The following is a 106,450-nucleotide window of genomic DNA, read 5'->3' on the forward strand; positions in this document are numbered from 1 at the left end:
CATTCCTGCAGGACTACGCCTCGATTGAAAGTCGCTGGTGTTCTCTGAGTGACTAATTGTTAGGATGAATTGGTATAGTTTCTATCTATAGATAGGCAAGACACTGTAAAGGTAAGTAAAAGTTAATGAGTATATTGAAACGGGTACAAATGATAGTGGTTATTTGTTTAGTCAGCGTCGGTCTTGATCAAGGAACTAAGTGGTACGCAGCCAAGAATCTACCCAAATTTGAAATGACCAGTTATTGGAACGATATATTGCGAATTGGTTACACTGAAAACACCGGGGCCTTTTTAGGTTTGGGCAGCGGTATGTCAGAGTCCGCAAGGTTTTGGATATTTGTTTGCGCAGTAGGTTTGATTTTATCGGCTTTGCTGATTTATATACTAAAAACGCAAACCCAAACTGCATTTGGATTAACATCACTAGTCCTTATTTTCTCTGGCGGGATCAGTAATTTTTACGACAGAGCGGTGAATAATGGTGCGGTGATTGATTTTTTGAATATCGGCGTAGGCTCATTGAGGACGGGTATTTTTAATGTGGCCGATATGGCCATTATGCTAGGGGTATTTCTATTATTGTTTGCTAAAGATAAGCAGGCTGAAAACGAAGCAGGATAATTTTTTGGAAAGTTGTGTTTATGCAGGCACTTACTCACCACCTTTAGAAAAATTTTTTCCCGCTAGCTAAAGTAAAGTTGAATGGAGAAGGAAATCAAATAACCCCTTAACAGAAACTTAAATATTAAGGGGCTGCTGGTTTACATATTAGATAGCAAGTCTGGGTTTTGAACTAGATTTCTGACACCGTGAGCATGGTCTTCGTTAAAGATATTGCCCTGGCACCATTTTCCAACCGTGCTTATATTTACTTTCGCAACCTTGGGTCTAACACTCCAACTAACTTGAAAAGGTGAGCCTTTTTCATTATATCCAGGACCAGTTGTAGAGCCGATATATTGCACCGCATTGCCAGTATTGGTGGGAATATGCAAAGCTTGGTTTTTGCCCAAGGATTTGTGGTGAGCAGTTAAGCGACCAAAATCGAATGCACCTTGATCGTTTACAAGTACATACACCTGTGTTTCCACTCGCAACTGAGGGTTCGCAATTGATTCACTTAAACAAGCGCCCAAAGTCGGGCCTGGTGCAACTTGTGCCGTTGAATGAACATAATGTACTTCAATAGTTGCACCCGGTTTAAGAGAGCCGTGAGAACTAGGGCAGACTTCTTCACTAGTAGAAGTCAATTCATCTTTGGTTAACTTGCCAGTGTATTTATAGCCACTATGATAGCCGTGTCCATCGCCATTTCCTGCGTATTCAGTGAACTCCCCGCCCTTGTGCTCAGCATTTTGGTGAAAATGAATATTACAAAGATTCATATCTTCAACTGCAGGAGCCATTTCAAACAAAACTTTGTTTTTGCCTGTTGAGAGATCAATATCTCTAGGCGATTGTGGCCCAAAGCCTTTTCCATTGGTATTGACTTTTAATGCCGACCTTTGTGTAGAAATGACCTCATCCGAGACTATTTTGTCTGCTGCAACTGAAAGCATTGAAATCGAAGTGACTGTTACTAATAACGCTAATGAACTCGTTTTATTCTTCATGATTTTATTCCTCATATATACAGCAGTAAAATAGACTATTTACTTAAAATGCCTTAACCACAGCAATGCCAAAGATTGTGGCTGTTTGGCTTCCCACAAAGTCAACGGCTAAGGTTGGAGCAACCCCAAATTGACCAACATGAAAGTCGTAACTGATTGATGCGCGGGTGACATCTTCTTTATGGCTGGCGTGATGATGAATATGTCCATGACCATCATCTTCATCATAGCTGCCCACAGTTTCTTTACCAATTCCCACGCCTAGTCTTAGCTCCTTCCAAGGGTGTAAATAAATAGCAGCAAGCGCTATGTCTACCCCAGCGCCATGGTGAGCATCATCGGTTTTTTCATATACTAAACCACCGCCCCACATTTTTGAAAACTTATACTCGTACTCAATGCCATAAGAGAATTCTGATTCACTATTTGCATGTGTAAAACCTACAAAGACACCTGGTATATGCTTTGGTGCGCTATGACCACTATCACTTGCGGCAATTGCAGGAGTGGTAACTAAGCTCGTTAAAATAGCTGCAGCAAAAAACATTTTATATTTCATTAATATTCCTCAAATTAGTCTTGTAGCGCGAAGGTAACATAAAGGTTAGCTTCTATTATTATTTTGAGTGAGTCAAATATAGACATAAATAATCACCTCAAGTTGACTCGGAGTTATGGCTATTTATATCCCCAAAAAAAAACCGGCTTTCGCCGGTTTTGATTCAATCTATTTAAAAGCTAATCACTCACAACCCTATGACTTAGGTGCGCGCCCTGCTTGTTTACGTAAATTTTCAGTCAGTAACTTTTTACGTATACGGATGCTTTCTGGTGTGACTTCTACCAATTCATCGTTATCGATAAACTCTAAGGCTTGCTCCAGTGACATATTAATGGGTGGCACTAAGCTTTGCGCTTCGTCGGTACCTGAGGCACGTACGTTAGTTAGCTGCTTACCTTTTAGGGCGTTAACGGTTAAGTCGTTTTCACGTGCGTGAATACCGATCACCATGCCTTCGTATACTTCAACACCATGGCCAATAAATAAACGTCCACGCTCTTGTAGATTAAACAAGGCGTTAGTTAATGCTTTACCTGTTGCATTGGCTATCAATACGCCATTTTTACGCTGACCAATTTCGCCGCCTTTATGCTTAGCGTAGTGATCGAAAGTATGGTACATCAAACCCGAACCAGAGGTCATGGTCATAAAGTCAGTTTGGAAACCAATCAAGCCACGGCTAGGAATAACAAAATCCATACGAATTCGGCCTTTACCATCTGGAGACATATCCGTTAGTTCACCTTTACGTGTACCTAACTGTTCCATGATCGAACCTTGATGCTCTTCTTCAACGTCAATAGTGACCGTTTCGAAAGGTTCGTGAGTTTCGCCGTCTACTTCACGTAAAATTACTTCAGGACGTGATACAGCAAGTTCATACCCTTCGCGGCGCATGTTCTCTATCAATATACCTAAATGCAGTTCACCACGACCGGATACGCGGAACTTATCCGGATCAGGCATTTCTTCTACTTTAAGGGCTACGTTGTGTACTAATTCGTTTTGTAGACGTTCAAGGATATTACGAGAGGTAACGTATTTTCCTTCTTTACCTGCAAACGGAGAATTGTTGACTTGGAATGTCATGGTTACTGTGGGTTCATCCACTGATAATGGCGGTAATGCTTCTACGGCATTTGGATCACAAATAGTATCTGAAATCTTAAGTTCACCTAAACCTGTGATAGCAATAATATCGCCGGCATCTGCTGAATCAACTTCATGACGCTCAAGACCTAAGTAACCTTGTACTTGGCCAACTTTACCGTTACGAGTTTTGCCATCGGCACCTATTACACTGACTTGTTGGTTTGGCTTCACAGAACCACGGGTAATACGGCCTATACCAATTACACCCACATAAGAGTTGTAATCTAGCTGAGAGATTTGCATCTGCAAGGTGCCTTGGATATCGGCAGCAGGTGGTTTAACGTGTTCAACTATGGTTTCGAACAAAGGCGTCATAGTGTCACTTTCAACATCTAGATCGTTAGTTGCCCAGCCATTAATAGCCGATGCATAGACCACTTGAAAGTCTAGTTGGTCGTCGGTAGCGCCTAAGTTATCGAACAAATCAAATACTTGATCCATAACCCAATCAGGACGAGCACCTGGTTTATCAATTTTGTTGATAACAACGATTGGTTTTAACCCTTGAGCGAAGGCTTTTTGAGTCACAAAGCGGGTTTGTGGCATAGGACCTTCTTGGGCGTCAACTAGTAGCAATACTGAATCGGCCATAGACATAACACGTTCCACTTCACCACCAAAATCGGCGTGGCCAGGGGTGTCCACTATATTGATGCGGTAATCGTTCCATTTAATTGCGGTGTTTTTCGCAAGTATGGTAATACCCCGTTCTTTTTCAATATCGTTTGAGTCCATCACTCGTTCTTCGGCTTCGCCGCGGCTTTCTAAGGTGCCTGATTGTTGTAATAACTTATCAACTAGTGTGGTTTTGCCATGGTCAACGTGGGCTATGATAGCTATGTTCCTCAAGTTTTCGATTGAGGTGTTTGATGAACTCATTGTCTTTTCTCTATTGGGGCCGCGTTCTTTTATATGACTTTATGAGTCAAACAAAGAAGCAGCTAAATTTACTGGAATTTATTGGGCGCGGATTGTACAGTTTTATCCTACATTTAGCGAACTTCAAATGCATATTGCTGTAAATAATACCTAGCCGCGCAATTGAATAACTTCGCGTTAACATTATTGTCATTATTTGATGTATTTAAGTGCAAAGCACCAACTTGGTGCAATTGCGTTCATTGGTGGTGCAGCTTTTTGTTGAGATATTCGATGTATTACGCCTAAAATGTATAAATAACTGGTTTCACAAGCACTTAGACAGCTGGCATGATTATCGCATTACCTAGGAAATAGAATTAACATTTTGTCGGCACGTTAATAGTTATTGGCTATGTACGTGCATTCATATATTTATACTTTTAATTTGGAGAATACCATGTCAGCACAACAGGCCTTAGATCTAATTAGAGAAAGCGAAGCTAAATTTGTTGATTTACGCTTTACCGATACTAAAGGTAAGGAACAGCACGTTTCTATCCCTACCCATCAAGTAGACGAAGATTTTTTTGAAGAAGGCAAAATGTTTGATGGTTCGTCTATCTTGGGTTGGAAAGGCATAAATGAATCAGACATGATTTTGATGCCAGATGGTGAAAGTGCGGTGCTTGACCCCTTCGCAGAAGAAACCCAAATAAACATTCGTTGCGATATTTTGGAGCCTATGACCATGCAAGGGTATGATCGTGACCCTCGCTCTGTCGCTCGTCGCGCCGAAGAGTATTTAAAGTCTACCGGAATAGGTGACACCGCATTGTTTGGTCCAGAGCCTGAATTTTTCTTGTTTGATGACGTGCGTTTTCACACCGATATGGCAGGTTCATTTTTCAAGATCAACTCAAGTGAAGCTAAGTGGAATTCAGGTACCGAATTTGAAGAAGGCAATATGGCGCACCGCCCTGGAGTAAAAGGCGGGTATTTCCCCGTTCCTCCAGTGGATTCATCCCACGATACTCGCGCCGCCATGTGTATGGTTATGGAAGAAATGGGCTTAACAGTCGAAGCTCATCACCATGAAGTCGCCACCGCTGGTCAAAACGAAATCGCATGTCTTTTCAATACGTTAGTGAAAAAAGCCGATGAGGTGCAAATCTATAAATATGTGGTCCATAACGTTGCCCATGCCTACGGTCAAACGGCTACTTTTATGCCGAAACCACTAGTTGGCGATAATGGTTCTGGTATGCATGTTCACCAGTCCATTTCTAAAGATGGCAAAAATATCTTCGCCGGTGATAAGTATGCCGGCATGTCTGAAGAAGCCTTGTTTTATATTGGCGGAATCATTAAGCATGCGCGCGCCATTAACGCTTTCGCTAATGCATCAACTAACTCATATAAACGTTTGGTACCTGGCTTCGAAGCGCCAGTTATGTTGGCTTATTCAGCGCGTAACCGCTCGGCTTCTATCCGTATTCCATTTGTAACCAGTGACAAAGCGCGTCGTATTGAAGTGCGTTTCCCTGACCCAACAGGTAACCCTTATCTTGCATTCACAGCTATGCTGATGGCGGGCCTTGATGGGATCAAAAATAAGATCCACCCCGGTGACTCAATGGATAAGGATTTATACGACTTACCTGCCGAAGAAGCTGCGGCCATTCCACAAGTCTGCAGTTCATTTGAACAAGCCTTGGATGCTTTGGATAATGATCGCGACTTTTTAACCGCAGGGGGAGTTATGTCAGATGAATCAATTGATGCATACCTCGAATTAAAACGCAGCGAAGTAGAAACATTGAATATGACCACTCATCCAGTTGAGTTTGATATGTATTACAGTGTGTAATTAGTATTTATTAGAGACGTATATCTTTGATAGTTATTAAAATAGATAACAAGCCCGCATTTGCGGGCTTTTTTTTATCTATAATACAGATACACTGGTTTTAGCACCGAGTTTCTAGCTTCGAGCTACAAGACAAAAGACTTTTAACCACAGAGGGCACAGAGAGCAAAGAGGAAAAGAAGGGGATGGTTTTTGTAGTTAAGTATTTGGTTTTCTCTGTGTAGCGAAGCACTCTGTGTTCTGTGGTGTTTAGTTTTTTGAGTTGTGGGCAATGTTTTTGGTATTGGGAGGGCAGGCATTATGAGTAAAGTGCGGGGATTTTATATTCTTTGTTTTTTGTTGTGCATGAGTGTGTCGGCACAAGAGGTTTACAAAACAATTAAGGCCGATGGTAGCGTGGTTTATAGTGATGTGCCTAGCGATGGAGCCGTACCTGTCAATTTGTCAGCTATGAATAATACGGTTATGCCAGGGCTTGGCGGTGTTTCAAGTTCCAAAGCTAAGGGGCGTACTTCCGTTCGAAAACGCACCACTGCGGTGCAATATGAGGTAACAATAGCTTCTCCCGAGGCAGAACAGACATTACGTGATAATTCAGGCGCTGTCAGTATAAGTGCAGATGTCGCGCCAAAAAAGGCCGGGCAATTTGAATTACGTCTTGATAATCAAGTTGTTATGACTCAATCAAATGGCCAGTTTCAATTAGAAAATGTCGATCGTGGTGCCCATATCATTCAAGTTAATTTTCTCGACAAGTCAGGCAAGATCCTTGCATCATCTAAACCGCAAACCTTTTATTTACAAAAAGCGTCTGCTCTGATCAACGCATCAAAGGCCCAATAAAAGCTATTGTGTAAAAAGTAGTATCTAATTCAGAGCAGTAAAATATAATTTGCACTATATAAGTGCATAAAATGTTGAGTTTATGTCTGAATCTGTCACTACTGAAAATCTGTTAGATAATTTATCCACTGCTGTTTTAGTATTAGATGAAAAATTGCAGGTGCAATATGCCAATCACGCTGCTCTAGCGGTATTTGAACGTAGTTTAAGTTTACTGATTGGTTGTTCCTTTAATCAACTTATTGTTGCGTCTACCTTAGACTTTGTACGCTTCCAAAATACCATGCAGTACGGGGAAGTCTATTCCGATAGTGAAGTCACGCTCACCTTTGCCGATGGTCGGCAAACCCAAACTGATATTTCGGTTACCTACATATTAGAAAACCAGGCTAAGCGATTCTTAATCGAAATTAGGCTGATTGAACAACAAAAAAAGATAAGCCAGGAAAATCAACAATGGGCGCAACAACAAGCGGCTCGTGAGTTGGTGCGAGGATTAGCTCATGAAATTAAAAATCCGTTAGGAGGGATTAGAGGAGCCGCGCAGCTACTAGAAAAACAGTTACCTAGTGCCGATTTAAAAGAGTTCACTCAGGTTATAGTCGAACAGTCCGACAGGCTCACCAATTTAGTCGATCGTTTATTAGGCCCCAATCTAAGGCCAAGTTTTGAGTGGAATAGTGTGCATCAAATGCTCGAAAAAGTGTGTACCTTAGTGCAGCTCGATCCTAGTCACAATATCGTGATAACCCGAGACTATGATCCTAGCATTCCCGAGTTGTACTTAGATCAAGATATGTTACAACAAGCAACCCTAAATATAGTGCGAAATAGTGTTCAAGCATTATTGGAATGCCCTGAGGTTGCGGGCGAAATTAAGATAGTTACTAGAATTGAACGTCAAGTCATCATACATGGTCAATGTTTTCCTCTTTGCGTTAAAATTCAAATCATCGACAACGGGCCGGGTATTCCTGATGAGCTTAAAAGTACTTTGTTTTACCCTATGGTAACTAGCAAGCAAGATGGCAGTGGTTTGGGGTTGTCAATCTCGCAAACTCTTATTGCTCATCATCGCGGTAAAATTGAGGTCGATAGTTGGCCCAATAGGACAGAATTTACGCTTTATTTACCTATTGATAAAAAGGAGTCTAAGCAATGAATGTCGAACCTGTATGGATAGTTGATGACGATAGCTCGATCCGTTGGGTATTACAAAAAGCACTTCAGGCGGCAAACATAGCGTGTTGCAGCTTTGAAAATCCCCAAGACTTGTTATTGCAGTTAGAATCGGGGCAACCACCAGAAGTGATAGTGTCGGATATCCGGATGCCTCAGATGGACGGTATGGCCTTGCTAACGGAAGTGCATAAGCGATTTGAAGGTATTCCTGTGATTATCATGACAGCACATTCTGACTTAGACAGTGCCGTTAATGCCTATCAAAGTGGTGCTTTTGAATACCTGCCAAAGCCATTCGATATTGACGAGGCTGTCAGCTTAGTGCAAAGAGCACTCACCCATTCACGAGAACAAGCGCCTAAAAATCGACCGCAGGAACTCGCAAAAGCAACTGAAATTATTGGTGAAGCTCCAGCAATGCAGGAGGTATTTAGAGCGGTGGGGCGTTTATCTCGCTCAAGTATTAGTGTGTTGATTAACGGTCAATCTGGTACGGGTAAGGAGCTGGTGGCTCATGCGTTGCACAAACACAGCCCTCGTTCAAACAACACCTTTATTGCTTTGAATATGGCCGCTATACCAGTTGATTTGATTGAGTCTGAATTATTTGGCCACGAAAAAGGGGCCTTTACTGGTGCTCAGGCTGCAAGACAAGGGCGATTTGAGCAGGCTAACGGCGGCACCTTGTTTTTAGATGAAATAGGCGATATGCCTTTAGATGTGCAAACTAGACTATTACGGGTTTTAGCCGATGGCCAGTTTTATCGAGTTGGCGGTCATAACCCAGTATCAGTTGATGTAAGAATTATCGCGGCGACGCACCAAAATTTAGAGCAGCGAGTTTCTGAAGGGCAATTTAGAGAAGATTTGTATCACAGGTTAAATGTTATCCGCATTCATATACCTTCATTATGTGAAAGGCGTGAAGATATCCCTATCCTTGCGGCGCATTTTTTACAAAAAGCCGCTGCCGAACTTGAAGTTGAGGTGAAATCTCTTAGTCAGGAAACAAAAGTTATACTAAGCAACTTAGCATGGCCAGGAAACGTACGTCAGCTTGAAAACATGTGTCGTTGGTTGACAGTTATGGCTAGTGGTCAGGAAGTGTTGCCCCACGACTTACCCCCAGAAATTGACGAACAAGTTGGTGCGATAAATACTTCTACTAATTTAGATGACTGGCAAACATTGCTGGCTCGCTGGGCGGATGCCCAGCTGCAGTCGGGCCAGAACAATATATTGAATGACGCCATTAGTTGTTTTGAGCGCATCTTATTAGACCGCGCATTGCACTATACACATGGCCACAAACAAGATGCAGCAAAACGTCTAGGGTGGGGCAGGAATACCCTAACTAGAAAACTGAAAGAGTTGGGAATGTAGTTATTGAGTAATATTACTTTTAGGTTACCTCGCTCTTTCACTCGTCAATAAGGCCGCCATCCCTTTATTAAAGGCTTGCATCCATTTTCCAGAAAATTTCCCTTTGGCTATGCGGTTTATTTCAATCACGGCCTTTTTCTTGGGACGCTGCTGGTGGCCTTCATGGGCTCTGGCATGAGTAATAGCATCAAAGGTATCGAGAATGGCTAATAATTTTGCACCTTCACAAATATCATCTTGTTTGATCCCTAAAGGATAACCAGTGCCATCAATTCTCTCATGATGCTGCATAACCATTTTCCGAGCTTCGTTCCATTGGTTGAGGTTTTCTAGCAATCGCGCACTTTTATACACATGGGAGCGCATTAAGTTAAATTCGGTTTCATCGAGTTTTTCTTGCTTATGTAATACTGCAATAGGGATAAAGGCCATCCCAAAGTCATGCATGTAACATGCAACGGCAAGCTGTACTTCATTGATAGGTGAACCTGCAATTTTATTGATATAACCTGCAAGTTTGGCGATTCTGTCACCTCTGCCTTCCCAGTATTTTGAGCGCTTTTCGATAGGTTTCATTAGCTCTCTAAAAAATACTAAATCTTCACGGTCGTCGTTGCTGATAGATTTAGGGATACCTGTTGTCGCTATGCTTGATGGAGCGCTGGCTTCGGTGTTTTCTTTGCCCTTAGGCTGCTCAACACTTAAGTCAAGACTAGGATCCAATATCGACACAGCTTTGGCTAATAGGTGCTCATGCTCAGCAGCGTTTTCAGGGGTAATACGTTGTATTTCTACAACCAGCTTATCAAATAATGTTTTGTTGTATTCGGCTTGACCTGTTTGAATACAGCTTTGCACGAACACTTTGACTCTATCCATAATGAGTAATACTAAGTCACTCATGTTGCTGGTGTACTGAATTTGCCCTTTGCGCAAGTAATCAAGCAAGTCTTCGCCGTGTTGCAATAGCGGAATCAGTGGCGAAAAGTTAACTAGGCCCAAATCCCCTTTAATGGTATGAATTGAACGAAATAAAGAGCGTTGTAACTCGTTATCTTCGGGTTTTAACTCTAATTCAATTAAGGTTTGCTCGCTGGCTTCATAAAGTTCGTTAATTTCTTCCAGTAAGTCAGTCAGAATATCTTCATCGAGATCTTCATGTTTAAAGGTTTGCATTGCGTGAGTAGCCTTAATGGTTGAATGGATCTGTTACTTGGTTAAATAACGGCCAGTAAAGAGTATTATTAATTTATTTTTACCGAAATAGAAAGGCTAAAAGATACTTACCCCTAAATCAAATAGTAAAGTGTTTTAGCTCATGGCCAAAAGTAAGTATACTTTGCGACCATTTCATTTAACAGGATAGGCTTTGTTAGCGCTGTTACGCATAGTTGCGATTTTCTTTTATTTTTTGCTTATCAATATCATTCTTATGTTGATTTGTTTAGTGCGTCCCTTTCACCGTGATAATGTTCACGCTGCGGGTGCGTTGTATAGTTCTGTTTCGAGACTATTAGGATTAAAAATTGAGTACCGAGTGCCCGACAGTGTTAAGCAAGGTGGCCCCTATGTTTATATTGCCAATCACCAAAATAGTTATGATTTATTAACCATTTGTGGTGCCACGCAAAAAGGCACTGTGACTGTGGGTAAAAAAAGTATGAAATGGTTGCCTGTGATTGGCCAAATGTATTGGTTAACAGGCAACATTATGATTGACCGAAAAAATTCAAGTCGTGCTCATGACACCCTGCAAAGTACAGTGCAAAAAATTCAAAATAGGCGTTTGTCGGTGTGGTTTTTTCCAGAAGGCACTCGTAGTTATGGTCGTGGCCTTTTACCCTTTAAAACGGGCGCATTTCGTATTGCAAAGGCGACAAACGAAGCCATAGTCACTATTGCTGCTAGCAGTTTGCATAATAAAATAAAACTTAATAGATGGGATAATGGCAAATTGTTAATTGAACTGTCAGAACCTGAGTTGATGGATGAAAAAAAATCGATTAAGCAAAACGCTGAGTATTTTCACCATAAAATGCAGCAACAGATTCAAAACCTAGACACAGAAATAGACAACGGCTAAAACACTAGCATAGAGGAACACCTATGAATGCAAACACAGTAGCAGAACTGGCCGAATGGCATGAGTTTAATCAAGAAACCATAGAAGCATTGATTGCAGATGACAGCGACGCAACAAAAGCTCACACAATCGAATACCACTTTGCTAGCCCTGATTTTGATGTGCTCGAAAAAGCCGCGGTGGATGCGTTTAAGGCCGGTTTTGAAGTAGGTGATGCTGAGGAGTTCGAAACCGAAGAAGGTGAAGAAATATTTTGTTTTGATGCTGTGGTCGAACGTATGTTAGATGTACAACTCATTAATCAAGATACCGACAAATTGTTTGCCATTGCAGTTAAGCATCAAGTGGAATACGACGGTTGGGGGACCTATTTTATTGAAAAATAGTTGTTTTTTTGCTGCTTAAATAAAAGTCAACTAATGCTAGGGTGTTATAGCTGGTCATAAAAGTGTAATATAGGTGTCATCTAATTGTCATATAAAGTACATATTAGATTCATGTTCTCCATGCACATTACATCCCAATTAAAATCACATATAACTATATTAGGAAAACATAATAATGAGTTCCACTGTACGATCAAAACTAGCATTATCTATATCGGCCGCATTAAGCACTTATGCGCTATCCATTCCTGTATTTGCTGAAGAAGCTGAAAAAACTGAAGATGCTGTAGAAGCCATCACAGTTGTTGGCCGCAGCGTATCTTACGCGAATAACCAAACAACAGATTCAATGATGAAGCAGCAAACGTCTATGACGAGTGTGTTGGCGACTATTGATAACTTGCCTGGTGTTTTAATTAACGAAGGCGATGCCTTTGGTGCCGATGATTGGTCTACCAGTATTTCTATCCGTGGTTTCCAAGTTGACGTAAACCAACAGCAAATTGGTATGACGGTTGATGGCATAGCTAACGGTGGTTCAAACTACGGTGGTGGCGCTAAAGCCAACCGTTATATCGACACTGAAAACTTAGGCCGAGTTGAAGTATCACAAGGTACCGCAGACATCGCTTCACGTTCACACGAAGCCTTAGGTGGTACTTTAAACTTTACGACCTTAATGCCAACAGTAGATGAGCGTTTAGTGGTCAGTACTACTTTTGCCGAGTTTGGTGGCAAAAAGTTATTTTTACGTTACGAAGCCGGTGAAATAGCAAAAGACACCTTTGCGTGGTTCAGTATGGCTAACCAAGAAAGCAGTGACTGGATGGGACAAACGGCAGAAAACGTACGTGATCACTTTGCTGCAAAAGTGGTTAGCACAGTAAACAATGTTGATTTAACGGCTTATGTATCGTATGACGATACCCATGAAGACAACTACCAACGTATTTATAGTTTGGGGCAATTTGCTCAAAACTCAACGTGGGATGGACTCACCACAGAATGGACAGGTATTCCTTACCAAGATCAAAACTATCGTCGCGGCTGGTCTACTTTGCGTGAAAATTTCTTTACCTATCTTAAAGCAGATTTTGAAGTAGGTGATGTGTTATTTAGTGGTAATGTTTATTACCACAAAAATGAAGGTCGTGGTGATTGGATGCCACAGTATATCGCTGACGTGAATGACGATGGCGCAGGTAATGGTCACTCAGAATTAGTGTCTGGCAATACTGTTTTAGGCGGCGCTGTTTTAGGACAACTATTGTTTGTAAATAGAAACGGTGAATCTGTTGCGCCAATCGATGGTTGTGTAAGCTCTATCACTTTCCCATACGGCGGTGCAGGCCCAGAATTCGATCCTGGTTGTTATGAGAATGGTGCCATTCCGGTAAGTTCATATCGTAATACTAATTACAAAAAGTCACGTGTTGGTATCAATGGTGACTTTATCTGGGATGCACAAATAGCCGATATGGATAATACCCTACGTGGTGGTTTTTGGTACGAAGACGTTACCCGTGAGGAAACTCGTAGCTGGCATAAAATCATGAATTCACAAATCAGTTATGATTATGATGAAACGCCTTATTGGATCCAGTACGATCGTGAGTTCCCAGTTGAAACTATGATGTTTTACCTTGAAGACCAACTCGATTTAGGTTTTGCTAAAGTCACCGCGGGCCTAAAACAATTTAATGTTGATGTTGCGAAAAATGACAGATATGTTTCAGCTAATGACAAGTCGGTCACTTCAGACTCTGATTTACTGATCTCTGCTGGTTTTGTTGCCCCTCTGCCTATTGATAATGTAGAAGTTTTTGCTGGTTTTGCACAAAACTATGCGGCAATTAAAGATACAGTTTTAGAGCGTGATGATGCTGATTTAAGTGTAATAAAACCAGAAACAGCTGATAACTTCGATATGGGACTACGTTATTCTACTAGAGAGTTAAGTGCTAGCTTAACCTACTACGTGACTAAATATGATGACCGTATCACATTCATCAGTAACGAAACTGTCGATGGTATTGATTATTTCGAAGCTGCTGCTGGTGGTTACGTTAATGAAGGCGGGATAGAGTCAAAAGGTTTTGAAGCCTCTGTAACTTACCAACTTTCTGAGCAATTTAGTGTTTACGCTTCTTATACTAGCAACGATTCAGAATATACCGATGTGGCATTATTAGGTAACACTGTTGTTGGCGCGGCTGAGCAAATGGGCGTAGTCAGTTTTGACTGGCAACGTGGCAATCATTCAGCAGGTTTAAGTACTAAATATGTGGGTGAACGCTTTATGGACCAAGCGAATACTAATGTTGTAGAAGCTTATACTGTTAGCGACTTATACTTTAGTACTCACATTGATGACCTAGGCAGCAGTGTTGAATCAGTTGAAATAAACTTCACCATCAATAACGTGTTTGATGAAAGCTATTTAGGAACTGTTGTTCCAGGTGGTGCATGGATTGGCGCACCTCGTACGGCGGCGATAAATCTTAAAGCAGCGTTTTAACTAGTAGTTTCCCTGTGTGATACTTGGGACGGGCTAATGCTCGTCCCTTTTTTTTGGGCTTTGATAAAGTGAGTGTAAAATGAAAGCAATGCTAATTATGTGTTTATGTTGTTTTGCCGTTACCAGTAAAGCTGCAGACAATTTACTTTTAGTCAGTATCGACGGATTACGCTGGCAAGAAGTGTTTCAGGGTTACCAAAATGATGTGCTTAATCTAGAGGCTTTTAAAGATCAAAAAACAGGATTAGAACAACAATTTCATGGCAGCAATGCCGCCCTTAAACGTCAAAAGTTAATGCCCTTTTTATGGGACGAATTAGCTAAAAATGGCGTGTTAATAGGTAACCGTGACTTAGGATCAAAGATGCAAGTTAGCAACGACTATTGGTTTTCTTATCCAGGATACAACGAACTATTGACAGGTAAAGCCGATCCGAAAATTGACTCAAATAAGGCTCTTAATAATGCCAATGTCACCATTTTGGAATGGCTAAACAAACACGCAAACTATCAAGGCAAGGTTGCCGCATTTGGAAGTTGGGATGTGTTCCCCGCCATCATAAATCGCACCCGCAGTGGTATACCTATCAACGCAGGTTTTGAATCCGCCGACTGGTCCAAGTTATCAAACAAAGCCAACTGGTTAAATGCGCTGCAAAAACAAGTGCCTAGCCCTTGGGATAATGTACGTTTGGATGCCTTTACAGTAGGTTTTGCCGAAGAATATATCATGGCTCACAAGCCTAAGGTTATATATATCGCACTAGGCGAAACCGATGATTTTGCCCATCAAGGTAACTACCCCGAATATTTGCGAGGTGCTAATCGTGCAGATCAATTTATCGCGCAGTTGTGGGCCTTATTACAATCCATCGAGCAGTACCAAGACAATACTAATTTGGTGATTACAGTTGATCACGGCCGTGGCAATTCTGCTAGCTCGTGGCAACACCATGCAAGTCCTAAGGCAATTAAAGGCTATTTAAAGGGACTCAATCAATATAAAGATGGCATACCTGGCGCCGAGCAAATATGGTTAGCGGCTATGGGGCCCGATGTAAAAAATACCGGTGAAATGAAAAACTCGCAAAATTTCGCCTTAGATCAAGTAGCGGCAACCGCAATTAGTTTACTTAATCTTGAGCATAAAGACTTTGCAACTGATATTGCCCCTCCTCTTCCTATTTTGAAAAAGGCTCAATAAACATGAAATATCTCACTCTTTTTTATACTTTAGTTAGTGTGTTGGTAAGTACTGACGCTTTCGCCGAGGCCAGTTCGGCCTCGAAGGTGAAGATTTTATTTGGCTCCTGCTTACATCAAGACAAAGAACAACCCATATGGCACGCTATGAACCAAGAGCAAGCCGACTTGTTGGTACTTTTAGGCGACAATATATACGGCGATACCGAAGATATGAGTGAACTTAAAGCCAAATATGCCAAGCAATGGTCAAAACCCGGTATGCAAACCATGTTAGCCAATACCCCTATTATTGGAATTTGGGATGACCATGACTTTGGTGAAAATGATGCGGGCGCCGAGTATCCACAAAAAGAAGCATCACGACAGATCATGCTGGATTATTTTAAGGTCCCTAAAAATAGCCCAAGGCGTAAACGAGCTGACGGAATTTACACTAGCCAGATAGTGCAGCAAGGCGATATTAAGGTGCAGCTTATACTGCCTGATTTACGCTGGAACAGAAGCCCACTTGAGTCGGTAGGTACCATTAAATATATGTTTAGCAAAGCGCCTAATGACTTAGGTCCATACGAGCCCAACCAAGATCAATCCAGCACTATGTTAGGTCACGCCCAATGGGATTGGTTAGAGCAGCAGTTACGAGAGCCCGCAGACGTACGTATTTTGGCCAGTAGTTTGCAATTTTTACCAGAATTTACCGGTTGGGAGTCTTGGGCCAACATGCCACACGAAAGGCAGCGTTTTTTAGAACTATTGAATACATATAAAATTGATAATTTAGTCATAGTCAGTGGCGATACTCACTGGAGCGAACTTAGTCAAATCACCCGCAAAAATGGTCAAGCCCTGTGGGAAATGACCGCCTCAGGTCTAACCGAAGAATGGAAGAACGCTAGCCCCAATAAACATAGGGTAGGGGAGACTTATTCCAAGGCAAATTACGGGGTGATTGAGATTCAAGGTCAGCAACTGGTCATGACCATTAAGGATGTGGCAGGGAAAGAGGTGATGACAACAACAATAGCCTTAGAAAATTTATCAGTTAAGTAATAATCCGAAATTTGTCATTCCCGAGTGCCGTTATCGGGGATCTACCTATTGCCCAACCGCAGCATGGATCTCCGCTAACAACATGCGGGGATGACGGGAAAATTGTCCATTCTAGTAGGTCACCAAGGTCATCCCTAGATCCTGCACGTCATTCCCGAGTGCTGTTATCGGGAAACCACTTATTGCCCAACCTCAGCATGGCTCCCCGTTAACAACATGCGGGGATGACGGGAAAAATTGTCCATTCTAGTAGGTCACCAAGGTCATCCCTAGATCCTGCACGTCATTCCCGAGTGCTGTTATCGGGAATCGCTTTAGTGATTTGTTAAAGCTTCAAGCCTTTTGCCACTGGGGCAAGTTATTCTCAAACTCGGTGATTTTATGGTCTAGCTCTAAGGTTTGACCTATAGCATCTAACCCTTTTAACAGGTTGTTTTTATGTTGCTCGGCAATCTCAAAGGTAAAGCTGTAATCATTCATACTTACGGTCTGTTGCTGTAGGTTTACGGTGATTTGCACTGTAGGGTCTTGTTGTACTGCGGCAAATAACTGATCCATCTGTGTGTTATCTAGTTGCACAGGTAACAATTGATTGTTGATGCAGTTACCGTAAAAAATGTCGGCAAAGCTGGTGGCAATCACTACTTTAAAACCATAGTCGTCCAGTGACCAAGGGGCATGTTCGCGGCTTGAGCCACAACCAAAGTTTTCCCGCGTCAGCAACACGCTGGCACCTTGATACGCGGCTTTGTTCAACACAAACTCAGGGTTGGGCACTTGTTCGTGCTCGTCGAGGTAGCGCCAATCATGAAACAAATGTTTACCATAGCCGCTACGTGTTACGGCGGTTAAAAACTGCTTGGGGATGATTTGGTCGGTGTCCACGTTGGCTTGATTTAAGGGAACGGCCGAGCCAGTGTGAATATTTATACCTATGCTTGTCATAATAAATTCCTTAAAGGCTATTGATAGTCGCGCACATCGGCGAAGTGGCCGGCGAGGGCTGCTGCTGCGGCCATGGCTGGGCTAACTAAATGAGTTCGCGCCCCACGACCCTGACGACCTTCAAAGTTACGGTTGCTGGTTGAAGCGCAGCGGTCACCTTGTTTAAGAATATCGTCGTTCATGCCCAAACACATTGAGCAACCTGGTAAACGCCATTCAAAACCGGCTTCTATAAATATTTTGTCGAGTTGTTCTGCTTCAGCTTGGGCTTTTACCGACACTGAGCCTGGCACCACAATAGCGGTTACGCCTTGGGCTACTTTGCCTTGTTTAGCAATAGCCGCAGCTGCGCGCATATCTTCAATGCGGCCATTAGTGCACGAGCCTATAAAGACATTGTTTATGGCTAAATCTTGCAATTTCTGGCCGGGGACTAAATCCATATAGGCAAGGGCTTTATTGGCTGAGTCTTGGTCGATAGGATCAGAAAAGTCAGCCGAGGCCGGCACCGGCTGATCCACACCTATCACTTGCCCAGGGTTTGTGCCCCAGGTCACTTGTGGGGCGATATCAGCTGAATTCAATGTAATAACAGTGTCAAAAGTTGCGTCTTTATCTGTTACTAAAGTTTGCCAATAGGCCAAGGCTTGGCTCCAATGCTCGCCTTTAGGGGCATATTCTCGGCCTGCTAAATAATCAAAAGTGGTTTGATCGGGAGCAATTAAACCGGCTTTAGCACCGGCTTCAATGCTCATGTTGCACACAGTCATACGCTCTTCCATCGACAAACCTGAGATGGCTTCGCCGCAATATTCAATCACATGGCCGGTTGCTCCAGCATGCCCAATTTTACCTATGATAGCCAAAATAATATCTTTGGCGGTAATGCCGATAGGTAAGGGGCCATTGACTTGCACCTGCATGCTTTTGGCTTTGCTTTGTTTAAGGGTTTGACTAGCAAACACATGTTCAACTTGTGATGTGCCTATACCAAAGGCTAATGCACCAAAGGCACCGTGAGTCGCGGTATGTGAGTCGCCGCACACTACTGTCATTCCAGGTTGAATAAGGCCTAGTTCAGGCCCCATTACATGCACAATTCCTTGTTTTTGATGGCCCACTGGGAACAGTTCAATCCCGTGTTTTTCGCAGTTGTCTGCCAAGGTTTGTAGCTGTAACTTGTTGGTAGGGCCACAGGCATCTAAGGCTAAAGAGCGAGTTGAAATACTGTGATCCATAGTGGCAAAAGTCCGCTGTGGACAACGTACTTTGCGGTTTTTGTCCTCTAAACCTGCAAAGGCTTGAGGTGAGGTCACCTCGTGAATTAAATGTCTGTCTATGTACATCAAACCTTCTTCACCGGTATGAGAGGTATTTTTCGCATCGATAATATGGGCTTGCCATATTTTGTCATACAAGGTGCTGGCCATTACGCTTTCCTAAATCTATTAAATTAATGCGGCAATATAATTGCCGACTTCACTGGTACTTTTGGCTAAATGTTGTTGTTCTGGACTCAGTAAATCACCGGTTAGCACCCCGTCACTTAAGGTTTTTACTACTGCCGCATCTATAGCATCGGCGGCGGCGTTTTCGTTTAAGCTAAAGCGCAACAACATAGCGGCCGAGAGTATTTGCGCTATTGGGTTAGCTATGCCTTTACCGGCAATATCTGGCGCCGAACCGCCTGCTGGTTCGTACATGCCAAAGTTGTGCTGGTTGATACTGGCAGAGGGCAGTAACCCCATTGAGCCGGTGATCATGGCACACTCGTCAGAGATGATATCGCCAAATAAGTTAGAACATAACATCACGTCAAACTGGTTTGGGTAGCGAATGAGCTGCATAGTCGCGTTGTCGATATAAATGTGTTCAAGCTCTACTTCTGGATAGTCCTTAGCCACCTCTTCAACCACTTCTCGCCATAAACGGCTACACACCAGTACGTTAGCTTTGTCTACTGATGTCACTTTTTTACCGCGTTTTTGCGCCGCGTCAAAGGCACTAACGGCAATGCGGCGAATTTCGGCTTTGCTGTAACGCATAGTATCAAAAGCAAATTGCTCTTCACCTTCGCCTTCTAAGCCTTTGGGCTGGCCAAAATAAATACCACTGGTGAGTTCGCGTACTACTAATACATCAAAGCCAGCCGCCGCTATATCGGCTCGAAGCGGAGAGAAAGACTCAAGGCCCGGATAAATTTTTGCGGGGCGTAGGTTGCTGAATAAGTCAAAATGCCCACGCAATGCTAAAAGCGCGGCGCGTTCTGGGCGTTCTTCTAAGGGTAAGTTATCCCATTTTGGGCCACCAATTGAGCCAAATAAAATGGCGCTGGCGTCTTCGCAGCCTTTTAGCGTGGAAGCGGGCAGGGCTTTGCCGTGGTTGTCTATGGCTAGGCCGCCTACATCAAAATCATTTAACTGAAATGAAATACCAAATTTTTTAGTGACTGCCGCTAGTACTTTTTTGGCCTCTTGCATGACTTCAGGGCCAATGCCATCCCCTGCTAATACGGCAATATTGTATTCAGACATGTTGTGTTATACCCCTGCAATTCTAGTTTTCTGTTCTTTTTTCTGATCAATTTGATCGGCTAAATGTGTGTTGTTTAATACGTAAATTAAGGCTTTGACGCCTGATTCAACAATATCGGTGGCTAAACCTATACCGTTAAAACGGCGGCCATTATATTCTGCCACTATTGATACCTGCGCTAAGGCATTGGCGCCTTCGCCTTTAGAGTCGAGCTTAAAATCGACTATCTCTACTTGGTTGGCGCCCACTACTTTTGAAATGGCATTATAAGCGGCGTCGACTGGCCCGTTACCGGTTGCAGACTCGGTGATTTCACTATCACCCACCTGCATACACACTGTGGCGCTGGGTATGATTTGTTTACCCGAGTTCGCCTGCAAATACAGCAATTTATAATGTTCGTCTTCCTGTTTGGCCTGACTGAAAAACAACAGGGCCTCTAAGTCGTAATCAAACACTTGGCCTTTTTTATCGGCAAGTTTTACAAAGGCGCTGTAAAGGGTTTCCAAGTCAAAGTCAGACTCTTTATAGCCCAATTCCAACAAGCGATGTTTAATCACATGGCGTCCGGATCGCGAGGTTAGATTCAGATTATTTTTATTTATGCCAACACTTTCTGGGGTCATAATTTCGTAAGTGTTTTGACCCTTTAATACCCCGTCTTGATGAATGCCCGACGAATGACTAAAGGCGTTAGCCCCCACAATGGCCTTGTTAGCTTGCACCGGCATATTGCATAAGTTACTCACTAACTTTGAGGTACGTGATATCTGTTCACTTTTGATATGGGTATGTAGCCCGAGTTTGCTGTGGCGAGTTTGTAAAATCATCGCTATTTCTTCTAATGAGCAATTACCTGCACGCTCACCTAAACCATTAATGGTGGCTTCGACTTGCCTTGCACCTTGTTCTACGGCCGCCAATGAATTAGCTACAGCTAAGCCTAAATCGTTGTGACAGTGTACCGAAATCACCGCTTTATCGATATTAGGTACTCGGTTAAATAGGCTCTGAATAATGCCACCAAATTCAGTAGGAGTGGTGTAACCCACGGTATCGGGAATATTCACTGTGGTTGCGCCTGCATTAATTGCGGCTTCTACCATACGGCACAAATAATCTATATGAGTACGCCCCGCATCTTCGCAGGAAAACTCCACATCAGGGGTGTAACGACGCGCATGTTTTACCGCTTGTACTGCCATTTCTACTACGTCATCTTGGGATTTACGTAACTTAGTGTTGACGTGAATATCAGAGGTAGCGATAAAGGTATGAATACGAAACTGCTCAGCCACTTTTAATGACTCACCACAGGCGTCGATATCTTTAGCTAAGGCACGAGATAATCCACATACTGTGGCGTTTTTTATTTCACGAGCGATGGATTGTACCGATTCAAAATCACCGGGTGAAGACACCGGAAACCCCGCTTCGATTATATCTACCCCTAAACGCTCCAATGCCAAAGCAATTTTGAGTTTTTCTTTTACGCTTAAACTCGCTGGCAAGGCTTGCTCACCATCTCGTAAAGTAGTATCGAAAATTTTGACCTGATTTGACATGCTCTACCCCTTAAAAGATAAATCAAAATCAAGAAATTAAAGAGCCAAGGTCAGGTTATAATTGGCCATGATCTTCAAGATTGATGACTTTAATATTCTGTACATACAAAAAACCCGTGCTTGGCACGGGCTTTTTGTAAACTAGTTAACGCTTGCTTACAACCTACCCGTGCAATCTTGCTGCCAGCAGAAGTAAAGTAGAAAAAATCGCGTTGTTCATTATTTAAATTCTTTAAAAAATACTATAGGTATTTGTATCGCGTATGGTACTAGTGCGTCAATACTCTTTACAACAAAAGCTATAACTTAAAAATATAAATGGTAATTTTTAGGCGTTATAGATTTGACCTGACTTAAAAGTCATAGACAAACTCCAAGGTTAACCTTTTGTCTTTGATATCTAAGTTTGAAGCGTTCATGGCGTCAGGATCATCATTGCTTGAACCGCGATCTAAGTATCTGAAGCTGAGATTGGTGGACATGTTTCGCCCTAACTTTCGAGACATACCTAAGGTGCTAGAAATAGTGTCTGTTTCGCGCCCCGTTGTTTCTTCTTCAGTTACGGCATAGTTCACAGATAAATTTAGGCTAGTACTATTATTGATTTTGAAACTGTTACTTAAGCTAGCAGTATTTTGTTTTTGCACCCTAGGGTTTTCTAAGTACTCTGTATTACTATGAGACACACTTAAGGTTGAAGTGAGTTTTCTGCCTTTAAGTCCAACACTGGCATTAAGGGTTTTTCTGAGTATTACTTGTTCGCTTAACTCTGGAACTGCTGCAAATAGATTGGAAAACTGCTCTCCTGGCTGTAAAGAATATGACGGGCTAGGCGGCACAAAGCAGTCACTGGCTGTAAATAGGCCTGCCGGGCACACGAATGCACCTTGATCTTCGAGTCGGGTAAGTAAACGAGACGAAGTGGTAAGATTTTCACTGTAATTTATTCGGGTTCTTAGGTGTCGAGTATTGTGACTAAACGAGAAGGAGCCACTGTCTCCGAAGAAGCGTTTTCCATAATTTGCCTGAATCGACGTTCTACGAGTAAAGTTCCAATTTAAATCTATACCTACAAAGGTTTCATCTTCTTGGTTGCTTCTCTCAGACTGATTATAGGTAATAGTGAGTGTTCTATTTGCAGAGGCAAACCAAGAAATCCCTACACCATAGCTATCATAATTAAGATCTCTAGCCGAAAGTTCATCAGAATTCGCTAATTCATTTTCCTCAGAGTTGCCTGTTACAACGGCGCGAATATCGCCAAATAGCCCAAAACTTATTTGCCCATTGATAACGCGCGAGGTGAGATTATCACCAATGGTTCTGTCGGTGTTTTGATAGTTTGATGTGAAATTCCAACTGAGGTTACTGAATTCGCTTCCTTGATATAGCCGTGCCACCAAAAACTGATTTTTATTGTCAATTTCTATGTCTGCGCCAGTATCGGAACTTAGGTCACTCCTGTCACTTTTTACATTGGATAGGCCGCCATTCACATTGAATCTAAAATATTTGCGAGAAGGCAAAGTAAAAAGGAAGCCTGCACTGTTCGTTTGTGTTTTTGACAAACCATCAGCCCCGAGGTAGGGGTCATTCACAAAGTACTGAGAGGCAAGCACACTCCTATAAGATTGGCCGCCTCCTAGATTTAAAGATAGAATTCTTTCGATTAGCGAAATATCACCAGAATATCGATAATTGGTGAAACTGTCACTTTGACTTTCGTCACTGATATCCGAACGGATTTCGTTGTGACTAACAGAAAAGTTTCCTGCCATTATCTTGCTTTTATAGTTGGTTCTTATGCTCGGTTTAACCGATATAATGCTAGCGTCACCTTCACCAAATCTTTCAGAATCATTTTGTGAACGTATCAATGACGTGCTAATACTAGGTTTGATTTCAAGTTGACCTGCTGTAGATCCCATAGAATAAGCCAATAGCACACAAGAGGTAAGCAGGGGTAATTTAAAATTCAAAGAGCAGTCCTTCTCAAGCAATTAATTATCAGCGCCGTAATAATAACCATAATAACCTGCACCACTCTTAGCACCTTTATGGGCTTTATTGATCACAAAGCCTTTCGCCATATCAGGATTAAGCTGCTCTACTGACAGCGCGATTCGGTTTAAGTTGGTTTTTCCTTCCTGAACCACAATTACCGCCTGTCCTGCTAAGTTTGCCAAAATAGCGGTTTCGTTGATCCCTAATAAAGGAGGCGTATCAAATATAACAATACGATCAGGGTAGCGGTTAGCAAATTCGCTAACAGTTTCTAACATTTTCTCACTGGCCAGAAGCTCAGTAGATAAATGGTGTGATTTACCCGCTGGAATAATACGTAATGTATCTATGCTGGTGTGATAAATAACCTCACTCAAGTCATCTACATCACCTAGTAAGTATTCCATAAGACCATTTTCAAAGGGTTGATTGATGATCTTCATTACACTAGGACGAAGTACATCAGCATCAACTAGTAATACGGTTTTATCTTGTTCTAATGCAATACTCAATGCCAAATTTATCGCTGTAAAGGTTTTACCTTCATTTGGATTAGGGCTAGAAACCATAATAATATTACTATTATTAAGTGATTTAGACAGGGGCCCAAAAGCATTGCCTAAGACTTTACGTTTAATGGCTCTGAACTCTTCGTTGATAACTTGCCTGTCTTTATTAACAAATCCGTTTTGCAGCTCAGTTAGATCTATTTTTTTCTGCTGAGTTGCAGGTTCTGCAGAAACCTCTGTTTTAGGCTCATCAACAACAGGTGGCACATTATCGACTGCTTCGCTAGGTGATTCATGGTGCAATGACTCAGTAGCAGCAGGCTGTTTATCCATAGTTTGAATGGTAGGTTCTACGGGCGTTTGTTCCGCTTGTTGTTTTTTCTTATCTTCTGCAAGCGCCTTATTTTTTTGGAGGGCTTTTTCTATAGAATTCACAGTAAATTCTCCAATAAGTGGAAGGGTAAACGACCGTATGCAATATCTATCCACACTAACGAAATATAAATGGCTATCAGGCACAAGCTAGAAACCGCGAACATCAGCATTCTATTGTGCTCTTTTTTCTTAAATGCCGTGGAATGTATATCTGATACGCTACCAAAAACTGGGATCCCAAAGGAATTTTTTAGTTGGTTAGCACTAAATACTACGGGTTTAAGCTGACTAATTAAAAACGCAATAGATAATCCCGTACCAAAACCAAAGATTAAAATCCCAGTATAAAAAATGACGCGAATAGGACCAGATGGTTTACTAGGCAAAGTGGGAGGATCAATGACTCTAAACTGCACGTCATCTGTTGTCGCTTCTGCTTTACGAGATATTTCAGCTTGCTCTTTACTGGCCAATAATTCTAAGTACTTTCTATTAGTGATTTCATAATCACGATTTAACCCCTGAGCTTCTGCTTCAATCTGAGGAACTAAATCAATAATTTTTTCAAGCTCTTGTACTCGTTCTCTATTTTGTTTGGCCCTAACCCTAAGAGAAGCTATTTGATTTTCGTATTGTGATACCGCAAGTTTCATTTCTTGATAGACAGGGTTTTGGTTAATGTTGCCAAACTGACTATAAGAGCCTGTTGATTCCGCCACCTTAGACATAGCTTCAATTTGTTTTTTTCTATCAGATTTCAAACTTTCTAATAAGCTATTGGTTTTTCTAACATCTGGGTGGTTTTCTGTATATTTAATTAGCAATTCATCAAGGTTACTTTCTAAAGTTGCAATTCTACTGTCATATTTTGTGGCTATATTGGATTGAGTATCAATGCCATCGTTTTCTGGTGTCACCAATCCAAAAACAGGCTCTTCACCTTGCAGTTGCGCTTTTGCAGCGTTTAACTGAGACTCAAGTTCCAATAACCTCATTTCAGTCACTTGCAGTGCCGATAGTTCTTTTTGATATTGGCTGTAGTAATCACCAGATGTGCCTGGCGCTCTATCCATACGGCTAACTTTAAAGTCGGCTACACGTTTTTCCGCCTCAATAAGGCGTTGTTCATATTCATCTATTTGGGTTTGCAGAAATTCTTCTGCACTATCACTGCTTTTTCGGTTTGAGCCAAGTGCCGACTCAACAAACTCATTCAAGGTGATTTGAACAATTTTTTGCGACAATACAGGTGAGTGTGATGGATAGCTTATAGTATAAATATTTTGCTCTCGGGTACTGCTAAGTTGAATATCACTTTGCAGTTTATCGATTAAAGCATCCATATCCTTTTGGGTCTTTACTGTGATGTCAAGATCTGCCTCACGCGCAATTTTTTCTAGATTGGGCCTACTTAATAGCGTACGTGCGACTAAATTAATTTGCTCGCTGGGATTATTGTATACGGCTATACCCCGTAACAAAGGTCTGAGTAAACTATTGGTGTCTACAAAAACCCTTGCAGATGACTCGTACAGATTGGGTAGGGTTGCCACATAAAACCAACCTATTGGGCAAACTAACCACGATGAGATAATGATATAGCGTTTTTTTATCCAAACGCCTTTCATATAGTCCAAAATCTGGTCTAACGTTTCCTGAATTCCTAACATATATACTTCAACTTAGATCTTAAAATTAACTAATAAAGCGGTGTTTAAAACCAAGCTTCTGGAATAATCAATATATCGCCAGGCAATATATCCACGTTGGCAGAGATATCACCTTCTTTAATTAATCTATCTATATGCACTGTGTATTCTTTTTGTATACCATCTACAACGCGGATTAATTTAGAGCCGTCGCCGTTAGCAAATTCGGTAATACCACCAACGGCTACCATCAAATCTAATAACGACATATCTTCTTTATAGCTGATCGCCTGAGGTAAGGTTGCTTCTCCTATTACTCTGACCTGTTCACTGTATGGGCCCGAATAGCGTCCAACACTTACGGTAACAATAGGATCCCGTATATATTTAGAAAGTTCTTTTTCGACGTCTCTAGCGAGCGCAGTAGGGGTTTTACCCGAAACCTGCAAATCTTCTACTAAAGAAGTTGTAATCATGCCATCGGGACGAACCGTGAAACTGCCGGATACTTCAGGATTACGCCATACAAAAATGTCGACATTATCTCCTGGTCCTATTAAATATTTATAATCGTCTATTGAGGTGGTCAGCGAAGGGCGAGTGGTTGCTTCTGGTAGAAGCGAAGAATTTGAACTACAGCCAGCCATCATAATAAGTCCGAAAGATAACAAACATAGTTGCGTCAATCTCTCTATTTTCATATACGTAATTCCCTAAACCAAATAGTTACAAATATAACAAACTTGTCATTTACCACAGCATCATATTCAATATAATGCTGCTCTGAAAAGTTAGTCTATCTCAAATAGTTAAATTAGCATATGATAATTTATAGTAAAAAAATAATAGGGGTTGTTAATGGCGTTGACCAATAATAAGCAAAGAAAAAGGTCAAATGTATTGGTTTTAGTGGAAGCATTTTTAATCGGTTATGTTGCCTATATCGCTAATGCTATAGTCGCCAACGCTACAGGCACTGCAAAAGCAGGCGACTTTACCATTATAGCCAGTGTCAGTATTTTAACCTTTTCGGTGCTTGTTTTTTCTCTTTCAGTTGGTTTGTATGAAGTTAAATTAAGAGAAACCTTTAGAGGCATCATAAGGCGGATATTTGTCAGCGTGGCCTTAAGTTACTTTGTAGTGGAGGTGCTTGCTAGCCTGTTTTTTTATGAAGCCAGACCGCACCCTTACTATCTTCCAGTAGCCGCTGGAATGATAGTGGTGTCTCTTGTGGCGTTTCGTTATTTTATCAGCAAACTGGGGATTTTAGGGCTAGGTGGTTCAAGAATTATCGTTATAGGTGCCGGTGAGCGAGCCTCGATCATAGAAAAACGTATGCGTCGTGATGTCGACAGATTAGGGTTTGAATTGCTCGGCTTTATACCCATTCCCGGCGATAACCGTGAAGAAGGGATCCACAACGAAAGACTACTGCACGTTAAAATTGATGAAAATTTCAGAAACTTCATTGCCGACAACGACGTAGATGAAGTGGTTATTGCGTGTGATCAAAGACGGGGAACCTTACCTGTAGAAATACTGTTTGAATGTCGTATCCGTGGCGTAGAAGTCACCGACTTACTCGATTTTATGGAAAGAGAAACCGGACAAATTGTGGTGCATTTGATGTATCCAAGTTGGGTGATATATTCCAATGGTTTTAGTTCTCAAAACTATTTACGTGAAGGCTTAGATTACGCCTTTAATTGTTTAATGGCCTCTATAATACTGTTGTTTACTTGGCCTTTTATGCTGTTGACCGCAATAGTCATCTACTTGGATGATGGGTTGAGAACCGGTACCTCTGTGCTTTATAAGCAAGAGCGAGTGGGGTTAAATGGCAGGCTATTTAATATCCTTAAGTTCAGAAGTATGCGTCCAGATGCAGAAAGTGACGGAGCAAAGTGGGCATCAAAAAATGATACTAGGGTGACACGAATTGGGCAATTTATTAGAAAATATCGAATTGATGAATTACCACAGTTACTTAATGTCTATCGGGGAGAAATGTCTTTCATTGGCCCACGTCCAGAGCGGCCTCAGTTTGTAGAACAGCTTATTCGTGATATTCCCTATTATAATCAACGGCATAATGTTAAACCTGGGATAGCTGGTTGGGCTCAACTTAACTACCCCTATGGCGCAAGCATTGAAGATTCCATGGAAAAACTTAAATTTGATCTTTACTATGTCAAACATCAAAGCTTTATGTTGGATATGTTGATCCTAATCCGTACAGTTGAAGTGATATTATTCGGTAAAGGGCGTTAAAAATTGAAAACGGATGTACTTAATGCAATGACAGTCGATGTGGAAGATTTTTTCCATGTTTCGGCTTTTGAATCGGTTATTTCTCCGTCCCAGTGGAAAGATTACCAACCTCGCGTAGATGCCAATACTCGCCGTTTACTCGATTTATTTGCCAAGAAGGACATCAAGTCGACCTTCTTTGTTTTAGGTTGGGTGGCTGAACGTTATCCTGAACTAATAACAGAGATCCATCGCCAAGGTCATGAAATAGCAAGCCATGGCTATGCCCACAGACGAGCTTCTCAGCAAAGTCGTGAAGAATTATTGCAAGACGTAAAACGCTCCAAAGATCATTTGGAAGATTTAATTGGTGAGCAAGTTTTGGGATACCGTGCCCCTAGCTTTTCTATTGGCTACAGCAACGAGTGGGCGTTTGAAGTGTTAGCCGAGCTGGGATTTAAATATAGTTCTAGTACCTATCCAGTCAAACATGATCTATATGGCACCCCAGACTGGCCAAGGTTTGCTTATAGTCGCCCTGAAAATATTGTTGAAATTCCCATTCCAACATTGCGATTAATGGGGAAACAAATACCCATAGGAGGGGGAGGTTATTTTCGTTTATATCCATATAAAATAACCGAAAAACTGATCCGTAAATATCTACAGAAAGAAAAACAACCCTATTCTTTTTATTTTCACCCTTGGGAAATTGATGCCCAGCAGCCGAAACTCAGCAATGCCCCGCTAAAATCACGGTTTCGTCACTATGTGAACTTGCATCGCACAGAAGCTAAATTAGAGCGTTTACTGAGCGATTTTAAATGGTCTACTATGCGTGATGTTTATGGGATCAGTAAGTGACAGATCTTTATAGCTACCGTGTTTTGGGTTCTAAAGATGAGGAACTATCTAAGTGGGACAAGTTTGTTGACCAATGCGAACGAGGTAGTTTTTTCCATCTATCGGGATGGAAAAAGGTCATTGAACAGGTTTTTAAGCATAAAAGTCACTTTATCTATGCAGAACAAGATGGCGTAATTGTTGGCGTTTTGCCTTTGGTTGAGCAAAAAAGTTTACTCTTTGGTCATACCTTAGTTTCTACACCGTTTTGCGTTTATGGTGGTGTGGCCTCTGATTCTGATGAGGTTATGTTATTTCTTGAAAACAAAGCCATTGAGTTAGCTAAGCAATTAGCGGTAGATTACTTAGAGTTACGTTATTCGTTTGCACGTAATAATTCGGCTTTCACTGAAAAGTGTGCCCATTCGGCTTTTGGTTGCGCGATAGCAGCTGACGATGAAACCATACTTGCGGGCGTTAAAAAGAAGCAACGGGCTAATATACGACGCTCCTTAGAAAACAATCTAACTTATAGAGTTGATGATGATACAACTACGGCCTATCAAGTTTATTCAGAAAGCGTTCGAAATTTAGGCACGCCAGTATTTTCAGCTCGTTTCTTTGGAGCACTGCAACATATATTCGCAGATAAATGTGATGTGCTTACGGTTGAACATCAAGGCCGAGCGGTATCTTCTGTATTAAGCTTTTACTACAAAGGGCAGGTACTACCCTACTATGGAGGAGGGCTAGACCAAGCGCGAGCGTTAAAAAGTAATGACTTTATGTATTATCAATTGATGTGCTCGGCTAAGGGTTCCAAGCAGTCTAATTATTTCGATTTTGGTCGCAGTAAAGATGATTCGGGCGCATACAAATATAAAAGAACCTGGGGGATGGAGCCTAAACCACTGCATTATATGTTCTATTTGGTGTCGGCCACCGAGTTACCTAATTTGTCTCCTAACAACCCTAAATATCAATTGTTAATTCGTATGTGGAAAAAACTGCCCGTTTCAGTTAGCCGCCTAATTGGTCCATTTTTGTCGAAATACTTGGGGTAACATCAGTTGAAAAAGGAAGCTCTACTATTTTTATGTCATCGTATTCCGTTTCCGCCAAACAAAGGCGACAAAATACGCTCATTTAATATGCTCAAAGCCTTAAGTAAATCATTTGATATCTACTTGGGATGTTTTGTTGATGATCCTTTTGACTGGCAATATGCCGACAAGCTAGATAAATTCTGCAAACAAAAGTTGTTGATTAAACAACATAAAACACTTGCAAAAATTAAGGGGTTAAAAGCCTTTTTCAGTGGCGAAGCCATCTCTGTACCCTATTACTACAGCAGTGAAATGGCGAAGTGGAGTAACCACATATTAGCCAGCGAGAACATCAAGCAAGTGTTTGTTTACTCTTCACCAATGGCTCAGTATGTTGAAGGTGACAACTATGCCAACTTTAATCGGGTGATAGACTTTGTTGATGTGGACTCTGATAAGTGGCACCAATACGCTCAAGGAAAAACAGGCGTAGCCCGATGGGTATACCAAAGGGAGCATCGTAAACTGCAAGGTTTTGAAAACCGCATTGCCGAACAATTTCAGCATTCTCTTTTTGTTTCTCCTCAAGAAGCCAATTTATTCAAGCAACAAATCCCCCAGTCGCTAGCAGTAAAAGTAAGCGGCATGTTAAATGGAGTCGATACCGCCTTTTTTGATCCGAAAAATTCGGAGATTCAAGCCCTAGAAGAAAAGGTAGATGTGGTCTTTACGGGTGCAATGGACTACTGGGCGAATGTAGATGCCGTTATCTGGTTTAGCCAAAAAGTGTGGCCACTGATACGTGCTAAATATCCTGATGCTTGTTTTTATGTAGTGGGAGGTAACCCTAGTGCGCAGATCCTTGACTTGCATGGTAAGCATGGAGTCAATGTGACAGGTCGAGTTGTGGATGTTAGGCCTTATATACTGCAGGCTAAAGTGGCCATTGCTCCGTTGCAGATAGCACGGGGATTACAAAATAAAGTACTTGAAGCCATGTCTATGGCCAAGCCAATAGTGGCAACAAGTATGGCAATAGAAGGGATAGAAGGGCGAAATGAAGATGTGCATATCTGCGATGATCCAGTTGCCTTTGCAGGTCAGGTATGTCACTACTTAGTTGAATTTAAGACAGTACAATGCAGTCGAGATTGGATCCTTGAAAACTTGCAATGGAATGAAACCTTGGCCAAATTGCCAATGATGTTTGAGGAGAAGTAAAAATGTTGAAAATGAATATATTCAAATGGTTACTGTGTATTTTTGCGGTATGGGCAGCACTATTTTATTCCAGCATCGCTTCAACGGTTGCGATTTGGGAACGCTCCGAAACCTTTACTCATTGTTTTATTATCTTTCCTATTTGTATTTATTTAATTCAGCAAAATTGGCAAAGACTGAATAGTCAGTCTATTAAGGCAAATTACTGGGCATTGTTACCCATATTATTAACTATGGCCTTATGGCTATTGGGCGACCTCGCACAGTTATTGGTGATTGAACAAGGCGCGACTTTTTTATTATTACCGCTGTTTATTTGGCTTGTGCTCGGTAATCAAGTAGCAAAAGTATTGTTGTTTCCGATGTTTTTTTGGATGTTTAGCGTACCCGCAGGAGAATTTTTAATTCCGGCGCTACAAGATCTCACTGCCGACATCACCGTTTATGCTTTGCAACTCACCAATATCCCCGTTTACCGCGAAGGTTTATACATTGCGGTTCCCAATGGTTTATTCGAGGTAGCAGTAGCCTGCTCAGGTATTCGTTATTTGATGGCCTCTTTTACACTGGGAACCTTATTTGCGTATTTGACCTACACTAGCCGCAAGAAGCAGATTATTTTTGTATTATTTTCTCTGTTCTTGCCATTGCTAGCGAACGGTATCCGCGCTTACGGCATCGTTATGATTGCTCATCTATCTGATATGAAATATGCCACAGGTGTCGATCATTTAATCTACGGCTGGATTTGGTTTGCTGTGGTGATCTTAGTGATGTTTAGTATTGGTAATATTTGGCGTGACAAAATGCCTAAAGACAAAGCTAGCGAAACGCCTGCTTCCTACGACAAATTGCACACTACCCTTATCGCTTTTGTTTTAATCGGTATGAGTTCAGCTGGTATGTATGGCTATCGCGCTAATGCTATAGATACACCTTTACCGGCACCCTTAGCACTAGACTCGATCATTCAAGCAACGGGCCCCAATAGCGACACTAGTTGGCTCCCTGTTTTTCAAAATCCAAGCAATGAATTCACCGGAAATATTGACGGTATAGATTTTTATTTGGCCTATTACGAGTCCAATCAGCAAGGTCAGGAGCTAATTAACAGCGTTCATCAAGATTACAATGAAGATGTCTGGTCAAAAGTACGCTTCAACAGAGGTAGCACATTTGATCATTTTGAAATTATCAATAACCGCGGTCAATCTAGACTTCTGGCGTACACTTATGTCACCCCATGGGGCATTCAACCATCGTCACTCAAAGTCAAACTAACGCAAGCGGGGCAAGCTTTGTTGGGGCAAGCACAACAAGGCTATTATATTGCGATATCCATCCCTGTTGACACTAACCATAAACAACAACAGCAGTTTCAAAACATGGCGCAACGCCTGCTTAATGAAGATTTAGCCAAGGTATTTCATGACCCAAGCTAAATTGCACATAGCCCATGTGCTGTTTCGCTTTGATACGGGCGGGCTAGAAAATGGTGTGGTAAACCTTATCAATCGACTTGGCGAAAAAGGTTACCAGCACAGTATTATTACGCTCAAAGGCCATTGCCCTGAATTTGCAGCCCGTATTACCACGGCTAATGTTCAATTCTTCGATTTAGCCAAACAAGATGGCAACGACTGGCGCATGTTCCTGCGCCTAAATAAATTACTAAAAACCTTAAAGCCCAATATCCTGCATACCCGTAATTTAACCTCCCTCGAATGCCAGTTTATTGGATGGTGGCGCGGCATAAAAGGCCGAGTCCATGGCGAGCATGGCTGGGATGTGAATGACTTAGGTGGCTGCAACCCCAAATTTCAAAAACTAAGACGACTTTTTCGGCCTTTTATCCACCATTATATTGCCTTGTCGACCGAAGCCAGAGACTACCTGCAGCAAAAGATTAAAGTCGCTCAACACAAGATCACCCATATTTGTAATGGCGTGGATACGGATAAGTTCTCAGCACAGCAGAGCCTACCTGATGGCCTTCCTGAGCATTTTAAACAACAAGATAACCTAATTTTTGGCACAGTGGGTCGCCTGGCCGATGTAAAAAATCAACCTTTTTTGCTTGAAGCTTTTATCCAGCTACAACAAGCACACCCCGACCAAGCACAACGCCTGAAACTCCTGATTGTTGGTGAAGGGGTTTTAAGGCAAAAACTCGAGAGCAGAATTGCGCAAGCCAATATCCAGCAGCATGTATTCCTTGCTGGCAATCAACAAAATGTAGCCCAGTGGATGGATGCGATGGATGTGTTTGTGCTGCCGTCATTAGCCGAAGGCATTTCCAATACCATATTAGAAGCCATGGCCAGTGGCTTGCCGGTCATTGCCACAAAAGTCGGTGGTAACCCAGATTTGATTATGCCCGAATTGGCTAAAAGCCACCTAGTGCCCACCGACAATGTACAAAAATTGACTAACGCCATGGCGCAATACGCACTAGATAATGACAAACTGGCAGAAAATAGTGTAAAAGTGCAAAAGCACTGCCAAAAAAACTTTAGCATCGACACTATGGTGGCCAGTTACCACCAACTGTATCAACAGCTAGGAAGATAAAGGCACTAGATCCCCGATAAAAGCATTTGGGAACGACAAGAATATATACCGTCATGCCGGTAGTCTTTTTAGCCGGCATCCAGTGCCTTTACAGTTGAAGGTGACAAAGACACTGGATCCCCGATAAAAGCACTTGGGGATGACAAGAATAGATACCGTCATGCCGGCAGTCTTTTTAGCCGGCATCCAGCGACTTTGGAGTTGATGGTGACAAAGGCACTAGATCCCCGATAAAAGCATTCGGGGATGACAAAAATAGTTACAGTCATGCCGGCAGTCTTTATAGCCGGCATCCAGCGACTTTTAAGTTGATGGTGACAAAGAGGCTGGATCCCCGATCAAAAGATTTCGGGGATGACAATAAGGGGCGCTAGGTTCCCGATAAAAACATTCGGGAACGACAGAATATTAAAAATTACCGTCGCCCTTGCGAACGACAAGTATTACCGTCATCCTCGCGCATGCGGGAATAACAAGACTAAATCATTAAGGATCAAAATCGATGTGTGGAATTGCTGGAATTTTTCATTTAACGGATAACGCGCAGTTAGATCCTGCCATTATTGCCAACATGAATGACAAACAGCTTCACCGTGGCCCCGATGCCGGTGATTACTTTTTCGATCCAGGTGTAGCCCTAGCTCACCGCCGTTTGTCGATCATCGATTTAGAAGGCAGCCCACAGCCCATGCTCAGTGCCGACGAACAGGCTTGCGTGGTATTCAACGGTGAAATTTACAATTTTAAAGAATTGCATCAAGAACTGAGCGACAAAGGCTACAAATTTAATACCCATGGCGATACTGAAACCATCCTCAATGCTTGGCTAGAATGGGGTGAAGATTGTGTGCATAAACTGCGAGGCATGTTTGCCTTTGCTATCTGGGATCGTAAACAAGAATGTCTGTTTATTGCCCGTGATCGAATGGGTATAAAACCGTTTTTCTATTCGTTATTGCCTAATGGTGAGTTTCTATTTGGCTCCGAGCTTAAAGTGCTAAAACAGCATCCTATGTTCGATAAAACCCTACGCAACACCACCATTGAAGATTATTTTACTTTTGGCTATATCCCCGAGCCCCATACGGTTTACCAACATAGTTTTAAACTGGCTCCCGGCCATTGTATGTTATTGAAAAAAGGCGATAAAACCTTACCCGAACCACGGGAATACTGGGATATTCCTACTCAATACGATCAAGAATTAACAGCAGAAGAAGTCCAAGCCGAACTAATAGAAAGACTTAAAGAAGCGGTAGATATCCGCATGGTTGCAGATGTGCCATTAGGGGCATTTTTATCTGGTGGGGTCGATTCCAGCGGTATTGTGGCCTTAATGTCGCAATTGCAATCCGAGCCGGTTAATACCTGCGCCATTGGCTTTGATGTTAAACAATTTGATGAAACCGAATATGCCAAACAGGTGGCCAATCGCTACAAAACCAACCATAGAGAAGAAATAGTCGGCCAAGACGATTTTGAGTTAATCGACCAGCTTGCCAGCCTATATGACGAGCCCTATGCCGACAGTTCGGCTATGCCAACATTCCGCGTGTGTGAACTGGCCCGAAAACACGTTACCGTGGCGCTATCCGGTGATGGCGGCGACGAACTCTTTGCCGGATATCGCCGTTATAAAATGCACGCCACTGAAGACAAAGTGCGCAACATGTTGCCCTATAGCATACGCAAACCGATTTTCGGCCCATTAGGGCGGCTTTATCCTAAGCTCGATTGGGCGCCTAAATTTCTGCGGGCTAAAACCACCTTTCAATCCATGGCGATGGACACAGTGCAAGGCTATTACAACTCTATTTCTCTGCTCCGTGAAGATGAACGTCGCAAGCTATTTTCCGATGAATACAATGCCAGTTTAGAGGGCTACAGCTCGCTAGAGGTATTTAGAAAGTACGGCGATAAGGTTAAACACCTCGACCCCATGAAAATTGCCCAATATATCGATATGAAAACCTATTTGGTGGGCGATATTCTAACTAAAGTGGACAGGGCCTCCATGGCCCATTCGCTAGAAGTGCGGGTGCCACTATTAGATCACAAATTTGTCGAATGGGCTTTTAAAACACCGTCCTCGCACAACTTATACGACGGCATTGGTAAATATTCCTTCAAACATTCCCTCGAATCACATTTACCCCACGATGTGCTCTATCGTAAAAAGATGGGCTTTTCCGTCCCCCTAGCCAACTGGTTTAAAGGCCCATTGAAACAACGCTTATACGATAATTTATTGTCGGAGCAGATGACCTCATCGGGTTACTTCAACCAAAAACAACTAAAAAAGCTTATCGATGACCATGTATCAGGGATGCGCGATAACAGTGCGCCACTGTGGACCTTGATGATGTTCGAATCTTTTATGCGCCAGCAATTAGCTTGAGGCTCAGATGAAGATACTGCACGTACTCGACCATTCTATTCCACTGCATAGCGGCTATACCTTTCGTACCCGCTCTATTCTCAAGCAACAACACCAGTTGGGCTGGGAAACTTGCCATGTTACCAGCCCTAAACAGGGCCATTTTGACAGCCCAATTGAAGAAATCGACGGTCTCACTTTTTATCGCACGCCTGTGCCTACGGGTTTATTAACCAAAATGCCCGGCGTCAATCAAATGGCCTTGGTCAACCCGCTACGCGACCGCATCTTAGACGCCATCGAAATTGAAAAACCGGATGTTATTCATGCTCATTCACCAGCATTAAATGGATTAGCCGCCCTTAAAGCCGCCAAAATCACCGGCTTGCCTGTGGTATACGAAATCCGCGCCTTTTGGGAAGATGCAGCTGTAGATCACGGCACCTGCAAAGAAGGTGATATACGCTACCGCCTGACCCGTAAAATGGAAAACTTCGTGGTCAAACGGGCCAATGCCGTTACCACTATCTGCGAAGGACTACGTTCAGATTTAGTGTGTCGCGGCGTGCCAGCCAGTAAAATCACCGTTATCCCTAATGCGGTTAATATTGAACAATTTAACCTTATCCAACAAAAAGATGCCGAACTTGCCGAAAAACTCGCTTTACAAGATAAAGTAGTCGTCGGTTTCCTAGGCTCATTTTATGGCTACGAAGGGCTAGAGCAAACCGTAGCCGCCATGCCGAAAATTATTAAAGCCATACCTAACGCTGTATTTTTATTGGTCGGCGGCGGCCCACAACAGCAAAACCTTAAACAACAAATTGCCCAGCTCGGCTTGCAAGATAAAGTCATCATGCCCGGCCGCGTCCCTCATGCCGAAGTATCGGGCTATTACAGCCTAGTGGATTTACTCATCTACCCACGCAAGCCCATGCGCCTCACCGAATTGGTTACCCCATTGAAACCTTTAGAAGCCATGGCACAAGGTAAGTTAGTGCTCGCTTCAGATGTAGGCGGTCATAAAGAGCTTATCCAAGATAACAAAAACGGCTGGCTATTTGAAAGCGGCAACGTACAAGCCTTAGCCGACAAAGCCATTGAAATATTAGCCAACCCCCAAGACTGGCCCACTGTGATAGAAAATGGTCGTCACTATGTGGAGCAAGAAAGAAATTGGCAAAATTCAGTCGCGAACTATAAGCATGTTTACCCTAGGTTGATTGGAGATAAGGCGTAAACATTCTAGTCGTCATGCCGGTGGTATTTTCTTTTAGCTCACGACTAGTGAATAGAGACACTGGGTTCCCGATAAAAACATTCGGGAACGACGGAAAGGAAGACCTCGGGGATGACAGAAGGGAAGCACTCGGTAAAGACAATATTAAGTCGTCCTCGCGCATGCGTGGATGGCAATAATAAGTATTGTCATACCGGCAGTCTTTTAAGCCGGTATCCAGTGCCTTTGATGTTGAAGGTGAAAAGGAACTATGTTCCCGATAAAAACATTCGGAAACGACAGGATAAAGACAATGGATCCCCGATAAAAAGATTTCGGGGATGACTGGTTACGTCGTCCTCGCGTATGCGGGGACCCAGTGCCTTTAGTGTCAAAGTAGAACAAAAACACAGGTAACTTTTTATGAGATCACCTGCAGTTTACATTCTGGCGAGCAAAAGGAACGGTACCTTGTATATTGGGGTAACCAATGATCTAATTAAAAGGGTGTGGGAACACAAAAATGATGCAGTTGAAGGGTTCAGCAGAAAATATAAGGTTCATTTATTAGTTCATTTCGAGCAATTTGAAGATATATATCAAGCCATTAGCCGCGAAAAACAGCTTAAAAAATGGAACCGAGATTGGAAAGTAGCATTAATAGAAAAGCAAAACCCATACTGGCATGATTTGTACGATGAGATTATTTGATTGGTAAAGACACTAGGTTCCCAATAAAAGCACTCGGGAACGACAGCTATTGCGTCGTCCTCGCGAATACGGGGACCCAGCGCCTTTGATGTTGAGGGTGAAAGAGGCACTAGGTTCCCGATAAAAGCATTCGGGAACGACAGTTATTGCGTCGTCCTCGCGAATGCGGGGATGGCAAGAATAAGTACTGTCATACCGGCAGTCTTTTAAGCCGGTATCCAGTGCCTTTGATGTTGAGGGTGAAAAGGCACTAGGTTCCCGATAAAAGCATTCGGGAACGACAGCTATTGCGTCGTCCTCGCGCATGCGGGGATGGCAAGAATAAGTATTGTCATACCGGCAGTCTTTTAAGCCGGTATCCAGTGCCTTTGATGTTGAAGGTGAAAAGGAACTAGGTTCCCGATAAAAACATTCGGGAACGACAGTTATTGCGTCGTCCTCGCGAATGCGGGGGCCCAGCGCCTTTGATGTTGAAGGTGAAAAAGGCGCTAGGTTCCCGATAGAAGCATTCGGGAACGACGGAAGGGAAACATTCGGGAATGACGGAAGTGAAACATTTCTGGAGTGACGGGCTAAAGACACTGGTTCCCCGATCAAAAGATCTCGGGGATGACATTGGGTGGCACCTCGGGGATGACATTGGGTGGCACCTCGGGGATGAAGGTGGATGGCACCTCGGAAATGACGGTAATGGAACATATTGAGAATGATAATAATCTCGTCGTCCTCGCGCATGCGGGGACCCAGCGACTGTGCTGAAGGTAAATAAAGGCGCTAGGTTCCCGATAACAACATTCGGGAACGACAGGATTATGTCGTCCTCACGCATTCAAGAACGACAAAAGTGCAGAACACCTTAAATTGATGGATAAGAAGGAACATAAGTGAGTAATTTTCTTAATAATTTAAATGTGGCGTTAGTGGGGCCTATTCCGCCTCCTGCTGGGGGGATGGCTAATCAGACCCGAAAGCTACGTCAGTTTTTACAACAAGAAAATTGCACTTGTCAGATGGTTGCTACCAATGCGCCTTATCGTCCTGCTTGGGCTGAAAAACTTCCCGGGGTTCGTGCCATTTTTCGGCTGTTTCCTTACTTGTTTGCCCTGCATCGTGCCTGTAAAAGTGCCGATATCATGCACATTATGGCCAATTCTGGTTGGTCTTGGCATTTGTTTGCGGCACCGGCCATTTTGATTGCCCGTTGGAATAAAGTACCTGTTATGGTTAATTATCGCGGTGGCTATGCCGAGGCGTTTTTCCAGCAATCTTGGTTTTGGGTCAATAAAACCTTGAGCAAGGCCCAAGGCGTGATTGTTCCCTCCCCATTCTTACAAGATGTATTCGCTAAGTGGCAGGTTGACGCTGGGGTGGTGCCTAATGTTTTAGACACGCAATTATTTTGTTTTCAGCCCAAAAGCAAAATATCCGACACACCGCATATTATGGTGGCGCGCAATTTAGAAGAAATCTACGATGTGCCCACCGCCATCCATGCCTTTGCAATTATTTTGCAGCAGTTCCCCGATGCGCAATTATCAATAGCCGGCAGTGGCCCCGAGTTAGATAAATTGCAACAATTAACACAGCAATTAGGCCTAACCGAAAAAGTGACCTTTACCGGCCGTTTAACGGTTGAGGAAATGGCCAAGTTATATCATTCGGCCGATTTGAGCATTAATCCTAGCGTGGTGGATAACACCCCTAATTCGGTGATCGAATCTTTAGCTTGCGGCACGCCAGTAGTGACCACCAATGTGGGCGGCATTCCTAAATTAGTCAGCGACCAGCACGATGCCTTGCTAATCGACCCCGCTCAGCCGCAAATAATGGCAGATGCCGCGATTAAAATATTGTCAGACAATGACTTACGCCAACGCTTGATAGATAATGGACAACAAACCACCGAAAAATTTCATTGGCAAAATGTTAAACAACTATTAAGCCAGTATTATCAAGCCGCGATAAATGGGGATGGTAAATAATTACATGTTGAACCGAATCTATACCCAGTTTGTTGCCGGCCTGTTGTTTCCACTACATGAAATATTAAAGAAACACCAAACACGGGCAATCAAAATCGGATTGGAGAAATCCCAATGGCTAAGTCGCGAGCAAATATTGGCCGAGCAAGCCAAACAACTCCAACGCTTTATTCAGCAGACTTATAGCAATGTCCCATACTACCAAAGTCTCCTCGACCAGCACGGCATTGACCCCAAACAGATTAACAGCACACAAGATTTAGCCACTATTCCTTTGCTAGGCAAAGCAGAAATTAAACAACATTTTGAGCAACTTAAATCTAAAAATGCCGGACCTGTTAGTCAATTCAATACCGGTGGCTCTAGCGGTACACCGCTAATTTTCTTGCTTGGCAACGAAAGAGTCAGCCACGATGTCGCCGAAAAATGGCGCGCTACCCGCTGGTGGGATGTGGATATTGGCGACAAAGAAATCGTCGCTTGGGGCTCACCTATCGAGCTTAACTCCCAAGATAAAATCAAACTGATACGCGACAAATTATTCCGCTCGCTTTTGATCCCCGCCTTTGATTTGAATGATGAAAAAATTGCTGGCTTTATCGCGCAAATTCGCCAATTCAAACCGGCCATGTTATTTGGCTACCCCTCGGTTTACGAACTGATCGCCAAATACGCCAAGCAACATCAAATACAAATGGATGATCTGGGCATCAAAGTTGTATTTGTCACCTCCGAACGACTGTATCCCCATCAACGGGAGATAATCGAACAAACCTTTGGCTGCCAAGTGGCCAATGGCTATGGTGGCCGTGATGCCGGCTTTATTGCCCACCAATGCCCCGCAGGCGGCATGCATATTTCGGCCGAAGACATAGTAGTAGAAATCATCGATCCTAAGGGAAACCCGTTACCTATAGGCCAGTCTGGCGAGATTGTAGTCACTCACTTAGCCACCAGCGATTTTCCCTTTATTCGTTATCGCACCGGCGATATTGGCACGTTATCTGACAAAACCTGCGCCTGCGGCCGTGGTTTACCATTGCTTGAAGAAATTCAGGGGCGCACCACCGACTTTATTGTGGCTGCCGATGGCACCATGATGCACGGCTTGGCACTTATTTATGTGCTGCGGGAAATCAATCAGGTGGGTGAATTTAAAATCGTGCAACAAAGCTTGCAGCAAACCGATGTGCAAGTAGTACCTAATAGCCAATTTGATGATAATGTAAAACAACAAATTATCGAGGGCTTTAAGGCCAGACTAGGCCAAGACGTTACCATCAATGTTGAAATCGTAGAGCAAATAAAAGCCGAAAAATCCGGTAAGTTTCGCTATGTAATTAGTCATGTTACAACAGGTAAAAAATCATGATAGACAGTCTTTATTTGGGGGCAGACATTATCGCGTTCTGTTATTTAATGTATTGGTCAAGTAAACAGGATGAAAGTTAACCATGAGGGACATTGCTTTAGTAATGCTACTTTTTGTAGCCATATACTACTCTTTTAAACGCCCATATTTAGGTGTTTGTGCTTGGGTTTGGATTGCATTAACCGCGCCGGCAAATTGGGCTTATGGGTTTTCTCAAGATTTTCGCTTAAATCTAACCATTGTTATTGTTACTTTCTTTTCTTACTTATTCGTCACTAAAAACAAGCATTTCAATATAAGTGGTTTAGGGGGCTGGATACTATTTTTTGGATTCTGGACTTTTTTATCATCTGTACTCCATGTTCGAAGTATTCCTGATGATGTCTGGTTTCGCTTCACTGAATTTATGAAAGTACTAATGTTATTTATGTTTGCAGTGCTTATATTACGCACACGGTTACATATAGAAACGTTTATTTGGGCAATTGTTCTTTCTATCTCAAGCTATGCTGGTATGGAAGCTGTAAAATTTATTCTGTCAGGTGGTGGCCATAGAATTGTGGGAGTAGCTGGGCAAATAGCTGATAGAAACGATTTAGCTGTGGCCATTAATATGTGTATTCCTCTTATTGTTTATCTAATGCAAACCTGTAAAGACAAGCGACTAAAAGTTGGTTTGTGGGCACTATTGGCCCTTAACATTATTTCTATTGTAGGAACGTTTTCTCGCGGAGGATTTATTGGGCTGGCTATATTGTCTTTCGCTTTTTGGTGGAAGTCTAAACATAAATTTGCTCTGGCGATTTTGGCTGCTGTTATGTTACCCCTTATGTATGCTGTTGCTCCTGCAGACTGGAAAGAACGGCAAAATACTGTTTCAACCGCAGCAACCGAAGACGGTTCTTTTATTGGGCGTTTATGGGCGTGGAAAATATCGACACTTATTGCAATTGATAATCCAGTAACAGGTGGTGGCTTTAAGGCAGTAACCGACCCCCTCCTTTGGCACAGATATCGTGCTAAAACTCCTGATTTTACCTTCTTAGAAACACCAACGATTCCACCCACACTCCTACCTAAGGCCGCCCACAATATATATATGCAAGTTTTGGGAGATCATGGGTTTGTTGGCCTTGGAATATTTTTGGTTATTCTACTTAAAACCCTAAGGATGAATAATAGAAACAGAAAACTAGCGATTGCGAACAATTCGAAATGGTGCGATCAACTCTGCTTGGCCATAACACTCTCATTAGTTGGCTTTTGTATCACTGGAGCGAATGTAAGTCGTGCCTATTTTGATTTGCTTTACGCCATTATCGCAATTGTTGTGGTGATAAATAGCAACAACCTTTCATCCAATTTGAAGTCGCATGAGTAGTAACAACGTTGTTAAGCAAATTGCCATCGGTAGTATTTGGTCAATGCTTATGCGAATGTCAATTCGATTCCTGGGTATTATCAGCGTCATCATTCTTGCGCGAGTTTTACTGCCTGAGGATTACGGTATCGTTGCCAAAGCAGTTATTTTGTCTGGATTTTTAGATTTAGTGACACAATTTGGATTTGCCGCGGCATTAATTCAAAATCAACAAGCAACCAAAGAGGATTATGATACGGTCTGGACACTGAGCATCATTCGAGCCATTTTACTTGCAGTCATTATGTGTGTTTTATCTATTCCGTTGGCCGAATATTTTAAGGAGCCTGCCGTACAGCACTTGATATACGTATACGCAATTTCAACTTTAATTCAAGGTTTTAACAATGTAGGTATTGTTGATTTTTTAAAAGATATGAACTTCCAACTCGACTTTAAGTTTAATCTAATAAAAAAGTTAGTATCTTTTACTACAACCATTGCAATCGCAATTACATGGGAAACTTATTGGGCTTTTCCTATAGGTATACTTTTTAGCAATGTTATTGCATTGTTCGCAAGTTACATATTGTCAAGATACAGGCCTACTTTAACATTTGCTTCAGTAAAACATATCTTTCATTTTTCAAAGTGGATGTTTGCCTATGAATTAATGGGGGCATTTTCAACAAAAATGGATGCATTTCTTTTAGGTAGATTTACGTCTTCAGAATCGCTTGGGCTTTATACCATGGGTTATGAAATATCTGGAATGCCGTCAACTGAAATATCTATGCCAGTCGCTCGAGCTGCACTACCTGGCTTATCTAAACTCAACAACTCTCGTTCTAAGCTAGTAAAAACGTATGTTGATATCCTAGCATCAACTTTATTACTTGCTATACCCGCGGCAGCTGGTTTAAGTGTGTTAGCTGAGGATATAGTTAAGCTAGCACTAGGAGAAAATTGGTTGAGTGTGATACCTCTAGTTCAAGTATTAGCATTTTTTGGGATTACAAGAGTTTTCGTGTCTTGTGCAGTTTCTGCGTTAATCGCTTTCAAACGGGTCGACATCCTCAGTAAATATTCTTTGTTTATGTTGATTATTAAACTTGCAATTTTACCTTTAGCTGTAGTTAGTTATGGTTTAGTCGGTGCAACATATGGCGTGTTTGTCTGTGGAATAATAGGCATGCTGTCTATTTTAATAATACAGCATTATATTGGGCTTTTGAACATTTGGCTACTAATGCAACAAACATGGCGCATAATTACATCGGCGATAATCATGTATGGATTATTATTCTACGCAGTGCCACTGGTACACAGTTTGAGCTTTCCGTTGCTAATAAATCTCATTGTGGAAATCACAATAGGCATGACCTCTTTCAGTATTATATTATTAATATTAACAATTTTAGTGCGCTCTGAAACAGGTCCAGAGAAAAAGCTCTATTTAATCATCAAGAATAAAATGAGAACAATTTAATATACTTTTATATGAATATCAGAAGGTAACAATGTCTATATTTGCCGGTGTTATATGTTTAAACAACCCAACCTTAAAACGCATTATTACGGACGAGGTAAGAACGAACTTTAAAGATGAATGTGGAACTAAAGACATATTCCAGCACAGTGAAGATTCGATATTTTTTACATCTTACGCTTTATTTGAAAGTAATATTCGTAGCTCAAAAAAATCAACTGATATTATTAATGGGAATCCTCTATTCGAAAACGATTTCGCAGATAAATCTTGTTTAGAACAACGGCTCTTTGAGACATTACGAAGCGCTAGGGGCGTTTTTTCAGGTTTAATCTATGATAAATCAAATGATAAAACCTCAATTTTTACTGATAAAATGGGTATCAGGCCCGTCTATTATTATCATGGTAATGGAGTGTTTATATTTTCTTCTCTCCTTTCTGTTATTCAAAAAATATCAGTAATTGACAAATCACTAGATAGTCTAGGCATAATCGAAATGCTTGCGTTTGGGTATTGCCTTTCAAATCGCACTCAATTTGAAAACATTAAACGTTTAGATGGTGCAGAAATCCTCCATTTTGAGAAAGATGAAATAAGCTCCCAATACTATTGGGATTGGAAGAATATCCCTATTAATGAAAAAGTCACTGTTCAAGATATTAATGACCTTTATGATTGTTTCGATGACGCCATACAGTTGCGTTTAGATAATAGTGAAGAAGCTATTAGCTTCTTAAGTGGAGGGTTAGACTCAAGGGTTATTGCATCTAAAGTAAAGCAGTATGTTAAAAAGCTGCATACATTTAATTTTTCTACAAGTCGCTCTCAAGACAATGAATATGCTCGATTATTTGCTGAAAGCGCCAAGCTTAACCATAATGAAAAGACCTTTGAAACCCTTGCTTTCCCTAATTGGACGCAGCTAATTGCTGATTGCGTACAAGAGCCTAATTATGGGATTAGTAATAATGTTGATAAAAGTAACATTTGGTCTGGAGACGGGGGAAGTGTTGCAGTAGGCCATGTATATATTACACAAGATATATTAAATGCTTTAAAAAATGATGATTTCACATTAGCTGCAAAGATATTTCAAACACACACACAAACATTTGTACCTGAAAAATTTTTAACCAATAATTTTAATAAGACTGCAAACCTAAAGTTAACAGAAAGTATAATAAGAGAGATGGCTCCAAACCAAAACGATAGTGGAAAAGCAATATATTATTTTCTAATGAATAATGATCAAAAACGGCATTTACATATACATTTTGAAACCATGGGGCAACATAAAACAGAATTGCATTTGCCGTTTTTTGACAGTGTCTTTTTAGAAAAAATTCATAAAATTCACAGTCGAGACATGTTAAATCACAAGCTATATATGCAGTGGTTTCAAAACTTTCATCCATCATCTCGAACCACGCCTTGGCAAACATACCCAGGGCATGAGCCATGTCCAATTAAGGTGGAAAACAACTTAACGTATCAGTGGACTAAAGCCAAAAATAAAAAGTGGCACCTAACCGAAATTCTAGAGATATTTCAGTTATTGAGAAACAAAAAGGTGTTTAACTTTTTTGATAAGAAAAAAGTTTATGCTGCATTTATACTTCACACGCTAAAGTTAAAAAATTATTCTTATTTATTCGGAAAAATTGCATTTTTAGGCAAAGTACTTAAAGAATAAGCTCGTTAAGAGTTACTTGTGGACCCTACCTATACTAAGTATTTCGACTATTTTTTCCAAGCCCGCATTGAATTCTCGTTTGTAAACATACCTATTTTTTTCAATGAAGTGACTAACAATTAATACTAAGCCAGGCGTTACAACCCATATAGAAAGAATGTTCTGAATTGGGCTAGAAGAAAAAGGAAAAATAATATAAAAAAAGTACATAAAAGGCATATGCAACAAATATAATGAAAATGTATGAGACGAAATTTTTTGAACAAACCGACCAAAAATTTCACCAAAAACTTCTAATCTTAATAAAATGTTGTACGCTCCATAAATATTCATGGAAATGAAAAGTGTTAATATGTAGTCGACTAAGAATTTTTCTGAAGGTTGCAACAATAAATTAAATAGGGTGTCTCCAAAAAAGTTAAAAGAAAAAGCGTTGATATACTTTTGAAATAAAGAATTTGAAAAAATAATGATGCCTAATATAGACAAGAAATATATTGCTATTGCTGCATAAAGTGGTGTTCTAAATCGTTGTGAAACTTTGTAACATAGAGCACCTGCAAGCCAAATGGGTAAGTATAGCAAGATGCTAGGACCCATTATAACTATCACACAAGTAAGCAATACTATTCTTATACTATTATTTGAGTAAATTAAAATACCAAAAAACACATAATATAGAACTTCATACCCTAGCGACCAATACGGTAAATTTAAAAAAACAGGTGTAGCAACCCAACTTTGATTGACAAAAAAAATAGAAGTAAACAACATTCTAATTGGACTTGCTAACTCTACAGATAATGAACTATAAGCCTGCTCATCTATTTCCATTCCAAGATAATAGAGAAAAACTGTTATTAGCAAAGCAGGTACTACAACTGAGTAAATTCTAGAAAGTCGATTGATTGTGTAAGCTTTCGCAGATTCACCTTTTTCATAAACAACATATGTAATTACAAACCCGGATAAAACAAAAAAATAACAACGGCTTCATGACCCAACCCTCCCAATTGCCATAACCAACCACCAGAAAATCCAGGGGCATGTGACAAAAATACAACAGAGGCAGCGAGGAAACGAATCAAGTCTAGATATATTGAAAATTGTTTGTTCATTTAGTCATTACGCTGAAAATGAAACATATACTAACTCATTTACCTTTAAGTTTTTTCTGAAGCCCATTTAAGGGATAACCTAACTTCTTAGCTTTTTTTGCCATTACTTTGGCTTTGTCAATTCTGTTTGTGTCCAAATAAAATAAGCCTAAATTATAAATAATCTCAGGGTTTTCGGGCTGAAATTTGAAAGCAAATAAATATTCTCGTTCCGCTTCATTTATTCTGTTTAGTTTTGCTAAATGCATGGCATAAAGCATATGAGTCACACCATCATTGCTATTCATATGTAATGCACGCTTAAAGTAACATTCAGCGGTATATTCTTGTGGTTTAAATAGTTCGCCTGCTTTCAATTTACCCCTTAAACGCATTTCATATTTTGATATAGCATAAAGAGCACGATGATAATTAGGAATGGCACGTAAAGTGTAACCAATATCACCAGCTATAGATGCGCTATTCCCTTTAATTAATCGCTCAACTGAAGGGGTGAAGTGTGCTCCTAAAACAATAGGAAGTTTATCCTTATGGTTAGGATTAGTGTAATCCCATGGTCCATAAGAAGCAGTAAGTGGACGTCCTTTTACAATATCACAGGTGTTATTATTCCTGTCTATACGAGCTAGGGCATTCGTGGATAAAAAAACAAATAAACAAAAAAGAATGGCGGGTAATTTTGAGAGACTCATAAAGATACTTCCTGTTTAACTCAAATGGATACATAATGGATACACTTTGATAACTTAACTTTATTATCGGCATAAATGAAGCAAAATAATAAGCCAAATGCATTATATGTGGCCTTTCACTATCCTCCAATCTTAGGCAGTAGTGGTGTTCATCGCACCCTGGCCTTTACCCGTCATTTATCAGAGAAAGGCTGGAAGGTAACGGTTCTTACGGCTTCGCTTAAATCTTACGTCAAATGGGCAGAAGATCAGTTTTCATTTATTCCAAAAGATGTAAAAGTGATCCGAGCATTTGGTCGCGACACTTCTCGGCATTTTTCATGGCGAAACAAATATCTATCTTGGATGGCGTTACCCGACAATTGGCAAAGTTGGATTTTTGGTGGTTTTTTTGCCGGGCTGTGGTCTATTTTACGTCAACGTCCTGATGTGATTGTCTCTACTTATCCTATCGCCTCAGCGCATTGTATTGGCTATTTACTACATAGGATTACGGGTGTTCCTTGGGTAGCCGACTTACGAGATCCTATGGCGCAAGATGATTACCCCACTGAGCCTCGCAAAAAGAAGTGTTTTGTCTGGATAGAAAATAAAATTGTTAAACATTGCGCTAAAGCGATAGTGACAACGCCCGGCGCTAAGATTTTTTATCAACAGAAGTTCCCCGATATTGCAGATGAATTTTGGCAAGTGCTCCCTAATGGTTTTGACGAAACTATATTTTCTCAAATTGCTGAAAGCGAAACTATCGATAAAGCCGCGGGGCCTTATATTTTAATGCATAGCGGCGTTATTTATCCTTCAGAGCGTGACCCCACGCAGTTGTTTCAGGCTGTTAGCGAACTTAAACAGGAAGGCATCATAAACAGTAAAAAAATAAAGATTAGGTTAAGGGCTACAGGCCACGACTCTTTGTTTATCCAACAGATTAATTTTTTGGATATTGGTGACATTTTTGAGCTACAGCCGCCTATTCCATATAAACAAGCTTTGTCTGAAATGTTTGAAGTGGATGCTTTACTGTTACTTCAAGCAGCAAACTGTAACTATCAAATCCCTGCTAAAGCCTATGAATACTTACGAGTTCAAAAGCCAGTTTTAGCGTTAACCCCTAAAGTAGGTGACACTGGGCAGTTGCTTGACAAAGCAGGGGTTGCCAATATTGCGGATCTCGATGATAAGCAGCAAATAAAAACTGCGTTAACGGACTTTATCTACAAGCTTGAAGAAGGTAATTTTGAGTTTGACAACCTCGATAAGTTGCAACGTTTTTCAAGGCAACAACAAGCCATTACATTTGAAAAAATATTACAGCAAACCATGTCTGTATAAGGAAGTTTTTAGCCCATTTACAGCGGTTAAACCATTGCACTACGGGACTATTTTGTTAACAATAGCCGATTAAAGGAAGTACAGGATAAATACATGACAGATTCTTCGGCCGCTGCAATATGTCAGCCCATTAGGTTGCCAGTTCACGATAATTTACGTTGTGAGGTTTATACTCAGGCATCCCAAAACACCTTCAAGAACGAGCATGTTGCTATTGTTTGGTGCGGTAATATTTATCAGGAACAAGATAAATTAAGCGGGGCAGACTTAGCGCAGTTGTATCAAGATGCCAAGGATATTCAGGCGTTTTACCAGCAGCTTCATGGCCGCTTTTGGCTATTAACTGTAGACAATGCCGCGCAGCAACTCACTTTGGTGAATGACCAAATGGGTATCCAACCCTGCTATTATTCGCTGCAAGATGGCTGTTTGTATGTTTCTGAATCACTGGAAATTCTACGCCAGCAGGCTAAAGTAACTTGCACTTTGTCGAAGCAGGCAATTTACAATTATTTCTACTTTCATTGTATTCCCGCGCCAGACACCATTTATCAAGAATGTTTTAAATTGGCACCGGCCAATGCCATTAGTTTTAATGCCCAAACACAGCAACAATGCGAAAACTTGTATCGCCCAGACTTTGCCAAGCAAATAACCGACACCCAACTAGCTCAAAAAGAGTGCTTAACCACCTTAGATGAAACAGTAAAACAGCAAGTTTCGGAAAACTGTGGTGCGTTTTTAAGTGGCGGCTTAGACAGCTCAACCGTGGCCGGTATGTTGGCTAAACATCAAACACCAGCCAAAACATTCTCTATCGGTTTTGATGTCCCTGCCTATGATGAAACAGCTTATGCCAAGCTCACTGCCGAGCATTTTAATACCGAACATAAGGTGTTGTATTTAACACCCGAAATGGCGGCAAAAGAATTTGTGAAAGTGGCCCAGTATTTTGATGAGCCCTTTGGCAATTCATCGGCGATGGCGGCGTATTTTTGTGCCACTTTTGCCAAACAAAATGGGGTAACTCATTTGCTGGCAGGGGATGGCGGTGATGAACTATTTGCCGGAAACGAGCGTTATGCCAAGCAAAAAGTGTTTGAGCACTTTCATCAAGCTCCTAAATGGCTACAAGCTCTGCCTAGGGTGTTTTTTAACAATGAGTTAGCCCGAAAAATACCTATTGCTAAAAAGGCGGCCAGCTATATCGAACAAGCGGATGTGCCACTGCCAGACCGTATGGAAACCTTTAATTTTATCAAGCAGCTGGGCGCACAGAATATGTTCGAATCGGCTTTTTTAGCCGATATCGATAGCAACAAAACCATTGAGTTGAAACGCCAGCGCTACAGCGAGTGTAAGAGTGACGATCCGGTTGATTCTATGTTGTATTTGGACTGGAAGTTCACCTTAGCCGATAACGACTTAGTCAAAGTCACTAAAATGTGTGAGTTAGCAGGTGTTAGCGTGGACTTCCCGTTTTTAGACCGCAAACTGATTGATTTTAGTTGTTCTGTGCCGGCAGAAACAAAATTACCCGGTGGGAAATTACGGGACTTTTATAAAAAAAGCTGTGAAGGTTTCTTAAATGACGCCACTCTAAACAAGAGTAAACACGGTTTTGGTCTGCCTTTTGGTGTGTGGATGAAACAAAACCAGCAACTTAAAGATATCACCGCACAATGCCTTAATGCGTTTAAACAGCGTAACATTGTAAAGGATTCACTAATTGATGATGCACTCAAGGCGCACGACAGTGTTCACGCCAGTTATTATGGCGAGCTTATCTGGATTATGGTGATTTTAGAATTGTGGTTACAAGGCAAGGAATAACCGAGTGATACATTGGTGTTTAAAACAGCTTGGCCAACTCACCAGCAAAAACAAGCTGAGTATTTTGATTTATCATCAAGTGGTTGCCGAAAAAGATCCTATGCGCCCGTCTGAACCCGATGCCGCCGAGTTCCGCTGGCAAATGCAACTAATTCGGGATTACTTTAATCCACTGCCATTGGCAGAAGCGGTCACAATGCTTAAACAAGGCCAATTACCCGCCAATTCGGTATGCGTCACCTTCGATGATGGTTATCTTAATAACTTAACTGTGGCCCAGCCCATCTTGCAAGAATTAGGCATTCCCGCCACCGTTTATGTAGCTACCGGATTTAGTCATGGCTGCAATATGTGGAATGACCGGCTAATTGATTTAATCGGCAATCAACAAATAACGGAATTTAACTTGGCAGCGCTGGATTTACCGGTGGCCAAAGTGAGTGATTGGGCCTCGCGGCGCGAGTTGGCATATAGCCTTATTCCCAAAATAAAATATCAAGACTATCAACAGCGGAGCACGATCATCGATCAGTTATATGCCGATAATCAGACCAGTGAAGCCAAACCCAAGATGATGACGCCCGAACAAGTCAAACAATTATCCGAACTTGGGATCGAGATTGGGGCCCATACGGTTGACCATCCCATACTAAAATCGCAGACATTAGCTGAGCAAACAAGGCAAATAAGCGAGAGTAAGCAAACTCTAGAAAGCTGGATAAATAAACCCGTAACGGGCTTTGCCTATCCAAATGGCAAGCCCGATAACGATTACACATCAGAAGCCGTAGTGGCAGTGGCCGCCGCCGGTTTCGACTATGGGGTGTCCACCCAATGGGGCATATCAACTCCACAAGCAAAATGGTGTGAGCTAAATCGCTTTACGCCGTGGGATAAATCGCACCTTAAATTTCATTTACGATTGGTTAAAAATAAATTGGGGTTATAAACTACTTGCTCGTTTACTTTTTAAAAGTGTCAGCACGTCAATAATTTGCAAGTGCTTTAACATTGACCACATATTTTTTTGGAAGTCTTTCTTTTTATTTGAAATTTGCTGGCATAGCGTATTTTGGTCTGCCAAGTCCAATGAATACTGTTCTAAAATTTGTTCACGATATTTAACTTCATCTAATAACCTCATCCCTAAATGTTTGGTTCCCCATTCAGCTCCAGAAAAAATATTAACACCTGCTCCATAGGTACAGGTGATAAAAGCTGTAAACGATATGTTACTTGCATCACAACATAGACTTAACCACATGTGATAATCCTCACCCGCGTAGCTATAAGTTTCATCAAAACGCAACTGTGAGAATTTCTTGAACCTAAAACTTACAGTCGAAGTTCCTATAATATTAGCGAGTGCGATTTGAGAAAGCATATTACCTTGGTATAATAAACTTTCTGTATTTTCAATAGCCTTGTGTTCGTTCGGATCAACTCTGCCTGCTCGTTCAAATGCCCCTACATCCTGATTTAACTGTGTGAAATTACAAAAATGAAAATCAGAGCCGCTATCCAAAGCTTGCAAAGAATGAAAAATATGATTTTTCAACCAAACATCGTCTGAGTCTAGAAAAGAGACATATTCTGATTCTTCAGAAACACGGTCTAACGCATAGTTTCTTGCCTTTGAAACACCACCATTAGGAACACGAAACACCTTGATTTTGTCCACTAAAGTAGAGCTAATCCCCTGTAATTCTGATTCGGCGGGTATAGGTGAGCCATCATCTACGATAATCACTTCTTGAATACGTTTTAAGGCCGTTTGATTACTTATACTATTTAACGCATTAAGTAAGGTTCCAGCTTTTTTTTGGAAATATGGAATAATCACACTTGTTTTAGTCATGGTTTTCTCCATCATTCTATCTCCTAAGGCTCGATATGATCTTTAATATAAATTTCACCCAAACTTTTTCTATATAGGTTAGATGAAATAGTCCCCGTAGCTCTGAATCCAAGCGCTTATGCCATTCCATTGCTTTGCCAAAAAATTCTATGTTGGTAATTCCTAACTCAGGATGTTCTGAGTAGTGACGGATCATGTCTACTTTTAATTGCAGCGCAGGTGAAAATTGTTTAAATGCATCGTCAAAGGTGGTTTTTAAGATGATTAAGGTGTGCTCTTGTATTACACATAGATCACAGGCAACAACTTGATTATCAACTAAATAATACCAGCAACATGCTTGTTTTGTTTGAGATAGATTTGTCATCATCTCGCTATAGAATCGACCTTGAATATTGCTTGGTGTAATGGCCGTTCCTAGTTCTGCTTTCCAGCTGCGGGCTTCTATTTCGGCGTATTTCGTTACAGCTTCAGTCACTTCATTGGGTGCCACAATAAGTTGGGTTGATAACTTTTGATCGGCCCTTGCTGCGCGGTTAACTACTTTATTGTAATTTTGACGTAAATTTTTACCCAAAGATGCGAAGTACTCTTCAAAAGAACTAGGAATGGGTCGGTTACCTGTTGTTATGTAGTCCATAGTTTTGATGTGTGAGCTAGTTGGGATGGTTAGGTTTCTGGAGTCTAATTGCAGTAAATCTAGTTGTAACACCCAGCCTGGCAATGCTTTACAAAGTGTTTTAAGCGTATTTTCAGTAAGCGAATTTTCATTTTGTACCATTAAGCAGATAGGGGCTTGTGATGGCATGACGCTTTCCCATTGGCCTAAGCCTTTTCTACGGAGAAAAACCATGCAAGCTATCTTATCTTGATCATAGCCAATGGCTAGTTTTTCGTTATCTTCAAAAAAATGATTCAATAGCGATTCAATAAAAATCGAGTTAAGTATGGGTAAGTTGTGTCCTTTGATATTTAGATTATCCCAGTCACTTTTATATTGTTTAAAATCGGTTGCTGGTTTTATTTCCCAATTCATATTAGTTGTTTTCCATTGAATTTATTATTTTGACTATTGATTCCAACTCTTCTTGCCTTAAACTTTGATGACAGGGCAGTTGCACCAGTCGATTTCTATAGTCTTGACTAATAATGCAATCAGATAGCGCTACTTCTTCCCACCTTAATACTTGAATACCCATTTTTCGCAACTCTACGAAATGCCTTTCATCATTTAATAAAAAGGGGAAAACATAGGGGATATTGTTTTCGCTATTTTGATAGAGCGGCTTGCCAATTTTCGATTTGTTTAGTTCTTTAAGAAGGTAATCAAAATTGTAACGCCTTTTCTTTGCAACCTTTTTAAAATTGCTGTGATTGAGAATAAACCGAGTATGGCGATAGCCTGCTGATGCCATATCTGAGGGAGAGAAATACTTCAAACCAGATGTGTCAGCATGGCTGAACTCAGAATCATCTTTAAGGTAATTTGCTTGTTTAACTGTTTTAAATCTAAAACGGTTAATTAAATTAGTTATGCCTAAAAGGAACAGACATCCCTTTAGTTCTTGTACCCAACTACTTAGCTTGAGAAGCGGAATGTTCGTGTTATTTTTAAAATAAAGTGCTCCGCCGTCAATACTAGGTAGCAACTTGTTAATACTACAAATTTTTGCATCGACTTCACTAGTGCTGCCTAAATTTTCATATTCCATAAAACTAAATAATGCGTGAGCGCAATCTTCTATTACTAATAAACGTTCACTTTTAGCTAAATTGATCACGTCATCTATATTTTGCGTAAAACCAAAATATCTAATTACAATACAGTGGGTTACATCTTTTTTTAGTAACTTTCTAAACTCAGATATATCAACACCTAGACTTGGCAAAATTGGGTAAAAACGGATTTCGTACCCTAAATGAATAAATGGCTCGACTAAAGCAGGGCAATGATAAGCAGGGATCAAAATAACATTTTTTTTGTCTGAATGCTTAAGAGCTGTGCCCACTACACCCATTGCACCTCGACCATTTCGAGTAAGTTGGATGTTATTTAACTCCAATTGCTCTGGAAATAATCGTAAGTCCTTTAAGCGAAATTTAGGGGGAGCCTTAATAGTAACAGGCGGAAATTCAGCAGCATCTGCCATAACAGGAGGAAAAATAACTTCCATTTATCCGAGCTTTTTCATTAGTATGGGTAATCTAATGCTATCAACATTCTTAATTAGATAACATAGGTTATTCGGCATGAATATCTCGACACAATCTTATGAATTGTATTCTGACATTACTCTGAGTATGTGAAAATTAATGAACAAAGTAACACTAGAACATTCGAACACCATCAAAGGTCATTTTGTCCCCTCTACAAAGGGCGACATTCTATTAACTCAATTTGGTGAGTTGTCCAAAACCGCCATCTTATGTTTACCTTCCTTCGCCGAAGAACTCAATTTAGCCCGAGCAGTTGTTGCCAAACAAGCGCAATACTTTGCCGCAAATCAGTTGCCTTGTGTCATATTGGATTACACCGGTACTGGTGATAGCCAAGGGGAGTTTGAGCAGGTAACACCCAATGATTGGCTAGATGATATTCTCGCCGCCGGCCGTTGGTTGCAACTGCAAGGTGTTGAGAATATTGTACTGTGGGGCCTGCGTTTTGGTTCGCTATTGGCAATGGTCCATCAAGATAAGTTACTCAGTGAGTTACCCATTGTGGCACAACTGCACTGGAAACCGGTGACTAATGGTAAGCAGTTTGCCAGCCAATTTATTCGCATTAAGCAAGCCAATAGTATGATGAACCAATCGAGCGAGGAAAAGATAAATTGGCGGGAACATATTCTGGCTGGCAACCCTACCGAGATAGCCGGTTATTCTATTAATGCGTCCATGCTAAACGCCCTAGACCAATTAAAAGTACCAGCCGACTTTATCCCTAAAGTGCCTTTTTTATGGTTAGAGTTGGCGGCAAACGCTGCCACCCCTGCTGTGACTCGCTTCACTAATAATTGGCCTGAAGCAAGTTATCAATTAATTTGCCAACAAACACCGGCATTTTGGCAAGTGCCCGAGGTATTTGATTTGCCTGACTTGTATGCCATTAGCCCGGCCTTTTTGCAGAATTTGGAGGGCGTATAATGGAAACGGCTATCAGTTTTAGGATTAATAACCAGCCTAGTTTGGGGATTTTGCATAATCCCGATAACGCCAAAGATACTGCTGTGTTGCTGGTGGTAGGCGGTCCGCAATATCGTGTAGGCAGTCATCGCCAATTTGTTCAGCTTTCACGTTTTTTGGCCGAAAATAATATTGCCAGTTTGCGCTTTGATTGCAGAGGCATGGGCGATGCAGCGGGTGAAAAACAGACCTTTGAACATTTAGATGATGATATCAAAGCCGCTACCGATGCGCTGCTAGCAAACTGCCCCGACGTCAAAAAAGTAGTGATTTGGGGCCTATGTGATGCCGCCTCTGCCGCCTTGCTCTATGCCCATCAAGACTCGCGCATAACAGGTTTGATTTTGCTTAACCCTTGGCTTACAAACGAGCAAGCCATGGCGAAAAGCATGGTGAAATATTATTACTTGCAACGATTGTTATCTAAAGACTTTTGGCGAAAATTAGTCAAAGGCAATGTCAATGTGGGAGGCAGTCTAAAAGATGCTAAAGGCTTTGTGGCCGACAGTATGCAACAGAGTGAGTCGGACTCTGGCAGTTATCAACAGCGCATGCTGACTGGTGCGCAAAAATTTAAAGGGCAAGTATGTATGATCTTAAGTGGTAATGACTTAACCGCACGGGAATTTAATGAGCAAGCCCAGTCTAACAAGCAATGGAAACAGTTTGTAGAAAACTGTCAATTGCACCATTTAGAAAAGGCCGATCATACTTTTTCAAACCAGGATTTGAAGCTTGAAGTAGAAAGAATTACTGCACTATTTGTTAGTGGTAGTGATGTTGTGTGATATTAATTGAGGGAAGTTATATAAATTTAAAATTTCCATATTTAAGTTAAATATTAAACAATACTGCACTTTAATATTGGGTCTAGAAAGCAGTGAAAGTAAATACTTGCATTAAGACTAATAGTTAAAACAAATATCGAATTATTGTTGAAAAGGAAGAATCATGTTTTTAGGGTACATTCATTATTTCAGGGCTCTAGCTATATTTTTTATTGTGGCTGGTCACTCTATAGATGCATTTATTTGGAGTAATGAGGATATAGAAAAAATATTGAGAATTTTAATTTCCAATGGCAGTGTTCTATTTGTTTTTATAGCTGGCTACCTTTTTCAACATCTATCACACAAATTCGATAAATCAAAATACTACAGGTCTAAATTAAAAAATGTAATTGTTCCATATTTGCTCATTTCAATTCCTGCAATATTGATATTTGTAACAATTATTGAGCGAGAGTCTGTTTGGGAAGGTTTTTACGACTATTCGATACTTCAACAAATTGGTTTATTTTACTTAACCGGAAAACACCTAGCCCCTCTCTGGTTTATACCTATGATCTCAATATTTTATTTGATTGCACCGATTTTAGTTAAAGCAGATAAAGGAAAAATAATTTACTTTTTCTTACCCATTTTCATAATTGTGTCCTGTTATTTTGGCCGAGGCTTACCACATGAAAGCTTTGTTCATTTCTTTTCTATTTATTTACTTGGTATGTTTTGTAGTCACTTTAAGACTAAGATTAATCCATTAATCAGCCACAACTTATTTATACTCATTGCGGTTCCGCTCATAGTTTATCTTGCTTATTATGAATTTCATTATAAGGATGGAACAATGACATATGTGAACTATTTGCAAAAGTTGATGATGTCGGTTTTTTTCCTTGGTTTGTTTTTTAAATTCAATTCCTATTTAAACTCAAAGGTAATTGGTACCATTGCAGATACAAGCTTTGGCGTATTTTTTATTCATTCGTACTTTTTAACGGCAGGAAAGTTACTGTTTTTCAATGTATATGAAAAAAATGCAAGTGGTGATTTGGTAGCCTATTTCATAGTAGCAACAACTACGCTGTTCGCTTGTTCACTTATCATCTTACTAATAAAGAAAATATTTGGGAAATATAGTAAGTTAATTGTCGGAAGTTAGGAAGCAAATTGGCGGCCAAATTATCACAAATCGAAGCATACTTTCAAATTTGAATTTTTTGTATCTTGTTACAATCGTTCGAACATGCTTAAGTCGTGCAAAAGAAATTTCGACTAAATGTTAGTATTTTTTATATTTTCTAAATTAATCGGGGCATGGCAATCACACTTTAATTTAGTTTGGCGAAATGAATAATGTAAAAATGACATTCAATTATAAAGCCAAAATAAAGGTCAAAAATCCCTAACTTATTAAATCAAAAAGTTTGGCAAAAAAAATAAAGGACTAAATATGAGCACGCTTGATACCGTTTTACCTTTCGATACTATCTACAAGCAATTAAAGAAGGATGTTAAATCAAGTAAAAGTTTTCTTACTGGAAAATATAATCTCAGCTATGGTGATTTATTTAGCAAAGTTGAAAAATGTAATGCCTTATTTCATCAACTCAATTTAAATGTGGGTGATAGGGTTGTTTTGCTTTGCCATGATGATGTGGAAACCAGTGCATTCTTTTTCGCCACCTTGCTCGCGGGCCTATCTTTGGTTGTGCTCGATCCTCAAGCTTCTAATTCAGAGGTGACTATACTATTAAGCGCCGCCGAGGCTGCTGCGATTTTTATGGACGAAAAAAAGGCTGACGAGATACTGAAAGTCAGTGTTGAAACAGAAGTTCCATTGTATAAAATCAAGAAGGGATCATTTAGTAAATCCGCGTTTGGCCTCTTGCGGCTTAAGAAAGATAGTGCATCAGATGAATACCCATTAGTTACCAATAAGTTAAATAGAGTTGACCAACCACTGGGAGATATTGACTATCAAACTCCAGCGTTAATCCTATTTACATCTGGTACAACTTCATCTCCTAAGGGAGTGGAATTGAGCTTTAAAAACATCATGGTACAACAAGCAGTATACATGGAAAAGTTTGAACTCGAGCCATCTGCAATAGTAATGAATCATTTGCCATTACATCATACCGATGGATTAAATATGGCCGCTCTCATGTTGTTTTGTAGTGGCGCTAGTTGGATACGACCAGAACAGGTTGGTCATCACAATATTGAGGACTTTCTATATTCGGTGCAGCGCTACAACGTATCTCATGTCATTACTGTTCCAGCGGTACTAAATATTATCCAATCTTTGCCTGAGGAATTTGATGATTGCTTTACGGGAAATGACTTTAAATTTCTTATTTCAACAGCAGGTTTTCTCGAAGAGCAATTGTGGCTGACCATTGAATCTCGATTTAATATTCAGATCACAAATGTATACGGTTTAACAGAAACGGTGTCGCAGGCTATATTTTGTGGCCCTGAGCAATCTTCAAGACGAATGGGCACAATAGGGAAGCCCATTGGTTGTATTGCAAAAATTGTAGATGTAGAAGGAAACGAAGTAAATATTGGAGACTCAGGAGAGCTGTTGCTTAAAGGTGACTTGATTATGAACGGCTATTTCAGAAATGAAGAAGCGACATCAAGTGTATTGCAAGATGGTTGGTTTGCCACAGGTGATTTAGCAACCTTAGATGATGAAGGTTTTTACCGTATAGTTGGTCGTAAGAAGAACATGATAAACCGCACTGGTTTGGCGCTATATCCTGAAGATATTACAACTGTATTGTTAGGTGTAAATGGCATTAACGAAGCCACTACTGTGGGGTTACCGGATCCATTTCTAGAAGAAGTGGTGGTGAGCTGTGTGGTTCTGGCTGCAAGTGTAAATCTGTCGGAAAATGAAATAATTGCCTATTGCCGAGAACACCTTGCACCCGAAAAAATTCCTAATCATATTGTATTCTTCGATTCATTTCCTTATGGCCCCGCGGGAAAAATTGAAATACAGAAAGTTAAGAAGCAAGCTCAGCAGTACCTATCAGGAGCAGAAACCTCCACTTCTGGTTCAGTGATGGAGCAAACATTTGCATTAGCAGCTTCAATTTTTAAAACGCCAATCAATGAATTAAAACCAGAATCCACTCAAGAAACCTTAGTGGGGTGGGACTCTTTAGGACAACTTCAATTGGTAGTGGCCCTAGAAAAACACTTTAATATATCTCTAAGTGCGCGTGATGTTATGAACATCAAATCATTGGAAAATGCCGTTGAAATCGTAAATTCGAAATTGGAAAGTAAATAATGAGCGAACTAAAAAAGGATGATGGGATAGTAATTTTGGGGCACCCGCGATCAGGGACCACTTTACTCAGGCGTTTGCTAAATGGACATGAAAATTTGCATTGCCCGGGTGAAACCCATGTTTTGAACGCTTGCGCTCGTTTCATTCAGGCTGAACATACTGCCGATGGGTTGGATATGGGGGTGTTGGCAGGAATGAGCTTTGTTGGCATGTCTGATGGCCAAGTATTAGACAAATTACGGCATTTTGCCTTCGAACTACTCTCTTTCTCTACTCAAAATACAACAAAGCGTTGGGTTGAAAAAACAGCGGCCGATTCTTTCTATATTGATGAAATTGACACCCTGTTTGGAGAACATGCTAAATTTATTGGAATAGTTCGCCATGGGCTGGATGTAGCAATAAGTTGCAAGGAGTTTAGTGATGCTTCTGGCATGTATATTAATATGTTTAAATCTTATATACGCCAATATGAACAACCTATTGAGGCCATGTTACATTCATGGATGGATGTAACCTATAAATTAATGAATTTTGCTGAGCGCCATCCAGCGAATTGCCTACTTATTCGTTATGAAGATCTTCTAGAACAGCCCAAAGAGGTATTAGAATATGTTTGTGAATTTATAAATGAGCCTTATACCGATAACATGCTAACCGAAGGTTTAGCTAATACGATTGACTTAGGACTGAGTGATCCCAAGTGTATGGAGAAAGAAAAAATTGACAAGTCGAATGTTAATAAATGGGATAAATTACCTGGCTATCAATTAAGTCGACTGGCTGAAATTGCCAATCCATTATTGGAAAAGTTGGGATATACAGAAATCACAAATGTTGAAGAGGTTAGTCTTACTCTAGCGAGAAGACAATATGAAATATCTCTCGCAATAAAACGCTAGGTTAGAAGTCATGCATTTTGTTTCAATCGAGTGGTTTAGCTGGATACTGATAACGGTTGCGTTTTATTGGCTAGTAGCAGACAAATTCCGTCGTCATTTATTGATGTTTTGCACTGCAGTATTTTTGTTACTTAATTCCCCTGTTTCTTTCGGGCTATTGGCTGCTTTAACTATTGGCTCATATTTAGGAGTCAATTCGTCACAAGGATCGATGAGTGGAATAAAGGCTAGTTTTCTTGTTGGCGCAGTGCTGCTTTTGTTAGTGGGTTACAAGTACGCCGTTGAACTTGTTCCTATACAAGGGCAAGTTGCAATAATCATTCCCCTAGGATTAGCTTATTATAGCTTGCGAGTGATTCACTATATCTTAGAAGCGTACAAGGGGAGTTTGCCCCGCCATAGTCTTGTGGATTATCTACAATATCAATTTTTTCTTCCAACCTTAGTCATTGGGCCAATTCATAGATTTAATGATTTCCTAATTAGCTCTAAGAAAAACCATTGGAAAATGGAGTATCTTACTTCAGGTGCAGAACGAATTTTATATGGCTATGTAAAGATTACTTTTCTTGGCAACTATCTAATTTCGGGCGTATTTCAAAATTATATTGATAGTTTAGGATCCGCAGATGAACCTGGAATTATTTATTTGAACATGGTTAGGAATGGCCTAAACCTATATATGCAATTCTCAGGATTTTCAGATATTGCTATTGGTTTTGCCAAAATGTTGGGCTTTAAGGTTATGGAGAATTTTAATTGGCCTTATTTTCAAAAGAATATATCTGATTTTTGGCGTTGTTGGCATATTTCACTCACTAGTTGGTGTAGGGAATACGTATTTAACACTGTGATGTCTAGTTCTCGCAGTCCTGCATTGGGGGCAATTGCCACTATGCTTATCATTGGTGTATGGCATGAATTAAGTTTTAAATATGTCGTTTGGGGGGCTTACCATGGTTTGGGAATAGTAGTCTGGCAGCTATTTCAAAAATTCAAACCGCAACTTCCAGCTTTACCTACAATAATCAGCCCTATCACATATGTGTTGAGTGTTTTGTTAACTCTCAACTTTGTATGGTTTGGGTTTAATATAGTGAGTTACCCCACCATCTTTGAAGGATTTGCGGCGATGGGAAAAGTACTAGTATTTTGGATGTAAAAAATGAAAACAATTCTTAGTAAGTATTTGCCAAATTGGGCATTTAGACTCGTTCTAACTGCCTGGTATCTATGTTTGGTTGGCATAGTGATTTATTTTGCCTTTGAACCAACCGCTGAATTCAAATATTTGGCTTTATAATTATGTCTCTATATTTTACGACTCGGCAAAAAGAAATCCTTACTGGCATCTGTATAATTGTTTTATTTGTGGGAGCATTTGCTAGTGCTGAAATAATTCTAAGATTAGAACAAAGACTTAATTTTGGGGAAGTAACAGTAGAAAAATCAAGTGCATTTTATATTCAGGAAAGCACTAAGTTACGTTTACCTAAACCGCACGCAACTATGGGTAAAATTTCTTTCAATTCCTTAGGTTTTAGAGGGCCTGAATTATCCTCTGAGGTAGATAAGATTAGAATTGGTTTTCTTGGAAGTTCTATTACCTTCGACCCTTATGTTTTTGATGAAGCCATGACATGGCCAGCTGTTGCAACAACTAACCTGCAAAACGCTTTTCCAGGTTGCTCATTTGAGTATTTTAACGCAGGAGTCCCTGGAACCGGTACTGAAAAGGTACTTTTACACTACAAAGCCAACGTAGCAAAAATTAACGCTGATTTAGTCGTCCTCATGACGGATGATAGTAACGGTGTATTCAATGATCTCGCTAAGAGACAGGGAGTGAGCTTAACAAAACACTCCAAAAAAAGCATATTGGCACAATATTCATTGTTTTGGGAAAAACTTGAAAAAAATATGGATGTGGAGCGTGAAAAACGATTGTTAGTAAATAAAAAATCTGCACTTACGTATACAGAAGATTCTGTGACAGAGTTCTACAGAGCTACTATGGCTAACTTAATCAATGAAATAAAAAACGATGATGCACTGCCAGTCATTTTGGGATATGGACAACAATATAGACCGAATAATAATGAAAGTATTGATGCTCTCGCGACCGCCGTATATTACATGCCTTATATGGCTAAAGATGATTTCAATGTTATTTCCACTTTCTACAACAATGCAAATCAACAGTTAGCAGAGAAACTTAATGTTCCTTTCATTCCTTGGGAATATGGTGTTGAAGGTAGCGCAGAAAATTTTAAGGATTCTAGGCACTTTAGCCAGCAAGGTAGTCTGATGCTGGGGCGGCTAATTGCTAGTCAATTGATAGGAAATCAGCAATTTTTAGATAAAGTAGGCGAATGTGCAACTAATGGTTAGGTTTTAGTTAGGCACGTAGATTCGTTTCGTTAAAATTTGGGTAAATAATAATAAAATGTTTAAAAAAAGTTTCTATATTTTTATCTGGATTGTAATACCCACTATTGTTTTAACATCCTACTTAATCTTCACCAAAGAAGCCGCTGTAGTCACCCCTCAAGCTTTGTCATCTGCCGAAGCGTCGCAAACGCGAAAATTGGTGAAGGAGATATTAGGGGAGTTTGCATCAACGCAGACCTTTGTTGATATTCGGTTACAACAATCGGATATTGATGCGATTGCGGCAGTGGCTTCTCATACCATCCCCGCTAGTGCGTTTGAGGCTAGGCTAAGTCAATTTGGGTTGTTGGTTTTAGCCAGCAAGGAAGTCAGTTTTTTTTCTACCTCTATGTATGTGAATTTTAAATGTTTTTTAACCCCTAGCTTTGACAAGTTTGAGTTTGATATTTGTTATCTTGGGGATTTGCCGATAGCGGGTTCTATTGCTAACTGGATGCTCGAAAACGTGACTTTTTTGTTGTTTGGAACCGAAGTGCAGAAAACGGCAACCACCTTATTAGCAGATGCGGAGTTGCAAAATGGCGAAATCCGCTTTTCAGCGCAAAAAGCGAGTGATTTTAGTGTAAAAATTAATGAGTCAGTAAGCGATGTGGTTAAGCTGGCAACACAATTTAACAGTGTTGATAGTGTTAGCCCAACTCGGGTGACATTTTATCTTACTTATTTGCAGGGTCTTCCTCACGAAAGCGAGTCTTTGGCGTTTTATATGCAAAAGCTATTTGCATACTCAATGGGTTTTGAACAAGATTTTGATAGGGTTGCAGAAAATTCAGCCATTATTTGGGCGCTGGCTATTCATTTTAGTAATCCTCAATTTGCTCGCGCAATAGGCCTTGAACCGGATTACAAAGGTAAAAGTAATGTTGCTACTAAAATACGCGGGCGTGCCGACTTATCATTACATTTTTTATATTCCACTGTACTTGAACAGATTGCCGAATCAGATATTGGACTAAGTATTGGTGAGTTAAAGGAGATATTGGACAAAGGCAAGGGCGGAACTGGATTTAGTTTTGCTGATTTGGCGGCAGATAAGGCGGGATTGTTTTTTGCAAAGTATTCCCGTCAGAATGAGATGTTGGCCAAGCGCGTTGCGAATGTTATATCAACAATCACTGACGAATCAGCGTTTTTTCCCTTGGTGCATGACTTACCAGAAGGTTTAAATGAGCAAAATTTTTCACGTGTTTTTGGAGACTTAAATTCAGCGGAATATGCCGCCTTGGAATTAAAAATAGATCAACGTATTGCTACAGCGTTGATTTATCAGAATGCTTCAAAACCTGTTCACATTACTCAGCCTAAGGTGGTGTCGGTAAATAATGCGCCGAGGCAATGGTTTAAAGTTGACACTCATATTCATAGCCGCTTTTCAGATGGGGCGTCGGATATTATGAGCATTGCCGAAAAGGCTCAACAGTTTGGTTGCGCGGCTATTGCTATTACCGATCACGGGGATAACGACTTACCTAAGGTGTTGTCGGATAGTTATTTCGCGGATATTAGTCAAGCAGGGGTAACCTTCCCCAAATTGACTGTTATGCCTGGACTTGAATGGAACCTTCCGCCTTTTAAAGGGCGTGAACATGCCACGGTTTTGCTTCCAAAAAATAGAAACTTAAAGCGCAATTTACAAACCTTTCGGCAAAGATACGACAGCTACAAGTTGTGGCAAAAGAGCAACTATCAAGCAAAGGATGCGTTGCAGTGGCTTGCTAGTCATTTCATTTCTGATGTATTTAAGCCCGTTATTTTTTACAACCATCCCAGCAGAAAAGTTTGGCAAACGGCTGAAAATATGCACGATTTTACCGAATGGTCACAATATGATGAAAGTGTTATTGGGTTTTCTGGCGCGCCGGGTCATCAAAAAAAGCGCGGCGATGATAATGGCTCTTATGAGTTTGTACAAAAGACGGTTCATGGTTGGGATCCTTCTATTGCCATAATTGGGGGAGAGTGGGACCAATTATTGCGTGATGGCCGGCGAGTTTTTGCGGCGCGTGCGGCATCTGATTTTCACAATACTAAAATGGACTATTGGCCTTGTGAATTTTCATCAACTCATGTGAAAGCAAAATCTAATGCTCACAACGATATCCTTAATGGTTTTCATTCTGGCGATTTTTGGGCACAGCATGGTAATTTTGTAAAACAAGTGGATTTTTATCTCGAAGTTAACGGGATCAAAGCTACACCAGGTGACATGTTAGGTGTATCGGAAGGCGCTAAACTTAGAGTTGTGCTAGAAGTCGCCTTGAATAAAGCAGATTGGCAAGGATATAAAACTTCATTAGATGAAGTAGAGCTGGTTATAGTTGAAAGCGACAACATTAGCAGTCAAAAATTCTTGCCCGAGCGCTATTATCAAAATGGCAAATTCAAGTTAGTCTACGACTACAATGTAAGTAAAACCCTCGCCCAATTCCGCTGGCGTGGCCGCAGCATTCAACCAGAACAACACCATTACATGTTTTACACCAACCCAATTGCGGTACGATTGACGGATTAATTTATATTTTAACCTGTCATTCCCGAATGTTGTTATCGGGAATCCGGCGCCTTTCAGTATGTCATTCCCGAATGCAGTTATCGGGAATCCAGTGACTTTGTGCGTTAGCGGTGAACCACGAATTTCGAGTTACGAGCTAAAAGAAAAGGCGCTGGATGCCGGCTAAAAAGATTGCCGGCATGACGGTGATTGTTTTTGTCGTTTTAGAATGTTGTTATCGGGAGTCCAGTGACTTTTCTCTTGCCAATTTATTGCTAGACCTATAGCGTATTAGTTAAATAACAATCTAATAGATTGAGACTTCGCAATGCCCAATATTATTCGTAATACTATACAGTTTTGTTTAGCCTTTATTATTTTGGGGTGCAGTGAACCTGTAGATATTCCCGACATTGGTGCACCAGTTCGGTCTGTGGATTTGCAGGTCGGAACTCGCTATTTACCTCTGCCACAGAATGCCTTTTCTTTACCTAATATTTCGCAAGTCGATTTGCCTGCGGTTGCAGGCTCTGATGCTATATGGGGGGCAACGGGGCAGGATGATCTAGGCAATATTTATTTAGGTTTTTCAACTCATGGAGAAGGGCCTCAAACGTCTTATTTATATCAATATTCACCTTCTATAAACATGCTAACTAAACAGGGCAATACGCTCGACCAATTGCATCAGGCCGGCATAGATAAAGCTGGATTAGGGCAAAATAAGTTACATAGTAAGTTCTACCAGGGGGATGATGGCTATTTGTATTTTTCGAGTTTTGATGAACAAGGTGAGTCAGAACGAGATAACCCCACTTGGGGCGGGCACTTATGGCGCAAACGTCCCGACGATTTGAGTTGGGAGCATTTATTGGCAGCTCCCGAAGCGCTGATTGCGGTCAATACCGATGGCCGATTTGTTTATACCTTAGGCTATTGGAAACACATGCTGTATCAATATGACAGTCAAACCGGCAAGATAAAACGTGCTCAGGTAGGCTCTATTGATGGGCATATATCGCGAAATTTATTGGTTGATCACTTTGGTCACGTCTATGTACCTGAGGTGAGCAGTAACGCAGAGCAGCAGGTTAGTGCCCATCTTAATCAATATAATACCCGTCTAGAGTTAGTTGCGTCATATCCCTTGCCGTCATATCAGCATAAAAATATGAAAGCTCACCACGGAATTGTAGCCTATACCAGTCTGCAAAATGGCCACATTATGTTTACCACTAGTGATGGGGGCTTATATCGTATTGATCCCGATGCAGATGGAGCGAACAAAGTTATTTTATTAGGGCAATTCCATCCTGATGGTGAAAGTTACGCTGCGTCTCTGTTTAGTTTTAGTGGCGAGAACTTTTTAGTGGGCTTAGCACGTAAGCCTAAGTCAAAAGTTTATGATTGGGTTATCTATGAATTATCCACTAACACTTCGGTAAGCTACGCAACTACATTGGATGTTGGTAAATACTTACTTTACGGTAGTTCGGCTAAGGACAAAGAAGGAAACATGTATATTGGTGGGAGACAGAGTTCACCAAATCAAAAGCCAGTGTTGTTCAAAGTGAGTTATTAGGTTTTATCGGGAACCCTTCGTCTTTTAGTATGTCATTCCCGAATGTTTTTATCGGGGATCCAGAGACTTTGTGCGCTAGCGGTGAGCCACGAGTTTCGAGTGAACAGAAAAGGCGCTGGATGCCGGCTAAAAAGACTGCCGGCATGACTGTATTTACTGTTGTCATTCCCGAATGTTTTTGTCGGGAATCCAGTGACTTTATGCGTTAGCGGTGAACCACGAGTTACGAGCCAAAAGAAAAAGGCGCTGGATGCTGGCTTAAAAGACTGCCGGCATGGCGGTACTTACTGTTGTCATTCCCGAATGTTTTGATCGGGGATCCAGTGACTTTGTGCGTTAGCGGTGAGCCACGAGTTACGAGCCAAAAGAAAAAGGCGCTGGATGCCGGCTAAAAAGACTGCCGGCATGACGGTACTTACTGTTGTCATTCCCGAATGTTTTTATCGGGGATCCAGTGACTTTATGCGTTAGCGGTGAGCCACAAGTTTCGAGTTTCGAGTGAACAGAAAAGGCGCTGGATGCCGGCTAAAAAGATTGCCGGCATGACGGTACTTACTTTTGTCATTCCCGAAGGTTTTTATCGGGAATCTAGTGACTTGTAGTTTTTTGAGAGCTAAAAGAATAGGCGCTGCATGCCGGCTAAAAAGGCTGCCGGCATGACTGCACTTATTTGTCATATCTAAGGATGTCGGGGTCTATTAAACCAATATTTCACTGACATGCGGATGACCAAGAAAGTCTTGGGGGCTGGCTGTGGGGCCGTAGGCGCCGGATTGGAATATGACTAGCCAGTCACCTAACTCGGCTTTGGGTAGCTGCATTTTATCGGCTAGGGTATCTAGGGGAGTGCATAGTGGGCCTACAGCGCTGACTTTTGCTTCCTCCGGTGCTAAGCCCATTTTATTGCCAATGGCTACGGGGTAGTTTTTACGAATAACTTGGCCAAAATTACCTGAGTTGGATAAATGGTGGTGTAAGCCGCCGTTGGTCATTAGGTAGGTGTGACCCCGTGATACCTTTATATCTGTGATTCGCGAGGCATAAATTCCGGCTTCGGCAACTAGAAAACGGCCTAGTTCAAAGATTAATTCGAGCTTGGCCAGTTGTGGGTATTGTTTAAGCAGTTGTTTGAGGTTTTCGCCTATGGGCGCAAGATCTAAACGCTTTTCACCAGGGAAGTAAGGAATGCCCATACCACCACCCAAATTTACTGTGACCGTGGGGGTAGGGGTGATATCTATTAGTTTTTGGGCTAAAGCAAAGGTGTTGTTGTGGGCATCGATGATGGCTTCTTGTTTGAGGTTTTGTGAGCCCCAAAATATGTGAAAGCCTCTAAATTCAAATTGACTGTAATCGAGTGTGGGTAAAATCTCAAAAAGTCGTTCTTCATCAATTCCAAATTGTTTAGGGCCGCCGCCCATTTTCATACCTGATGCTTTTAATTCAAAAGCGGGATTTACTCTAAAGGCGATAATGGGTTTTATGTCGAGTTCTTGGCCTAACTTGACGGCACGTTCAAATTCCAGTTCAGACTCAATATGCAAGGTAATACCCGCAACTATAGCCGCGCGGATTTCTGGGAGTTGTTTGGCGGGCCCTGCAAAACTGATATCTCGGTTTGGCATGCCAGATTGAATGGCCATAAGCATTTCTTTCTGAGAGGCAACATCGAAGCCTTCTACCCATGGGCGCATCGCATTAATTAGCGGCATGTAGGGATTGGCTTTAATAGCGTAATGTAATTTTATGCTTGCTGGAATATGGCGATGAAAAATATCGATTTGAGCTTTCACTACTGTTTGATCATATGCGTAGAACACTTGTTTATCTAGCATACTGGCAAGTTGATCGAGTGAGTATCCACCTATCTGGAGTTGGGTGTCTTTAACTTCAAACTGGTGCATATCTGCATGTACAGGCGACGCTTTATTCATGGCTGTATTTTTCCTTCATTTCTTTACTTAACTTGCTGCGATCGACTTTGCCATTTGGGTTACGAGGCAAATGAGAGCGTATTTCTAGCCATTTTGGATGCATAAAATTAGGCAGGCTTTTTTTGCATTTATTGAGTAATTCTTTTTCGGTTATTTCATGCTCGTCTTTGATCACAATCAATAGCACTATTGCTTGTCCCAGTTCGAGGTTAGGTACCCCACAAGCAATGGCTTCGGCAACTTCTTCAGCGCCTTGGTAACAGGCTTCTTCTACTTCCATTGGGCTGACGCGGTAGCCGGATGTTTTGATCATTTCATCTTTGCGGCCTACAAAGTATAAATAGCCACTGTCATCTTTTTTTACAGTGTCGCCCGACCATACGGCCATCTCGGTTAATACTAAACCGTTTCGTTTAACGGGTAGAGGTTTAAAGCGTTCGGCGGTTTTCTCTGCGTCGTTCCAATAACCTAAACTCACCAATGGGCCGCGATGTACCAACTCACCAGGCTCGTTTGCTGCGCATTCGTTGCCGTCTTCGTTTATCACCATGATTTCGGCATTGGGGATAGCTTTGCCCATTGAGCCTGGGCGTTCGTCTACTTTATCGGGTGGTAAATAGCTGCTGCGAAATGCTTCGGTTAGGCCATACATCAGATAAGGAGCGGCGTGGTTGAAGGTTTCACGAATTTTAGCAAGGGTCACTTGGGGCATGGCACCGCCTGTGTTGGCAAAGTAACGTAATTGTGCGGTAGCCGAGTCAGGCCATTTTGCTTTCATTAGTTGCTGCCAAAGAGGTGGCACGGCTGTTAAGCCCGTGACTTGGTGCTTTTCGATGGTTTTGACTACGTCGCCTGCTAAAAAATAGTCCATCAACACGCAACTTGCACCGACAAAAAAGGCCGTGGTGATTTGACTTAGGCCTGCATCAAAGCTTATGGGCAGTAGCGCTAAAATCACGTCATTTTCATGGTTAAGTAAATAACTCGAAACACTATGGGCACCACATACTAAGTTTCTGTGGGAGAGCACCACGCCTTTAGGTTTGCCGGTGCTGCCCGAGGTATACAAAATCGCCGCCATGTCGTTTTCAACTCGAGGTGTTTGCTCTAGCTCTTGGCTGGGTAACTCGGTTAACAGGGTTACTTTGGCGTTGATTGTTGCCATATCATCTTGGGCAGGCAATTTGTCTATCAACACCACATGCTGTAAATCAGGACATTGATTAACGATACTCGATAACGCTTTTAAGCGGTCGCTGCTGGTGATAAGAATTTTGACGTTGCAGTCGTTTAAAATATGCTGCACTTGCAGAGCTTTTAACACCGAATTTACCGGAACAAAGGTGCCATTTGCTTGGGTAATAGCAAACAAACTCATCACAGTAACCGGCAATTTGGGTAAAAACACCGCCACTCTTTCGCTGCGTTGTAAGCCAAGGCCAAACAAGCCTTTGGCTAGTTCAGTTGTTTGTGCGCTTAACTGGGCATAACTGATACTTTGCTGCTTGTAGATGAGGGCTTGGTTATCGGGCTTTACGTGGGCAGTGTAAGAAACGAGTTCATCGAAAAAGGTGACCATAGTGGCGGTTATCTCTGTTAAGTGTTTTAAAGGTATTTCTTATTAGGATAAATAATGGAACAATGAGCATAATGACAATAGAGCCAAGCTCTGTCCATAATAAAAACGCAATAATACAGGTAGTAATAGAATGAATACAGTCGCCTTGGTGAAAGACATATTAATTGATGCTTTACAACTTTCAAACGACACCCCTATCGATTCAGAAACAGCATTATTAGGCTCAATACCCGAGTTTGATTCTATGGCCGTAGTTACAGTGTTAACCGCGATTGAAGATAGTTTTGGGATTGAAATTGATGATGACGAGATCAGCGCAGAGGTATTTGAAAACTTTGGTACGCTGTGTGGTTTTGTAGAGCAAAAAATCTAACATCTTTATTTTGGGTTTGTGAATTAAGGAAGTGTTGTGAGCATTAAAAAAGTATTGTTGGTATTTGGTACCCGTCCCGAAGCAATAAAAATGGCACCTTTGGTGTTGGAACTAAAAAATAGAGCTGAGCTTGATGTCGAGGTGTGTGTGACCGCGCAGCACCGCGAAATGTTAGATCAAGTGCTTGATTTATTTGCATTGAAGCCTGACTACGATCTTGATTTGATGCAACCTGGACAGGACTTATATGACATCACCACCAAAGCGCTGCAAGGGCTCAAAGGTGTTTTAGAAACAAGCAAACCCGATATTGTGTTGGTGCATGGTGACACTACTACTACTTTTGCCTCATCCTTAGCTGCATTTTATCAACGGATCCCTGTGGGCCATGTTGAAGCAGGACTACGCACAGGCAATATTTATAGCCCTTGGCCTGAAGAAGCTAATCGCAAGTTAACTGGATCTCTCACTCAATTCCATTTTGCACCTACGACTAAAGCTCAGAACAACCTATTAGTTGAAAATGTAAATGCCGACACTGTGTTTGTGACGGGAAATACCGTCATTGATGCCCTTATTCAGGTTGAAAAACGTATAGAGGCAGACCAAGATCTTAATCAAAAATTAAAGAGTCAATTTGACTTTATCGACCCTACCAAAAAACTTATTTTGGTTACCGGCCATAGGCGTGAAAGCTTTGGTGATGGGTTTGAAAATATATGCCAAGCCTTACGCACTTTGGCTCAGGAAGATGATGTGCAGGTGCTGTATCCTATGCACCTTAACCCCAATGTAAGAGAGCCTGTTAATCGAATTTTACGTGATGTTGGCAACGTGTTTTTGATTGAGCCGCAGGAATACCTTCCTTTTGTTTATCTGATGAGCCGTGCGTATATCATCTTAACCGATAGTGGTGGGGTGCAAGAAGAAGCCCCTTCACTAGGAAAACCGGTATTGGTTATGCGTGATACAACTGAGCGGCCCGAAGCCGTTGATGCCGGCACTGTTAGATTAGTGGGCACTGATTACGATTGTATTGTGAAAGAGTCTATGGCATTGCTAAGAGATAAACAGGCTTATGAAAACATGTCTTTTGCCCATAATCCCTATGGAGATGGCAAAGCCTGCCAGCGGATAGCCGATATCATTTTGAAAAATTAAACAGTAATTTAACCACAGAGCGCGCAGAGGTTTTTAGATTTAGCAAATAGTAGTCTTTTCTCTGTGGCCTCTGTGGCCTCTGTGTCTCTGTGGTAATAATAAGTTTCTAGTGACTCAAGTGTCACAGGTGATTAACCTAATAAGGATTAAAAATGGCTTTTGAAAAAGTTTCAGTTGTTGGATTGGGGTACATAGGATTGCCGACTGCGGCTGTTATCGCTTCACGAGGTATTGAAGTTATAGGTATCGATGTTTCAGAGAAAGCAGTCGAAACCATTAATCAAGGCAAGGTACATATAGTTGAGCCTGATTTGGATATGGTGGTTCAAGCGGCGGTTACTATGGGTAAATTGCGTGCTTCTTTGACGCCAGAGCCAGCGGATGCCTTTATGATTGCGGTACCCACGCCTTTTAAAGATGGCCATAAACCCGACTTAAGTTTTATTCAAAAAGCAGCACAAGCCATTGCGCCGGTATTAGAAAAAGGTAATTTGGTGATATTGGAGTCGACTTCTCCTGTGGGCGCCACAGAAAAACTTTCGAAATGGTTGCAAGAATTACGTCCTGAACTGCACTTTCCCGGGCAAACCAGTCAAGAACCCGACATGTTTGTGGCTCATTGCCCAGAGCGAGTATTACCAGGCAGAGTGCTTGAAGAACTTGTCTCAAACGACAGAATTATAGGTGGCATGTCTGACAAATGTGCGCAAAAAGCCATAGAGCTATATAAAACCTTTGTGCGAGGCGAGTGCATTTCGACTAATGCTCGAACAGCTGAAATGGCCAAGTTAACTGAAAACTCATTTCGTGATGTCAATATTGCCTTTGCAAATGAACTATCCATTATCTGTGATGAACAAAAAATCAATGTGTGGGAGCTTATTGCACTGGCGAACCGCCATCCAAGAGTGAATATATTAAGCCCTGGACCTGGTGTAGGCGGGCATTGTATCGCCGTTGACCCTTGGTTTATTGTGGACTCTGCGCCAGAGTCGGCTCGTATTATTCGCACCGCGCGTGAAATCAACGACAGTAAGCCGCAATATGTTATAAATAAAGTCGAAGCGGCAGCCGACGAATTTAAGCGTCCTGTCATAGCCTGTATGGGCTTGGCATTTAAACCTGATATTGACGATTTACGCGAAAGTCCCGCATTGGATATTACCTGCCAATTAGCCGATATGAATGTTGGCGAAATCTTAGCCGTCGAACCTAATATTCAGCAATTGCCAGAAAGCCTAACAGGCAAAAATGTAGAACTAGTGAGCCTATCAGAAGCCCTAGACCGCGCCAATGTGCTGTTAGTGCTGGTGGATCATAAACCCTTTAAAGCACTAAATATAAACGACGTAAACACCAAAGTTGTGGTTGATACCCGTGGTTTGTTTGCACATATGTAAACTAGGTTGTATTGGGTGTTCAAAATTTATAGAAGGAATTAAAGATGAAAAACATTAAATTGTCGAAGTTGGCTGTTGCCTCTGCCATTACGTTTAGTCTTCTTGCTTGTGGTCAGAAAACCACAGAAGAGTCTCTTGTAAGCGCTGAACAATATGTCCAAGTCGGTAAGGTCGATGCGGCCATTATTGAACTTAAAAATGCGATAAACCAAGCACCAGAAAACGGCACTATACGTTTAACACTAGGAAAGTTATATATCCAGAAGGGAGCCTTAAGAGCGGCGGAAAAGGAGCTGCATAAGGCTCAGGAAAGGGGCGTTTTAGAAGATGATGTGGTCCCTTTGTTCGCAAAAGTTTTTTATTATACTGATCAATTTGAAGCCGCCAAATTATTGGAAATAGATAAACTAAGCGAGCGGCAAGCCTTAAGTACTGCTGTCTTCTTTCAGTATCTGGCATCTTTACAAAGTACAGACGATAAGTCGATAATTTCTCTAGAAGATATAAAGACTAGTCTGAGTGAAGAAGACTTATTGGTGGCTAAAGCCTACACAAATTTTTATAACAGGGATTATGATAAAGCTGAAACACAGCTGCAACAATTGTCAGAAATGAATTATCGACCAGCTGAAACAGAGTATTTAAAGGGTTTAAATAGTTATGTTAATGCAGATTATGCTTTAGCCGTTGATAGCTTCAAGAAAGTTAAAGAACTCATGCCACAGCCCAACGAAGTCAATTTTAAGTTAATTGAGTCGATGATAAATGCTGAGCAATTAGATAATGCTGATGTAGAAGCTGACAGGTTACTTATGTTGAAAAGTAACAACCCTCTTATTGACTTTTATAAGGGAAATATTGCCTATAAACGTAAGGATTTTGAACAGGCTTCGATTTTTGCCGAAAAGGCTATTCAAAATGGTTTAGATAATGCTTCTGTAAGGATGATAGCCGGGGTGAGCGCGTTTCAACTGGACTCTTTAGAGCAAGCGTATAAGCACTTATATTTTCTATCACAACGCCAAGGGTTTCATAGTGATGACGTAAACAGATTACTTGCCCGTGTTCAATTAAGCTTGGGGTACAATGTTGAGGCATCTAATTCTTTACAATCATTGCAGCAGCTGGACAAGAGTGACGCAGAGTTGTTCTCACTTACTGGCGCTAAATTAGCGATGGAAGGTGATCTTGGGGGGGCAAAAGAGCTATTTAGTGAAGCAAGTGATTTAGATAGCGAAAACGCTACTGTGAAACTACGTAAGGCTGCGATGAATTTTGGTAGAGATGAAAAACAAGCCATTCAATTACTTAAGGAAGTCATTGCAGGTGATAAGGACTTAGATGTTGGCTGGATGCAGCTTGCTATGGCTCACGTTAGAAATGGAGATAAAGCAGCTGCCATCGATGTAGCGAATCAATGGTTTGACATTAACAAAGCAAATGGCAAAACTCTTGAGGGGATTATTTATTTTCGATATGGCGATTTAAATGATTCGCAAATTGCATTTAAGGAAGCTTTGTCTTTTAACCCTAAGCATCTTGGGGCGAGCCAATATTTACTGAAAATATATGAAAAATTAGACCAGCCTGAAAATATTCTTGCTTCTGCAAAAAATATTCTTTCTTTTTCACCTAACAATCTTCAATCCTTGATCGCCGCTGTTAATGCTGCCAATACTCTAGGTCAAAGCAGTGAAATTGAAGCTTATTTATCAGCCTTAAATGTAAGCGATATCGATAGTAAAGGCCCGATTGCCGCAGTTGCATTGAGTAAGCGCCTAAATGGAAAACCAGATGAGGCAATAGGCTTATTAAGTAATGTAAGTGACTTAGATACTCTTGGTTATATTACTTTAGGCGACGCCTATATGGCGGTAGGTGATAAAAGTGCGGCATTGGCAACATACGAAAAGTGGAGTGTAAAATTTCCTAATTCTCTTTTTCCTATTCTAAGAGTCATTGCCGTTTATGAGTTAGATGGCAATATTCAAAATGCGCTTAACTTGGCTGAAAGTTCACTCGCAAAGTTCCCGAATAACAATACGTTAGAAATGTTGCAACTTCATTATGCTACAAAACTAAATCAAACAGATAAAGCGAACAAAATTGTTCAGAAACTGAAAGATGAGTCTAGAAAAGAAAACGTTACTTTGTTGCCATATTACGAAGGTCAACTAGCGCTAAATGAAATGGATTATGAAAAAGCAGAGAAATTGTTAACCAAAGCGCATAACGATTCACCGAATTACATTTCTGCCGCCATGTTAGCCAAAGCAATGATTGCAAATGGGCACAAAGAGCATGCAAAAGAGATGCTAGAAAAGCAGTTAAACAGCGGCGGTGCAGTCCCCGAAAGCTTTAAAAGCATCATTGCTAGTTTTTATACTTATATAAACGAATATGAAAAAGCTGCTGCAATGTATAAAAACTTAATGTCTGGAGATAAAGGGGATCCTGCTTTACTTAATAACTTTGCATTTAATACTTTGATGGCAAATGGAGATTTAGAAGTGGCATTAACAGCTGCTGAAAAGGCGGTAAAACTGGCACCAGGAAATGCTGGGATTCTAGATACTTTGGCATGGATTGAATTTAAATCAGGTTTAATGGGCAGAGCCTATACGAATATTTCAGCCGCAGCTGAATTGGATCCAAATTCCAATCAGATCAATCTTCATTTTGCAGAAATATTGATTTCGATAGGTAATACTAAAAAGGCTCAAGAAGTTCTAAATAAGATAAAACGCCCCTCGGATGTTGAATCTCAAACGTTGAAGCAGTTAAGAAATAGCCTAAATATCTAATGACAATGCCCTATGTACTACACCATAGGGCTTTACCTACTTACGCCCTTGTTGCGGAAAGGGGTGTCATAAAATTTTACACTTGTACGAACTAAGTGACTTTATTTTCCCAATTCAGCTTACTTTTCGACTTAAAAAATAAAATGGAAATAAAATAATTGTTGTATTTCAATTGCTTATGTTGATTGCATGTTGGGGTGGCACAGTCCGTGCTAATATTTAGTTGTAAACAACATAGATTGAGTTGTAATTTTCTATGATATGAAATGTTTTAAAAATTTATTACTTAGAAGTAGAGGTAGACGTTGATGTTATTAAATAAATTAAGTAAAAAAGTCCTTTCTGGGGTATTGCTATCTGCTGGTTTGATCGCTTCTTCTCAGGTTGTGGCTGAAAATGTAGGTGGAGTTGTTTGGGATCCTTCTTCAATTTTTGATTTTTCTTCTAATTCAAATTTGGTAGAAGATTTGTTAAGTCCTGGTGCTGATGGAGTTTTCAATACTGGCGATGCTGGTGAACAAAATATGTTACAAGGCTTCGGTCTTATTACTAACATGAATGGAACGGGTGCAAACGCTTTTTGTCCGAGTGGCTGTGAATTGACCTATGAGTTCGGTGGTTTTATCGTCGATTCGATTGATCCAGTGAGTGATGCGCCAAATACACTTATTAACTTCACGGGTGGCTGGATTAATTTCTATGTAGATTCTACAACTGCCTATGACGTTAATGATATCACTACTGCAAATGACGGAGGAAACCTTTGGTTATCTTTGACTGGTCATGCTGTTGGGGGTAGTACAATTCAAGCGACCTTGACTGACTTTGGTGGTGGCACTGATGCAGGTACTGGTACTGGACTGTTAGATGTAACAGGCGGTATGGCTATGGAGAACTTCGATACCGACACTGAAACTGACGGTGCAGATTGGGTCTTTAGTACTAGCTTCCAGCCTTTCCAAAGTGGTGGTGCTACTGATGATGGTTTTGAATTATTTGGTACTGCAGACTTTGGTGGCGAGTCTATCGATGTTCCAGAGCCTACTTCTCTTGCTATATTAGGTCTTGGTTTGGTAGGTCTTGCTTTTGGATCACGTCGCAAGCAAAAGTAAGATTAGTTCTATCGTTAAAAATGCCGACTTACGTCGGTATTTTTTTGTCTGAAAAATATGTCATTTGGTGCTTGGTTATCGCGATATAACGACAGCCAAACATTGACAATATAAAGAAATAAGAGTGTAGCGGATATTGCGAGTACACCACGATTTCAGGTCAGTTCTATAAATGGTTATCCACATCTATCTAATGTCATAAATAGCGTTATCTGTAGGCTTGAGGATAAATGCAAATGTTCTAAAAAGATGTAGTTGGAACAAGGTTTGGTTGTCTATTTCGAAATTATTGGGGGCTTTGGTCTGACTTTAATATCGGAGCAATATGAAAAACTTCTCTTAGGGTCACAAATCACAAAATCGTATTTACAGGAACTTGAGCTGAAATACAGACAGATTGAAAATTTAGAATATAGCGGAACAAGCTTGGTGCGATAAGTGTACCTGTGGTTAATACTTGTGTCAGGTCGATGAACTTATTAGCTTAGTGCTCCCAATGCATAGATCCAATGTCATCGACAACTACAAAAAAGATATTGCTGTTAATGTGGGATCTTTATATTTAGTAGGCTCGCGGAGCGTTCCACAAAGTAATTAGTTGAATAGTGTGGTAAATTTTCTGCAATTCGATGAGGCAACAACCCTGAATACATTGAGAATGGTATTAGATTAGCTATATCATGTATTACAGAGAATTTTTAGCGATTCCATGTTACTGATAATGGTTAACTTTCATGATGTTTGGAATGGACAATGATGTAAACGTGCAGTAAATAGTCGCTATGGCATAGTACTAATTGTTTGATATTTGGAAGAAGTTAGGTCTATAAAATAGATAAAAATACCGGTGTTCACCGGTATTTTTATCGTTAATCAGAACTATTTTTGCCTACGACGTGCTCCAAAAGCAAGACCTACCAAACCAAGGCCTAATAAAACGAGAGAAGTAGGCTCTGGAACATCGATAGATGTGCCACCAAAGTCAGCAGTACCAAATAATTCAAAACCATCATCAGTAGTACCACCACTTTGGAAAGGTTGGAAGCTAGTACTAAAGACCCAGTCTGCACCGTCAGTTTCAGTGTCGGTATCGAAGTTCTCCATAGCCATACCGCCTGTTACATCTAACAGTCCAGTACCAGTACCTGCATCAGTGCCACCACCAAAGTCAGTCAAGGTCGCTTGAATGGTACTACCTCCAACAGCATGACCAGCCAAAGATAACCAAAGAGGACCGTTATTCGCTGTTGTGATGTCATTTGAATCATAGGCAGTGGTTGTATCTACGTAGAAGTTAATCCAACCGCCAGTAAAATCAATCAGGGTATTGGGTGCGTCAGAAACAGTGTCGACTGTGGATACGAGAAATCCACCAAACTCATAGGTTAATTGACAGCCAGGGCAAAAAGATGCTTCCCCAGTGCCATTCATGTTTGTGATAATACCGAACCCATTCAGCGTGTTGACTACGTCGTCTCCAGTGCCGAATACGCCATCGCCGCCTGGATCCAATAAGTCTTCAACTAGGTTGGAATTTGAAGAAAAGTCGAAGATGCTGCCAGTATCCCAGATTACACCACCAACATTTTCCGCCATTGCACCGGTTGATAACAAACCCGATGCAATACAGCATAAAAGTGTTTTTTTAATATTCATAATAATTCGCCTTGTTTTATTCATAAACTAAAAAATCAGTTTAAAACAACAGCTGTACTACAAAATCAGCAAAAACCGCTCAGTAAATTTAAGGCAATATAGAGGCCAATATGGATTCTAATAGACTAAGATACTGAAAATAATATGAAAATAAAAAAAGAGTAGAATATCAAAAAATTCCAATTTCACAATATGTAAAGAATCACGACACTTTTTTACGCATTGACTCCGAAGATTTGCGGTGACTACGTACTGGCAGTCCTTTTTTATACCCCACTCTGAAGAACATTAACGCTTTTGTTGAATGGCTCATCTGACTTGTTAATCCGCTAGCGACTTCTTCAAGTTCGGCACTTAATTTGGGATCGAGAGTGGGTTTAGCTAATGTCAATACACCCGGCGCAGCGTATGGGTGAACCGACAATCCAAGTTTTGTGGCTTCCAACCAAAATCGTAAAATTTGTTGCCCTGCTTTTACAATATCTTGTCGACTTGTGTTTGCAACACTAATTAGACAAAGCGCTGGAGACATTTTTATCGGTAAAGAAACAGAGCGTATAGCTATCATATTACAAGCACCGATCTTATTTAGCTTTTGCATATTTTTCCATGTATTCATATAGCGAAAAAATGGGCGAGCAAAGGGTTCTATACCTAACATATCCAAAGTCATACCTTGAGAAGGCGTGGGATCTTGAAAGTTAACGGTTTTAAAAAGTTCATGGTGTAAAGTCTCTGCTTTAAACCTAACTGCTTCTGCTTTTTTTATGAGAGAGATGTATGGCGCTATCGCTTTGTTATCGGTGAAGGTAAATAATTCACAATTGTCATCGTTTAAGCTTTTAGATAGTTGATTAATGGTACTTTCGTCTAATTTTCCCTTAAAAGGAAATCGCCTGTCTGTATGTCTATCTGGTATAAACCTAGCCAGTTCGCAATCACTTGAATTCGTCTTGTTATTTGTTTGGTTAGAAAAGCTTATTAGAGCAACATGTAAGGGATCTGGATCAGGAAAGTAACTCAATTCAGTTTTGAAGCCTAAGTTTAAAGCTTGTAGTTTTATGGATTCTAGTACTGCTCCAATCGCTAAATCAGTTAGTACGTAGGTTTTATCGGTGGCTTCACCGCTAAGAAGTGGATCACACCAAATCGATAAGGTTCCTGTAGTATGCCATGTGAATTGCCAAGGTTGTGAGTTATCTGCTGAAGGCGCTAAAAGGGCCGCCTCTATGATGATGTCTTTAATTTTATCGTCTAACAACATCTGGTATGTCCTAATCTAAATATTAAATGCCTGCTTAGCAGTGATTAAATTTTTCTGAAATTCTGGGTTTCTATGACCATCGGGGATATGGGTCTGTTCCATTTTATTCATATAAGGATCCCAGTGCATGCCTTGTGGAGCGCAGACTAGTTCACCCCTATCCAGCAAAATTTTGATTGCATAAGACCCTGCAACACCGGCACTCATGGTACAGCCTATGATAGTTGAAGGCCCGCGTTTTTCCTTTAAGTTTAGTTTGGTTGGATCAACTAGATAGTGACTTTGCAACCCTGCTGGTGCCAGACCAAGATAAAAACGTAAATATTGCTCTTCTGCAGGGCGTCCTTGCATTCCAAAATACTCTTCGAAGGTCATTTGGCCGGGCATAAAACATAAAAATGCTGTACCCATACCGAGGGGGGCTGCGGTAATAGCAGGAATACCTTTTTTGGCGCAAAGTGCAAATACTAAACGTCGAGCATCCATGGCGAAAAAGTCTAGGCTGTCAATGTACAAGTCAACACCTCCTAGAAATGCGTCTGCGTTTGCAGTATTGACTCCTTCAGGGAAGCTATTAAGCTCGGCTTCCGGATTGATGTCGGCTAACACTTTACTCATAACGTCCATTTTCGATTGGCCCACAGAGGACATCATGGCGCCGACTTGGCGATTGAAGTTTTCCACCCCAAATTCGTCAAAATCTGCCAAATGAAATTTGCCAACACCTAGGCGAGCCATAGTCAGTGCGTGAATTCCACCCACGCCGCCACATCCAGCAATGGCCACCTTTTTAGTTCTTAATATTGCTTGTTCTTGTTCAGAGAACCAACCTATATTGCGAGAAAAAGCTTTTTCATAATTAAAGTTCTCAGTGGTCATTTATTTACCTTGCTTGGTTACGAACCATATGGATAAAGGGCTAGCTGTGGGATTAATTGTTTCTCAAGTAGATTGAAAAGCGCTAATACCTCGGAGTTTAAGTTACTTGTAAAATTGTCTCTCGTTAATAAAAAGAGCGCGCGTGTGCCGTGATGGTCTAATTCATCGCCACATTGTTCGAATTTAAGCCCGAGTCTTTCTAGTCTTCTGCATAACCTAGGTTCAACCACTACAAACATATGACTATGGTTGCACATTTTGACCATTGCAATCACACTCAAATATAAACCAATTGCAATGTTTGGGAAGTTACGCCTTTCCTCATCCGAAAAGGCATTGTTTGCTTTTATATCATTAATAACAAAAGGCTTATTTTTTTCGTTCAAACGCCGCCTGAAACCTGAAGGTACTGATAGTCTTGAAATTTCACCAAAGTGGCCCCGGGGTAAGCTTTGTGGATCTATCACTTCTTTTCGAACAGTGTCTGCACAATGTAATTCAAATGGTAACTTGCTATTAGGGCTGGTATTAGGAGGTATAACCAGTCTAACTGTGCCAGCGAAAGCTCCTGTTCTTTTGTGTTTTAACAAAACAGAAAAAGAGTAGGGATCACACTCGTCTAATTCTAGCCCTTTTGGATTCACTGGCTCCCAGCCTAACTCTTCTGAATAAACAGTGTGGCGAATTCTGTATGACTCTTCCTTCAGCTCTGCTGTGTTAGCTAATACAACCTCAAAATACAGATCGAAATTTTCAGCGAGAGTGGCTGTCATCTAGGTTCCTTAGCTCTATTCTTTTTAACTTAGGGAGCATTATATTATTGTCATTTATTAATTTCACTAGGTTAAATTCTAGCATTATTAATAAATATTAAACGGCAGAATGAACGGGTTTCTTATCCTAGTCTCTATTTTTTAATGAGTCATTAATAATAAATCGTTTAGCGTCAAAATTTGTGCATAAAACAAAATTCAACCTTATTTAGATTATCAATGCTGCGGCGGCTCTTTTTACTTATCGGTATTATTGCCACAATGCTTACTTAGTCTTTTAGGAATGAATTCTAATGCTGTTCTAAATCCAATTTCATACAAGGCTTCCTTGTCTTGGGTAGACATATGAAAATCAACAGGTGATAACTTTCCTGTATTAACAATTATGGTACTTTTCCAATATTGGTCATGTACATATTCTCTAGACATTGCGGTCATGAATGTTCTGATTAGGATCATCACATACTGCACTATGGGTAACCAACTTTTTTTAAATTCTTTATCTACTACCTGTTCGCTTTTTAAGCGAAAACATATAATAGGTGTTCCATCACCAGCCCAATCGTTGAAAATAGCATCTTCCGAGAGAATTGCACCGTCGACTAAAATATGATCTTTGTATGATTTAAAACTAAAAAAAATGGGAATTGACATCGAAAAGCGTACTGCCTTAGATACTTTCAAACTAGGTGAGTTTTTTTTATTAAAGGTAATTGGACCACCGCCATTAACATCTGTGGCTAATATATGCAGATCTTTGGGCAAGTCGCTAAATCGTTTTCCTTGTAACTTTTCATCCATCCAGTTTTCGAACGCATCTCCAGAACTTAGACCTCCTTGCAATAGCAGAGTCATTAGACTGAATCCCCTAAATTGATTGAAGTCAGTTTCTATTGCTAGTGTCTTTATGTCCTCAAGAGGCATACCAGCACAATATAAAGAAGAAATGATGGAACCACCCGAGACACCAACTATATGATTAAATTTAATATCTAATTTATGAATAGCATCCAAAATACCGATATGTGCAGATAACTTTGTGCCACCACCGGAGAAAATAGGTACTATTACTTTTGTCATCTAGATGCCTTTTAAAAAATCGTATATCCATTTAGTCACTATAGTTTGTAAGGCTTTATTTTGTAAATAAAGCAAAAATGCATGTGAAACGCTTAAACTCTGTATATGCTGTTGCTTTTACATAGGTCTAAAAATAGGGAGAAATCTTGAAAGGTATTAAGAGTATATTCAGCTTAGTGATATTTTTTTTATTTTTTTCAATCGCAAGTCATGCCCATGATATTTCGCAGATTGTGAGTCACGTTAAGCCTTCAATTGTTGGGATTGGTATATATGCGCCATTAGGGAGACCAAGTAAGCAACTAAAAGGAACGGGGTTTGCTATTGCGGATGGCACTATTATCGCAACTAATTACCACGTGGTAGATTTGGATCTTGACCCCAATAGCAACCAAAAGCTTGTTGTCTTTATAGGTTCTGGCCAAACCAATTCAGCTAGTTTAGCTGAAATTATTGCTACAGATCCGGCTCATGATTTAGCTCTATTGAAAATAAATACCAAGGTACCGCCTTTGACGCTAAACACCTCCAAACAAGTAGAGGATGGGACAAGCGTCGCCTTTACTGGCTTTCCCATTGGAGCCGTGTTAGGGCTTTACCCTGCTACTCATATGGGAATGGTCGCCGCATACACACCGGTCGTAACCCCAAGTGTAAATGCCAGTAAAATTAGTATTGCTATGATGAAGAGACTTAAAGATCCTTATTTTGTGTATCAGCTTGATGCAACGGCTTACCCTGGAAATAGTGGTAGTCCTGTTTATGATTTGCAAAAAGGCGGTGTAGTGGCCATTATTAACAAAGTATTTGTTCAGCAAACAAAAGAAGCAGCGATAACTAATCCTAGTGGTATTACCTATGCTATTCCGGTAAAATATCTTAAAGAGTTGGTTAAAGGTGTAGTAAATTAGAGCGTCAGCTTTATTTACATTTTTAGATTTATAGAATAAAAAAACCTTATAATTCATTGGTTTAAAGTTTGGCTTAAATATTGCTTATTGATTAAATAAGCTATTAACTGCAAAAAGTAGGTTTTAATTTATGAGTGATTTAAACAAATCTAGTGAAATGGAAGGTTCTTCGGTTCAGAAGCGTCGTAGTTTCCTGAAAAAATCTGCTACCGGTGCAGTTTTAGTCAGTCTTCCCGCTCAATCTGTATGGGGGGCATGTTCTGTATCTGGAGCGATGTCAGGAAATTTGTCTCAAAATACAGATAGGCATGACTGTACGCAACCAAGATTGGCCGGTTTATCTCCAGGTTTTTGGAAAAAATACCGTGTTGGTGCGAATGCAAGTAAATCACCTATACATAGCAAGTTCGAATCAGTGGTTGGCGGCAAGAATTCTTCTTCTGCCAATTGTTATAAAGATATAGTAAAAGAAGTCGTTGCTAACGAAGAGATGAACTTAGATGCTGAACTTTATTCTGGCCCTGAAAAATTGAATGACGCGCTTGTCCCATCTAGTGCAGGCTTTAATATTGCTGGCGTTTGGTTGAATTCTTATTTTGGTTTTTATGGGGATGGCGCTGACGACCATGAAATAGCTGATCAGAGAGCAAACGAAATGTTGTTGTATATAACATTTGACGCGATTAAAAACCAAGATGATCCAAATTACGAACCTAAATATAATTTTGAGCACAACAATACGAATTATGTGGGCAGTAATTGCTAAAGATCATTAATATCGCCGGCTCTCTTTAGGTATTCTTCAGACTTATGCAATCTACAAAATACAGAATTAGTGAAACTGTGAGCCGATCCGTAATGGGTGATCTAAGTGGTATTGTATTATACAGCGAGTATAGTGGCCGTACTGCGTTTTTGCGTGGAGTCGGAAATTTATTTCTACAAGCTGGCGAAATTGATCTCTGTAAATTGTTGTTTTCTGAAAGCGAGTTGGGTGATGCATTAAATACAAACTTGAGTCAAGCTAATAAAATAAAACAGTGGCTGCTAGAGTATGGATTTATTGAAAAAACTGAAAACTAGGACAAGTCGTTGTTAATAAATACAGGATTGTACACCTTTGAAGTCAAAGCAAACCAACATATAGTTCAAAAAGGCATTGATTTTATTTATGGTGATGCCGCTCCAACATCCAATCCTCCTGATTTTTGTATTTCGTTAAAATATAGTTCTATATTGCGTAGTATTATAAAACCTCAAGTCTCTTTCTACTGTGATCAGCACTCCCCTTTTAAGCCCTTAAATGCAACTCAGGCTTACGCTTTGCTGGAATGGGGGTTAAATTGGTGTATAGCTGCTCATGACTACACTCGATTGATTGTACATGCCGCTGTTCTTGTAAAAAACAACAAAGCGATCATTTTTCCGGCACGACCAGGCTCAGGGAAAAGTACGTTAACTGCCTACTTGGCCCTTTCGGGTTGGCGTTTGTATTCCGATGAGATGGCTATCATTGAATTAGAGTCGGGTCTGGTGAATCCTCTTTACCGCCCGGTTTGTTTAAAAAATGATTCGATTGATTTAGTCAAAACATGGTTTCCAAAATCCCAAATGACAACTGTTTGCAAAGACACTCAAAAAGGGGATGTAGCGCATTTAAAAGGATCCTCTTGGAGGAATTTTTCTGAATATGTTCCTGTAGAAATTGTTGGGGTGGTGTTTCCAAAATATAATAAACATAAAGAGCTAACTATTTACCAACTTGATCAACTCGATGCGTTTAAGACTTTAAGCGAAAATGCTTTTAATTATGGTGTGATTGGTTATCAGGGTTTTAAGGCTGTTGATCGTGTAATTAAAAAAGCAGCTTTATTTGAAATTGAATATAATGATCTTAGTGACGTTGAATCATTTCTGTTAGAAGAATTAATTCGATGAAAAATATAGAGTTTAAGCAACTGGTCTCTTTGCTGTGTAACGCAGACCTTGGTATAAACTATAGTGAGACTGAATGGTCTGAGTGCATACTAATTCTTAGAGAGGCCAAATTGTTAGGAAGGCTCTATTACCAAGCAGTAAATCAAGGATGTTATAAGAAGTATCCAGAATTTGTTCAACGCCATTTATATTCAGCCTCTGTTCATGCCAAAAGACAAGCCCATCAAGTTGTTTTTGAAGCTGAGTTAATTACACGCACTTTGGCAAAAATAGGCGTAACTCCAACTTTTCTTAAGGGGGCAAGTTATACCTTGCGAAACAGTGGTAATAGCCTAGGTAGAATTTGTTCCGACATAGATTTACTCGTTGCCAAGGAAGAACTAGAAAAAGTTGAAGCCCATCTGAAGACTAAGCTCTGGCGCTCTGAAGAATTGTCAGAGTATGATGATAAATATTATCGGGAGTGGGCCCATGAAATTCCTCCTATGTTTCATCCAATTCGAAATACCGTATTAGATATTCACCACAATCTATATTTACCAATTAGTGGTCGATCGCCAAATATATCATTGTTTTTGCAGCACGTATCATACGTTGGATCTGGGGTTAGGGTACTTAATGAGCCGGTTACGGTATTGCATAGTATCATTCATCTTTTTATGAATGAAGATTTTACCAACGCTTTTAGGGATTTACTTGATATTCATTTGTTAATTGAACAATATGAAAATCCCGAGTTTTGGAAAAAATTATGTTATGTTTCTGATTCATCTGGGTTCGGCAGAGAGTTGTACTATTGCTTATCACTACGAGGAAGCATCTTTCTTTATCCGCAGCCTGAGTGTTTCGAAGCGCTGCAAAGTAAGTATAAAAACTGGCGTACTGATTTTTTTATTAAGCATGTTCTGAGTCATGCGATTACCCCAAAGCATTCCTTGTTAGACAACTATCAAACTAAAAATGGACGATTTTTAGTTTTTCTTAGAGGCCATTATCTGAAAATGCCTTTGAGTGTTTTAATTAAACATCTAACAATAAAAAGCTTGACGGGGATGGTAGATTCATTGTTTGGTAAGCACTTTTTAGAGAAAAGTTGAGGTCCCCTTTGTTGGCACTAGTTTTGTTTTATGCACGTGTTGTTAAGCCGAATTTCTGTAGGAGTGAAACCATTGCTTAAAGGTTATAAAGAGAAAAGAATCGCCATTATTGGTTTAGGATATGTGGGTTTGCCATTGGCGGTGTCGTTTGGAAAAAAATGTAAAACTTTGGGTTTCGACATTAATACCGCACGTATTGAAGAGCTCAATCAAGGGCAAGATCACACCCTTGAAGTGTCCCCCGAAGAATTAAAAAGTGTCACTAATCTTAGTTTTAGCTCAAATCCACAAGATATTGCAGATTGTAATTATATAATTGTAACTGTACCTACTCCAATAGATAAAAATAAGCAACCAGATTTAACACCCCTCCGTAAAGCCAGTGAAATGATTGGCAAGGTGATTTCTGCGGGTACCACTGTGATTTATGAGTCCACCGTTTATCCAGGCGCAACCGAAGAAGTTTGTATTCCAATAATCGAGCAGGTTTCTGGTCTAGTTTTTAATCAAGACTTTTTTGCGGGTTATAGCCCTGAGCGCATCAACCCTGGTGATAAAAAACATCGTCTGGAAACTATAGTCAAAGTCACCTCTGGCTCAACACCAGAAGTGGCTGATAAAGTGGATGAATTGTATCGTAGCATCATCACGGCAGGTACTCATAAAGCCTCGTCTATTAAAGTGGCGGAAGCGGCTAAAGTGATTGAAAACACTCAGCGCGATTTGAATATCGCCCTTATCAATGAATTAGCCATGATTTTTTCTCGTATTGGGATAGATACAGAAGAAGTGCTAGAGGCTGCAGGCAGTAAATGGAATTTCTTACCATTTCGCCCTGGGTTAGTTGGTGGTCACTGTATAGGTGTTGATCCTTATTATCTGACTCACAAGGCTGAAGAGCTGGGCCACCATCCACAGGTTATCTTGGCGGGAAGGCGTTTAAACGACAATATGGGTGAATACGTGGTTGGCCGTTTAGTGAAGAAGATGCTAAATGAAAAAATCATGGTCAATGGTGCAAATGTTTTATTGTTGGGTATTACCTTCAAAGAAAACTGCCCAGATATTCGCAATACTAAAGTCGTGGATATCGCTACTGAGCTAAACAATTATCACGTCAATTTAGATATTTATGATCCTTGGGCCAATAATGCTGAAGTGCAGCATGAATACGGTCTTAGTTTAGTCGATAAGCCAAAAACTGAGGGCTACGACGCCATTATTGCCGCTGTTGCTCATGACGAATTCAAACAGTGGGGCACAGATAAATTGCGCGAATTAGGCAAAGAAAACTGTGTGATTTTTGATTTAAAATACATCTTTAACAAGCAAGATGTGGATATTCGACTGTAAGTTGGGAAACCTAAAATGAAAGTATTAGTAACAGGCGCGGCAGGATTTATCGGCTCTCATGTAAGCCTTTATTTGCTAGAACGCGGCGATGAAGTAGTTGGTTTGGATAATCTTAATGATTATTACGACGTGAATCTTAAATTGTCTCGATTAGAAAGAATTAAACAACATAAAAATGCGACTAATTTTTCATTCGTGAAAATGGATGTTGAAGATAGAGAGGGTATGCCTGCACTTTTTGCAGAACATCAATTCGACAAAGTTGTACATTTAGCGGCTCAGGCGGGTGTCAGGTATTCCATTGAAAACCCTCATGCTTATATTGATGCAAACATAGTGGGCTATGTGAATATTCTTGAAGGCTGCCGGCATAATAACGTGCAGCATTTGGTTTATGCGTCATCAAGCTCAGTGTATGGCGCCAATGAAGATATGCCGTTTTCGGTGCATGACAACGTTGATCACCCTTTATCTTTGTATGCAGCCAGTAAAAAAGCCAATGAACTTATGGCTCATACCTATAGCCATTTGTATAACTTGCCAACCACGGGCTTACGCTTTTTTACTGTGTATGGTCCTTGGGGACGCCCCGATATGGCATTATTCTTGTTTGCTAAAGCGATTTTGGAAGAAAAGCCTATTCAAGTGTTTAATTACGGCAAACATAGACGGGATTTCACTTACATTGATGACATAGTTGAAGGGATTATTCGTACTTTGGATAACACCGCTCAGGGCAATCCAGATTGGAATGGCAAAACGCCCGACCCAGGTACTAGTAAAGCTCCTTGGCGTGTGTATAACATTGGTAATCAGTCACCTGTTGAATTACTGGATTACATCGAAACCCTAGAAAACGCGCTAGGTAAGAAAGCCGAAAAAGAATTACTTCCATTACAACCTGGTGATGTGCCAGATACCTATGCAGATGTTGAAGCCTTAGTAAGTGATGTGGGGTATCGCCCTGAAACCACTATCCAACAAGGTATTGGAAATTTTGTTAATTGGTATAAAGAATATTACAAAGTTTAAGGATCGGATTACTAAGCTAACATAAAAAACGGCGCTCACTAAGCGCCGTTATTGTTCACATAATACAGGGAGTTTTTTTAAAGCTTATTCGTTGTTTTCGATAAGCTGACTGCCAATCTGTATTTTTCTGGGCTTCTTCGACTCAGGTACTACACGCTCTAAATCAACATGTAATAGTCCGTTTTCTAAGTCAGCTGTTAATACTTTTACGTGATCTCCAAGTTGGAATTTACGTTCAAAGTTTCGCTCAGATATGCCTTTGTGTAAGAATTTTCGCTCTTCTTTATTAGAAGGGGCTTCGGCTGGTTTGGCTGCTGTTTTTGTGCCAATTACCCGCAGGGTATTTTCATGCACTTCTATGTTCACTTCATCTTTAGCAAAGCCAGCAATAGCCATAGTAATTCGGTATTTATCCTCGGCTAACAATTCTATGTTGTAGGGAGGGTAAGTTGATTGTTTTTCGTTTCTTGACGCCGTGTCAGCCATTGAAGCTAAGTGATCAAAACCAATGAATGAACGGTAAAGTGGAGATAGATCGATGTTACGCATAGTGTATATCCTTTTTAATTAAGCAATATAAAATTTAAGTTGCCCCGATAATCGGCGGCAGTGTTGGTATAGATGTCCTATCACCAAACCCAGTATGGGAAGCGCCTACTTATTGTTAAGTCGAGCGCTGCAGAAGCACCTCTTGTGTTTCTGTGTCAACCCTTGCGGCGTCGACAAATTATATATGTAGTTAACTAAGAGTTTTTCAACTACAAAATTAAAATAACTTCACGTTATTTTTTAACTAATTGATTTATAAGAAATAAAATTAGAGAATTAGTTTTTATTTTTGGCAAATAGAAGCAATTTATAGATAGAAACCCAGCAAAAGCTGGGTTTCTATCTATAAATTTGATCTTCTGTTTTACTAGAAGCTAGAACCGATATTGCATTCCCACAGAAGCCGTACGGGTTTTATTAGGCCTTGCGCCGTATGGTTGTCTGCTTACAATATCTTGCTCATCAGTTAGGTTTTCGATTCGAACGAATAATTTTAAGTTGAGGCTTAGCTGATAGTTACCGCTAATATCCACAGTAAAGCTGCCATCTGTTTGCTCATAATCACCACATGAGGCTTTGACACAGACTTGGTCAATATAAACGCCATTGATATAGGCAGACCAATTATCGGCTTCTAAGCCCAGCGATATTTGCCCTTGGTTTTCTGGAATATAAGGAATAGCGTCTCCCGCGCTGACGTCACCGAAAAAGGCGGTGTCGGCAATGTCAGTATCAAATTCGCTGTGGATGTAGGTATAGGTTATATCCAAAGGGACACTCACCCCATTAAACTCAGCAAGCTCGGTCTTAAGTATAAATTCGATACCCTGTACGGACGCGGCATCACCATTAAAGGCATCACCAATCTCACAATCACTGCCCGATGAAGCAGTACATTCACCTAACAAGTTATCGTAATCGCTGAGGAAATAGATGGCTTCAGCGTTTAGTGCATTGTTAGCATAACGGAATCCAAGCTCGTAGTTAATGGCTTCTTCTTCGCGAACACCCGGAGAGTTGCTAGGCGCAGTAAAGCCTTTATGGGCCCCTGCTACTAAGGTCCAGCTAGCATTAACTTTGTACAAAGCGCCTAGGCCAGGGAGTACCACTTGGGTATCGTTTTGGCGATCATCGCGAAAGGTGCGATTTGCCCCATCGTTATAGCGGGTACGTTTTTGCTCAATGTCTTCGAAGCGTAGTCCAGGGGTAAGCACCCAATTACCAAACTCAATACGGTCGTAAACATGTAGCGCCAATGCTTGGGCCTCTTGTACGCGGTTGCCCGCATTACCCAGTTCGCCCAAGTCGTTGAGTTGTAGTTGGCCGTTTACTTGCTGGTAGGTGCTGCGGCGCTGTAAGCGGTCTTCTTCGTCTGCATGGAGTCTTAGACCCACTTCTAGTTGGTGTTTAGTGTCGCCAATGGTTTGGTCCCAGTGCAACCCAAGTTGTATGCCGCGAGAGAAATACTCACGGGCATTGGCAGTTAGATTAACACTACCCACTGGGGTATCGATATCCCCGTCCATTATGCCTTGCAATTCACTGGCGCTTATACCATTAAGGCCCTCATTACTGTTTAATGCAGCAATGACTTTTGACCAACTGTTGTTTGAAAAATCTTGGGCGTTATCACTGCCATCAAAATCAACGCCGCCGGTTTTAAACCAATTCCGCTCATGTTGATTGTTGTAGGCTGTGGCTGAAAAATTGAGACTTGCATTAATTTCGTAGCCGTAACGCAAAATAACTTGGCTATGCTCAGTGGTGATGTTATCCAAGGCCGACATACCGTAGCGTCTGGTGCTGTTTTGTTCAAAATCGGCGTCTGATAAACCTAAGTAACTTTGATCCGAGTCTTGCTCGGTTTGTTGTAATTTTAACTCAACGCTGTGGGCCGAATTCGTAGGGGCATACGCAAGTTTTACTGTGAAGTCTGTGACATCTAGCCCCGTATGGGTGTCGCTTCTATCAATCTCTTGAAAGCCATCAGATTGCCATTGGTGAGCTTCTACTAAATAACCAAAACCATTATCGAGATTGTCACCAAAATTGCCGTGTAAGCGATAAGTCGCATCTTGCGCCGCTTCCAGTGTGATTTGTCCACTTTGGGTGGCGGGAATAGGCGTAGACACCATATTAAGGGCGCCACCTATAGTGTACGGGCCTTGTGTTATGGCCGCTGGGCCTTTAACCACTTCAACGGCGCTCATTCTGCCCATAGTCGGAAAATAATAAGCAGATGGAGCGGAGTAGGGCGCCGGAGCAATGAGTACATTGTCTTCAAGTAAGGTTATTCTACCACTACGCTCAGTGGCCACACCGCGAATACTGATGTTGGGACGCAAGCCATAACCGTCTTCCACTTGTATAGAAACACCGGGAACTTGGCGGATAACTCTTTGAATGTCGCTGTAAACAAACTTTGCTAATTCGTCTTCATCAATATACTGGGCGGAGCCAGTGGCTGCCTGCGCTTTGGAGGCACTGCCATAAATAGTCACTGTTTCGTCTGCGGCTTTTGGAGAGTGGGCAAATGCAGAGTTAGTTAGTAATACTAGGGAAAGGGTTGAAGCGAGAATGCTTTTTTTCATGAATTAACGACCTAAAGACTTGTAAGGATAAACCCAATAATGGGTAGTGCGACAAGTATAATAACTAAAGAAAATCTAAATGCAAATGATTCCTAATAAGATTGATAACTTGAAGAGAATGAACGCCTATTATTTTACTTGGTGAGGCTTAAAAACATGAACGGCTATCTATATCTCGTTGAGCCGAGCAAGGATCGGGTGTGCGATCAATCGGAATTATCATTTTTGTTATTTGGCATTTCTTTAATATACAGATCGTGTTTTGAATAAGGGATTTCGATCTTACGCTGATGAAACTGCTTATATATTTCGCAATTAATAGTATCTATTACACGGCCTCGTAAAACGGGCTTTTCGATCCACAGCAATAACTCGAATTCAAGGGCTGAAGGGCCAAAGCGGCGAAAACGCACTCTAGGCTCAGGTTCAGCGCATACTAATTCTTTTTCACTCAGTGCTACCTGCATTAACACCTCGCGCACTTGGTCTATATTGGCATCGTAAGCAACGCCTATAGGAATGCTACAACGAGACTTTTCGTGATGGCCACCAGACTCATTAATGATCTTAGTATTGCCCATAACAGAATTGGGAATAGTCACTTCTATATCATCTCGGGTTAACATGCGCGTACTACGCATACCAATATGGGTGATCTCGCCTCTCTCACCTGTATCGAGTACCACATAATCACCTATTTCATAAGGTGCATCGGCCATAATAAACACCCCGGAAAATAAATTTGCCAGAGTATCTTTGGCCGCGAATCCCACCGCAATACCCACTATTCCTGCCGAGGCGAGCCATGCGGTCATATCCACGCCCCACACAGTAAAAACAAAGTAAACCGCCAGCACTATGATGATGATATTCAACAGATTTAAAAATAGCGGTAAGGTCTTATTGTTGATCACATGGAAACGATTGGGATTAAGGGCCACCTTTAGTAGCAGCATATGATTAGCGCGCAGAAAAAATACAGACCAAATTAAAATAGCAATGGTAGCCAGAATCGAGGAGGTGAAATGGGAGTAAATATCCGCAGGAGCCAAAATCTGTACCGCAAGGGTACAACCTATTATGAACAAGCTAAAATATATTGGTGTTTGAAGTAAGGTTAAAAACCCTCCATCAAACCTATTGTCTGCACTTTTATTGAAACCCTTTACCGCTGCTATTAGGATAAACTTAAAAGCTGTAGCAACCACTAGTGACAAAACGATAACAGCTAAAGCGTGAATGTAGCGGTTGTCGCTCAAAAGGTTGAGAAAAGGTGTCATCGCTTGGTGTAGATGCTCAAACATGTGTAGATCCCAATAATCGTTGAGACCATGAGTATACTAATATCAATCCGTATAAGATAAGAAATTTGTTAAAAGTTTGAACATAAAAGCCGACAGAAAAGTCGGCTTTTATGTTATCCATGGTTCAAAATAAATGCGTATTAGTGGCTTGTTGCAAGCTTCAAATACTGATTAAAACTGGCCTGATTAGCTTGTTTTAAAGATATACACTGTTTTGCGGAGTGTATTGCAATTTCGTAGCTTCGGGCCATACCTTCAAAGTTGTCTTTTTTATCAGCATAGAATGTTTGGGCTAATTTTACGTTATCTGCGTTGCACGAAGTTGAAAAGTACTCAGGCATTCTGGCGATATGATAATCAGGCATTTTTTTAGTCAAAGCCACAAAGTTTTTGTCTAACCAAGCGTAAAACAAAGTTTGGTCATCTAAATCACTTTTAGCCACATACACATTGGTAATGGCATTGGCTGGACTAACGTGTTCCGACAGTGCGAAGTCTAAGGTTTTGGTTATATTGGCTGCATCGGTAAACACCATAGAGCGGCTAACAGTACCACGGGTATTGGCGTCAGTATTCTTTATATAAAAGTCTTTCAGTTTAGTAAACCAGTCTTGTTGACTAAATCGCGCCATATTACGTAGCGCTCTAGTAGCGATGCTTCTTGGCACGCTAGTAGGGTCGGCCAAATATTGGTTGGCTAGTTCGGTGCTGATTTTTTCTACTTGAGCTGTGTTGGCATAACGGCTTAACATGCCGTAAACCGAGCCACGTAAGCGGGTTGTGTCTGTGGAGTCATGGGCTTTATCTTCTATCCCTAGTCGTTCAAACCAAGGTGAAAGTTTTTTCGCTACAAACTGTCCAAACATGGCTTCGTTGTCTTTGTCGACTAGGTATAAAAATTGATTCAAGGTGGCCACTACGGCTCGGCCAATCATAGGGTCGCTGTCATCTGCTAAGGCATCTAACACAGCCATCACTTGGTTCAATTCAATTTCACCGGCTGAGAACAAGGCTTCGGTGTTATACAGCAAAGATTTTTTCTCACGGGCATTAAGAACAGATATATCGGCGAGAAGGGCAGACAATTGCTGGGCTGAGACTTTCCAGCGCATATATCCCATAGCGTTATCATTGGGGAAAATCCAGTCTGCTTCGGCCAATTCGCTCACTAAGGTCTTTTTACTGTTTAAAAATAAGTTAGTACGCGCCACTTTGCCGTTTTTCTTATAGCTAATGGCAAGGGGGACAACCCATGTTTGATCGGCTACTTTCGCCCCTTGTAAATGGTAACGAGACTGGCTAATTTCGCCATTTTTAGCAAATTCGACTAAAGGGTAGCTAGGTTGTTCTAGGTAAGTCTTCATCATGGCGGGCACGTCGAAATCAGCTACTGAGGAGAGCACTTTCCACAAGTCACCGGCCTCGGCATTGCTCCACGCATTGTTTTTCATGTACGTCTGCACGGCCTTTTGAAACGCCGTCTCGCCCACCATAGATTCAATCAGTTGCAGGATTGACTCGCCTTTACTGTAATTTAAGCCAAGTCCGTCCATTACGTCAGTTTGGCTTTTGACTACTTTTTTAACAGGTTTAACTGTTGGGCTGGCGTCGGCGCCAAAGGCACCTTCTTGCACTAAACGGCCTTTGAAGTTTTGCTCAGGGTATAAGTCCATCATCACTTTACTGGCCATCCAAGAGGCAAAGGCTTCGTTAAGCCATAAGTCATCCCACCATGCCATAGTCACTAAGTTGCCGTACCACATGTGGGCCAGTTCGTGGGCGATAACGTTAAGTGTGCTGCTTTGTTCGGCTAAACGCGGCTCGTCTTCAAGTTCTAACAAGCTGCTGCGGTAGGTTACCAGACCTGCATTTTCCATTGCACCATGAGTGAAGTTAGGTACAGCCACAAAATCGAGTTTTTCGAAGGGGTAAGCTGAACCAAAATAAGTTTCAAGGTTTTTTAAGATAGCAGCGGTGTGCTTAGCGGCAAACTTAGTGCGCTGGGCTTTACCTTTAGGGGTGTAAATTTTGCCGGGTACACTTAGGTTTGGAATGTCGTATGAGTCCAGTTCACCCACAGCTAATGCGATGATGTAAGTAGGCATAGGTTTGGTTTTATTAAACTCAACGGTTTGCCAGCCGTCTTTAACGGTACGGTTTTTAACAATAGTATTAGATAAAACCGTATGTTTTTCTGGCGATATGATGGTCAATTGATAAGGGATTTTAAAGGCTGGCTCATCAAAAGTAGGGAAGGCTTTACGGGCGTGCATATCTTCGAATTGGGTGAACACATAGTTGCGCTCTTCAAACTTTGACAAATACATACCATCTGAAGAGGTATTGATTTTGCCGTCAAATATTATGTGCAAAGTGTAAGTGTTGGCTGCAATTTTTTGTGCGGCTTTGCCCTGTTGTATATCGTATTCATGGGATGTAACAGTAAGTGGTATACGTGTGTCCCCGTTAGCAAGATAAGCTTGTTGAATATTAAGGTCTTTTTGGTAAAAACCAATAGTGTCGGTGGCCTTAGTCACATCCAGTTTAATGGCTGTTTCACCACTAAATGTAGGGCTGTCTGGATCCACCTTTAAGGTGATTTGCTGAAAGCTAGGTTGAATAGAAGGTGATAGTCGGTAGGCGGTTTCTTTAGCAAAGCTAGTCACTGAAAAAGTTAAACTTAGCGTTAGCCATAAACACAAGTGTTTAAGGTTCATATTGTTTCCCTGGAATTGTTTTTATAGTGAATAAATTCTAGGAGGCGCACCTTAATTAAATCCTTAAAAAATGCAATATTTAAAAGGTTAATAAATGTGTATTGGCGGCAAGGAGCGTGGCAAGCATAGTATACAAATAGGGATATATACCTAAGCGCAGAGCGCGCTTAGGTATGTTTGATAGGTCACTATTTTACTGGAAACTCGTAATCTTCTAAGGACTTACGTATCGCCAGCTTGTTTAGTTTACCGGTTGCGGTATGAGGGAGTTCATCTACAAACACAACATCATCTGGTACTGCCATTTTGTGAAGTTTTTCTTTCATAAAGTCTAATATCTGCTCGGTAGTGACATTGCTGCCCGCCACGCGAACTGCAACTAATAATGGGCGTTCTGTCCATCTTGGATGGTAACGTCCAATGGCTGCTGATTCAGCGATATCTGGATGACTCATGGCGGCATTTTCAATTTCTATGGAGCTGACCCACTCACCACCGGTTTTAATCACATCTTTAGTGCGATCGGTAATTTGTAAATAACCTTGAGGGGTAATAATGGCCACATCACCGGTATCGAACCAACCTTTTTCATCAACTGGGCATCCTTCTGAACCAGGCTCTTGTGATAAACCATAATAACCACTGGCTACCCAAGGCCCACGTACTTTAAGGGCACCGAAAGCGACGCCATCCCAAGGGAGTTCTTCGTTGTTATCATCCACGATGCGCATTTCAATACCAAATACGCCGCGACCTTGTAGGCACTGCAAGTCTATTAATTCTTCTTCAGACAAATCTTCCATGCCAGGCTTTCTGCAAAAGGTGGTACCAAGTGGGCTGGTTTCGGTCATGCCCCAGCCTTGGATCACTTCCACGCCATGCTTTTGTTTAAAACGCTCGATGATAGTACGAGGACATGCGGCACCCCCTACGCTGGCGCGTGTAAATGATGGCACGGATTTTCCCGATTTATCTAGGTAGTCTAATAATGCTAACCAGATAGTTGGGACACCCGCGCTAGAGGTCACCTGTTCTGTTTCTATAAGGTTTTGTAAGGTCTCACCATCACCCATTTTAGGCCCAGGCATCACCATTTTTGAGCCCACCATCATAGATGCGTAAGGAGCACCCCAGGCGTTCACATGGAACATGGGTACTATTGGTAAGGTTGTTTCTTTGTAAGATGCGCACGACACATCTGGCAGGCTACCACCTAAGGCATGCAACACAGTTGAGCGGTGACTATAGACCACACCTTTGGGATTCCCCGTAGTACCTGATGTGTAGCACATACCACTGGCGGTGTTTTCGTCAAATTCAGGCCACTCGAATGAGGTTGACTGCTTGCCAATAAGGGTTTCGTAACACATCACGTTAGGTAATGTTGTTTCAGGCATATGGGCTTCATCGGTTAAAATGATGTAACCTTCAACTTTTGGAAGATGCTCTTTTAACGCTTCCATTAAAGGCACGACTAACAAATCCACAAAAATGAATTTGTCTTCTGCGTGATTAATAATGTAATTCACTTGTTCAGGATACAATTTAGGATTGATGGTATGGCATACCATGCCACTGCCAGACACCCCATAATAAAGTTCTAAATGGCGATAGTCATTCCAAGCCAATGTCCCGATACGATCGCCAAATTTAGCCCCTAACTCTGCCAGTGCATTCGCTAACTGGCGGCTACGATTAGCAAAGTCCTTGAAGGTGTGTCTATGTCTTGGGTTATCAGCAGTAACCGAAACAATCTCAGTATCGGGATGGTTTCTATCTGCATGACGTAAAATTGAAGAAATCATCAATTGTGAATTCATCATCAAAGCTTGCATATTTTTTCCTCTAAATTAACTGTTTGTTTTTTATTTATTATTAATATTTTAAAAGCGTTTAACCACAGAGTTCACAGAGCGCTTCGCTGCCAGAGGTAAATATTGTTAAGACAAAATCATCTTTTCTCTGTGCCCTCTGCGGTTAATTATTCTTTAATTGCTTTTTACCAAGCCGTTACGCCGCCATCTATGGCTATGGTTTGTCCTGTCATATATGAGTTACCTGGCGACAAAATCAGTAGCATGGTATTCACTACTTCTTGTGGGTCAGATAAGCGTTTGATAGGTGTGCCTCGGGCTAGTTGTGCTTGGCCATCTTCTGACGCAAAGTCACCTAAAATAGCGGTTGGGCTATAAAATGGGCAAATGGCATTGCAGCGCACGCCTTTTCGGGCATATTCAACGGCGGCGGTTTTGGTTAAGCCTACTACGGCATGTTTGGCGGCGGCGTAGGCGCCACCTTTTGGTGCGCCACCTAGTCCAGCTAAGGAGCTAATATTCAGTACGTGGCCTTCGCCTTGTTTTAACATGGCTTCAATTTGATACTTCATGCCAAATAAAACACCGTTAACATTGACGTTAAACTGACTATGCAAGGTGTCTTCGGTAAGTTGATGTAAAGGTGTCATGTTATGGGCAATGCCGGCATTGTTAACACCAATGTCTACTCGACCAAATTTCGCTAAAGCGGCATCGACCATATTTTTGCAATCTTGCTCTTTGGACACATCACATAACATCGAAATGGCGTTGTTTTGATCCGGTAACGAGGCCAGCGTTGCATCTAAGTTAGCTTGATTGATATCGCTTATCACCAATTTACAGCCACGTTTTGCCAGCCCTTGGGCTAACAAACGGCCAAATCCGCCGCCCGCGCCGGTGATTAATGCCACTTTACCGGTAAAATCTAATAACTCATCCATCAAAATCGTTCCTGTTATTTTTCTAATTAAAACTTAAATTGGGTTAGTGCTCATAAAGGTGAGTAAAACTTCAGCCAGTTTTTCGCCTTGTTCTTCCTGCAAAAAATGCCCACCTTGTGCAATGGTGGTATGGGCTTGCCCCGCACATCCTGGAATAAGCTTTTGCATGATTTTGTCACCGCCTGCGGTCACGGGATCTGAATCACTGAAAGCAGTGATGAAAGGCTTAGTAAATTGTTGCAGTGCTTGCCACGCATGCCTATTGGCTTCGCTCGCTGGGTTGTCTGGTGTAGTAGGGACGAGCAAAGGAAACTGCCTTGCGCCGGCTTTATAGCTTTCATCGGGAAAAGGCGCATCGTAAGCGGCTAATACCTCAGCACTTAAAGTGGTTACTGTGCTACCTTTAATAATGCCCGCTACCGGAAATACGTCGACTTCTTGTGAAAACTTCTGCCAATTCATAAAGGCTTCGCTAGCGCCATGATCGCCTGTGGGTAGCATAGTGTTGGCGGCTAAAACCCGTGCAAACAAATCTGCATGTTCGGCGACTAAGCGTAACCCCAATAATCCGCCCCAATCTTGGCACACTAAGGTGATATCTTTTAATTCCAGCTGAATCATCACTTGGCGCAGCCAATCAAGGTGCCTTTGGTAAGTATAATCACTGCGCTTTGTGGGTTTGTCGGATTTACCAAAACCTATTAAATCGGGTGCAATAACGCGATAACCTGCTGCCACCACAGGATCAATCATCTTACGATATAAATAACTCCAACTCGGCTCACCGTGCAGCATTAATACAACATCGCCGTTTTTTGGGCCTGCATCAATATAGTGAAGTTTTAACGCGCCACCTTCAGTGTCATCAACCTCTAAAAAATGTGGTGGGTAAGGATAGTCCGCAAGTTGTTCGAAACAATGTTCAGGTGTAGTCAAAAACTTCATTTGCGCTCTCTCGATGTCATGGCAATGTAAAATAATTGTGATCTAGAACACCAAAAGAGCTACGAAAAGTCAACTTGCCCAGACTAATGCAAGACCATCTATTTAGTGAATAGATACTAAAAAATAAAGGCCTATACTAATAACAACAGCTTATTCTGCAGTATAAAATCAATAAATTAGAATGATTGGGGCCGGTGGCCTAGAATCTGCTGCTACTATTAAGCTGGTAAGAGGTCTACATGAGCCAAGTTGAATCACAAGCAGTAAGCTATGAACTAATTAAAACCCCTACCGCACATAATGTTGCGGCGCTTTGGATGCAAAACCCACCTGTTAATGCATTGTCAAAATCTGTTCGAGTCGGACTTATCGAACACTTAAATACCGCTATTGCTGATGATTCTGTTGAGTTGATTGTTATTTCATCTAAACAGAGTTTGTTCTCTGGCGGCGCGGATATCAGCGAATTTTCTGGTGGTGACTTAGAGCCTAATTTACCCGCAGTATTGGATGTGATTGAAAACTCTCCTAAGCCAGTGGTGGCGGTGTTAAACGGCCCTGCATTTGGTGGCGGATTAGAAGTGGCGCTGTCTTGTCATTATCGCGTGACCTTTGCCTCTAATAAAGTGGGCTTGCCTGAAGTAAACCTAGGTATTTTACCTGGCGCTGGTGGTACTCAACGCCTACCGCGTTTAGCCGGTGTGCAAAAAGCTTTGGATATGATTGTATCCGGTCGTCCAGTTGCGGCTAAAAAGCTAGCGGGTGTATTTGATGTTGTGGTAGATAGCCCTGAAACATTATTAAGCAGTGCCATGGCTTTTTGCGATAAAGTGATTGCCGATGGCAGCAAAGTGCGCAAAACCTGTGATGTGAACATTGATGCCAGCACCGCACCTAAAGAATTGTTTGCCCAGTATCGCCAGGGTTTAGCGGTTAAAGCTCGCGGCTTTTTTGCTCCTGAGCGTTGTATTCAAGCCGTTGAAGCGTCAGTTGAGCTACCTTTCGCCCAAGGTTTAGTGCGGGAAGGTGAGTTATTTATGGAGTGTATGCGTTCCAAAGAAGCCCGCGCCCAGCAGCATTTTTTCTTTGCTGAACGCGCCGCATCCCACGTAAAAGATTTTACTAAAGACACCCCAGTACGTGATATCAAACAAGTGGGTATAATCGGTGCAGGCACTATGGGTGGCGGTATCGCCATGAATTTTGCCAATGCGGGTATTCCGGTAATTATGCTAGAGCTGAAACAAGAAGCTTTAGACAAAGGTTTGGCGCTTATTCGTAAAAATTACGAAAACTCAGCTAAAAAAGGCAAGTTAACTGCCGAGCAAGTGGAAGACAGAATGGCCTTATTAACAGGCTCCACTGAATACGCTTCGTTAAGCAATGTGGACTTGGTGATTGAAGCGGTATTTGAAAAAATGTCGGTGAAACAAGAAGTATTTAAATCACTGGATGCCGTGTGTAAGCCAGGTGCTATTTTAGCTTCTAATACTTCAACGCTAGACATTGACGAGATTGGTGAAGCCACTAATCGCCCAGAAGACGTGATTGGTTTGCATTTCTTTAGTCCTGCCAACGTGATGAAACTACTTGAAGTGGTGAAAACTAGCAAAACTTCGCCTGATGTGATTAAAACCACCATGAAAATGGCCAAGAAAATCAACAAGGTTGCCGTTTTGGTAGGGGTTTGTTTTGGTTTTGTGGGTAACCGCATGATTGAATCTTATGGCCGTGAAGCAAACCGCATGATGCTTGAAGGTGGTACGCCAGAGAATATCGATAAAGTTATCTACGACTTTGGTATGCCTATGGGGCCTTTCACTATGGGTGATATGGCAGGGCAAGATATTGGTGCTTTTGTGCGTGAATCACGCCGCGAATTTATTAAACACGACCCTAGTTATTGTATTTTGGCCGACAAACTAGTTGAACAAGGTCGAGTAGGCTTAAAAGTAGGCAAAGGTGCGTATTTATACGAAGCAGGTAGCCGTAAACCTATTCCAGATCCCAGCGTACTTGAGTTAGCTAAAAGTGAAGCCGCGCGTTTAGGTGTAACCCAAAGGGACATCAGCGATCAAGAAATAGTCGAACGTATTATTTTTCCTTTGATCAATGAAGGGGCTTTGATTTTAGAAGAAGGCATCGCCGCTAAATCTAGCGATATTGACGTGATTTATGTCTACGGTTATGGATTCCCTGTATACCGTGGTGGCCCTATGCAATACGCCGATGAAATTGGTTTAAAAACCGTTTATGACGCTATGTGTAAATATCGTGATGAGTTGGGTGAACATGGTAAAAACTGGTTCGAACCAGCGCCACTATTGAAAAAATTAGCTGAACAAGGTAAACGATTCGCTGACTTATAGTTAGCCAGTTTGCCTATTACACTTACAAATTATAGAAAATTTTAGAGAGAATTATTATGAATGAAGCAGTTATTGTATCAACCGCAAGAACCCCCATTGGCCGTGCCTACAAAGGTGCATTTAATAACTTAGAAGCGCCAAGTTTAGGTGGTCATGCTATCCGCGCCGCAGTAGAAAAGTCTGGTATCGATCCCGCAAGTGTTGACGACGTGATTATGGGCAGCGCGCTTACTCAAGGTAGTGGCGGCATGAATATCGGTCGTTTAGCTGGTCTTGCCGGTGGTTTACCGACTTCAGTTTCGGGCATGACCTTAGACCGTCAGTGTAGCTCAGGTATGTACGCTATCGCCACGGCCGCTAAACATGTTATCACCGACAACGTACCAGTGATGGTAGCGGGTGGTCTAGATTCAATCAGTTTAGTGCAAAACAAAGCTATGAATACTCACCGTATGGTGGATCCTGCTTTGGCAAAAATGCACAAAAATATCTACATGCCTATGTTACAAACGGCTGAAGTAGTGGCAGCGCGTTACGGTATTAGCCGTGATGTACAAGATGAATATGGATATCGCAGTCAAATGCGTACCGCTGCTGCTCAAGCTGCGGGTAAGTTTGATGATGAAATTGTGCCGGTAACAGCAACGAAAGTGATTGTTGATCGCGAAACCAAAGAAGAGTCTTTCCAAGAAGTGACGTTAACCAAAGATGAAGGTAACCGCGCAGAAACTACTCTAGAAGGTTTACAAGGTTTAAAACCCGTTATCGAAGGCGGTGTTATCACTGCCGGTAACGCCAGTCAGTTATCGGATGGTGCATCTGCCAGCGTAATCATGAACAGCAAACTCGCCGAGCAACAAAACCTAACACCTCTTGGCGCATACCGTGGTATTGCTGTTGCAGGTTGTGAACCAGACGAAATGGGCATTGGCCCGGTTTTCGCCATTCCAAAATTGCTTAAGCAACATGGTTTAACCATGAACGATATCGGTTTGTGGGAGCTTAACGAAGCATTTGCCGTGCAAGTATTATATTGCCGCGACAAACTAGGCATTAACGATGACATTCTAAACGTAAACGGCGGAGCTATCTCTGTTGGTCACCCTTACGGCATGAGTGGCGCACGTATGGTAGGTCATGCACTTATCGAAGGTAAGCGTCGTGGTGCTAAATATGTAGTCTGTACTATGTGTATTGGTGGCGGTATGGGTGCAGCTGGATTGTTTGAAGTTTATTAATAGCCGTTGTGAGCTAAGAGTTTCGAGCATCTAGCTTCGAGCAAAAAAGATTTTTAAGAAAGAGAGTTAAAGAGTATGGAATATTTTAAGGCCCCTCAGAAAGAAGCCTTGTTCGTGATGAATGAATTATTAGGCTACGAAAAGCACTATGCTGATTTGGGTTTTACGGATGCGACGCCAGATATGGTTGAAGCCATCTTCTCAGAAGCGGCTAAGTTTGCCGAAAACGTGTTAGCCCCAATCAATGCCAACGGTGATGCCGAAGGGTGTAAGTGGGTTGATGGCGATGTCACCACACCAGCTGGTTTTAAAGAAGCGTATCAACAATATGTTGAAGGTGGTTGGCCGACACTATCTCAGTCGGAAGAGTTTGGTGGCCAAGGTTTACCACACTCTCTTAATATTAGTATTGCTGAGCTATTCTCAAGTGCAAACCATAGTTTTGCGATGTACCCAGGCTTAAGCCATGGTGCATTAGCTACGATTGAAGCGCACGGTACAGCAACTCAAAAACAACAGTTTATGCCAAAACTTGTCGAAGGCAACTGGACAGGTACTATGTGTTTAACAGAGCCGCATTGTGGAACTGATTTAGGCATGTTGCGCACCAAAGCAGAATTAAATGAAGACGGCAGTTACTCTTTAACGGGTACGAAAATTTTTATCTCAGCTGGTGAGCATGATTTGTCTGATAACATTGTTCATATTGTTATTGCCCGTATCCCTGGTGCACCAGAAGGTAACAAAGGCATTTCTTTATTTATTGTACCTAAGTTTAATGTTAATGATGATGGCACTATCGCAGATAGAAATGGCGTAAACTGTGGTTCAATCGAACATAAAATGGGTATCAATGGTAATGCGACATGTGTGATCAATTTTGATAGCGCTAAAGGTCATTTAATTGGTGAGCCTAACCGTGGTCTTAAATGTATGTTTACCTTTATGAATGCAGCCCGTATTGGTGTAGCAAGTGAAGGTGTTGCCGCTGCTGAAGCGTCATTTCAAGGGGCACTAGCCTATGCTAAAGATCGCTTACAAATGCGTTCGATCAGTGGTGTAAAAAATCCTGATGGACCAGCTGATCCCATTATTGTTCACCCTGATGTACGTAGAATGTTGCTAACACAGAAATCAATTGCAGAGGGCGGTCGTGCACTTGTGTCATATCTCGCACAACTTGTTGATATTGGTCATGCTGAAAAAGATGCGTTGGTTAAAGCTGATGCAGAAACTAAGCTGGCGTTATTAACACCCATCGCAAAAGCTTTCCTTTCTGAATTAGGTTTTGAATGTACCAGCCATGGTGTGCAAATTTTCGGTGGTCATGGCTTTATCAAAGAGTGGGGCATGGAACAATTAATGCGTGATACCAAAATTAGTTGTTTATATGAAGGTACTACTGGTATTCAGGCATTAGATTTACTTGCGCGTAAAATTATCGGTACTCAAGGTGAAGTATTAAAGCCATTTGCTAAAGATGTAAGCGTTTTTTGTCAAGAAAATATCGACAATGCAGAGATGGCTGAGTTCATTCAACCTATCATGGCTTACGCGAAAGAATGGCATGATCTTACGACGATGATTGGCGCTAAAGCGATGAAAAATCCAGATGAAATTGGTGGTGCATCGGTTGATTACTTAATGTTCTCAGGTTATGTCACTTTAGCGTATTTCT

81 protein-coding genes and 1 pseudogene are annotated in these 106,450 nt (G+C 41.2%); 51 read left to right on the forward strand and 31 right to left on the reverse strand.

Translation table 11 applies throughout. The features are described from left to right. Positions 1-125: 125 nt before the first annotated feature. Entirely contained in the window at positions 126-623 is a 498-nt protein-coding gene (lspA, locus tag Q0688_RS25405; RefSeq protein ID WP_299084121.1) for a signal peptidase II, read from the forward strand. A 140-nt stretch (positions 624-763) separates the two neighbouring features. Here lspA and Q0688_RS25410 read toward each other — a convergent pair whose 3' ends face one another. From Q0688_RS25410 to typA, 3 genes are all read right to left on the reverse strand, one after another. After that, on the reverse strand, positions 764-1,561 hold the full coding sequence (locus tag Q0688_RS25410; protein ID WP_299084373.1) for a delta-class carbonic anhydrase: 798 nt from the start codon (positions 1,559-1,561) through the stop codon (positions 764-766). Positions 1,562-1,658: 97 nt separating this feature from the next. After that, positions 1,659-2,174 (reverse strand): hypothetical protein, encoded by a 516-nt coding sequence (locus Q0688_RS25415; protein ID WP_299084124.1) that lies wholly within the window; start codon positions 2,172-2,174, stop codon positions 1,659-1,661. 195 nt (positions 2,175-2,369) lie between these two features. After that, a complete protein-coding gene (gene typA / locus Q0688_RS25420) occupies positions 2,370-4,208 on the reverse strand; it encodes a translational GTPase TypA (protein ID WP_299084126.1) in 1,839 nt (612 codons plus the stop codon). A 439-nt stretch (positions 4,209-4,647) separates the two neighbouring features. Here typA and glnA point away from each other — a divergent pair, with 439 nt between their 5' ends. The 4 genes from glnA to glnG all read left to right on the forward strand — a co-directional run bounded on the left by glnA (position 4,648) and on the right by glnG (position 9,465). Continuing rightward, positions 4,648-6,057, forward strand: a complete 1,410-nt coding sequence (gene glnA / locus Q0688_RS25425) for a glutamate--ammonia ligase (RefSeq protein WP_299084129.1) — start codon at positions 4,648-4,650, stop codon at positions 6,055-6,057. 300 nt (positions 6,058-6,357) lie between these two features. Continuing rightward, complete coding sequence (locus tag Q0688_RS25430) at positions 6,358-6,900, forward strand: DUF4124 domain-containing protein (RefSeq protein ID WP_299084132.1); 543 nt, start codon at positions 6,358-6,360, stop codon at positions 6,898-6,900. Between the two features lie 82 nt (positions 6,901-6,982). Then, positions 6,983-8,062 (forward strand): nitrogen regulation protein NR(II), encoded by a 1,080-nt coding sequence (gene glnL / locus Q0688_RS25435; protein WP_299084135.1) that lies wholly within the window; start codon positions 6,983-6,985, stop codon positions 8,060-8,062. Further along, complete coding sequence (gene glnG / locus Q0688_RS25440) at positions 8,059-9,465, forward strand: nitrogen regulation protein NR(I) (protein WP_299084138.1); 1,407 nt, start codon at positions 8,059-8,061, stop codon at positions 9,463-9,465. Before glnL ends, glnG begins: the two co-directional genes overlap by 4 nt. Positions 9,466-9,489: 24 nt before the next feature. On the opposite strand, the gene Q0688_RS25445 is transcribed toward glnG, so the two are convergent. Continuing rightward, positions 9,490-10,641 (reverse strand): HD domain-containing phosphohydrolase, encoded by a 1,152-nt coding sequence (locus tag Q0688_RS25445; protein ID WP_299084141.1) that lies wholly within the window; start codon positions 10,639-10,641, stop codon positions 9,490-9,492. A 193-nt stretch (positions 10,642-10,834) separates the two neighbouring features. Here Q0688_RS25445 and Q0688_RS25450 point away from each other — a divergent pair, with 193 nt between their 5' ends. From Q0688_RS25450 to Q0688_RS25470, 5 genes are all read left to right on the forward strand, one after another. After that, entirely contained in the window at positions 10,835-11,548 is a 714-nt protein-coding gene (locus tag Q0688_RS25450; protein ID WP_299084146.1) for a 1-acylglycerol-3-phosphate O-acyltransferase, read from the forward strand. Positions 11,549-11,571: 23 nt separating this feature from the next. Beyond that, positions 11,572-11,934 (forward strand): ribonuclease E inhibitor RraB, encoded by a 363-nt coding sequence (rraB, locus tag Q0688_RS25455; RefSeq protein WP_299084149.1) that lies wholly within the window; start codon positions 11,572-11,574, stop codon positions 11,932-11,934. A 175-nt stretch (positions 11,935-12,109) separates the two neighbouring features. Continuing rightward, a complete protein-coding gene (locus tag Q0688_RS25460; protein WP_299084153.1) occupies positions 12,110-14,452 on the forward strand; it encodes a TonB-dependent receptor in 2,343 nt (780 codons plus the stop codon). Positions 14,453-14,531: 79 nt separating this feature from the next. After that, positions 14,532-15,656 carry an alkaline phosphatase family protein gene (locus Q0688_RS25465; protein WP_299084156.1) on the forward strand — a complete coding sequence of 375 codons (1,125 nt, stop codon included), beginning with the start codon at positions 14,532-14,534 and terminating at the stop codon, positions 15,654-15,656. A gap of 2 nt (positions 15,657-15,658) precedes the next feature. Further along, on the forward strand, positions 15,659-16,708 hold the full coding sequence (locus Q0688_RS25470) for an alkaline phosphatase D family protein (RefSeq protein ID WP_299084159.1): 1,050 nt from the start codon (positions 15,659-15,661) through the stop codon (positions 16,706-16,708). A gap of 333 nt (positions 16,709-17,041) precedes the next feature. Here the strand turns inward: Q0688_RS25470 and leuD are convergent, their stop codons facing one another. The 8 genes from leuD to Q0688_RS25510 all read right to left on the reverse strand — a co-directional run bounded on the left by leuD (position 17,042) and on the right by Q0688_RS25510 (position 26,991). Beyond that, complete coding sequence (leuD, locus tag Q0688_RS25475; protein ID WP_299084162.1) at positions 17,042-17,653, reverse strand: 3-isopropylmalate dehydratase small subunit; 612 nt, start codon at positions 17,651-17,653, stop codon at positions 17,042-17,044. Positions 17,654-17,670: 17 nt separating this feature from the next. Then, positions 17,671-19,083 carry a 3-isopropylmalate dehydratase large subunit gene (leuC, locus tag Q0688_RS25480; protein WP_299084165.1) on the reverse strand — a complete coding sequence of 471 codons (1,413 nt, stop codon included), beginning with the start codon at positions 19,081-19,083 and terminating at the stop codon, positions 17,671-17,673. 18 nt (positions 19,084-19,101) lie between these two features. Next, complete coding sequence (gene leuB / locus Q0688_RS25485) at positions 19,102-20,187, reverse strand: 3-isopropylmalate dehydrogenase (protein ID WP_299084169.1); 1,086 nt, start codon at positions 20,185-20,187, stop codon at positions 19,102-19,104. A 6-nt stretch (positions 20,188-20,193) separates the two neighbouring features. Continuing rightward, positions 20,194-21,753 (reverse strand): 2-isopropylmalate synthase, encoded by a 1,560-nt coding sequence (leuA, locus tag Q0688_RS25490; RefSeq protein WP_299084172.1) that lies wholly within the window; start codon positions 21,751-21,753, stop codon positions 20,194-20,196. A 353-nt stretch (positions 21,754-22,106) separates the two neighbouring features. Further along, positions 22,107-23,732 carry a TIGR03016 family PEP-CTERM system-associated outer membrane protein gene (locus Q0688_RS25495; RefSeq protein ID WP_299084175.1) on the reverse strand — a complete coding sequence of 542 codons (1,626 nt, stop codon included), beginning with the start codon at positions 23,730-23,732 and terminating at the stop codon, positions 22,107-22,109. 21 nt (positions 23,733-23,753) lie between these two features. Then, positions 23,754-24,701 (reverse strand): XrtA-associated tyrosine autokinase, encoded by a 948-nt coding sequence (locus tag Q0688_RS25500; protein ID WP_299084178.1) that lies wholly within the window; start codon positions 24,699-24,701, stop codon positions 23,754-23,756. Next, positions 24,698-26,311 (reverse strand): XrtA system polysaccharide chain length determinant, encoded by a 1,614-nt coding sequence (locus tag Q0688_RS25505; RefSeq protein ID WP_299084181.1) that lies wholly within the window; start codon positions 26,309-26,311, stop codon positions 24,698-24,700. Before Q0688_RS25505 ends, Q0688_RS25500 begins: the two co-directional genes overlap by 4 nt. Before the next feature lie 44 nt (positions 26,312-26,355). Continuing rightward, positions 26,356-26,991 carry an XrtA/PEP-CTERM system exopolysaccharide export protein gene (locus Q0688_RS25510; RefSeq protein ID WP_299084184.1) on the reverse strand — a complete coding sequence of 212 codons (636 nt, stop codon included), beginning with the start codon at positions 26,989-26,991 and terminating at the stop codon, positions 26,356-26,358. A 157-nt stretch (positions 26,992-27,148) separates the two neighbouring features. Between Q0688_RS25510 and Q0688_RS25515 the strand changes: the two genes are divergently transcribed. The 14 genes from Q0688_RS25515 (at position 27,149) to Q0688_RS25580 (ending at position 46,427) form a co-directional block, all read left to right on the forward strand. Beyond that, complete coding sequence (locus Q0688_RS25515; protein ID WP_299084188.1) at positions 27,149-28,561, forward strand: TIGR03013 family XrtA/PEP-CTERM system glycosyltransferase; 1,413 nt, start codon at positions 27,149-27,151, stop codon at positions 28,559-28,561. Between the two features lie 3 nt (positions 28,562-28,564). Beyond that, the gene (locus Q0688_RS25520; RefSeq protein WP_299084191.1) at positions 28,565-29,404 is read left to right on the forward strand and encodes an XrtA system polysaccharide deacetylase; all 840 of its coding nucleotides are present in this window, start codon (positions 28,565-28,567) and stop codon (positions 29,402-29,404) included. Beyond that, a complete protein-coding gene (locus tag Q0688_RS25525; RefSeq protein ID WP_299084194.1) occupies positions 29,401-30,447 on the forward strand; it encodes a FemAB family XrtA/PEP-CTERM system-associated protein in 1,047 nt (348 codons plus the stop codon). The genes Q0688_RS25520 and Q0688_RS25525 overlap by 4 nt, the downstream gene beginning before the upstream one ends. 6 nt (positions 30,448-30,453) lie before the next feature. Continuing rightward, positions 30,454-31,650, forward strand: coding sequence for a TIGR03087 family PEP-CTERM/XrtA system glycosyltransferase (locus Q0688_RS25530; protein WP_299084197.1), 1,197 nt, complete (start codon positions 30,454-30,456; stop codon positions 31,648-31,650). Between the two features lie 2 nt (positions 31,651-31,652). Beyond that, the gene (gene xrtA / locus Q0688_RS25535; RefSeq protein ID WP_299084200.1) at positions 31,653-33,092 is read left to right on the forward strand and encodes an exosortase A; all 1,440 of its coding nucleotides are present in this window, start codon (positions 31,653-31,655) and stop codon (positions 33,090-33,092) included. Beyond that, positions 33,079-34,221: a TIGR03088 family PEP-CTERM/XrtA system glycosyltransferase gene (locus Q0688_RS25540; RefSeq protein ID WP_299084203.1), complete on the forward strand. Its 1,143-nt coding sequence runs from the start codon at positions 33,079-33,081 to the stop codon at positions 34,219-34,221. The genes xrtA and Q0688_RS25540 overlap by 14 nt, the downstream gene beginning before the upstream one ends. A gap of 502 nt (positions 34,222-34,723) precedes the next feature. Next, on the forward strand, positions 34,724-36,619 hold the full coding sequence (locus Q0688_RS25545; RefSeq protein WP_299084206.1) for an XrtA/PEP-CTERM system amidotransferase: 1,896 nt from the start codon (positions 34,724-34,726) through the stop codon (positions 36,617-36,619). Positions 36,620-36,626: 7 nt separating this feature from the next. Further along, the gene (locus Q0688_RS25550) at positions 36,627-37,838 is read left to right on the forward strand and encodes a TIGR04063 family PEP-CTERM/XrtA system glycosyltransferase (RefSeq protein ID WP_299084209.1); all 1,212 of its coding nucleotides are present in this window, start codon (positions 36,627-36,629) and stop codon (positions 37,836-37,838) included. A 402-nt stretch (positions 37,839-38,240) separates the two neighbouring features. After that, on the forward strand, positions 38,241-38,528 hold the full coding sequence (locus Q0688_RS25555) for a GIY-YIG nuclease family protein (protein ID WP_299084212.1): 288 nt from the start codon (positions 38,241-38,243) through the stop codon (positions 38,526-38,528). An 884-nt stretch (positions 38,529-39,412) separates the two neighbouring features. Beyond that, the gene (locus Q0688_RS25560; RefSeq protein WP_299084215.1) at positions 39,413-40,510 is read left to right on the forward strand and encodes a glycosyltransferase family 4 protein; all 1,098 of its coding nucleotides are present in this window, start codon (positions 39,413-39,415) and stop codon (positions 40,508-40,510) included. Between the two features lie 4 nt (positions 40,511-40,514). Beyond that, positions 40,515-41,882, forward strand: a complete 1,368-nt coding sequence (locus Q0688_RS25565; protein ID WP_299084218.1) for a phenylacetate--CoA ligase family protein — start codon at positions 40,515-40,517, stop codon at positions 41,880-41,882. Positions 41,883-41,964: 82 nt separating this feature from the next. Then, the gene (locus Q0688_RS25570; protein ID WP_299084220.1) at positions 41,965-43,263 is read left to right on the forward strand and encodes a putative O-glycosylation ligase, exosortase A system-associated; all 1,299 of its coding nucleotides are present in this window, start codon (positions 41,965-41,967) and stop codon (positions 43,261-43,263) included. Further along, positions 43,256-44,731: a lipopolysaccharide biosynthesis protein gene (locus tag Q0688_RS25575; protein ID WP_299084223.1), complete on the forward strand. Its 1,476-nt coding sequence runs from the start codon at positions 43,256-43,258 to the stop codon at positions 44,729-44,731. The genes Q0688_RS25570 and Q0688_RS25575 overlap by 8 nt, the downstream gene beginning before the upstream one ends. A gap of 31 nt (positions 44,732-44,762) precedes the next feature. Then, a complete protein-coding gene (locus Q0688_RS25580) occupies positions 44,763-46,427 on the forward strand; it encodes an asparagine synthase-related protein (protein WP_299084226.1) in 1,665 nt (554 codons plus the stop codon). Between the two features lie 12 nt (positions 46,428-46,439). Here the strand turns inward: Q0688_RS25580 and Q0688_RS25585 are convergent. Together Q0688_RS25585 and Q0688_RS25590 are read right to left on the reverse strand one after the other, a co-directional pair. Beyond that, positions 46,440-47,399: pseudogene (locus tag Q0688_RS25585) on the reverse strand (acyltransferase family protein); the annotation flags it as partial. Positions 47,400-47,580: 181 nt separating this feature from the next. Next, on the reverse strand, positions 47,581-48,237 hold the full coding sequence (locus Q0688_RS25590) for a hypothetical protein (RefSeq protein WP_299084229.1): 657 nt from the start codon (positions 48,235-48,237) through the stop codon (positions 47,581-47,583). A gap of 75 nt (positions 48,238-48,312) precedes the next feature. On the opposite strand from Q0688_RS25590, the gene Q0688_RS25595 reads away from it, so the two are divergent. The 3 genes from Q0688_RS25595 (at position 48,313) to Q0688_RS25605 (ending at position 52,351) form a co-directional block, all read left to right on the forward strand. Further along, complete coding sequence (locus Q0688_RS25595) at positions 48,313-49,569, forward strand: glycosyltransferase (protein ID WP_299084232.1); 1,257 nt, start codon at positions 48,313-48,315, stop codon at positions 49,567-49,569. A gap of 93 nt (positions 49,570-49,662) precedes the next feature. Continuing rightward, the gene (locus tag Q0688_RS25600; protein WP_299084237.1) at positions 49,663-51,402 is read left to right on the forward strand and encodes an asparagine synthase-related protein; all 1,740 of its coding nucleotides are present in this window, start codon (positions 49,663-49,665) and stop codon (positions 51,400-51,402) included. A 4-nt stretch (positions 51,403-51,406) separates the two neighbouring features. Further along, positions 51,407-52,351 carry a polysaccharide deacetylase family protein gene (locus Q0688_RS25605; RefSeq protein WP_299084239.1) on the forward strand — a complete coding sequence of 315 codons (945 nt, stop codon included), beginning with the start codon at positions 51,407-51,409 and terminating at the stop codon, positions 52,349-52,351. Here the strand turns inward: Q0688_RS25605 and Q0688_RS25610 are convergent. From Q0688_RS25610 to Q0688_RS25620, 3 genes are read right to left on the reverse strand one after another with little or no spacing between them, the layout of a single operon-like run. Further along, the gene (locus tag Q0688_RS25610; protein ID WP_299084242.1) at positions 52,346-53,275 is read right to left on the reverse strand and encodes a glycosyltransferase family 2 protein; all 930 of its coding nucleotides are present in this window, start codon (positions 53,273-53,275) and stop codon (positions 52,346-52,348) included. The two genes, Q0688_RS25605 and Q0688_RS25610, sit on opposite strands and share 6 nt — an antisense overlap. Position 53,276: 1 nt before the next feature. Next, positions 53,277-54,296 (reverse strand): GNAT family N-acetyltransferase, encoded by a 1,020-nt coding sequence (locus tag Q0688_RS25615; protein ID WP_299084245.1) that lies wholly within the window; start codon positions 54,294-54,296, stop codon positions 53,277-53,279. Between the two features lies 1 nt (position 54,297). Further along, positions 54,298-55,434 (reverse strand): DegT/DnrJ/EryC1/StrS family aminotransferase, encoded by a 1,137-nt coding sequence (locus Q0688_RS25620; RefSeq protein ID WP_299084248.1) that lies wholly within the window; start codon positions 55,432-55,434, stop codon positions 54,298-54,300. 139 nt (positions 55,435-55,573) lie between these two features. On the opposite strand from Q0688_RS25620, the gene Q0688_RS25625 reads away from it, so the two are divergent. From Q0688_RS25625 to Q0688_RS25665, 9 genes are all read left to right on the forward strand, one after another. Next, positions 55,574-56,404, forward strand: a complete 831-nt coding sequence (locus Q0688_RS25625) for a hypothetical protein (RefSeq protein WP_299084251.1) — start codon at positions 55,574-55,576, stop codon at positions 56,402-56,404. After that, positions 56,404-57,231, forward strand: coding sequence for a hydrolase 1, exosortase A system-associated (locus Q0688_RS25630; protein WP_299084253.1), 828 nt, complete (start codon positions 56,404-56,406; stop codon positions 57,229-57,231). Before Q0688_RS25625 ends, Q0688_RS25630 begins: the two co-directional genes overlap by 1 nt. 163 nt (positions 57,232-57,394) lie before the next feature. Then, on the forward strand, positions 57,395-58,384 hold the full coding sequence (locus Q0688_RS25635) for an acyltransferase (protein WP_299084256.1): 990 nt from the start codon (positions 57,395-57,397) through the stop codon (positions 58,382-58,384). Positions 58,385-58,675: 291 nt separating this feature from the next. Beyond that, complete coding sequence (locus Q0688_RS25640) at positions 58,676-60,529, forward strand: AMP-binding protein (RefSeq protein ID WP_299084259.1); 1,854 nt, start codon at positions 58,676-58,678, stop codon at positions 60,527-60,529. Next, complete coding sequence (locus Q0688_RS25645) at positions 60,529-61,431, forward strand: sulfotransferase (protein WP_299084262.1); 903 nt, start codon at positions 60,529-60,531, stop codon at positions 61,429-61,431. The genes Q0688_RS25640 and Q0688_RS25645 overlap by 1 nt, the downstream gene beginning before the upstream one ends. A 211-nt stretch (positions 61,432-61,642) precedes the next feature. Further along, the gene (locus Q0688_RS25650) at positions 61,643-62,593 is read left to right on the forward strand and encodes an MBOAT family O-acyltransferase (protein WP_299084265.1); all 951 of its coding nucleotides are present in this window, start codon (positions 61,643-61,645) and stop codon (positions 62,591-62,593) included. A 143-nt stretch (positions 62,594-62,736) separates the two neighbouring features. Then, positions 62,737-63,822, forward strand: a complete 1,086-nt coding sequence (locus Q0688_RS25655; RefSeq protein ID WP_299084268.1) for an SGNH/GDSL hydrolase family protein — start codon at positions 62,737-62,739, stop codon at positions 63,820-63,822. A 55-nt stretch (positions 63,823-63,877) separates the two neighbouring features. Continuing rightward, positions 63,878-66,394 (forward strand): PHP domain-containing protein, encoded by a 2,517-nt coding sequence (locus Q0688_RS25660; protein ID WP_299084271.1) that lies wholly within the window; start codon positions 63,878-63,880, stop codon positions 66,392-66,394. A 307-nt stretch (positions 66,395-66,701) separates the two neighbouring features. Beyond that, on the forward strand, positions 66,702-67,955 hold the full coding sequence (locus Q0688_RS25665) for a hypothetical protein (protein WP_299084274.1): 1,254 nt from the start codon (positions 66,702-66,704) through the stop codon (positions 67,953-67,955). Between the two features lie 698 nt (positions 67,956-68,653). Here Q0688_RS25665 and Q0688_RS25670 read toward each other — a convergent pair. Further along, entirely contained in the window at positions 68,654-69,889 is a 1,236-nt protein-coding gene (locus tag Q0688_RS25670) for a pyridoxal-dependent decarboxylase, exosortase A system-associated (RefSeq protein WP_299084277.1), read from the reverse strand. Beyond that, positions 69,882-71,468, reverse strand: coding sequence for an acyl-CoA ligase (AMP-forming), exosortase A system-associated (locus Q0688_RS25675; RefSeq protein ID WP_299084280.1), 1,587 nt, complete (start codon positions 71,466-71,468; stop codon positions 69,882-69,884). Before Q0688_RS25675 ends, Q0688_RS25670 begins: the two co-directional genes overlap by 8 nt. A 130-nt stretch (positions 71,469-71,598) precedes the next feature. Between Q0688_RS25675 and Q0688_RS25680 the strand changes: the two genes are divergently transcribed. The 5 genes from Q0688_RS25680 to Q0688_RS25700 all read left to right on the forward strand — a co-directional run bounded on the left by Q0688_RS25680 (position 71,599) and on the right by Q0688_RS25700 (position 78,318). After that, entirely contained in the window at positions 71,599-71,841 is a 243-nt protein-coding gene (locus tag Q0688_RS25680; RefSeq protein ID WP_299084283.1) for an acyl carrier protein, read from the forward strand. A gap of 36 nt (positions 71,842-71,877) precedes the next feature. Then, positions 71,878-73,002, forward strand: coding sequence for a non-hydrolyzing UDP-N-acetylglucosamine 2-epimerase (gene wecB / locus Q0688_RS25685; RefSeq protein WP_299084286.1), 1,125 nt, complete (start codon positions 71,878-71,880; stop codon positions 73,000-73,002). Between the two features lie 152 nt (positions 73,003-73,154). Then, positions 73,155-74,402 carry a UDP-N-acetyl-D-mannosamine dehydrogenase gene (gene wecC / locus Q0688_RS25690; RefSeq protein ID WP_299084289.1) on the forward strand — a complete coding sequence of 416 codons (1,248 nt, stop codon included), beginning with the start codon at positions 73,155-73,157 and terminating at the stop codon, positions 74,400-74,402. Positions 74,403-74,446: 44 nt separating this feature from the next. Then, positions 74,447-77,206, forward strand: a complete 2,760-nt coding sequence (prsT, locus tag Q0688_RS25695) for an XrtA/PEP-CTERM system TPR-repeat protein PrsT (RefSeq protein ID WP_299084292.1) — start codon at positions 74,447-74,449, stop codon at positions 77,204-77,206. 308 nt (positions 77,207-77,514) lie between these two features. After that, a complete protein-coding gene (locus tag Q0688_RS25700) occupies positions 77,515-78,318 on the forward strand; it encodes a PEP-CTERM sorting domain-containing protein (RefSeq protein WP_299084295.1) in 804 nt (267 codons plus the stop codon). An 879-nt stretch (positions 78,319-79,197) separates the two neighbouring features. Here Q0688_RS25700 and Q0688_RS25705 read toward each other — a convergent pair. The 5 genes from Q0688_RS25705 to Q0688_RS25725 all read right to left on the reverse strand — a co-directional run bounded on the left by Q0688_RS25705 (position 79,198) and on the right by Q0688_RS25725 (position 83,970). Next, entirely contained in the window at positions 79,198-79,974 is a 777-nt protein-coding gene (locus Q0688_RS25705) for a PEP-CTERM sorting domain-containing protein (RefSeq protein ID WP_299084299.1), read from the reverse strand. A 202-nt stretch (positions 79,975-80,176) separates the two neighbouring features. Next, positions 80,177-81,238: a hypothetical protein gene (locus tag Q0688_RS25710; protein WP_299084302.1), complete on the reverse strand. Its 1,062-nt coding sequence runs from the start codon at positions 81,236-81,238 to the stop codon at positions 80,177-80,179. Between the two features lie 15 nt (positions 81,239-81,253). Beyond that, entirely contained in the window at positions 81,254-82,117 is an 864-nt protein-coding gene (locus Q0688_RS25715; protein WP_299084305.1) for a ThiF family adenylyltransferase, read from the reverse strand. Positions 82,118-82,134: 17 nt separating this feature from the next. Beyond that, positions 82,135-82,890, reverse strand: coding sequence for a PEP-CTERM/exosortase system-associated acyltransferase (locus Q0688_RS25720; protein ID WP_299084308.1), 756 nt, complete (start codon positions 82,888-82,890; stop codon positions 82,135-82,137). Positions 82,891-83,127: 237 nt separating this feature from the next. Next, positions 83,128-83,970, reverse strand: coding sequence for a patatin-like phospholipase family protein (locus tag Q0688_RS25725; RefSeq protein WP_299084312.1), 843 nt, complete (start codon positions 83,968-83,970; stop codon positions 83,128-83,130). A gap of 146 nt (positions 83,971-84,116) precedes the next feature. Here Q0688_RS25725 and Q0688_RS25730 point away from each other — a divergent pair, with 146 nt between their 5' ends. The 7 genes from Q0688_RS25730 to Q0688_RS25760 all read left to right on the forward strand — a co-directional run bounded on the left by Q0688_RS25730 (position 84,117) and on the right by Q0688_RS25760 (position 90,301). Next, positions 84,117-84,881, forward strand: a complete 765-nt coding sequence (locus tag Q0688_RS25730) for a serine protease (protein WP_299084317.1) — start codon at positions 84,117-84,119, stop codon at positions 84,879-84,881. Between the two features lie 130 nt (positions 84,882-85,011). Then, positions 85,012-85,647, forward strand: a complete 636-nt coding sequence (locus tag Q0688_RS25735) for a hypothetical protein (protein ID WP_299084321.1) — start codon at positions 85,012-85,014, stop codon at positions 85,645-85,647. 44 nt (positions 85,648-85,691) lie between these two features. Continuing rightward, positions 85,692-85,964, forward strand: a complete 273-nt coding sequence (locus tag Q0688_RS25740) for a hypothetical protein (RefSeq protein WP_299084326.1) — start codon at positions 85,692-85,694, stop codon at positions 85,962-85,964. Positions 85,965-85,973: 9 nt separating this feature from the next. Then, entirely contained in the window at positions 85,974-86,819 is an 846-nt protein-coding gene (locus Q0688_RS25745) for an HprK-related kinase A (protein WP_299084329.1), read from the forward strand. Then, positions 86,816-87,916: a nucleotidyltransferase family protein gene (locus Q0688_RS25750; RefSeq protein ID WP_299084332.1), complete on the forward strand. Its 1,101-nt coding sequence runs from the start codon at positions 86,816-86,818 to the stop codon at positions 87,914-87,916. Before Q0688_RS25745 ends, Q0688_RS25750 begins: the two co-directional genes overlap by 4 nt. A 72-nt stretch (positions 87,917-87,988) precedes the next feature. Further along, positions 87,989-89,269 carry a Vi polysaccharide biosynthesis UDP-N-acetylglucosamine C-6 dehydrogenase TviB gene (tviB, locus tag Q0688_RS25755; protein WP_299084335.1) on the forward strand — a complete coding sequence of 427 codons (1,281 nt, stop codon included), beginning with the start codon at positions 87,989-87,991 and terminating at the stop codon, positions 89,267-89,269. 15 nt (positions 89,270-89,284) lie between these two features. Next, positions 89,285-90,301, forward strand: coding sequence for an NAD-dependent epimerase (locus Q0688_RS25760; RefSeq protein WP_299084338.1), 1,017 nt, complete (start codon positions 89,285-89,287; stop codon positions 90,299-90,301). An 84-nt stretch (positions 90,302-90,385) separates the two neighbouring features. Here Q0688_RS25760 and Q0688_RS25765 read toward each other — a convergent pair whose 3' ends face one another. From Q0688_RS25765 to Q0688_RS25795, 7 genes are all read right to left on the reverse strand, one after another. Then, complete coding sequence (locus Q0688_RS25765) at positions 90,386-90,850, reverse strand: Hsp20 family protein (protein WP_299084341.1); 465 nt, start codon at positions 90,848-90,850, stop codon at positions 90,386-90,388. 374 nt (positions 90,851-91,224) lie between these two features. Beyond that, entirely contained in the window at positions 91,225-93,441 is a 2,217-nt protein-coding gene (locus Q0688_RS25770; protein WP_299084344.1) for a TonB-dependent receptor, read from the reverse strand. 206 nt (positions 93,442-93,647) lie between these two features. After that, the gene (locus Q0688_RS25775) at positions 93,648-94,745 is read right to left on the reverse strand and encodes a mechanosensitive ion channel family protein (RefSeq protein ID WP_299084346.1); all 1,098 of its coding nucleotides are present in this window, start codon (positions 94,743-94,745) and stop codon (positions 93,648-93,650) included. Positions 94,746-94,885: 140 nt separating this feature from the next. Continuing rightward, complete coding sequence (locus Q0688_RS25780; protein ID WP_299084348.1) at positions 94,886-97,462, reverse strand: M1 family metallopeptidase; 2,577 nt, start codon at positions 97,460-97,462, stop codon at positions 94,886-94,888. A 188-nt stretch (positions 97,463-97,650) separates the two neighbouring features. Next, the gene (locus Q0688_RS25785) at positions 97,651-99,297 is read right to left on the reverse strand and encodes a long-chain-fatty-acid--CoA ligase (protein WP_299084352.1); all 1,647 of its coding nucleotides are present in this window, start codon (positions 99,295-99,297) and stop codon (positions 97,651-97,653) included. Positions 99,298-99,461: 164 nt separating this feature from the next. Next, positions 99,462-100,220: an SDR family NAD(P)-dependent oxidoreductase gene (locus Q0688_RS25790; protein WP_299084357.1), complete on the reverse strand. Its 759-nt coding sequence runs from the start codon at positions 100,218-100,220 to the stop codon at positions 99,462-99,464. A 33-nt stretch (positions 100,221-100,253) separates the two neighbouring features. Beyond that, positions 100,254-101,165, reverse strand: coding sequence for a haloalkane dehalogenase (locus Q0688_RS25795; RefSeq protein WP_299084360.1), 912 nt, complete (start codon positions 101,163-101,165; stop codon positions 100,254-100,256). A gap of 239 nt (positions 101,166-101,404) precedes the next feature. Between Q0688_RS25795 and Q0688_RS25800 the strand changes: the two genes are divergently transcribed. The 3 genes from Q0688_RS25800 to Q0688_RS25810 form a co-directional block, all read left to right on the forward strand. Next, positions 101,405-103,534 carry a 3-hydroxyacyl-CoA dehydrogenase NAD-binding domain-containing protein gene (locus Q0688_RS25800; protein ID WP_299084363.1) on the forward strand — a complete coding sequence of 710 codons (2,130 nt, stop codon included), beginning with the start codon at positions 101,405-101,407 and terminating at the stop codon, positions 103,532-103,534. Positions 103,535-103,590: 56 nt separating this feature from the next. Next, positions 103,591-104,772 (forward strand): acetyl-CoA C-acyltransferase, encoded by a 1,182-nt coding sequence (locus Q0688_RS25805; RefSeq protein ID WP_299084366.1) that lies wholly within the window; start codon positions 103,591-103,593, stop codon positions 104,770-104,772. A gap of 75 nt (positions 104,773-104,847) precedes the next feature. Further along, on the forward strand, positions 104,848-106,450 hold a 1,603-nt coding region (locus Q0688_RS25810; protein ID WP_299084370.1), incomplete at its 3' end, for an acyl-CoA dehydrogenase family protein.

This window comes from uncultured Paraglaciecola sp. (genome assembly GCF_937123705.1).
GTDB lineage: Bacteria > Pseudomonadota > Gammaproteobacteria > Enterobacterales > Alteromonadaceae > Paraglaciecola.

Excerpts from the sequence above, each read along its gene's own strand:
- Q0688_RS25700 (WP_299084295.1), top strand. The coding sequence starts at position 77,515 with ATGTTATTAAATAAATTAAGTAAAAAAGTCCTTTCTGGGGTATTGCTA.
- Q0688_RS25570 (WP_299084220.1), top strand. The coding sequence starts at position 41,965 with ATGAGGGACATTGCTTTAGTAATGCTACTTTTTGTAGCCATATACTAC.
- Q0688_RS25505 (WP_299084181.1), bottom strand. The coding sequence starts at position 26,311 with ATGTTAGGAATTCAGGAAACGTTAGACCAGATTTTGGACTATATGAAA.
- typA (WP_299084126.1), bottom strand. The coding sequence starts at position 4,208 with ATGAGTTCATCAAACACCTCAATCGAAAACTTGAGGAACATAGCTATC.
- Q0688_RS25590 (WP_299084229.1), bottom strand. The coding sequence starts at position 48,237 with ATGAGTCTCTCAAAATTACCCGCCATTCTTTTTTGTTTATTTGTTTTT.
- Q0688_RS25650 (WP_299084265.1), top strand. The coding sequence starts at position 61,643 with ATGAGTGGAATAAAGGCTAGTTTTCTTGTTGGCGCAGTGCTGCTTTTG.
- Q0688_RS25670 (WP_299084277.1), bottom strand. The coding sequence starts at position 69,889 with ATGAATAAAGCGTCGCCTGTACATGCAGATATGCACCAGTTTGAAGTT.
- glnA (WP_299084129.1), top strand. The coding sequence starts at position 4,648 with ATGTCAGCACAACAGGCCTTAGATCTAATTAGAGAAAGCGAAGCTAAA.
- Q0688_RS25550 (WP_299084209.1), top strand. The coding sequence starts at position 36,627 with ATGAAGATACTGCACGTACTCGACCATTCTATTCCACTGCATAGCGGC.
- Q0688_RS25595 (WP_299084232.1), top strand. The coding sequence starts at position 48,313 with ATGAAGCAAAATAATAAGCCAAATGCATTATATGTGGCCTTTCACTAT.
- Q0688_RS25715 (WP_299084305.1), bottom strand. The coding sequence starts at position 82,117 with ATGACCACTGAGAACTTTAATTATGAAAAAGCTTTTTCTCGCAATATA.
- leuD (WP_299084162.1), bottom strand. The coding sequence starts at position 17,653 with ATGACAAGCATAGGTATAAATATTCACACTGGCTCGGCCGTTCCCTTA.
- Q0688_RS25705 (WP_299084299.1), bottom strand. The coding sequence starts at position 79,974 with ATGAATATTAAAAAAACACTTTTATGCTGTATTGCATCGGGTTTGTTA.
- glnL (WP_299084135.1), top strand. The coding sequence starts at position 6,983 with ATGTCTGAATCTGTCACTACTGAAAATCTGTTAGATAATTTATCCACT.
- Q0688_RS25445 (WP_299084141.1), bottom strand. The coding sequence starts at position 10,641 with ATGCAAACCTTTAAACATGAAGATCTCGATGAAGATATTCTGACTGAC.
- Q0688_RS25640 (WP_299084259.1), top strand. The coding sequence starts at position 58,676 with ATGAGCACGCTTGATACCGTTTTACCTTTCGATACTATCTACAAGCAA.
- Q0688_RS25415 (WP_299084124.1), bottom strand. The coding sequence starts at position 2,174 with ATGAAATATAAAATGTTTTTTGCTGCAGCTATTTTAACGAGCTTAGTT.
- Q0688_RS25580 (WP_299084226.1), top strand. The coding sequence starts at position 44,763 with ATGTCTATATTTGCCGGTGTTATATGTTTAAACAACCCAACCTTAAAA.
- Q0688_RS25805 (WP_299084366.1), top strand. The coding sequence starts at position 103,591 with ATGAATGAAGCAGTTATTGTATCAACCGCAAGAACCCCCATTGGCCGT.
- Q0688_RS25645 (WP_299084262.1), top strand. The coding sequence starts at position 60,529 with ATGAGCGAACTAAAAAAGGATGATGGGATAGTAATTTTGGGGCACCCG.
- Q0688_RS25465 (WP_299084156.1), top strand. The coding sequence starts at position 14,532 with ATGAAAGCAATGCTAATTATGTGTTTATGTTGTTTTGCCGTTACCAGT.
- Q0688_RS25785 (WP_299084352.1), bottom strand. The coding sequence starts at position 99,297 with ATGCAAGCTTTGATGATGAATTCACAATTGATGATTTCTTCAATTTTA.
- Q0688_RS25460 (WP_299084153.1), top strand. The coding sequence starts at position 12,110 with ATGAGTTCCACTGTACGATCAAAACTAGCATTATCTATATCGGCCGCA.
- Q0688_RS25410 (WP_299084373.1), bottom strand. The coding sequence starts at position 1,561 with ATGCTTTCAGTTGCAGCAGACAAAATAGTCTCGGATGAGGTCATTTCT.
- Q0688_RS25725 (WP_299084312.1), bottom strand. The coding sequence starts at position 83,970 with ATGACAAAAGTAATAGTACCTATTTTCTCCGGTGGTGGCACAAAGTTA.
- Q0688_RS25710 (WP_299084302.1), bottom strand. The coding sequence starts at position 81,238 with ATGTTGTTAGACGATAAAATTAAAGACATCATCATAGAGGCGGCCCTT.
- Q0688_RS25565 (WP_299084218.1), top strand. The coding sequence starts at position 40,515 with ATGTTGAACCGAATCTATACCCAGTTTGTTGCCGGCCTGTTGTTTCCA.
- Q0688_RS25780 (WP_299084348.1), bottom strand. The coding sequence starts at position 97,462 with ATGAACCTTAAACACTTGTGTTTATGGCTAACGCTAAGTTTAACTTTT.
- Q0688_RS25575 (WP_299084223.1), top strand. The coding sequence starts at position 43,256 with ATGAGTAGTAACAACGTTGTTAAGCAAATTGCCATCGGTAGTATTTGG.
- wecC (WP_299084289.1), top strand. The coding sequence starts at position 73,155 with ATGGCTTTTGAAAAAGTTTCAGTTGTTGGATTGGGGTACATAGGATTG.
- rraB (WP_299084149.1), top strand. The coding sequence starts at position 11,572 with ATGAATGCAAACACAGTAGCAGAACTGGCCGAATGGCATGAGTTTAAT.
- Q0688_RS25600 (WP_299084237.1), top strand. The coding sequence starts at position 49,663 with ATGACAGATTCTTCGGCCGCTGCAATATGTCAGCCCATTAGGTTGCCA.
- Q0688_RS25615 (WP_299084245.1), bottom strand. The coding sequence starts at position 54,296 with ATGAATTGGGAAATAAAACCAGCAACCGATTTTAAACAATATAAAAGT.
- Q0688_RS25620 (WP_299084248.1), bottom strand. The coding sequence starts at position 55,434 with ATGGAAGTTATTTTTCCTCCTGTTATGGCAGATGCTGCTGAATTTCCG.
- lspA (WP_299084121.1), top strand. The coding sequence starts at position 126 with ATGAGTATATTGAAACGGGTACAAATGATAGTGGTTATTTGTTTAGTC.
- Q0688_RS25665 (WP_299084274.1), top strand. The coding sequence starts at position 66,702 with ATGCCCAATATTATTCGTAATACTATACAGTTTTGTTTAGCCTTTATT.
- Q0688_RS25470 (WP_299084159.1), top strand. The coding sequence starts at position 15,659 with ATGAAATATCTCACTCTTTTTTATACTTTAGTTAGTGTGTTGGTAAGT.
- Q0688_RS25680 (WP_299084283.1), top strand. The coding sequence starts at position 71,599 with ATGAATACAGTCGCCTTGGTGAAAGACATATTAATTGATGCTTTACAA.
- glnG (WP_299084138.1), top strand. The coding sequence starts at position 8,059 with ATGAATGTCGAACCTGTATGGATAGTTGATGACGATAGCTCGATCCGT.
- Q0688_RS25740 (WP_299084326.1), top strand. The coding sequence starts at position 85,692 with ATGCAATCTACAAAATACAGAATTAGTGAAACTGTGAGCCGATCCGTA.
- prsT (WP_299084292.1), top strand. The coding sequence starts at position 74,447 with ATGAAAAACATTAAATTGTCGAAGTTGGCTGTTGCCTCTGCCATTACG.
- Q0688_RS25630 (WP_299084253.1), top strand. The coding sequence starts at position 56,404 with ATGGAAACGGCTATCAGTTTTAGGATTAATAACCAGCCTAGTTTGGGG.
- Q0688_RS25515 (WP_299084188.1), top strand. The coding sequence starts at position 27,149 with ATGGCGTTGACCAATAATAAGCAAAGAAAAAGGTCAAATGTATTGGTT.
- Q0688_RS25635 (WP_299084256.1), top strand. The coding sequence starts at position 57,395 with ATGTTTTTAGGGTACATTCATTATTTCAGGGCTCTAGCTATATTTTTT.
- Q0688_RS25790 (WP_299084357.1), bottom strand. The coding sequence starts at position 100,220 with ATGGATGAGTTATTAGATTTTACCGGTAAAGTGGCATTAATCACCGGC.
- Q0688_RS25775 (WP_299084346.1), bottom strand. The coding sequence starts at position 94,745 with ATGTTTGAGCATCTACACCAAGCGATGACACCTTTTCTCAACCTTTTG.
- xrtA (WP_299084200.1), top strand. The coding sequence starts at position 31,653 with ATGTTGAAAATGAATATATTCAAATGGTTACTGTGTATTTTTGCGGTA.
- Q0688_RS25430 (WP_299084132.1), top strand. The coding sequence starts at position 6,358 with ATGAGTAAAGTGCGGGGATTTTATATTCTTTGTTTTTTGTTGTGCATG.
- Q0688_RS25760 (WP_299084338.1), top strand. The coding sequence starts at position 89,285 with ATGAAAGTATTAGTAACAGGCGCGGCAGGATTTATCGGCTCTCATGTA.
- Q0688_RS25720 (WP_299084308.1), bottom strand. The coding sequence starts at position 82,890 with ATGACAGCCACTCTCGCTGAAAATTTCGATCTGTATTTTGAGGTTGTA.
- Q0688_RS25660 (WP_299084271.1), top strand. The coding sequence starts at position 63,878 with ATGTTTAAAAAAAGTTTCTATATTTTTATCTGGATTGTAATACCCACT.
- Q0688_RS25735 (WP_299084321.1), top strand. The coding sequence starts at position 85,012 with ATGAGTGATTTAAACAAATCTAGTGAAATGGAAGGTTCTTCGGTTCAG.
- leuC (WP_299084165.1), bottom strand. The coding sequence starts at position 19,083 with ATGGCCAGCACCTTGTATGACAAAATATGGCAAGCCCATATTATCGAT.
- Q0688_RS25625 (WP_299084251.1), top strand. The coding sequence starts at position 55,574 with ATGAACAAAGTAACACTAGAACATTCGAACACCATCAAAGGTCATTTT.
- Q0688_RS25540 (WP_299084203.1), top strand. The coding sequence starts at position 33,079 with ATGACCCAAGCTAAATTGCACATAGCCCATGTGCTGTTTCGCTTTGAT.
- Q0688_RS25750 (WP_299084332.1), top strand. The coding sequence starts at position 86,816 with ATGAAAAATATAGAGTTTAAGCAACTGGTCTCTTTGCTGTGTAACGCA.
- Q0688_RS25675 (WP_299084280.1), bottom strand. The coding sequence starts at position 71,468 with ATGGTCACCTTTTTCGATGAACTCGTTTCTTACACTGCCCACGTAAAG.
- leuA (WP_299084172.1), bottom strand. The coding sequence starts at position 21,753 with ATGTCAAATCAGGTCAAAATTTTCGATACTACTTTACGAGATGGTGAG.
- Q0688_RS25765 (WP_299084341.1), bottom strand. The coding sequence starts at position 90,850 with ATGCGTAACATCGATCTATCTCCACTTTACCGTTCATTCATTGGTTTT.
- Q0688_RS25510 (WP_299084184.1), bottom strand. The coding sequence starts at position 26,991 with ATGAAAATAGAGAGATTGACGCAACTATGTTTGTTATCTTTCGGACTT.
- leuB (WP_299084169.1), bottom strand. The coding sequence starts at position 20,187 with ATGTCTGAATACAATATTGCCGTATTAGCAGGGGATGGCATTGGCCCT.
- Q0688_RS25800 (WP_299084363.1), top strand. The coding sequence starts at position 101,405 with ATGAGCCAAGTTGAATCACAAGCAGTAAGCTATGAACTAATTAAAACC.
- Q0688_RS25545 (WP_299084206.1), top strand. The coding sequence starts at position 34,724 with ATGTGTGGAATTGCTGGAATTTTTCATTTAACGGATAACGCGCAGTTA.
- Q0688_RS25610 (WP_299084242.1), bottom strand. The coding sequence starts at position 53,275 with ATGATGGAGAAAACCATGACTAAAACAAGTGTGATTATTCCATATTTC.
- Q0688_RS25795 (WP_299084360.1), bottom strand. The coding sequence starts at position 101,165 with ATGAAGTTTTTGACTACACCTGAACATTGTTTCGAACAACTTGCGGAC.
- Q0688_RS25655 (WP_299084268.1), top strand. The coding sequence starts at position 62,737 with ATGTCTCTATATTTTACGACTCGGCAAAAAGAAATCCTTACTGGCATC.
- Q0688_RS25555 (WP_299084212.1), top strand. The coding sequence starts at position 38,241 with ATGAGATCACCTGCAGTTTACATTCTGGCGAGCAAAAGGAACGGTACC.
- Q0688_RS25770 (WP_299084344.1), bottom strand. The coding sequence starts at position 93,441 with ATGAAAAAAAGCATTCTCGCTTCAACCCTTTCCCTAGTATTACTAACT.